This is a genomic window from Furfurilactobacillus curtus, from assembly GCF_054657915.1.
Genome location: NZ_BAAHXU010000001.1, coordinates 2,013,669 through 2,100,053, shown reverse-complemented (window position 1 = coordinate 2,100,053; position 86,385 = coordinate 2,013,669). Strand labels below are relative to the sequence as shown.

At 43.4% G+C, this 86,385-nt stretch carries 68 protein-coding genes and 1 tRNA gene; 18 read left to right on the top strand and 51 right to left on the bottom strand.

Annotation, left to right across the window (positions count from 1 at the left end; translation table 11 throughout):
* Window positions 1-349 precede the first annotated feature (349 nt).
* The 9 genes from ACYQ0Y_RS09790 to ACYQ0Y_RS09750 all read right to left on the bottom strand — a co-directional run bounded on the left by ACYQ0Y_RS09790 (window position 350) and on the right by ACYQ0Y_RS09750 (window position 12,064).
* Window positions 350-2,428, bottom strand: coding sequence for an LTA synthase family protein (locus tag ACYQ0Y_RS09790; RefSeq protein ID WP_407884032.1), 2,079 nt, complete (start codon window positions 2,426-2,428; stop codon window positions 350-352).
* Between the two features lie 149 nt (window positions 2,429-2,577).
* A complete protein-coding gene (locus ACYQ0Y_RS09785; protein ID WP_407884034.1) occupies window positions 2,578-2,835 on the bottom strand; it encodes a DUF1797 family protein in 258 nt (85 codons plus the stop codon).
* A gap of 19 nt (window positions 2,836-2,854) precedes the next feature.
* Window positions 2,855-3,880, bottom strand: coding sequence for a lysylphosphatidylglycerol synthase transmembrane domain-containing protein (locus tag ACYQ0Y_RS09780; RefSeq protein WP_407884036.1), 1,026 nt, complete (start codon window positions 3,878-3,880; stop codon window positions 2,855-2,857).
* Between the two features lie 62 nt (window positions 3,881-3,942).
* A complete protein-coding gene (locus tag ACYQ0Y_RS09775; RefSeq protein WP_407884038.1) occupies window positions 3,943-4,968 on the bottom strand; it encodes a glycosyltransferase family 4 protein in 1,026 nt (341 codons plus the stop codon).
* A gap of 106 nt (window positions 4,969-5,074) precedes the next feature.
* Window positions 5,075-6,256, bottom strand: a complete 1,182-nt coding sequence (locus ACYQ0Y_RS09770; RefSeq protein WP_407884040.1) for a glycosyltransferase family 4 protein — start codon at window positions 6,254-6,256, stop codon at window positions 5,075-5,077.
* A 360-nt stretch (window positions 6,257-6,616) separates the two neighbouring features.
* A complete protein-coding gene (gene ptsP / locus ACYQ0Y_RS09765) occupies window positions 6,617-8,344 on the bottom strand; it encodes a phosphoenolpyruvate--protein phosphotransferase (protein WP_407884042.1) in 1,728 nt (575 codons plus the stop codon).
* Complete coding sequence (locus ACYQ0Y_RS09760) at window positions 8,344-8,610, bottom strand: phosphocarrier protein HPr (protein ID WP_017261119.1); 267 nt, start codon at window positions 8,608-8,610, stop codon at window positions 8,344-8,346. Before ACYQ0Y_RS09760 ends, ptsP begins: the two co-directional genes overlap by 1 nt.
* A gap of 345 nt (window positions 8,611-8,955) precedes the next feature.
* Window positions 8,956-9,138, bottom strand: coding sequence for a hypothetical protein (locus tag ACYQ0Y_RS09755; protein ID WP_407884044.1), 183 nt, complete (start codon window positions 9,136-9,138; stop codon window positions 8,956-8,958).
* Window positions 9,131-12,064 carry a YfhO family protein gene (locus ACYQ0Y_RS09750; RefSeq protein WP_407884046.1) on the bottom strand — a complete coding sequence of 978 codons (2,934 nt, stop codon included), beginning with the start codon at window positions 12,062-12,064 and terminating at the stop codon, window positions 9,131-9,133. Before ACYQ0Y_RS09750 ends, ACYQ0Y_RS09755 begins: the two co-directional genes overlap by 8 nt.
* A gap of 284 nt (window positions 12,065-12,348) precedes the next feature.
* On the opposite strand from ACYQ0Y_RS09750, the gene ACYQ0Y_RS09745 reads away from it, so the two are divergent.
* The 3 genes from ACYQ0Y_RS09745 to ACYQ0Y_RS09735 all read left to right on the top strand — a co-directional run bounded on the left by ACYQ0Y_RS09745 (window position 12,349) and on the right by ACYQ0Y_RS09735 (window position 18,989).
* Window positions 12,349-15,378, top strand: coding sequence for an LTA synthase family protein (locus ACYQ0Y_RS09745; protein ID WP_407884048.1), 3,030 nt, complete (start codon window positions 12,349-12,351; stop codon window positions 15,376-15,378).
* A gap of 254 nt (window positions 15,379-15,632) precedes the next feature.
* The gene (locus tag ACYQ0Y_RS09740) at window positions 15,633-17,900 is read left to right on the top strand and encodes an ATP-dependent Clp protease ATP-binding subunit (protein ID WP_407884050.1); all 2,268 of its coding nucleotides are present in this window, start codon (window positions 15,633-15,635) and stop codon (window positions 17,898-17,900) included.
* Window positions 17,901-18,260: 360 nt separating this feature from the next.
* On the top strand, window positions 18,261-18,989 hold the full coding sequence (locus ACYQ0Y_RS09735; RefSeq protein ID WP_407884052.1) for a MucBP domain-containing protein: 729 nt from the start codon (window positions 18,261-18,263) through the stop codon (window positions 18,987-18,989).
* 90 nt (window positions 18,990-19,079) lie between these two features.
* Here ACYQ0Y_RS09735 and ACYQ0Y_RS09730 read toward each other — a convergent pair whose 3' ends face one another.
* Both ACYQ0Y_RS09730 and ACYQ0Y_RS09725 read right to left on the bottom strand, forming a co-directional pair.
* Window positions 19,080-20,333 carry a peptidoglycan bridge formation glycyltransferase FemA/FemB family protein gene (locus tag ACYQ0Y_RS09730; protein WP_407884054.1) on the bottom strand — a complete coding sequence of 418 codons (1,254 nt, stop codon included), beginning with the start codon at window positions 20,331-20,333 and terminating at the stop codon, window positions 19,080-19,082.
* A gap of 237 nt (window positions 20,334-20,570) precedes the next feature.
* The gene (locus ACYQ0Y_RS09725) at window positions 20,571-21,167 is read right to left on the bottom strand and encodes a GNAT family N-acetyltransferase (RefSeq protein ID WP_407884348.1); all 597 of its coding nucleotides are present in this window, start codon (window positions 21,165-21,167) and stop codon (window positions 20,571-20,573) included.
* A gap of 168 nt (window positions 21,168-21,335) precedes the next feature.
* Between ACYQ0Y_RS09725 and ACYQ0Y_RS09720 the strand changes: the two genes are divergently transcribed.
* Both ACYQ0Y_RS09720 and htpX read left to right on the top strand, forming a co-directional pair.
* On the top strand, window positions 21,336-21,899 hold the full coding sequence (locus ACYQ0Y_RS09720) for a LemA family protein (protein ID WP_407884056.1): 564 nt from the start codon (window positions 21,336-21,338) through the stop codon (window positions 21,897-21,899).
* Window positions 21,900-21,934: 35 nt separating this feature from the next.
* A complete protein-coding gene (gene htpX / locus ACYQ0Y_RS09715; protein WP_407884058.1) occupies window positions 21,935-22,837 on the top strand; it encodes a zinc metalloprotease HtpX in 903 nt (300 codons plus the stop codon).
* A 347-nt stretch (window positions 22,838-23,184) separates the two neighbouring features.
* On the opposite strand, the gene ACYQ0Y_RS09710 is transcribed toward htpX, so the two are convergent.
* From ACYQ0Y_RS09710 to ACYQ0Y_RS09700, 3 genes are all read right to left on the bottom strand, one after another.
* Window positions 23,185-25,842, bottom strand: coding sequence for a YfhO family protein (locus tag ACYQ0Y_RS09710; RefSeq protein ID WP_407884060.1), 2,658 nt, complete (start codon window positions 25,840-25,842; stop codon window positions 23,185-23,187).
* Between the two features lie 292 nt (window positions 25,843-26,134).
* Window positions 26,135-27,712, bottom strand: coding sequence for a peptide chain release factor 3 (locus ACYQ0Y_RS09705; protein WP_407884062.1), 1,578 nt, complete (start codon window positions 27,710-27,712; stop codon window positions 26,135-26,137).
* 156 nt (window positions 27,713-27,868) lie between these two features.
* The gene (locus tag ACYQ0Y_RS09700; protein WP_459935471.1) at window positions 27,869-29,446 is read right to left on the bottom strand and encodes an NlpC/P60 family protein; all 1,578 of its coding nucleotides are present in this window, start codon (window positions 29,444-29,446) and stop codon (window positions 27,869-27,871) included.
* A gap of 277 nt (window positions 29,447-29,723) precedes the next feature.
* Between ACYQ0Y_RS09700 and ACYQ0Y_RS09695 the strand changes: the two genes are divergently transcribed.
* The gene (locus tag ACYQ0Y_RS09695) at window positions 29,724-31,412 is read left to right on the top strand and encodes a glucosaminidase domain-containing protein (protein ID WP_407884068.1); all 1,689 of its coding nucleotides are present in this window, start codon (window positions 29,724-29,726) and stop codon (window positions 31,410-31,412) included.
* Window positions 31,413-31,669: 257 nt separating this feature from the next.
* Here ACYQ0Y_RS09695 and ACYQ0Y_RS09690 read toward each other — a convergent pair whose 3' ends face one another.
* The 3 genes from ACYQ0Y_RS09690 to ACYQ0Y_RS09680 all read right to left on the bottom strand — a co-directional run bounded on the left by ACYQ0Y_RS09690 (window position 31,670) and on the right by ACYQ0Y_RS09680 (window position 34,638).
* Window positions 31,670-32,800 (bottom strand): acyltransferase family protein, encoded by a 1,131-nt coding sequence (locus ACYQ0Y_RS09690; RefSeq protein WP_407884070.1) that lies wholly within the window; start codon window positions 32,798-32,800, stop codon window positions 31,670-31,672.
* A 98-nt stretch (window positions 32,801-32,898) separates the two neighbouring features.
* The gene (locus ACYQ0Y_RS09685; RefSeq protein WP_407884072.1) at window positions 32,899-34,011 is read right to left on the bottom strand and encodes an AI-2E family transporter; all 1,113 of its coding nucleotides are present in this window, start codon (window positions 34,009-34,011) and stop codon (window positions 32,899-32,901) included.
* Between the two features lie 75 nt (window positions 34,012-34,086).
* Window positions 34,087-34,638, bottom strand: a complete 552-nt coding sequence (locus ACYQ0Y_RS09680) for a DUF402 domain-containing protein (RefSeq protein ID WP_407884073.1) — start codon at window positions 34,636-34,638, stop codon at window positions 34,087-34,089.
* Window positions 34,639-34,807: 169 nt separating this feature from the next.
* On the opposite strand from ACYQ0Y_RS09680, the gene ACYQ0Y_RS09675 reads away from it, so the two are divergent.
* On the top strand, window positions 34,808-35,716 hold the full coding sequence (locus tag ACYQ0Y_RS09675) for a glycosyltransferase family 2 protein (protein WP_407884075.1): 909 nt from the start codon (window positions 34,808-34,810) through the stop codon (window positions 35,714-35,716).
* A 55-nt stretch (window positions 35,717-35,771) separates the two neighbouring features.
* On the opposite strand, the gene glf is transcribed toward ACYQ0Y_RS09675, so the two are convergent.
* From glf to ACYQ0Y_RS09635, 8 genes are read right to left on the bottom strand one after another with little or no spacing between them, the layout of a single operon-like run.
* Window positions 35,772-36,896, bottom strand: a complete 1,125-nt coding sequence (gene glf / locus ACYQ0Y_RS09670) for a UDP-galactopyranose mutase (RefSeq protein WP_407884077.1) — start codon at window positions 36,894-36,896, stop codon at window positions 35,772-35,774.
* A gap of 27 nt (window positions 36,897-36,923) precedes the next feature.
* Window positions 36,924-37,880, bottom strand: coding sequence for a glycosyltransferase family 2 protein (locus ACYQ0Y_RS09665; RefSeq protein ID WP_407884079.1), 957 nt, complete (start codon window positions 37,878-37,880; stop codon window positions 36,924-36,926).
* On the bottom strand, window positions 37,877-38,830 hold the full coding sequence (locus tag ACYQ0Y_RS09660) for a glycosyltransferase family 2 protein (RefSeq protein ID WP_407884081.1): 954 nt from the start codon (window positions 38,828-38,830) through the stop codon (window positions 37,877-37,879). The genes ACYQ0Y_RS09665 and ACYQ0Y_RS09660 overlap by 4 nt, the downstream gene beginning before the upstream one ends.
* A 19-nt stretch (window positions 38,831-38,849) precedes the next feature.
* A complete protein-coding gene (locus tag ACYQ0Y_RS09655) occupies window positions 38,850-39,773 on the bottom strand; it encodes a glycosyltransferase family 2 protein (RefSeq protein WP_407884082.1) in 924 nt (307 codons plus the stop codon).
* Window position 39,774: 1 nt separating this feature from the next.
* Window positions 39,775-40,539, bottom strand: a complete 765-nt coding sequence (locus tag ACYQ0Y_RS09650) for a DUF4422 domain-containing protein (protein WP_407884084.1) — start codon at window positions 40,537-40,539, stop codon at window positions 39,775-39,777.
* On the bottom strand, window positions 40,540-41,925 hold the full coding sequence (locus ACYQ0Y_RS09645; protein WP_407884086.1) for a hypothetical protein: 1,386 nt from the start codon (window positions 41,923-41,925) through the stop codon (window positions 40,540-40,542).
* Window positions 41,926-41,952: 27 nt separating this feature from the next.
* Window positions 41,953-42,585, bottom strand: coding sequence for a Wzz/FepE/Etk N-terminal domain-containing protein (locus ACYQ0Y_RS09640; RefSeq protein ID WP_407884088.1), 633 nt, complete (start codon window positions 42,583-42,585; stop codon window positions 41,953-41,955).
* 21 nt (window positions 42,586-42,606) lie between these two features.
* Window positions 42,607-43,236: a sugar transferase gene (locus ACYQ0Y_RS09635; protein ID WP_407884090.1), complete on the bottom strand. Its 630-nt coding sequence runs from the start codon at window positions 43,234-43,236 to the stop codon at window positions 42,607-42,609.
* 313 nt (window positions 43,237-43,549) lie between these two features.
* On the opposite strand from ACYQ0Y_RS09635, the gene ACYQ0Y_RS09630 reads away from it, so the two are divergent.
* Genes ACYQ0Y_RS09630 through ACYQ0Y_RS09620 form a run of 3 tightly spaced genes read left to right on the top strand, consistent with a single transcriptional unit; the run spans window position 43,550 to window position 45,636 of the window.
* The gene (locus ACYQ0Y_RS09630) at window positions 43,550-44,980 is read left to right on the top strand and encodes an oligosaccharide flippase family protein (RefSeq protein WP_407884092.1); all 1,431 of its coding nucleotides are present in this window, start codon (window positions 43,550-43,552) and stop codon (window positions 44,978-44,980) included.
* Window positions 44,981-44,997: 17 nt separating this feature from the next.
* Window positions 44,998-45,453 carry a flavodoxin gene (locus tag ACYQ0Y_RS09625; RefSeq protein WP_407884094.1) on the top strand — a complete coding sequence of 152 codons (456 nt, stop codon included), beginning with the start codon at window positions 44,998-45,000 and terminating at the stop codon, window positions 45,451-45,453.
* A gap of 15 nt (window positions 45,454-45,468) precedes the next feature.
* Window positions 45,469-45,636 carry a hypothetical protein gene (locus ACYQ0Y_RS09620; RefSeq protein WP_407884096.1) on the top strand — a complete coding sequence of 56 codons (168 nt, stop codon included), beginning with the start codon at window positions 45,469-45,471 and terminating at the stop codon, window positions 45,634-45,636.
* 198 nt (window positions 45,637-45,834) lie between these two features.
* Here ACYQ0Y_RS09620 and ACYQ0Y_RS09615 read toward each other — a convergent pair whose 3' ends face one another.
* Window positions 45,835-46,260 (bottom strand): GtrA family protein, encoded by a 426-nt coding sequence (locus ACYQ0Y_RS09615; RefSeq protein ID WP_407884098.1) that lies wholly within the window; start codon window positions 46,258-46,260, stop codon window positions 45,835-45,837.
* Window positions 46,261-46,414: 154 nt separating this feature from the next.
* Between ACYQ0Y_RS09615 and ACYQ0Y_RS09610 the strand changes: the two genes are divergently transcribed.
* The gene (locus tag ACYQ0Y_RS09610) at window positions 46,415-46,822 is read left to right on the top strand and encodes a GtrA family protein (RefSeq protein ID WP_407884100.1); all 408 of its coding nucleotides are present in this window, start codon (window positions 46,415-46,417) and stop codon (window positions 46,820-46,822) included.
* Between the two features lie 67 nt (window positions 46,823-46,889).
* Here the strand turns inward: ACYQ0Y_RS09610 and ACYQ0Y_RS09605 are convergent, their stop codons facing one another.
* The 3 genes from ACYQ0Y_RS09605 to ACYQ0Y_RS09595 form a co-directional block, all read right to left on the bottom strand.
* Complete coding sequence (locus tag ACYQ0Y_RS09605; protein WP_407884102.1) at window positions 46,890-47,792, bottom strand: YihY/virulence factor BrkB family protein; 903 nt, start codon at window positions 47,790-47,792, stop codon at window positions 46,890-46,892.
* A 136-nt stretch (window positions 47,793-47,928) separates the two neighbouring features.
* Window positions 47,929-48,549 (bottom strand): DNA-3-methyladenine glycosylase, encoded by a 621-nt coding sequence (locus tag ACYQ0Y_RS09600; protein WP_407884104.1) that lies wholly within the window; start codon window positions 48,547-48,549, stop codon window positions 47,929-47,931.
* A gap of 231 nt (window positions 48,550-48,780) precedes the next feature.
* Window positions 48,781-49,350, bottom strand: coding sequence for a MarR family winged helix-turn-helix transcriptional regulator (locus tag ACYQ0Y_RS09595; protein ID WP_407884106.1), 570 nt, complete (start codon window positions 49,348-49,350; stop codon window positions 48,781-48,783).
* Window positions 49,351-49,526: 176 nt separating this feature from the next.
* Here ACYQ0Y_RS09595 and thiD point away from each other — a divergent pair, with 176 nt between their 5' ends.
* Window positions 49,527-50,333 carry a bifunctional hydroxymethylpyrimidine kinase/phosphomethylpyrimidine kinase gene (thiD, locus tag ACYQ0Y_RS09590; protein ID WP_407884107.1) on the top strand — a complete coding sequence of 269 codons (807 nt, stop codon included), beginning with the start codon at window positions 49,527-49,529 and terminating at the stop codon, window positions 50,331-50,333.
* 107 nt (window positions 50,334-50,440) lie between these two features.
* Here thiD and ACYQ0Y_RS09585 read toward each other — a convergent pair whose 3' ends face one another.
* The 5 genes from ACYQ0Y_RS09585 to ACYQ0Y_RS09565 all read right to left on the bottom strand — a co-directional run bounded on the left by ACYQ0Y_RS09585 (window position 50,441) and on the right by ACYQ0Y_RS09565 (window position 53,818).
* Window positions 50,441-50,734 (bottom strand): hypothetical protein, encoded by a 294-nt coding sequence (locus tag ACYQ0Y_RS09585; RefSeq protein ID WP_407884109.1) that lies wholly within the window; start codon window positions 50,732-50,734, stop codon window positions 50,441-50,443.
* A gap of 223 nt (window positions 50,735-50,957) precedes the next feature.
* A tRNA-Arg gene (locus ACYQ0Y_RS09580) sits at window positions 50,958-51,030 on the bottom strand.
* Window positions 51,031-51,070: 40 nt separating this feature from the next.
* A complete protein-coding gene (locus ACYQ0Y_RS09575; RefSeq protein ID WP_407884111.1) occupies window positions 51,071-51,454 on the bottom strand; it encodes a tautomerase family protein in 384 nt (127 codons plus the stop codon).
* Window positions 51,455-51,456: 2 nt separating this feature from the next.
* Window positions 51,457-52,791: a DEAD/DEAH box helicase gene (locus ACYQ0Y_RS09570; protein ID WP_407884113.1), complete on the bottom strand. Its 1,335-nt coding sequence runs from the start codon at window positions 52,789-52,791 to the stop codon at window positions 51,457-51,459.
* A 25-nt stretch (window positions 52,792-52,816) separates the two neighbouring features.
* Window positions 52,817-53,818, bottom strand: a complete 1,002-nt coding sequence (locus tag ACYQ0Y_RS09565; protein WP_407884114.1) for a Gfo/Idh/MocA family protein — start codon at window positions 53,816-53,818, stop codon at window positions 52,817-52,819.
* A 283-nt stretch (window positions 53,819-54,101) separates the two neighbouring features.
* Here ACYQ0Y_RS09565 and ACYQ0Y_RS09560 point away from each other — a divergent pair, with 283 nt between their 5' ends.
* Entirely contained in the window at window positions 54,102-54,512 is a 411-nt protein-coding gene (locus tag ACYQ0Y_RS09560) for a DUF4828 domain-containing protein (RefSeq protein WP_407884116.1), read from the top strand.
* A 63-nt stretch (window positions 54,513-54,575) separates the two neighbouring features.
* Here ACYQ0Y_RS09560 and ACYQ0Y_RS09555 read toward each other — a convergent pair whose 3' ends face one another.
* The 4 genes from ACYQ0Y_RS09555 to ACYQ0Y_RS09540 form a co-directional block, all read right to left on the bottom strand.
* Window positions 54,576-55,814, bottom strand: coding sequence for a D-alanyl-D-alanine carboxypeptidase family protein (locus ACYQ0Y_RS09555; RefSeq protein WP_407884118.1), 1,239 nt, complete (start codon window positions 55,812-55,814; stop codon window positions 54,576-54,578).
* A complete protein-coding gene (locus tag ACYQ0Y_RS09550; RefSeq protein ID WP_407884120.1) occupies window positions 55,814-56,245 on the bottom strand; it encodes a hypothetical protein in 432 nt (143 codons plus the stop codon). The genes ACYQ0Y_RS09555 and ACYQ0Y_RS09550 overlap by 1 nt, the downstream gene beginning before the upstream one ends.
* Window positions 56,246-56,282: 37 nt before the next feature.
* Entirely contained in the window at window positions 56,283-57,065 is a 783-nt protein-coding gene (locus ACYQ0Y_RS09545; protein WP_407884122.1) for a GH25 family lysozyme, read from the bottom strand.
* Between the two features lie 66 nt (window positions 57,066-57,131).
* Window positions 57,132-57,956, bottom strand: coding sequence for a MurR/RpiR family transcriptional regulator (locus ACYQ0Y_RS09540; protein ID WP_459935475.1), 825 nt, complete (start codon window positions 57,954-57,956; stop codon window positions 57,132-57,134).
* 468 nt (window positions 57,957-58,424) lie between these two features.
* Between ACYQ0Y_RS09540 and gntK the strand changes: the two genes are divergently transcribed.
* From gntK to ACYQ0Y_RS09525, 3 genes are all read left to right on the top strand, one after another.
* Window positions 58,425-59,978: a gluconokinase gene (gene gntK / locus ACYQ0Y_RS09535; RefSeq protein ID WP_407884124.1), complete on the top strand. Its 1,554-nt coding sequence runs from the start codon at window positions 58,425-58,427 to the stop codon at window positions 59,976-59,978.
* Window positions 59,979-60,302: 324 nt separating this feature from the next.
* Window positions 60,303-61,670 (top strand): gluconate:H+ symporter, encoded by a 1,368-nt coding sequence (locus ACYQ0Y_RS09530; protein ID WP_407884126.1) that lies wholly within the window; start codon window positions 60,303-60,305, stop codon window positions 61,668-61,670.
* Window positions 61,671-61,857: 187 nt separating this feature from the next.
* Complete coding sequence (locus ACYQ0Y_RS09525) at window positions 61,858-63,216, top strand: gluconate:H+ symporter (RefSeq protein WP_407884128.1); 1,359 nt, start codon at window positions 61,858-61,860, stop codon at window positions 63,214-63,216.
* A gap of 84 nt (window positions 63,217-63,300) precedes the next feature.
* Here the strand turns inward: ACYQ0Y_RS09525 and ACYQ0Y_RS09520 are convergent, their stop codons facing one another.
* The 13 genes from ACYQ0Y_RS09520 to ACYQ0Y_RS09460 form a co-directional block, all read right to left on the bottom strand.
* Complete coding sequence (locus ACYQ0Y_RS09520; protein WP_407884130.1) at window positions 63,301-65,115, bottom strand: DUF2207 family protein; 1,815 nt, start codon at window positions 65,113-65,115, stop codon at window positions 63,301-63,303.
* A gap of 386 nt (window positions 65,116-65,501) precedes the next feature.
* Window positions 65,502-66,869: a 23S rRNA (uracil(1939)-C(5))-methyltransferase RlmD gene (rlmD, locus tag ACYQ0Y_RS09515; RefSeq protein WP_407884132.1), complete on the bottom strand. Its 1,368-nt coding sequence runs from the start codon at window positions 66,867-66,869 to the stop codon at window positions 65,502-65,504.
* Between the two features lie 312 nt (window positions 66,870-67,181).
* Entirely contained in the window at window positions 67,182-68,207 is a 1,026-nt protein-coding gene (locus ACYQ0Y_RS09510) for a diacylglycerol kinase (RefSeq protein WP_407884134.1), read from the bottom strand.
* 108 nt (window positions 68,208-68,315) lie between these two features.
* Entirely contained in the window at window positions 68,316-69,743 is a 1,428-nt protein-coding gene (gatB, locus tag ACYQ0Y_RS09505; RefSeq protein ID WP_407884136.1) for an Asp-tRNA(Asn)/Glu-tRNA(Gln) amidotransferase subunit GatB, read from the bottom strand.
* Complete coding sequence (gatA, locus tag ACYQ0Y_RS09500) at window positions 69,743-71,212, bottom strand: Asp-tRNA(Asn)/Glu-tRNA(Gln) amidotransferase subunit GatA (protein ID WP_407884138.1); 1,470 nt, start codon at window positions 71,210-71,212, stop codon at window positions 69,743-69,745. Before gatA ends, gatB begins: the two co-directional genes overlap by 1 nt.
* Complete coding sequence (gatC, locus tag ACYQ0Y_RS09495) at window positions 71,212-71,523, bottom strand: Asp-tRNA(Asn)/Glu-tRNA(Gln) amidotransferase subunit GatC (protein ID WP_407884140.1); 312 nt, start codon at window positions 71,521-71,523, stop codon at window positions 71,212-71,214. Before gatC ends, gatA begins: the two co-directional genes overlap by 1 nt.
* Window positions 71,524-71,757: 234 nt before the next feature.
* On the bottom strand, window positions 71,758-73,818 hold the full coding sequence (locus tag ACYQ0Y_RS09490; RefSeq protein ID WP_407884142.1) for a KUP/HAK/KT family potassium transporter: 2,061 nt from the start codon (window positions 73,816-73,818) through the stop codon (window positions 71,758-71,760).
* A gap of 244 nt (window positions 73,819-74,062) precedes the next feature.
* Window positions 74,063-75,199 carry a CamS family sex pheromone protein gene (locus ACYQ0Y_RS09485; protein ID WP_407884144.1) on the bottom strand — a complete coding sequence of 379 codons (1,137 nt, stop codon included), beginning with the start codon at window positions 75,197-75,199 and terminating at the stop codon, window positions 74,063-74,065.
* Window positions 75,200-75,224: 25 nt separating this feature from the next.
* Window positions 75,225-77,264 carry an NAD-dependent DNA ligase LigA gene (ligA, locus tag ACYQ0Y_RS09480; RefSeq protein WP_407884146.1) on the bottom strand — a complete coding sequence of 680 codons (2,040 nt, stop codon included), beginning with the start codon at window positions 77,262-77,264 and terminating at the stop codon, window positions 75,225-75,227.
* A 22-nt stretch (window positions 77,265-77,286) separates the two neighbouring features.
* Window positions 77,287-79,593: a DNA helicase PcrA gene (gene pcrA, locus ACYQ0Y_RS09475; protein WP_407884148.1), complete on the bottom strand. Its 2,307-nt coding sequence runs from the start codon at window positions 79,591-79,593 to the stop codon at window positions 77,287-77,289.
* A gap of 198 nt (window positions 79,594-79,791) precedes the next feature.
* Window positions 79,792-80,988, bottom strand: a complete 1,197-nt coding sequence (locus ACYQ0Y_RS09470; RefSeq protein ID WP_407884150.1) for an ATP-grasp domain-containing protein — start codon at window positions 80,986-80,988, stop codon at window positions 79,792-79,794.
* A 179-nt stretch (window positions 80,989-81,167) separates the two neighbouring features.
* Entirely contained in the window at window positions 81,168-81,851 is a 684-nt protein-coding gene (locus ACYQ0Y_RS09465) for a glycoside hydrolase family 73 protein (RefSeq protein WP_407884152.1), read from the bottom strand.
* Window positions 81,852-81,951: 100 nt separating this feature from the next.
* Window positions 81,952-82,872, bottom strand: coding sequence for a UbiA family prenyltransferase (locus ACYQ0Y_RS09460; RefSeq protein WP_407884153.1), 921 nt, complete (start codon window positions 82,870-82,872; stop codon window positions 81,952-81,954).
* A 176-nt stretch (window positions 82,873-83,048) separates the two neighbouring features.
* Here ACYQ0Y_RS09460 and ACYQ0Y_RS09455 point away from each other — a divergent pair, with 176 nt between their 5' ends.
* Together ACYQ0Y_RS09455 and ACYQ0Y_RS09450 are read left to right on the top strand one after the other, a co-directional pair.
* Window positions 83,049-84,023 carry a polyprenyl synthetase family protein gene (locus tag ACYQ0Y_RS09455; RefSeq protein ID WP_407884155.1) on the top strand — a complete coding sequence of 325 codons (975 nt, stop codon included), beginning with the start codon at window positions 83,049-83,051 and terminating at the stop codon, window positions 84,021-84,023.
* A gap of 158 nt (window positions 84,024-84,181) precedes the next feature.
* Entirely contained in the window at window positions 84,182-86,284 is a 2,103-nt protein-coding gene (locus ACYQ0Y_RS09450) for a hypothetical protein (protein ID WP_407884157.1), read from the top strand.
* Window positions 86,285-86,385: the final 101 nt, after the last annotated feature.

Sequence of the window (86,385 nt, the reverse complement as noted above, 5' to 3'; positions counted from 1 at the left end):
CAAGACAACTTTCATAATATATCACTTGGCGATTATCTCGTCAAGCTTTTTTATTATCAAGAATCGTGTGAACCGCTGTCGCAGTAGCTCAAGCACTCCCTGACAACATATGTTATCTTAGCAAAACGCCCCACCCCGGTCAAGCACAATTCGCAAAATCATTTCACAGCTTGCGACAGTTAAATTGACGATTCCGGAAAAAAATACCACTCATTTAAAAATCGTTCGTTATTTTCAATACGGTTCCGATATTCTATGGGTATCTCCCTGACAAATCGTGTATCGTGCAACGCTAGTTAACTAAAACTCCGAACAAAAAAAGATCCTGCGTCTGCAGAATCTTTTTCATTCACTTCGATTTTGTTAACTCCGGAGCATCCGTTTGGTAGTCACTTAGTGTGGACTTGCCCCCATTTTTCGCCTGAACACTGGTTGGATCTTCCTTTTGCTCTTGTTTCAGCCGCTTCTTGGTGGCGCTCACTGAATAATCATAATCGGACTTATCTACTTTCTTAAAACCTACAGGTGTATAGAACCGCAACAAATCTCTGGTTACCACTTTATCCGATAAACCTAGAACCGTATTGACATGATTTTGATCGGCAGCCACCTGCTCCTTTTGGGTCGCAGTCAACTTCATCAGCTTACCGGTTGCTGTGTCATAAACTTGACTGCCTACTTTGGTGTACTGTGGCGTCACAAAATTGCCATCCCTAAAAGGCACAATTTGATTTCGCTGAGTAGATAGTAGATCCTGCCCTAACATAATATAATTACCGGTTGTCTTAATCCCTAACAGGTCCATCATCGTTGGTAACGCATCAATTTCGCCACCATACGTATGATTAACACCACCTTGAACTCCTGGAGCGTGGATCATGAAGGGAACTTTTTGGAACATCGCCAAATCATAGTTATTAACCGACTTTTTACCCAACAACTTAGCAATCGCCGGACGATGATTATTCGAAATACCGTAATGATCACCATAGACGACAATCATTGAATTATCGTATAACCCAGCCTTCTTAAGGTAATTGATAAATTCGCCAAAAGCTTGATCCAGATAATGAGCTGTCACAACATAACCATCCACAGTGTTATCACCGGTATCTGTCTTCGGAAAATCAGCATCTTTCTTACCCAATAGGTATGGATAGTGATTTGTAACAGTAATTACCTTTGCATAAAACGGTTGCGGTAGTTGCTGAATATAATTAACCGAGTCACGTAGGAAAATTTTATCTTTCAAACCGTAACCAACATTATTGCTTGGCTTGTTGGCGTTGGGGAAGAAGGATTTGCTGAAGAAGTCTTGATAGCCCCATGACTTATAGGTATTGCCACGGTTCCAGAAACTAGGAACATCTCCATGCATCGCCGCTGTCGTGTAGCCATGTTGTGCTAAAATTGCCGGCGCTGCTTGGAAGGTGTTTGACGTGCCATAGTTGATCATTGCTGAACCAGTTGGCAGCCCATACAGAGAGTTCTCCATCATCATTTCTGCATCGGACGTTTTTCCCTGTGCAACTTGATGGAAGAAATTGTCAAAAGACAGCGTATTTTGATCATGGTAAAACGCATTGATATTAGGCGTTACTTCCTGACCTTTCCACTTGTAGTCAATAAGGAATTGTTGGAAGCTCTCTAAATGGAAGACAAACACATTTTTACCCTGCTCCTTACCGAAGTATTGGAAATTTTCTCCGGCAGGATTTTCTTTAAGATACTGCTGGACAGCTTTTAAATCGGATTTAGATGCTCGTTCACGACTAGTGGCTTGTTGTTGTGTCTGATAAGCATTAAACGCTGCATACTCATTCAAACCCAAATACTTAACAATGTAGTTATTATCAAATGTTCGCGTCAACAAGCCTGACCGATCTCTAACCGATAGACCATAATCGACCATCATGAATGCTAAAGAAAAAACTGTCATAGTCACGGCAAAACGTTTCTTCAGCGGTCGTCGATCAACCTTAATCAATTTGGTCAATAGCAGAATGATCAAAATCACGATGTGCAAATAAACCAATAGATCGGTGGCGTGTAAAATACCCGCCAGTGATTTGCTCAAGTTATTGTCAACGGATCCTGAACCCTTCACAATGCTAATCGACAAGAAATCGGAGAATTCACGATAATATAGAATGTTGGCAAACAGCCAAGTCGTTTGGATTAAGTCAACGATAACCATCAGCCAATAGGCAAGCCGACCCCGGAAATACAGGGCAATGCCGAATAGCAACAAGGCTGTAGGCAATGGATTAATAAACATGATGAACTGCTGAATAGGTGTCTCAGCCCCAAGCGTAAATTTTGTGCGATACGCTAAGTAAGTTGTCAGCCAATATGTAACGGTAATCAAAATAAAAAAGCCTAAAGTTGTATTTAATTTGGCATACAACCGATTGAAGAATTTCACCATCTGTTTATCCTCCACGGCTTAGGTGTCAAAGTTGACGTCTAAGGCCGTTATATTTATTCATATAAACTCAATAAGTCAATATTATAAACAAGCCCCGCCCAATTTCAAATATTGGCGGGGTTCTTCATAAATTCTTATCTGTACAAAAATCAGAAAACGGCTTTAAATTCAGTTAATGCGTCATAAATGGCCACCGCCACCATATCCAAATTATCATAGGTAAATGGCGGCTTGGTTCGCGCATCCTGCAACATCCAAATACCAGTGTCGCGATTGTAGGTCACTTTACACACAACCACACCAAATTGTTCAAAATAGCGAGTCTGCATTGCTTGACGACGATCAAATTGCATCGCGCGAAGCCGGGTAATGATGTCTTCCAACACGCTGTTAGTTTCTTCACTCATTGTTTGTCCTCAACTCGACTTAGTCCTTTATATCTTCAGTTACTTTATCTGGCTTGATTGCCATAGCCCACATACCGGTAAACATCCCTAAGTAGTAAGTAATGACCCGCCAAAGGATCATCGCAAGCACTAATTTGGAACGGCTGGTAATGTAGCTGGCAAATAAAGCTTCAAAGCTAAACTCTGCACCACCAGCACCACCTGGGATGGGGAATAACGAAATTACCATCACAATCAACACATGCAGGGCGGTAACCATCAAAATATTGACATGCGAATACCCCAACGACAGCATGATGAAGTATGGAATCAAATAATATACGCTCAACTGAGCCAACGTCAACAATGCCACATGCACCATCAATCGCCATTGTGACTTAATTCGCACACTTTCATGATAAAATGAATCAATTTTTTGATCTAACGTCACTTGCCACGTCGCAAACCGGGTTGGTTTCACAAACCAACGTAAGGGGCGCATCAATAGATTCACCATCCGTTTAGTGAATGAGTGCCAAAACATAATCATTAGCAGTCCTAAAATAACTACTAAATGAATCATAAAACCAAACACAACGAACAAGGCTAAGTAATGAAGCTTTTCAGCTAAATATTGAAAACCAATAGCTAGCGCAATTAGAAAGTTAATAACGATCATCGCTTGATAAACGACAAATTTCATCAGTAGCACCGAACTCGCTCGACCACCATCAACCCCGGTTTGAATCATCGCAATCAGTTGCGCCGGCTGTCCTCCACTTGAGAAAGGCGTAATGCCATTAAAGAGCTGTTCGATAAGAGGAATCCGCAACGCATCCTTGAAGCTAAACCCTTTGATACGATCTTTGACAAATACTTGTACAATTCGCGACTCAATCAGTAGATAGCCGATCATACACACAACAGCTAAGATCAGCCACCAACCATTAATATGCACTAAGTCATGCATTAACTGCGCGAGGGCAACATTGCGCAAGGAATAAGCAAAAATGCCCAGACCAATGATCACCATGATCACCAGTACGATTTGATTTCGGCGGGACATAATTTATCCTTTCTAAATAAGCGACATTATCGTCCCAACCGGTCATTAAAACCTGACATTGATCAACCGTGTTGACCGGCTTGGGCAAGATAAAATTGACGCCAAATATGAGCCAAATGTTCTGGCGAGTACTGACTAGCCGCTAATAAGCCTTGACTATGCAAATAATGCAAACCAGCTTGATTGGTCCGCAGACCATTAATCTTATGCTGCATTTCTGCTTCGTTTGCCGCACTTTCGTAATAACCGTCGATAATGGCTCGATATAAGTCAAGGTCCCTCAGTAATACTGGTGTTCCACAGCTAAAGGCCTCTAGAACCGACATCGGGAACAGTTCATTGTACGAGGGTAGCAAGAACAAATCAGCCATATTGTAGTAGTCAATCAATTTGTCACGAGAAACAATCCCCGGAAAGCTCAGATTAGCCGGTGGTTGGTCCACATCTTGCTTCAATTCGGCATAGCCGTCGGTAATCCGACCGAATGAAAAGCCTCCCGCCCAGATAAACTGCAAATCTGGGTTGTCTTTAGCCAATTTGATGAAATCTCGAACCCCTTTGCGTTCTTGAATCTGTCCAATCCCAAGAATCGTAAATTTTTTTGAATCTACGTGATATTGCGCGCGGGTAGCCGCTTTTTCACTAGCTGTATATTCATGAAACTCAACCGGAGAAACAAAGTTTGGAATATAGGTAATTTTACCTCGGGGAATACCATATGCTTCTAACTTAGGAATAAACATTGGATTCACGACAACAAGATGATCCATTCGTTTATAAAAACGAATCAAATAATGATAAAAAATTAATTTAGCAATTGGCGGTAATTTCAAACTACCCTCTAGAGTTTCTGGTAAAAAGTGAACGTAACCAATCTTGACGCCTCGACCTGGCAAAAACGTGGATAGGTAGTAAGAAAAATTGACTGTATGATAATGCGATATATCGGCGCGTGACCACTGATTGAGGCGCACATTGAAATCATCACTCAAATGATCCTTTAACAATTGAGTGAGTTCTAGATAAGCACTGCCAACTCCTTGACCAGGAACCGAGGTGGCTGCAGAAAACATATTAATTCGAAGCATTGCACTCTCTCTTTCATTCAAGTAACAAGGTGTTGATATAAGAACGAAAAAACACGCCCCACCAATGACTGACTGGTCGTCAGCCCGGTACGCGTGTTTGAAACGATTAATCGCTCAATTTGGCTGATTTCTCGCTGTCCTCTTGATAAATTAACTGAGCATCTGCATAAAATTGGAGAATCCGTTTACCAAATGCATCGGCTGAAATCTCATAGAGCAGACGTTGTCGCACGGTCTGGTCACGCAGATCGATTGCCCCAGATAGATAGGCATCTACATCAGCTACCAATTCACTTTGCTGTTTAAATACTTTTCCAACTGTGGGCGAAGTTAACAATTCATCTGTGTACGGACTACTCATTACTACAATTGGCAATCCTGCTGCGATAGCCTCAATATAGGTGAGTCCTTGTGATTCAGAATCACTAGCGGATACAAACACATCAGCCATATGATAATACTCAGAGACCCGGTCATTACTAATTTCACCGGTGAAGGTAATGTGGTCATTTAGACCCATTTGGGCGACTTGAGTTTGTAAATCTTCACGCGCGGGGCCATCGCCGACAATCACAAGCTGGGCGGTCGGTTGTTGTGCCAAAACATCTGGCATCGCCATAATAATTTCGTGAATGTTCTTTTCAAAGGCAAGCCGCGATAGCGACAATAACACTGGTGTGTCTACCGCGAAATGTAACTCCTGTCGCAATTTAGAATCAACCGGTGTTTGCTCATACTGACTCAAGTTCACACCTGTCGGAATCACACGAATGGGGATTTTAACGCCATAACTTCGCAGCGTTGTTAGCACACGATCTGACGGTGCCACGACCCCTTCAACGCCGTGTAAGTATGCTCGCGACATTGATTTCACTTGCCGAGGGTGTAACAGCTTTCCGTTGGCAACGTAATGTAAATAATCCTCATACATCGTATGATACGTATGCAATACAGGAATTTTTAGTGTGTGAGCAATAAACTTCCCCATCAAGCCCATCGAGAACTCGGTTTGTGTATGGATCAAGTCAAGGTTTAAATCTCGCGCGATTTGTAAGGCCCGAAAGACACCGGCCACAGCAATGCGTCGATCGGTAAACGAAACAAATGGTACTGATGGAAAACGAAAAATATTCCGTTCGTAAACGTCTTTATCAACTTTAGGATCCGTTGACGTGAAGATATAAACTGAATGGCCATTTTGTTCCAATTGATCACGCAATGTTTTAATCGAAGTGGCCACACCACTTACCTGCGGAAAATATGTATCGGTAAAAATCCCAATATTCACGCTGGCGTCCCCCTTCTCGTCTAAATACACAAATTTACTGCGAAGTTCTTCAAAATTAACAAGCACCATTATACGGATTGACCGCTAAGATAGCAAATAAGTCAGTGAAACCATTAGATTCATTTTAACCCATTCACAATAAGGACGCCAATCAATGCCAACGCAATGAGAGAAATTTAAACTTTTACGCATGTCATTTCAGACCAATCAATACAATCCTAGCGGCCGATCTATCCATTATTTTCGGCTTTACTCAATAAGGCCAAAAAGACCGCTGTCATCAGCACAAGCTGATGTGACAGTGGTCTTTTTGGTTAAACAACAAAGCTAATTGCTTTGCCCAAATTTTTAAGCGCTAACTTAGTTCAAGCGTGACATGTAATCTTTCACTAAATCGGCAACTTCCTCATTTGTCTCAGCATCAAGGGCCTTTTCTACTAACTGAGCAGTTGAATCCGTATCAAGACGTTTCATTAGAGAACGCGTCTGTAACATGGAACTTGCACTCATGGAGAATTCATCTAAGCCCATCCCCATTAGCAATGGAACTGCGACTTGATCGCCAGCCATTTCACCACACATACCAGCCCATTTGCCTTCAGCATGTGCCGTGTCAATAACTCGCTTAATTAGCCGTAACAAGGACGGATTGTAAGGTTGATAAAGATAAGAAACGCGCTCATTACCCCGATCGGCTGCAAATGAATACTGAATCAAGTCGTTGGTGCCGATACTGAAGAAGTCAGCATATTTGGCTAACTTATCAGCGATCAAAACTGCAGCAGGAACTTCCATCATCATTCCGACATCAATATGATCCGCCACTTTAACGCCATCATTGATTAACTTTTGACGTTCTTCATCATAAATGGCCCGGGCACGCTTGAATTCGTCAACCGTACCGATCATTGGAAACATGATGGCGATATTGCCAAAAGCAGAAGCGCGAATTAAAGCTCGTAATTGTGGTCGGAATAAGTCCGGTTGCGCCAAGCTGATACGGATTGCCCGATAACCCAAGAACGGATTCATTTCCTCAGGTAATGGCAAGTAATCAAGATGCTTATCACCACCAATGTCCATCGTTCGCACAACAACTTGTTTGCCATGCATATCTTCGGCTGCTTTTTTATAGGCTTGAAATTGAGTTTCTTCGTCTGGCAGTTCAGAACTGTCCATATACAAGAACTCTGAACGGAACAAACCAACTGCTTCTCCGCCGTCGTCGTTAACAGCGGCAACATCATCGGGGGTACCGATATTCGCTGCAATCGTAAAGGTCTTGCCATCTTTAGAAACAGACGGTTCGTCCTTTAACTTATCCCACTCTGCTTTTTGCTTGGTGAAGTCATCGCCTTTTTTTGTGTAAGCGTCAACATCAGAAGCAGTTGGTGAAACGATGCCAACACCATCTAAGCCGTCAACGATAACTTGGTCACCTTGCTTGATCATGGTTGTCGCCGTTTCTGTCCCAACAACCGCCGGAATTTCCAACGTACGGCTCATGATCGCCGAGTGTGACGTCCGTCCACCCAGGTCAGTGATAAACCCTTTGACATACTTGCGATTCAGCTGAGCCGTGTCACTTGGTGTCAAATCATGAGCGACGATGATGACCTCTGAATCAATCAAAGCAGGATTCGGTAAGTTTTTGCCCAGCAAATGACTCATAACCCGCTTGGTCACATCCCGAACGTCAGCCGCTCGTTCTTGCATATAGGTATTATCGGTCATGCCTTCAAAAATTGTGATGAAGCTATCAGTAACCTCTTTCAAGGCCTCTTCCGCGTTCACTTTGTCACTATCAATCTTACCTTCAATTTGGCCGATCATTTCTGGATCTTCCAGAATCGTAATATGAGCCTCAAAGACTTCCGCCTCATCAGCACCAAGGTTCTTTTCAGCCACTGTTTTGATTTGCTGAAGTTCAGCAATTGCTGCGTCTAAGGCTTCATGCAACCGCTTCTTTTCGGCATCAGCGTCAGTAATGTTACGCTTTTCAAAAGTGAGGTCTGGATCAACCAACATATAAGCCGCCGCAATAGCAACCCCATTGCTGGCGGCGATCCCGCTAAGTTTCTGAGTCATTAGTCAGATAAGCCTTCTTTTGTCATAGTGTCCGTGATTGCACTAATGGCATCTTTTTCGTCAGCGCCATCAGCAGAAATTGTTACGTCGGCATCTTTACCAACACCTAAGGACATCACACCCATGATGGATTTTAAGTTAACGGACTTGCCATCGTAGGCCAAGTTGATCTCTGAAGAGAACTTCGATGCCGTTTGAACTAGTAAAGTTGCTGGACGTGCGTGTAAACCTGTGTCAGCAATAATGTGAAAGTCTTTAGATTCCATAATCTTATCTCCTTGTGAAACTCAAATTTGTAAGGGATTACTTTGCCGTGAAAACAGCGATTGGTCAATCACCTTCTGTATCATAGTAGCATATGTTTTTTGCAAATGACAACATTCCCAAACCAATTCGGCCTAGTAAAGTAAGCGTTCTCAAATTGGTCTGGTCCAATCAGTCGACGGACTGCTACGGCCACGTTGTTTTACCTGAATTTTGGCCTAATTTATTTAGGCCAAGCCGCGATAAAATTATTGTCCGAATTAAAGCAAATTGTAGTCGAAGAGCTAGCTGCTTATCCATATTGTTCAAAATAACCTAGTCGCCTTGCCATACAGCAAGCCCCCCGATCAATCTGTGACGTAGCGGTACGTAATGGTACCACCACGGCTTGCCTGCCCAACAATTCGCTGACGAAATTCATAACTCATTAAAGCTTGCTGAAAATCCATGAACTGATCAGGGGTAACCGTCAGTTCTTGACGGTCACCACTACGTAATCCTTCTAATAAGGCTGAGTAATCTTCAGTCATCTTTATTCACCTTTCCATGCTTTATTCTTGTGTTAATGATCATGGCTTCAACTAAACCACCAAGACAAATCAACAAACCAATTAGTAAACTAATGTGCCATCCCATCTGTAATCCGGGTGTCCGATACGTAAGTGTAATCTGTTGGCGACCAGGGTGTAATAACTTAAGCGCAACAAAGGCCCGATCAGATTTAATGACTTTCACCGATTTACCATTGACGGTCGCTGACCACCCGGCACTATAAGGAATTGAAGAAGCTAAAATCCCCTTTTTTGTCGTGGTGACAACGCCAGTGACCTGGTTGTGACCTAACCGCAATTGTCGCAATCCATTTTGCTGTAACTTTCGTACCTGCCGATCATAGGTTTTATTCATCGGCAGACCGACCAATTGTAACTTAAAGGAATATTGGCCGACCTGACCTAGCTGCATGGTTAAGCCATTGGGTACCTTACTGGTCCAGCCTAAATTTAAAATACCATTAGTGGTTCGTTCATATTCACTCAAATTAGTTTCTGGCATCTGACTAATAGAATTAGTAATATCGCCATTTGCCAGCGTAATGCGCCAAGCCTGATTTGGTGATCCGTTGCTAACATCACGTTTGAAGGCATCCCAAGCGCCGTGAGTTGCCGTCTGATTACTAGTCGACGAAAGCTGGCCATTAATACCGGGCGAATTGGTTTGATCAATCTGAATTCGGTCGCCTAAGGATGGTTCGCCATAATGAACATCGGTAATCATCGCGCGCAATTCCATCCCAGCGTAATCAGCTGCATGTGGAATATAAATGGTATACGTCGCGGTTTTATCCGTATTTGCGAGCCCACTAGTGGTAACTAGTTGTTGGTTTTGATCGTAAATCTGGTAAGGAATATCGACAACTTGTTGAGTCAGTTGGGCATCGGCTAATTTAGTCGTCTTTAATCCGGCAACATCGCTAACTGCCGTGACGTTAGCCAAATTAGCTTCCTTTTCATTAGCGTCCAATTGTTGATAGGTCTTCGTATCAATAACCCGCGGCTGAAAGTACATTAAAGGAAAATTATCCTGCGTTTGATAAACAGACACGTTACCGTTCACACCATAAAAAGATTGATTCAGGCTTGGCGTCTCGCCATAAGCAGGCAGATAGTTGACCGGTAAATTCGTGTCATCTGGTAGTGGTGAATTTGCATATAGGGTGTGAACACCTAAGAAATTCAAAATCCGTGTGCGATCATCAAATTGTTGAACTGGTAAGTTTAACTGTCGTTGATTGTTCAATAGATCGCGACTAAACTGCGTGACCGCCCCATTTTGAATGGAGTAAAACGAGCTGGTATTGGCTTGATTATTCAAAAAATTATTAGCCGTCATCCCACCAGCAGTCGTCTTGAAATTGCTCACATTGCTGACCCGACTAAAAGTTGGTTGATTCTGTTGTTCCGCCGTAGAAAGCTTAGTTTCTAGTAACGTCGGTTGATTCGTGAGTGCTGCTGGTGCGCTCCCATATGGTGCCTTAACTAAAGCCGCTGCTTGCCCTTGTGGCAAAAATTGATGAATGTCATAGGCGGCGTTTTCAAAATTGAAGGCTACAAAAATATTTAGCATCACCAAACTACCAAGCACGCGGGGCCGCAAGAGCGCTGGTCGGATCGTCCCCATAACAAAAATGGCGGCATAAATGATCAAGAAAGCCATTTGCGGCAAAATTGTTGCAGCCTGGTCTTGCATAATCAGTGTCGCAACGACAATGCCACCCAAAACAAGCCCCGACCACTTAAAAATGGGTAACCAGTCCGTCATTGTCATCTGATCAACCGATTGTAAAAATTTGGCAGTCATCAGAGCGGCCGGTAAACTGACTAAAAAGAGCCACCGATTCGATGGTGAGGTTAACCCGTTTAAAATAGCGGCAAACCCTGGCCACAGGCTCAACAGCCCGGTAAGGACAAAGACACGACTCACCAGTTTAAATTTGCGGTATCGAATCAATGTCCAAATAACAACCAATAAGAGTACATTAACTGACAAAGTGTTGAGCCAAAATGGATCAACATTAACATTGCCTAGTAAAGCGGTCGGCAAACTTAGATAATACTGTAGCGAATACCAGTGCATGCCACTGGCAAAAGGAACATCGAAACGTGGCGAGCTTTGCAGTGCCTTGATTTCCGGTAACGTGATCCAGGCCGTCATCGCTAATCCTGAAAGACCGCTAATCACTAGCCGACCAAAGTTAAGCCAACATACACGACTGAATGGCGAGGGCAATTCGACCCATCGTAAGCTCAAATAAACAATACCGCCCACGGCTAACATGAAAGCCAGATAAAAATTGGCCACTACGGCAAAGTAGACGACTAAGCCAAATCCCCAAGCAGTTCGCCCTTGTAGGACTGCTTCAATGCTCGTTATCAATAATGGCAATAAAATCAACGCATTGATAAAAAAGGGTTGAAACAAACTCGCATAAATGGCAAATCCACTGCTCAGATAAACCATGGCGCCAAGCCAAATTGTCCAACGTTTTAAATCAAAGTGGCTGGCAAAGTAAGTAAAGCTTAACCCGGCAAAAAAAACGCGAACCAAACCAATCGCTTGAAAGCCTAACAACAAGTGAGCTTTATTAAACAACAAAATTAAATAGGCAAATGGATCGCCAATTATATAGTAGGAAAAAGTCTGAAACACGTCAGCACCCAAGCCAATATGCCAGGACCACTGAGTTGGCCCAGCACTTAAATGCTGGCACCAGTTGAGCAATATTTCTCGATAGCTGATCATAATCGGCACATGTTGATGAAGGACGTCATGCGTCGAGATGAGTGAGTAGCCGAATGCTAAATTAACCCCATACGTTAAACAACAAAACAGGATAAAGCAGCCAACATAACCTAGATATAACTTAGCTCGCGATTTTTTTGCAAAGGTAAAAACCATGTTAGACGAACTCCTTTGATGGTCGATCATGACTTAAAATAATTCAACCCAAAGTAACCTCATTCACGATCGGCTTTAGGCACGAATTAAATTATTTCACAAACCTGTGACTAAGACAATCGTCGTTAGTTCTCAACTTGGCTTAAGTCATCTCAAGATGGCCTGCCGATTGCTTCATCCGGCTTCCCACTGTTTCGATAATTAAGTCAGTTTTGCTACGCCTAAAAATAGTCTATACTGGTTAACTATATAAGTGTCCTTTGTTCACAAGTAGGGGGTCTATTTTGCAAGATTATCAATTCAAACGCCGGACAAACACCGCGACAATAAATGGGCTTCAGCCGGGGTTGACAATATTGCTAGCGACAATTTTAATTTTAGCCAACTGGGTCATCTTCGGTAATAATGGGCGATTTCTTGGCCCAGAGGTTAATCAGCTCACCTTTCACTGGTTAGCTGCCATGGGTTTGCGATCCGTGACATTGATTGGTTTACCACTCTTATTCATCAGCACTGGCTATTTTTTTAGTCACAATCGACCACGGCTAACCATCATGCAAATCTGGTTATTAACTTTGCTAAACGGGGTCTTATTACTCTTTGCTTATTTTAGATCAACCAACTCAGGGTCAGCCAATCTAATTTATGACGTTTGTTTGCCCATTTTACGTCACCTGTATCCCGGACTACTTGGTGTGATGATCGTTCTTGCGTCACAGACGTGGCTAGTTCGCCTATTTAAAATAGCTAAACGAACCTCCTTAATTGCGGCTTTTTGGCTAATTCTCATCTTACCCAGTTTGTTCAATCAAGATTTGTTCAGCTTTAGCAATATAAATAGTTTTGCAGCAGGCTTACTGCTAACTACAGTCGGTCTCTTTTTGCGCGAAGCCAAGTTACCTTCTCTCAAACAAAGCGCCCTAGTGTTAGTCATTTCACTAATCGGTGAAATTGCCTTAAATGTTGCTATGGGTAGTATCTCTTTACTTGTTCATCAGGATTTTTCAACTGCTCAGCGTTTTTTAACGGCAACAAATCCCTTGATCATTCTAGCGACACTTGCGACATTTACATTAGCAATCCGGCTATCATTTCAGTTTGCAACTCGCTTTAGTCGCTCCACCACGGTATCTCCTTTGTTCAGTCTGGCATTGGGATTGTTCAGCTATGAATTGACCACGCGTCCGGTGGTGACTGAGCGTTTCGAACAATTAATCTTTCAACAGTTACCAGCCTTTTCACACCACGATCTCATCTGGTCCGGGCTTTTGATCATCCTACTATTGCTGGCCATTGCCGTAATCAGCTGGTTAGAAGTTGGCATTTTAATGCTCGTTCAGCGATCCCATCAATTTCGTCAATTAATGATGCTCAGATTAAATGAACTTTTGGAAAACACGAAGCATCCTTATCAATTCGCTAAACGTCATTGGCAGCCCATCGTTGTCTTTGTTTCACTATATTTCTGTAGTTATTTCAGCATCGTCATCATGAACCCTAACTGGACAGTGACCACTTGGATCGTTCCGGATCAGGCACCAGCCTGGCCAGCCATCTTTTTTCTGCGCCAATCCCTAATTTGGCTTAACTTACTTTTTATTTACACGATCTACTCGATCATTCGAGCCCTATTTAACCAATACTGGACTGCATTAGTACTGACGATTGGCGCAATGGGTCTCGTGATCACGGCGACACTAATTAAAATCCAACTGCGGGCTGAACCAATTTTACCCTCAGAAGTACTAATGGTCAGCGGATATAAAGATATTCTGACCATGGTCGATCAGAAAATTATAATTTTCGCCGCGATCGCTCTGGTCGCACTTATTGTCCTTATTTGGTGGTTAACCCGCCACGTGCAGACCCAATCACTGTCCACTTCATCGCGGATCAGTCGACTAATAGTGGGGGTAATGATCCTAATAAGTCCCATTCAGTTCAATCATGTCTCTAGCATTCCTGGTCAATTTGTCAAAACCATGGGCGATGATCCATCGTTCTATTCACAAACCATCAGGGCACAGATCAACGGCCCAGTTATCCAATTTTTAAATAATATCGACGTTAAAATTATGGCTAAACCGGCTGACTATTCTAAGCAAACCATGACGCGCCTCGTCCACCGCTATCAACACCAAGCCCGTCAGATAAATCGCACGCGAACGACCGATATCAGCAAACAAACCGTTATTTTCAATTTGAGCGAAAGTTTTTCCGACCCTCGTCGGGTACCGCAGCTCAAAGTCAATCATAACCCGCTTCCGTTCATTTCCTCGATTAAACATGACACGACCGCTGGCTTGATGATGAGCTCAGGATATGGTGGTGGAACCGCCAATATGGAATATCAAACGCTAACGGGCCTGTCCATTACCAATTTTTCGCCAACACTACCAACGCCGTACACGCAACTCGTACCAAACGCAGCCTACACCCCAGCGTTTAATAATCTCTTCCCTTATTCCATGGGCATCCACCCTTACACGGGTAATTTATATGATCGCATCACCGTTTATAAAAAGTTTGGGTTTAACCAATTTGACTATTTAGGCAGTTCCTCGCCCATCACTAATCAACACCACGTGGGCACGAATCCCTATCTGTCCGATCAAACCGCTTATCAAAATACCCTTCGCCAATTGAAACACCATGTCAACGGTCAGTTCATTAATCTGGTGACGATGCAAAATCACATGCCCTTTGATAACTATTACGCGCACAATCAATTCAAAGTGACTGGTCAAGCTTTCGCCAGTGAAACAAGCCAACGATCGATTGAAAACTATGCCAAGGGGATCTCAATTAGCGATCAACAAGTCAAAAAGTTCATTAAACAGCTTGATCAAATCGATCGACCAATCACTTTAGTTTGGTATGGTGACCATTTGCCTGGCATTTATGATGGCTTATCGATGCGAAAGGATGGTCAAGCGCTGCACGAAACCGACTACTTTGTGTACTCGAATCGCTATGCTCGCGCTCACGGGGCTAAACAAAAAGTCAATCAACCGATAGTCGCTCCCTACTCGTTTCCGGCCTTAGTTTTAAAACAACTAAATGCTAAAGTTTCGCCCTATTACGCGTTGCAAACAGACCTTTTAGAACAGTTGCCCGCCATGTCAACAAGCTCTAAGGAAGGTTCTGTCAACAATTTCAACGCCGCCACTGAGTATACAGATTCAACTGGTCACCCCATCCACGCTCACCAGCTTTCTTCTAAAAAGCTGCAGTTGCTTCACGACTATCAGTTAGTTCAATACGATATCACGGCTGGTCATCATTACGTTAAGTCACAACACTTCATGAAATAAATAGTCAGTTAATCCGTCATGCCCAAGCTTTTCTGAGGCATGACGTTTTTGCTAATCGACACCCATTCATGAATTAGCACTCGCACAAATAAAGTGCTAAAAAAAGAGGCAATTGACTTGCACACATAAAGTTAGCGTGTATAATACTAGCTAAAGGTCAATGTTGGTCAAACAAAATTTGATTAACACCTTTCCCATCACGCCTGGCAATTAGCAGGTCGTTTGATGAATACTGATGAAGGAGTGATCACGACATGCTTTGTCAAAACTGCCAGAAGAATGAGGCAACAATCCATTTAGGCGTCAATATGAATGGACAACAAATCCAAGTAAATTTGTGTCAAGATTGCTATCAACTTCTCCAACAAGCAGGCAATAATTTAATGAATGGTAATAGAAACGGAGGCTCAAACATGGCTCAAGATCCATTTGGCTTTGGTAACCTAGACGATCTCTTTGCGGCAATGCAAAATGGGAACGTTAATGCAAATAACTTTCAACAAGCCCAGCAAGGCCCAGCAACTCAGGCTGGCCGCGGTGGCAATAATAATGGCGGTAACAACCGCAACAGCAAGCACCCGCTCCTCGATCAATATGGTCTAAACCTAACTGATCAAGCCAAAGCAGGAAAAATCGATCCCGTCATCGGTCGTGATGCCGAAATCGATCGCGTTATTGAGATTTTAAACCGTCGGACTAAAAACAATCCCGTTCTAATTGGGGAAGCCGGTGTTGGTAAGACGGCCGTCGTTGAAGGTTTGGCGCAGGCCATCGTCAACGGTAAGGTGCCAGAAAAACTACTTAACAAGCAAATTATCCGACTAGATGTTGTTTCACTTGTTCAAGGAACTGGGATTCGTGGTCAATTTGAACAGCGGATGCAGCAACTGATGGACGAAGTCTCAAAGAACGATGATATTATCCTCTTTATCGACGAAATCCATGAAGTCGTCGGTGCCGGAAATGCTGAAGGCGGTATGGATGCTGGTAACGTCTTGAAGCCAGCCTTAGCACGTGGTGAATTCCAATTGGTTGGGGCGACCACCCAAAAAGAATACCGTGACATTGAAAAAGATGCCGCATTGGCCCGTCGATTCCAGCCAATCGAAGTTGAAGAACCATCTGTTGAAGACACGATTTCCATTCTAAAAGGGATTCAGAAGCGTTACGAAGACTATCACCACGTTCACTACTCTGACGCTGCCATTGAAGCCGCTGCACGTTTATCAGCTCGCTACATTCAGGATCGTTTCTTACCGGATAAGGCGATCGATTTGGTCGACGAAGCCGGCTCTAAGAAGAACCTGACGTTGCGTAATGTCGACCCAACTTCTTATGAAGACAAGATTCATACAGCAGAAGCTCACAAACAATCAGCATTGGACAAAGAAGATTACGAAAAAGCCGCTTATTACCGCGACCAAGTCAATCAGCTCGAACGAGCTAAAAAGGATGCTGAAGAGAATCCGCAATCCGATGATGCTGCAACTATCACTGAAAAAGACATTGAGCGCATCATTGAAGAGAAAACGGATATTCCCGTTAGTGACCTACAAACGCAAGAAAAGAGCCAGCTAAAGGATCTTGACAAACGTCTGGAAGCACATGTTATCGGTCAAAATCAGGCCGTTGATAAAGTTGCTCGGGCGATTCGCCGTAACCGAATTGGGTTGAACCAAACTGGTCGGCCAATCGGTTCATTCCTCTTCGTCGGCCCGACTGGGGTTGGTAAGACTGAAACGGCCAAGCAGCTTGCTAAAGAACTATTTGGTTCTAAGGATGCCATGATTCGCTTTGATATGAGTGAATACATGGAACAGTACAGCGTTTCTAAACTAATTGGTTCGGCTCCTGGTTATGTGGGTTACGAAGAAGCCGGTCAGTTGACCGAACAGGTTCGCCGGCACCCTTACTCACTAATTCTCTTGGACGAAATCGAAAAAGCTCACCCAGATGTTATGCACATGTTCTTACAGATTTTGGACGACGGCCGTCTGACTGATTCACAGGGTCGCACAGTTTCCTTCAAGGATACGATCATCATCATGACCTCAAATGCGGGTTCTGGTGACTCTGGTGAAAATAGTGTCGGGTTTGGGGCAGCGCAAGACACTCATGCTAGTCTCATGGCGAAGTTAGGTAATTACTTCAAGCCAGAATTCTTGAACCGCTTCGATGATATCGTTGAGTTTAACTCCTTGAGTAAGGATAACCTTGGCCAAATCGTTGAACTGATGTTGACTGACGTTAACGATCAATTGGATACTCGTAACTTACACATTCGGGTCACCAAGCCAGTTGAAGCTAAGCTAGTTGACCTCGGCTACAACCCAACTATGGGGGCTCGCCCATTACGTCGTGTCATTCAAGAGCAATTAGAAGACCGCATTGCCGACTTCTTCTTGGACAATCCTGATACGCACAACTTAGTGGCTGTCATGGATGATGACCAGATCAAAGTTGAAGCTGATGACCAGGCTCAGCCAGCTTCAGTTGCTCAAAACGCAGAACAAACCAAATAATTTGATGCACCACTTGAAGTCTCACCATTTTGATGGTGGGACTTTTTTTATTGGGTAAAACCGGCCTAATCTTTGATCCCTTACCGACAATGTTCAAGGCCGACCCTCCTACCGATTTCCTGTTTTTTAACCCCCTATGTGCTAGCTATTTGGCTTAATCAATGTAATGATCAAACTATATCCTGGTGTGTACCAAGTTCGCTACATAACAGCAAAAAATGTCCTGCAAAACATCAATCAAAAGTATTTTTAGCATGTTTGACTCTTTAGGATTTCACTAAGCGATTTAAATCCTCATGCCGTTTACCTGCCGTTTGCGCTATACTATAACTAATATCAAGTGCAATGGGGTCTGCAATTATGAATGACAATTTAGTCGAAGGTGTACCAGTCTGGGTTTATTACACCGATGTTGATTCAGGTAAAACCTTGCTTGAACCAAAAGTATTAAGGGGTAATGTTGGTGAACCCTTTAAAGTTGACGTGCCAGAAATTGATGATTTTCGGTTATTGCATCATACAGGTACGCTTGAAGGCTGGTTCTCTAATCAGCAACAAGAAGCCCGTCTATATTTCCGTGAAGCTAATTGGGCCGAAGTTGAACAGGTCAAAATGTATGCCACCATTCAAGAAGACATGCCAACTTACGATCGGCCTGATGGTGAATTACAGGCCTTAGAAATGCCGGTTGGTTCCGTATGGCGCGTATTTTCGCGAGTGGCAACAGATAATGGCGAATTTTGGTATAACATGGGCATTAACCAATGGGTCATGTACAAGCCCAACGCCTTTGCCCTTAATTCAAAACCGGTTAGACCAACATCACATCAAGATAATTTGCCGGAGCACCATTGGGATGTTAACCCCATCTCTGCGCGTGGCGAGATTGACTTTGTCGATGGTCAGGCCGTCTCTTACTACGCCGAACCATATGGGCGCCCGAGTGGCACCATTCCCAACCGCAGTGTCGTGGTCATCAATGGTGAAATCAGTGATCCATCTGGCGTAGTTTGGTTCCAACTACAAGGATTAGGGTTTATCAACTCGATGTATGTTAAATTAACTGGGCCAATGGATGTTCGGGCGTAAAAATATAGCAAATAGGGATCGTCAATCACACTTGTCTGTGTAACTGACGATCCCTATTTGTATGCGTTCACCAATTGGCGATGCCTTTTTCTACTGACGTCCCGTTAAATGTTTTAAAGTTTGGACCACTTGATAAGCAAATGGCCGCACTGGCCGTGTGAAAACACCTGCTGTCTCTAGTGTTTCACCATTAAAGGATTGCTTGAACTTTAGCACCCCATCGGAACCATCGAAGTTACCAGTAACTCCATAAAAGTTATACAGTGGGATTTGATCAGCAACTGCTTGATGGAGCATTTCATCTTGAATCAAATACGGCGCGTAATAGCGTTTAAATTCATCATTAGTAAAACTAAACATATAGGAGACTTCCTGCGGTTGTGTGAAGAACATGGCGCCGGCCAAGACAACCGTGTCACCGTATTTTTCTTGTTGCTGACTGGCATCTGCGATTCGCTTAACATGTTGCTTATCCTGATCATTTAATTCGTTTAACTGTTTCTTGAAATGTTTATTTGTCGGTGACTGCGTGAGCTTTTGCTGAATCGTTGCAATTTGCTGACTTAACTCCTCACGTTTGTGTGCTTCTTCTTGCAAATAATCGGCAAAGTTCAATTCAGCAAAAATGAACTGTACCTGATCTCCATAGGCTTTAAACGTCTTTTGATAATAATCCAAAGATTTATCTGTAAACCCACGACGTTCAGCAGTCGCGTCCGCGTATTGTTTGAACTCGGGCAATTCCTCATATGAAAGCCGCCGTAGCTTAACACCGAACTGGTGGGTCTTTTTGATGGCATATTGGGCGTCCTTCGTGTAGCTAGCAGGCAGTGTCGCCTCTGTCAGCTCAGATAGATCCTTAATGAACTCATAACCCAAACTAATCTTGGAATATTCCCCATCTACCACTGGCTTAGATGGTTGATACTGGAATCCGGCTGCCTGCAAATGACGGATACCAGCATCACTAAAATGCTTGGTCACTCTACCGTCATCATCAAAAGCCCGTGTATGCATATTGGGTAACCATCGCAGGACCAATCCTCGACGCGCTTTTGCATAAGCAATCGTTTCATCAGCCAAGAATTTAACTAAATCCGCATCTTGCCAATCCAGCAATGGCCCACCAGAAACTTCAAACAAAGTGCCGACATGTAATGGCCGACTATTAAGTAATTCAGTCGCAATTACCTCACCGTGGTCATCAACAACGCCCATTAGTTCTGATGCCCAGCCACGCTGTGAAAGAACTTGTTGTTGATATGTTGTTTGCATGTAGGAACCAGCCGGATGGTGCTGTTCGAAGGCAGCATATTGTGCTTCTGTCAGTTTCTGAAATTGCATGAAATATAGAACTCCCTTTTTTCTAAAATAACGAGTTTCACTGTGATCATTAAGTCGATGACCATAGCTCATAAAAGATTTCACCGATAGCGAGCATATCAATAGTGCAGTGGAACAACAACTATAAATCCAAATTCAAAAACAAATGTTAAGCATTGCGATCTTTCACTAGGTCAAAATAATTTAGGTCACAATAAAAAAGCAATCCAACTTATGTCGCTGGATTACTCAACTTATTTATGCTTCTAATACACCAGCTTCGACCACTTCACGTTGCATGTGGAAATACCAGTGATCCCCTATTTTTTTGATACCGACCGTTTTAAAATCGTGTCGGTCATAAAGCGCCTTAGCACCGGGGTTTTCGAAATCAACATTTAAACCGACGACTGATTTATCATCCTCGGCGGCAAAATCAGGAATTGCCTCCAATAATTTGCCACCGATCCCTAAACCTTGAAACTGTGGATCAACCACGATTGAATCCAGATACCATTCGTTTTTAAACGCCTCGTAATCAGATCCAAACGGACTGTCCGTTTCAAAGACATCGCTGAAACGGGTAGCTCGTTCCAGCACTCGATCAACAGCTGCTTCATTTTCATCAGGGTAGCCAAACGCCACCCCTACTACTTGACCATTGGCCTCGGCCACCACTGTCGTTGCTTTACCAGATAGATAGGCTTCGCTCTGGTAAGCGGCGGTGATGGCCTTTAGGACGGCAGGGTCAGGGACGTCTTCTAATTCTTCGAGTTCCATTTCCTTGAAAATGATATTGATGAGGGGGGCTATCTGGCCAGCATCATCTTTTTGTGCCTCACGTATGGTTATGATAAATATTCCTCCATTCTGTCTGCTTAATATCATACCTGAAAGCCGCCATAAAGGCAAAAATCACAATTATTCATTAAGGCAAACTGAGAAACTGCCGCATTGGTTATTTCTTTGGTAAAATAGGCTCAAACGTAAGTCAACTACGCCAGTAGAAGAATGGAGAATAATATGATTCCAACAATTATCATTGTGGTTATTTTAGTTTTGCTAGTTGCCATCTACATCGGCCAATATAACGGTCTGGTGCGATCAAGAACCTACACGCAGGAATCTTGGAGCCAGATTGACGTGCAACTCAAACGACGAAATGATTTGATCCCTAACTTAGTTGAAACCGTTAAGGGGTACAGCAAGTATGAACAAAGTACCTTGGAAAAGGTCATCGGTTTGCGCAATCAATTGGTTAACGTGCCCGCAGACGATCACCAACAGGCGATGAACCTATCTGATCAGCTAACTAATTCACTGAAGAGTATTTTTGCAGTTGCCGAAGCTTATCCTGACTTAAAAGCTAATACCCAATACAGTCAGCTGATGGAAGAACTTTCCAACACAGAAAATAAGATTGCTTACTCACGCCAGTTATACAACACCAGCGCTGCTAACCTGAACTTAAAGATTCAGTCTTTCCCAAGTAATATCGTCGCTAACATTCATCACTTTACCCCAGCTGACTACCTACAAGTTCCCGAAGAAGAAAAGTCAGCCCCAAAAGTGTCTTTCGATAAATAAGCAACATCCATTTTATTGCAAAGGAGTCTCATCCCTTGTTATTCGAACAAATTCGTCAAAATAAGCGACGAACCATCTACGTCCTCATCGGCTTTGTCTTACTGGTGATGGCCATTGGCGTCGCCGTCGGTTATGTTTTCTTCAATAGCAGCTTGATCGGCTTAATCATGGCGTTAGTAATCGCCGTCATCTATAGTCTCGTCATGATTGGTAACTCAACGAATGTTGTCATGTCGATGAACCATGCCCAAGAAATCACCAGCGCAGAGCAAGCACCGATGCTATGGCATACCGTGGAAGACATGGCAATGGTCGCACAGGTTCCAATGCCTCGTGTGTTTATCATCGATGATCCCAGTCCGAATGCATTTGCAACGGGCAATGATCCACAACATGCGGCGATCGCAGCTACGACTGGTATCCTCCGCGTCTTAAATCGAGAAGAATTAGAAGGCGTCATTGGTCACGAAATGAGCCATGTCCGCAACTATGACATTCGCCTACAAACGATTGCCCTCGCCTTATCTGCAGCTATTAGCTTGTTGGTAAACATCGGCATGCATTCCTTTTGGTGGGGCGGCGGTCGCCGCGATCGCGATAATGACAACAATGGCGGCGGTTATCTACAAATCATCATGATCATTGTCTCAATCCTGTTGGTTATCCTAGGGCCATTAGCCGCATCCATTGCGCAAATGGCCTTGTCGCGTAATCGTGAATACCTTGCCGATGCCGGTAGCGTTGAGCTAACCCGCAATCCTCAAGGACTGATTTCTGCGCTACGCAAGATCTCAAGTAGTGAGCCGATGCAAGCTGCTGATGCTAGTAGCGCAGCCCTGTATATTTCTGATCCATTTAAGAAGAAACGGTCCTTCAGCCATTGGTTTGATACGCATCCACCGATTGAGGATCGAATTGAACGACTGGAGAAGATGTAACAACTTTTTATAAAGAATTGTAATGAAAAAATACTCACAGCCTCCTTCATCTTTGCGATGTTGCAAGTTGTGAGTATTTTTGACTCTAATCGCTGATTCCTTACATTTGATGGCCGGCATTTACAATTCGATTATCTAAAAATGATAAACAATGTCAAATGTTAGCTTACTGTTGAGATAACAACACATAACACTCACAGAATAGTTTATCACCACGGATTTAATATTTTTATCCCATGTTGAGATTTAGACGCTTAAAAATCTCGTACAACTCACTCGATGAATTTTCTGCGCACTGTTCCGAAAAGGTTAAACATCCCATAGTTATGCATTCTCACAATTTACATTCATTGAACTCGATGTTTGTACTCATAAAATAGTGTGCAACCGATTATCAATAAAGAACTGACAGCAGATATCAAAATTCCTGCGTGTAAACCAGCAGGTTCATAAACAAGATGAATCATTTTAGTTCCCGTGGGAACCTCAATCCCCATTAGTGTTCCAACAGCTCGCTGTTGAGTTAGTATGCGACCATTTTGATCGGTAATCTTCCATGCTTCATCATAAGGTAATGATAACATCAGCGTTTGTGAACGCTTATTATTTACCTTTAACTTAATATGGTTATTCTTTATTTGTTGATTTTCAATCATCCCAGACGCCTTTAATAACTTACGACCATCGCGCAAGACCAGTGAATTTTGTGTATATGCCCTGGCATCTAAATTCATGCCTTCTATTGGTTTATTGTCACTAGAGCGTAACGTCACAGTACTTTCCTGCCCAGCATGAAAATTCCCTAAATCAATAATTCCATTTTCTCCCTCTGTTCTATATTCCGAAATTAGTCGTCCATTAAGAAAAACATTCAGAGGTTGACTGATTAACGTTGATCTTACTTGAGGAAACTCTGCATATAGTTCACCGTCATGATTGGCCACTACTCGATATTTCTTTATTGCTGAAGTAGTTGTTGGCATCAGATCTATTCTGGCCAGATCATTCAAATTGCGTTTATCTCCGGTAATAGACCGCCATATTAAATTCTGATTCTTAAATGGATTAATGTTACTAGTCTGTTCCAGCTGGTGATTGCCCCATAATGCACTTCGGTCAACAGTCATAGCTAAAGGAAGCGCGTCTGTATCTCTATATATTTTAAGATTATTAACATTACTTATAAGCCTTCCTTTAAAACTTAAATTATTGACCACGTTATCATATCCCACACTTGCAACTACTCTATTAAAATCTTTTTGAAGAGTGCTGTTAGAATTCTCAATTCTGTATTTCACACCAAATAATTCATCCATTGCCCTAGTTGAACCATTACTATAATTCGACCACCTCGTCCAGCCATGATTTTGATGATAGCCAACAGCGGCCATGAAGTTAACCAAATCTGTTGGCTGTGTTGATGTATAACTACTCATGCCATTATAGTTTAACAACAATGGTTGATTTGTAGATTGTGATGTAGATATTCCAATTCTATAGAACGTGGAATCATCTCTTTTAATGTCACTTATTGCTGAACCAAGGGTATCAACATATTTGTTAAAGACAGAGACTTGGAGTTGGGTTTGGTTGGTGCCCCAGTTCATCCAAACCCCATAGCTAATATCCAAAAAAGCTAGTACGACTAATGCGAAACTGCCAAAACGAGATAAGTTTTTGTGAGTTATTAGAAACCCAAAGATTGCCATCATAAACAAACTGTAAACAAGAGTTCGACCACTAATAAAACTTTCCACTTTTGAAAGAAGGATCAGTAAAGCTGTTACTACTAATAAAATACGTTCCAGTTTGCGACCGGAAATATTTAAATCACTTCGTAATGAAACAGCAGCAACTTGACACATCACAAAAACTAAACAAAAGGATTCTCGTTGTGGAAAGCCATTTGGCATTGCAAACGCATGCCAAGCTAAATAAATCCCTTTAAAAGCGGAAAAGAATATCAAAGTTACGATCAGATAAAACCAAAGGCGCTTTTCATCACCACGAATTGAACTGGAGCTAAAAAATAACACTAACGCAGTAATGACAAACATACCACAAAAGATTAGCGGCCCAACCTGCGGTACATTACCAGGCACTCCTCCTAAAATTCCTCTGGTTTCATCAACTAAGTTATACATAAAATCAAACGAAAATCGATAAGGTTCTTTAAGCACTCCCGTTGTTGAAAGATAACTAGGTATTAGTATTGCACTTGCTAGGCCTAAACTAAATCCTCCCGTAATAATTGCGGCAACAGAACGATTACGCAAAGTAATGGTATTTACTTGCTTCAATACTTTGCTCCAAAGAATTAAGAAGATAAATTCAATAACACAAAAAAAACTTATGATAAAACCTGTGTAGTAGTTAACTACAAACGCATAAAACAAAAGCAATCCAAAAAGATATGGTCTTTGTCCACTAAATATTTTTTCAAGGCCAAGCATAATTAACGGTAGGAGTATAACTGCGTCCAGCCACATTACGTTAGACATGTAGATAATAGAGAATGCTGATAACGAATAAGCTGTTGAAATGACGAGATCAAACCAAATTGCATTTCTCTTCTCTATCACTTTAAACATGCTTAACTTAAAATGGAAATGAAGATAAATGAACATGGCTAATCCGGATATTGCCAATTTAAGCCAAACGATCGTTAAAAGAAAATTTGCCACTCTACCTACTGAGAAAAAAAGAATGAGTAAATTAAGTGGATTCAGTAAATAGTAAGTAAAAATCCCAAAAAAATTCCCACCAATATTAATTGATGTATTATAAAGAAATGCGCTTGGATTACTCAAATTTTGTTTTAAGTAAGCGAAAAAGCTCAAATATTGATTATTTGCGTCGATATATGCAATTGTGTTGTCCCCAAATGGTGTTATTTTCAATAGAAATAGCATCACACCAAAAATAAGGAATGGTATTAAAAACGCTGCCCCATAAAAAAAACAACTTCGTCTTAACGAACTCATTTCATTTGATTTACTTTTCAAAGTTTCTCCCCCTTATGAAGAACGGCGCTCAAAGATAATTGATGACCATCTGTATAAAACTATATGTTCCCGATGGCATCCCGCCGTACTTTAGCAAATGGAACAATTATTGAATAAACTTAATCAAAACAAGTGAAACACATTGACCAGCGTCTGACTTCTCCACGAAACGAATTAAATTAAGATTTAACACGAAATTTTTTTGGGGAAGAATAATAACCAGTATTTAACTATACTTATAGACTTTCGATCAAAATCAGCACAGACTAATAATTTTAATTCGCATAGACATTTACAACTTCGCCGCTAACTTCACATCTGGATATTTCTGAATGAACCAGTTCTCAGAGAATTGATTCTCAAATAAGAATAGTGGCATATCGTGACTATCCTTAACCAAGATATTGCGACTTGAAGCCATCTTTTCATCCAATTGTTCCGGATCAATCCAGCGAGCAATTTTTGAACCCAGTGGTTCCATCGTAACTTCAGAATTGTATTCATTTTTCATCCGAAATTCGAAAACTTCAAATTGAAGTTGCCCAACAGCCCCTAAGATATAGTCATTAGCAGTGTAGGAGCGAAATAATTGGACAGCCCCCTCTTGAACTAGTTGCTGAATTCCTTTATGAAATGACTTTTGTTTCATTACATTTTTGGCATTAACTCGAACAAATAGTTCCGGCGTAAACTGTGGCAAATCTTGAAATTGAATCGCTTCCTTGCCAGTATAAATCGTATCACCGATTTGAAAATTGCCTGTATCATATAAACCGATGATATCCCCCGCCACCGCCGTTTGAACATTCTCTCGTTCTTCAGCCATAAATTGGGTTGAATTACTTAATCTAAGTTTCTTATCGGTTCGCTGAAGACTCACATCCATGCCACGCTCAAATGTGCCTGAGCAAATGCGAACGAATGCAATTCGGTCACGATGCTTGGGATCCATATTTGCCTGAATCTTAAAGACAAAACCCGAAAAAATTTCATCGGTGGGCTCAACGAACCTGTTAGATTTCGTCTCGTGTTCTGCTGGTTGCGGTGCATAATCCAAATAAGTCTTCAAAAAAGTCTCCACTCCAAAGTTAGCCAAAGCGGACCCAAAAAACACAGGCGTTAAATCACCAGTTTTGATTTTTTCCTGATCTAACTCATTGCCGGCCGCATTAATCAAATCAATTTCATCAAGTGTGTCTCGCCAAATTGATTCCTGATGTAAGGAATTTTCCTCAGCAATATCGCCATCTTCATTCAGTGGTAAATATTGCTGTCCATCCGCATCTGGATGATACAAGGCAACCTGCTGATTATAACGATCGTATAAACCTTGTAGTCCCTTGCCCATGCCAATCGGCCAATTCATCGGATATGTTTCAACACCAAGCACATCCTCTAATTCAGCTAATAAATCCAATGGTTCACGCCCATCTCGATCCAGCTTATTCATAAAGGTGAAAATTGGAATGCCACGCATTTTACAAATCTGAAATAATTTTTTAGTTTGCGGTTCAATTCCCTTTGCTGAATCAATCACCATAATTGCTGAATCGACAGCCATTAAGGTTCGATAAGTATCTTCGGAAAAATCCTCATGTCCAGGAGTATCTAAAATATTAATTCGCTTGCCATTGTAGTCAAACTGCATCACAGAACTGGTAACCGAAATTCCACGTTGTTTCTCGATTTCCATCCAATCTGATGTAGCAAACTTACCGGTTTTACGCCCCTTGACGGTTCCTGCTTGCCGAACGACGCCACCAAGTAATAACATTTGTTCAGTAATCGTTGTTTTACCCGCATCCGGGTGTGAAATGATTGCAAAAGTGCGTCGTGATCGAACTGCTTCGTTTAATTTTTCTTTATTCATGAAAACTCCCTCGCTTTATATGCGACTACTATCATACCATGTGATTAAAGAAAAAGGACTACTCGGAAAACGTCTCTCTTTAAAACCGTAAAAAGACGTGAAAATAATGTTATTTTCACGTCCAATATATTTTATTGCTAATTAATTTGAACGAGACTACACAATCCGTCGATTAATATTATCGGCAATTTCTTCCCAAGTTCCCAGATCTGGCACTTGGTCTGTCAATCGATTAATCCCAACGCCACCCGTTGAAGAGTTAGGCGAATCGTGAATAAAGTAACCATCTCCTAAATAAATGCCAACATGATTAACATCATCCATAAAGAAGATATCGCCTCTTCTTAGCTGACTCCAATCCACAGGCGTTCCGTACCCTTCAAGTGTCCACGTCGTAGCACTTGTATAATTTCCTAGTATGATCCCAGCTTGCGAAAAAGCCCAATGGACAAAGCTGGAACAATCAAATCTATGCGCAGCAATCGAGGCCGGTGTTCTCCCACCACCCCAAGTATATGGTGCCAGTCCAATTTGACTTTGAGCGGCGTTGACTACTGCTTCAATGGTGGGATTTGTCGCAATCCAAACACCGTCGTTATCGATATGATACATCGTACTGTTAAGCCATTGCGTTGCATTTTTTAGCAAAACACCACCGTCGCCAAAGTAATAAGTATTACCCCAGTTATAATAATATTGGTTGGTGTAGCGCACGCCACCTTCACCAAAGTAATACATGTTGCCCCAGTTGGAGTAAAACTGGTTGGTGTAACGGGCACCATCATCGCCGAAGTAATACATGTTGCCCCAGTTGGAGTAAAACTGGTCGGTATAGCGAACACCACCATCACCGAAATAATACATTTTTCCCCAATTATAATAGAACTGGTCGGTATAGCGAACACCGCCGTCGCCGAAGTAATACATATTGCCCCAGTTGGAATAAAATTGATCTGTGTAACGAGCACCATTCTTGCCAAAGTAGTACATGTTACCCCAATTGGAATAGAACTGATCCTGGTACTCAGCACCGTCGTTGCCAAAGTAGTACATTTGCCCGTTATGATCATAGAAGTAATCATTCTTCATTTGTTGGGTAGCCGGATCAAAGTAATAAGTCTTACCATTAACAACTTGTGTGCCACTTTGCCGAACGCCGTTGATGTAATAATACGTGTTACCATTCTCAGTCTGTAAACCGTTTTTGACTGCACTACGCGCGGCCATAAATGAATATGTTTGGGCCGAGGCGACCCCATCAGTACCCTCAGCAATATTACTTGAAGCTGAAGTTGCCGCGGAGTTCGCCTTCTGGACATCGCTACCAACATTCGAACTGGCAGCAGGCAAAGATGTTGCTGACGCAGAGCTGGAAGTAGCTGAAGCTGCTATTCTGTTTGTATCCCCAACACTTTCTGCAACAGACGGTTCATCATTTGCAGAGGCAGATTCATTAACGGGCACAGACGCTTGGCTGGCTTTAGCTAAATCGGCTGAATGACTCGTCGCTTGGTCCTGGGCGTTAGAAATGGTAGCAGTACTAGTCATTGCTTCATCAGAATTACTTGTCGCAGGTACTGCTGCCAGCTCTGTTCGTATCTGTTCACCCGTGTCGGCATACGCTTTATTTTGTCCTAGCATCATCATTCCACCTAATGCGAGTACCGTAATGCCAGCAACACACCAATTTTTCCCTCGTTTAAACAATTTGAAATGCACTTTTTTATCTCTCATAGAATTAGCCCTCTAATTTTTTAAACTATGTACTTGAAATCAAGTTAATACTAGCATAAAACTACTACGCCTATACTCGATTAGAAAATTTGTTAAAAAAATGCAATACTATGTTTTTAGTATATAGCACTCGTTCAGTCTCTTTTTTAATTTCGAAAATACGTTCGTCAAATTTGCGTTACCAATTCTTAACAATTTCGGTAATTTCCACTAAACAATTTCGTTCCATGGTAGCATATGGTAATCGGGTGAATTTGGTGTGAAAGGATTTAAACTTATGCAAGGAAAAGTACATTTCAAAATGTATAAAAAAGGACGTTTTTGGTGTTTATCTGCATTAGCAGCAACCGGAGTAGGCTTTGGATTAATAAGCTCCCATACATCTGCTTTGGCAGATGTCGTACCCAAAACACAAATCTATTCGACAAATTTGGCAGACGTAGATACTACTACCTCAACGTCAAATAACAGAGATTCTGTGGAGACTGCTATATCGAATAGTCAGCAAAGTGCACCAACACAGTCATTAAGCCTACCAGATGGGTCTTCTCAAGCACAAAGCACGGTATCTTCAGCTTCTACTATAAATATGATGTCGGGGGCCGCTAACCCACAAGCAACTAATTCTGCAGTTAAACTATCCTCATCAGCGACAAGCGAGACCACTATTGAGACTACTAGTGCGCCACAGAGTAATAATAACGCTAGTTCTCTGGTAGCGACTTCTGTCCCTTCTCAAGTCGCCTCGGCCCAAACATATTCATTTATGGCCGCGCGTAGTGCAGTCAAAAACGGTTTACAGACTGAGAATGGTAACACGTATTATTACATCAACGGCGTTCGGCAAAGTGGCACACAAGTTGTTAATGGTAAGACTTATTACTTTGATCCGGCTACCCAACAAATGAAGAATGATTACTTCTATGATCATAACGGGCAAATGTACTACTTTGGCAACGACGGTGCTGAGTACCAGGATCAGTTCTATTCCAATTGGGGTAACATGTACTACTTTGGCAAGAATGGTGCTCGTTACACAGATCAATTTTATTCCAACTGGGGCAATATGTATTACTTCGGCGACGGCGGTGTTCGCTATACCGACCAGTTCTATTATAATTGGGGAAAAATGTATTATTTCGGTGATGGTGGTGTTCGCTATACCGACCAGTTTTACTCCAACTGGGGCAACATGTATTACTTCGGCGATGATGGTGCCCGTTACACCAACCAGTTTTACTCCAACTGGGGCAACATGTATTACTTTGGTGAAGGTGGCGTGCGCTACACTAATCAGTTCCTATACGATGATGGCAACATGTATTATTTCGATGGTGATGGCGTTCGTTACACAAACCGCTTTTACCAAAACTGGGGCAATACTTACTACTTTGGCACCAATGGCGCCTTAGTTAAAAACACGACAACGAATTTAGGATTTGGCAATATCTCTTTTGATGACAACGGTGTAATTGTGAATACTGATATTAACGGCAATCAAAATAGCCACCAAAATCAATTTCTTAACAGTATTATGCAAGGGGCTATTCAAGGGTGGAAACAGTATGGCATCTTGCCTTCTCTAACAGCTGCTCAAGCCATTTTAGAAAGTGGGTGGGGTGCGTCATCATTAGCCGCCATATACCATAATCTATTTGGCATCAAAGGGGACTACAACGGGCAATCCGTTTATCTACCAACGTATGAATATTTTAACGGGGCTTATCAATACGTTAACGCTGCCTTTCGTGCTTATCCAAATGCTTCTGCTAGTGTTCTTGATCATTCTGCGTTTTTAACTGAAAATTCTCGATACCATAATTTATTGTGGGTTAAAAATTCTGACGCAGTGACCAATTTGATTAGACAAGATGGTTACGCAACGGATCCAAATTATACGGCTTCGCTTAGAAATGTGATTGCAATATATCATTTAAACGTTTGGGATCAATTAGCATTTTTATAATATCAATGCTCTAATTGCATATCGCTTTTACATTGTTTTAAATGGATCAAGAAATGTCAAAGGGTCGAATTCAGGTACCTCTCAAGAGGTACCTGAATTCGACCCTTTTTCCATTTATAAAATCAAAAAATTCAATTCAAACATTGTGTTTCTCAGCTTGTGCCTATAAATTAAAGCTCTTTAGCTATACAAAGCACTAAGTTGCGACTAAAACTTTGTGCCTTGTATTATATTTTCCCTTATGTCAAAAAACGTCTTCATGAAAACACCTTTTTTCGCTTAAATGGAAACTGACGGTGCATATAGACAGATCTGATCCATGGTAAATGTGGGATCAAATAAACTGCAACAGTTGTAAGTAAAATTCGATACAGAATCACTAGGATAACTGCCAGTAAGGGCCCAAATAGTGCGTTGCTATGCGCAAATATGAAATCTCCTAATTTTAAATTATCTAAATCAATCATATGGATGCACATCACAATCAAAGACTCTTTACCAAACAACGTTAACCAGGATAAACGTTTGCGGTCAAAATTGCTTAGCCATTTAGCAAAAATGATAATTGTAAAACTGCCTCCCATCGCCCCAATGACCGCAAAAAATGGATTAGCCGCAAAGCCGATGTTCAAATAAAATGGCCCAATCCAAGCAGATAATCCCCACAAAATAACTGCAACGACTAATATCCAACTATGCTTACACCATGTATCCATTAAGTTGGTTTGCCTCAGCCAAAAGCCAAACCAGTAAAAAGATTGGCTAACTAGTGCAGCATTTAAGGACCAAGGCAATACCCCAAATTTCGTTAATCCAAAGCCCATCCCAGTTAACACAATACTTAGTAAAAAGAGAACCATATCGGAACATTTAAAATAACGTCTAATATTGAGCAGCCCATTAAATATAAGGTTACCCAGAAACATGGCTAACAAAAACCAAATAACGCCAATTGCAGGGACACTCAAGTTGTGGTTAAAAATAAAGGGAACCGGTGTAGCAACACCAGATATCCCAACAAGCGCTGCTTTAGATACGGGAAGCGATGTGCCAACACCAGCTATTCCAGCAAGTGCTGCTTTAGACAAACTACCCAATCCCTTAATTCCTACCCAGCCTGGAAGTCCGGGCGCTAACCAAGACAAAAACATAATAATTAACACTGTGCCAAAATATGGCAACAATATGTTACCCATCAGCCCTTTAAGCAATCGACTCCAAGAACGTCGCTTAAATAAGTAACCAGATAATACAAAGAAAATGGGGACATGAACTGCGAAAAACAATCTCACCAGTCCAGATGCTGAGTATACATACATCGAATGGCCAATAATAATCATGATCATTGCAATTCCCCTGGTCAGGTCAATCCATTCAATTCGCTTCAAAATCAATCACTCCGTTCTACCAGTTAGTTGTTGTTTTGCTTGCCTTTTTGTTAACATGTCGGTTCATACACTTTATAGGCCATTTAAAAATATATTTATTACTTCTCTCCTTGATCCCCTAACTGCCAAATATTCCACACATACTGTACCACCGTCCGCACCACCGCATAAAACGGAATACAAAGAATCATTCCTGGAATCCCAGCAATATGTCCAGCTGCTAGTAACAAAATGATAATGGTCAGTGGATGAATTTTAAGTGAACGCCCAATGATATTTGGGTAGATAATGTTGCCGTCAATCTGTTGCACGACGACCACGACCACGACAATCCACAGAAGTTTGTTTGGCGCCATGATTAAACCAACAATCAAGGCTGGCGTAATGCCTATGTATGGGCCAACATATGGGATGATGTTGCATAATCCAGCAATAATCCCTAGTAACAAGCCAAAGGGCATGCCGATCAACATATAACCAATCGAGGTAAACACACCAACAAACAGACATTCAATAACCTGTCCGCTGATGTACTGAGAAATCGTATCACCCATTTTATATAACAATTCGACAATCCGATCTTGCCGCTTATCCGGCAAGAAACGAGCGATTGAGGGAACTAATTTCCCACCGTCTCGCAACATGTAAAATAAAATCACGGGTACGGTAATGGCCGTGATCGTAATGTCCGTAATTGTTCCAATTAAATTACCAACGCCACTCGTAATATTGCCAATGAAGCCTTGCGCCCAAGAAGACAGCGAAGCTTCGACAGATTTTAAATATTTAGCTACATCAGGATTATCTAAAATGTGCGAATGCTCGACATATTTCGTCAATTCTTTTTGTGATTGGGTCGCCACATGGGGCACACTAGCGATCAATTGGCTAACCTGCCCTGTTAGTGGCGGTATTAGAGAAAGGACACCAATCACAATCAACCCAACTAATAACAAGATGACGATTAACGATGCCCATGTCCGAGTCAGACGAAATTTCTTATAGTGAACGCGCATTAACAACTTCACTAATGGGTTAAGCATATAGAACATAAAACCGGCCACGATAATAGGCACGAACACAGCGGAAATAAAGGTCCCGATCGGTCGAAAAATAAAATTAATCTTTGTGCAGACCCAAATTAAGGTGACGACAACTAAAACCTCAATCGACCAGAACAGCAAGTTGGAATTCTTCAATCGATTCAACATTTTCTTACCCCCAACAATTCGTTTTAAACGAAAGGCAACCAGTCTCATTTCGAAACTGATTGCCTCAGTTAGCCATCAACGTTCACGACGGGAAAGCTCTTGATAACGCCGATACCAAAGCTCAATATACGCAGGTGAAAACGGACCCTTGCCCTGATTAATCCAGTCCACAAGCACTCGTACATTAGCTTTCAAAATATGATCAAGCTCGTTTGAATAATGCCACGTCGTTCCGTGGCTTTGATATTCATCAACATCTAGTAACCGCTTTTCACCATTTGGAAACACCTTTACGTCCAAATCGTAGTCGATGTATTTAACCGCTTCGTGATCTAATACATAGGGCGACGCCAGATTACAATAATATGAAACGCCATTATCACGAATCATCGCAACGATATTAAACCAAAAATGTTTATGAAAATAAACAATCGCCGGCTCTCGCGTAACCCAACGACGTCCGTCATCTTCAGTAACAAGGGTGTGGTCGTTAAGCCCGATTAATTCATTTTCAGTTTGTTTCAGCACCATCGTGTCGCGCCACGTTCGGTGCAAGCTCCCGTCGTGTTTATAACTTTTGATGGCCACATAGTCCCCTTCTCTGGGACCTGCAGCTTCACGTGTCATAAATCTCCCAACTTTCTTAACCTGGTGAAAAGTAAACCAGTGTTAGTATACCAGAATTTAAGTCGTAGACACGCAGGTGCAGCGCATTTTCTGAAATATGTATGGTAAAATTAATGAGCATGATTTTCAGCAGCATTAATTTAACTTGATTACATAGCGGAGGCGTTTCTTGAAAACCGTCAGTTGTATTGTCGTAACTTATAATCGACTCGAATATTTAAAACGTTGTTTAACACACATCCTCGATCAATCAACACCTGTCAGCCATGTCATTGTCGTTAACAACAACAGCACAGACGACACGGAAGGCTATTTAAATAGTTTGACTGATTCACGAATCATCACCACAAATCCTCATCAAAACATTGGCGGCGCCGGTGGTTTTGCCTGGGGCATTAAGACTGCTTATCAGGAAACAACCGATGATTATTTTTGGCTGATGGATGATGATACGATGCCCCAAATCACCTGTTTAGAAAACTTGTTAACGGCCACGGATACATTAGCCGACAAGTTTGGCTTTCTCGTCAGTGACCCACGATGGACAGATGGGACGCCTAATCAGATGAACGTCCCATTGACCCAACGTTTTTGGACCAGCAATTTAGATGATCATTTAATCCAGCTTCAATATGCCACCTTCGTCTCTTTCCTATTCAAACGAACATCAGTGACAAAGTTAGGTTTGCCCTATAAAGAATACTTCATTTGGTCAGATGACATTGAGTACAGCACTCGATTGCAAGCAATGGGGGCTTCCTATTTAGTTGCCGACAGCAAGGTGATTCATGAGACCGGCAACAATGTGGGCGCCGATATTGTCACTGATAGTTTAGGCCGAATTCCCCGCTATTTTTATTCTTACCGCAATCTGTATTCCACTTGGCGAAAGTATAAAGGCCACAAAGGCGCGTTCAAACAATTTTTACAGGCCATGCTTGATCTAATACATGTTCTACGACATAGCCCAGATCATAAATGGCTTCGCGTCCGTACCCTGTTACGCGGGCAATTTGCCGGCTTCTTCTTTAAACCTAAAGTTGATTTTGTTTCACAAATTGATCAATCTGCAAAATAAATCCAATTAAACGAAAAACACATCGCCAAGTTCTGGGATGTGTTTTTCGTTTGGATTACTTATTAAATTCTTGGTTGACCGCCGTCAATGCGGCATGGATCACCTGATGCATGTCGTAATAACGATACATTCCTAAACGACCACCGAACAGCACTTTCGGCTGGTTCTTAGCCAAGTCCCGGTATTGCGTGTATAGGTCGTTGTTCGTCTTGTTATTAACTGGATAATAAGGCTCATCACCACGGTGCCAAGTTGCTGGATATTCACGTGTGACGATCGTCTTATTCTTATCACCCTTACCAAATTCAAAGTGCTTATGTTCAATGACCCGTGTATATGGTGTTTCGGCATCCGTATAATTGATCACTGCGTTACCTTGGTAATTATCAACATCCATTTCTTCGGTTTCAAAATGCAAGGAACGATATTGTAACTCACCAAGTTGATAATCAAAGAATTGATCAATCATCCCAGTAAAGACCACCCGCGGATAATCCAACAGATATTCATCCTTGTGATCAAAGAAATCAACGCCAGTTTCCACATCAATCAACTCGTTGGCTAACATCTTCTCAACAATTTGAGTATATCCACCGATCGGAATGCCTTGGTAGGTATCATTGAAGTAGTTATTATCAAATGTATAACGGACAGGGAGGCGGCGGATAATAAAGGCGGGTAGGTCCGTGGCCTTTTGCCCCCATTGCTTTTCTGTATAGCCCTTGATGAGCTTTGTGTAAATATCCGTTCCAATCAACGAAATCGCTTGTTCTTCAAGGTTCTTCGGTTCACCAGCACTCAGATTCGCGGCCGCTTTTTGTTCGTCAATCTTAGCTTTCGCTTCAGCTGGGGTGACCACGCCCCATAACTTGTTGAACGTGTTCATGTTAAATGGCAAGTTGTACAGTTCGCCCTTATAATTGGCCACTGGTGAATTCGTATAACGGTTAAATTCCGCAAATTGTTGTACATAGTCCCAGATATCTTTGTCTGACGTATGGAAAATATGCGCGCCATACTGGTGCACTTGGATCCCATCTTGTTCTTTTGTATAGATGTTGCCGGCGATGTGATCTCGCTTTTCAATCACTTTAACGCGCTTACCTCGCTTAGCAGCCTCATAAGCAAACGTCGCACCAAAAAGCCCCGATCCCACAATCAAATAATCATATTCAGTCATTATTATCCTCCACTAATTTACAGTTACTTAGTGCGACTCACTGCCAGGTAAATGAACGAGTGACTTGCCCCCTCGGCCGCGCACGCCATCCCAAAAACCGGCGTTATACTGGTTAAAGACAAAGTGTCGATTACCTGCAAATTTACTTTGTATAATCGTCGTCATTAACCTAGGATACCAATACGTTAAATATAACCCAGTCACAAGAGAACTCTTACCATGTCGCTTCATCGTTAACACTTTATTACGCACATTATAGTAAGTACGCCAATCTCGCTGATATTTGGCGATCGTATCCATTGACGGAATGGCCGTCTTATGGATCACCTGCGCGTCATTAATGTTTAACAATTTTGTGTGCTGGCGCAAGCGTAATGAATATTCAAAGTCATCCCACCAAATAAAATAATCTTTTTCTGGCAAACCTACTTTAGCAACTAAAGCGGTCGCAAACACACATCCACAAAAACTAAACCAATCAATAGTCGTTTCTGCCACGCCTTCAAACGCACTGGCCGGCAGCAATGACTTTTTCACCCAATACTCATTAGAAACAACCCCGCGTTGATCACTTTGAATTCGACCATCTGTCAACATGACATTACCAGAAAAGGCTTGAATATCAGGATGTCTACGCTGAGCTAATGCCAGCTTTTCAAAGTAAGCCGGTTCATAAATGGCATCATCATCAGACAATGCCAACCAGCCAACGTCAGGCAATTGAGCCGCTAATCGAACTCCCTCATTAAAGCCACCAGAACCACCAATATTTTCTGGTAACCGATGAATTTCAACTAAGGGATTTTGATCGAGTCCGGCGCGATGTAACTCATCGGGCGTGCCATCAGTCGAATGATTATCAATGACGACAATCTTAACCGGCGGGATGGTTTGCTTGAGTAAGCTATTGAGTGCTTCAACTAGTAAACGTTTACGATTAAAGGTCACCACTACGGCGGCGTAGCGCATATTGATCTCAGTCACAATGAAGCTCCCTTCGGTAAATAATGTTCATTTTTGCCTAGCTTTCCACGCAGTCCGTCACCAAACGCCTGCCAGTAAACACGCTGAATATGGCGGCGATATCCTTTAAATCGTGGTGTCAAAGTTAATCCGTACTTAGCCGCCATCCACCCAAATAACAGCGTTCGACCGAACAATGGCGAATGCGCATGGCTAAGCACAGTGGCGACATGGTTTCTCAACCCATAATACTCTCGCCAATCTGGTTGATACTGGTTGGCGAAATCAATCGAAGGTACTTTCGTCTTATGAATTAATTTAGCCGCGGTCACGAGTTGTATTTTGCTATGAGCACGGATGCGCAGCGAATATTCAATGTCATCACCCCAAATAAAGAAGTCAGCGTTGGGCACGCCAATTTCCTGGATTAACGCCCGCTTAACGAAAGCTCCACAAAAAGTGAACGTGTCGATCGACACCATCGCTTGGTGATAATCTTTTTCAGGTACCGAATATGTTTTCAAGCGGTCCCAGTTCCGAATGATTTGTCGCTGATCGACTTGAATACGCCCATCTGGCAAGATTACCTGACCAGCAAAACCAGCAACACTTGGCGTTTCATCAGCCGCTTGTAGTAAGCGTTCAAAGTAATTAGACGCAAAAATGGCATCGTCATCGGACAGCGAAACCCAATCAGTGTCAATTTTCTGTGCCAATGCAACGCCACGGGCAAAACCACCCGCACCGCCTAAATTCGACGACATTTTAATTTGTTCCACCGCCGGTTCATTGGCAAAACGACCGGAGCCTTCGAATAATGCCTCGGTCCCATCGGTTGCCGCATTATTAATCACGAGGATCTTTTGTGGCGAGACCGTTTGTTGAAGAAGGGACTCGAGTGCTTCAGTTAATAGCTCACGTCGATTGTAAGTCACGACCACCGCCACATAGCGCTGTTTTCCTTTACTCATCAGAAGTTCGTCCTATCATTCAATAATTTTTGCCCGGTAAAAATGCCTCATTGCGGCCTAATCGATTACGATAACCGTCAACATATCCGTTAATATAAGCCTTAGTCAAATAACGTGCCACTTTACGACGGGCGGGAACGACTAACATAGCGGTCAACTTTCGAATCATAACGTAAACTAAATATAAGTGAGCGATCGCCATATTGGTCGAGTGTTTTTTGGTCATTGCAACACGGTTACGGGTCACATAATACTCTTTCCACGGGGAAATTTTGTGGCCTTCATCGGTCGTCTTATGCGTGATTAATGCATCTGAAACATTATAAAACTTAGTCAGTTTCTGGGCGCGCAAAGCATATTCAAAATCGTCAAACCGGATAAAATAGTCCTTCTCCGGCATGCCAATTTGATCAATTAAATTGCGGCGTAATACAACCCCGCAAAAGGAAAAAATGTCACATTCAAAATTATGCTCGTACTCTGCATCCGCTACTGGTTTAACGGACAATGTGGCCGTGTTCATCAACCGCTCACGATGTGGATGATCGATCGGTCCACTGGCAAGTCGGACGGTTCCCGTCAGTACTCGATAATTAGGATATCGCTTAGCAGCCTGTGACAATTTCGTAAAATAATCTGGCGCAAAAATGGCATCATCGTCAGCCAAACAGATCCAATCCGCCGCATACGTTTTCGCCCGTGCCAGTCCCTGATAGAAGCCAGCCGAACCGCCAACGTTTTCTGGCAAGCGTAAATAATCAACTTTTTCGTTGTCACCAAACTCACTCGTCATTGCTTGATCCGTCCCATCAGTCGAACAGTTGTCAACGACCACGATTTTTTGAGCCGGCGTTGTTTGGGCTAACATGCTATGGATGGCTTCAATGAGTAAAGGCTTTCGATTGTAGGTAACAATAACGCTAACGTACTTGATAGGTTTCACCTCATTTTATCTTCGGAAAGAATTTGCGTTGCAGAAACTTGCCTCCTTTGATAAACCAATTTTGATGTTCCATGAAGACGAAGTTGACTTCATGATAGTTTAACTGATTGGCCTCAATCCAGACATCCAATAGACGTTCACTGACAAAGCCGTAAACACGGCTGTTATAGGCATCATATTGGCTAATATCAGTCCGTTTTTCAAGCTCAAACAGAATGGCAAATAACCACTCACAGTATTGGTTAAACAATGGTCGTTTCATGATGAACATATTAAACATGTGTGCTGAACGTTTCGCCATAACATCATCAAAAGCTGTCAAATACGAGGGTGTCTGTTCCCCAATAATCTTACGCGCCTCATCCAAGGGTTGCTGGGGATGTGCATGAACGTAATGACTATAATTCGTTTCGATATAATAACGACGTTTTTTCGGTAAGATTAAATCAGCTGTTTGAAATAAGCTGTCAATTTGAGCGCGAGTTAAGATCGTGGTTAGTGTCTTTTGATGATGCACACTTAGATATCGCCGATAATGATCCAGCCCCACAGCGTCAGCGTCAAGGTTCTTCCACGCCCAATATAAAGCCGTCAATTCATTATACGTCGAATTTTTGAGGGAAATGTTATCCCCTGTATTATCCCCTTGAAAGCTCTGATTGACATCTGGGTGTAAGGCTTTGCCAACAAATATTGGTAAATACAATGATCGATCAGCCGGCATTTCATAATTCTTATGTGTTGCAACTAACACTTTTGTATCCATTTACACAGATTGCTCCTTTTGGACGGCGGTATTTGCCATGGTAATAACGGCCACGTAGAAGAAGAAAGAAATCGTCATATAGTAATCGTTCCAAGAAAAAACTAAAACTGATAAAAGCAAATACATCCACAGAAAGATTTCAAACGCATCAATGAGCGTGAGATACATTGCCTTATTCGGCATGGTTGAAGCTCGTAGCTGAGGCTTAAGTTTTATACCTAAACGAACCCGTTTCCAAATATAATACAAAATCGGACCGACAATGATTAGCCCATATTGGGCCAGCCAGGCCCCCCAGTTACTCAACACTGGATACTGTTGTTTCATATAAACAAACAAATATTCTGGATTATTTCGTGTCGCCCGCGGCACAAATTCCATTAGGTAGTTTCCAGTCCAATTATTGCCGACGCCAATAACTGGGTGATGCAAAAACGTGATCAATAAACCAATCGTGCCGCCTAAGCGATTATCGGTACCACCCTTTTGAAAAATATACTGGTTAAGCAGTGTTTGAAATGCATCTACATTCTCGAACGCTAATATGATTAAGACACTCACAACGATAGCTAGTAGATAATAAAACACTTTGTGCCCAGTGTCTGATTTCCAAAATAGCGCGATCAGTGCCAGACCGATAACCAGAAAACCGGTCGAAGTTCGCGCCAAAGCTAGGACGATAAATAACCAGATCATAAAACCGATGTAAATCCAACGATGGTGATGTTGACTATTCGTAAAAAAATCATAGTGATTGACTAAGGCGGCAATGATTGGCGGAAGAAAAACGCAACCGATTAGAGCGGCCAAATAACCAGCCTCTGCTTCAAATCCATTTACCCGATGCATGGTGACGGCATAACTACCTAAATCGTACCAATCCCGTTGGTACCAATGTTTTTCAAATAGACCGGCTACAAAATTAACCCAGTCATGCATATAAGGTCCGACTGTCGCAATGATTTGGGGCAACAGAACCAACAAACTGTAAACAAAAAGCCCCACGATTAGGCCACGCATAAATCGCAAAATGTCTTGATCAGTCAAAATCAGTACTTTAACGACGAACCAAGCCAACACGATGCTAACTGCCACTAAAAAAATATCTAAAATTCCGTGAATCAAGCCTGCATTTTGTGTTGACGTGCCAAAACGTCTGAAGCTAAGAAACATGGCCACACATTGAGAGGCTAGGGCTAGTAAAACAAAAAAAAGGCCCTTTTTGGTGATTAACGGGTCTACTAGTGTCGCTGATAAGTCATTTCGATATAATCCGACCCCAACGAATAATAAATAAAGTACAAATGGAAGGCCGGCTGTTGTCACTGGGACCGCATAGGTGAATGTCCGAACAAACAAACTAATTGGAATTAGTAAACTTGACATACCCAATGCCCCTTCCCCATTTTGTAGCTATGCGTCACGATGACCACCTCTGAAAATATCCCAGGTGAAAACCATTAGACCGGTAATAATGATGCCAACTGCAGCCGCAAAAATCGTCACTTTTTTAACACTTGGCGTAGTTTCAGAGGACACGCCATTGCGTTTTGCAGTCGCCAACAAACGTACTCTAGTCCCTAAGCCACTATCGTGTGCCAAATTTTTGCGGGTAACTTTTGCTGTTGTATCGGTGATCGCAATCGCTAACTTCTTGCTCTTAGCTGAGCCAGAGATACGCAACCAAGCGGCTCCTGGCCGCGTCGTAACTTTAATCTGATCTGGTAAAGATTCTTGATCATAGGTGTAGTCAGAACGATGCTTTAACTGAGCGTTTACTCGATCTGTAATCACTGGATCTGTGACGACATTGGCATATGTATTCGCTAACGCAATATTGGCTTGTACCTGATCAAAAGTACGGCCTCCAGCCAAAGCTGTGGGCGTTAAAATTAAGCTACAATTGGCCGTATAGGTCGTTGAAGTTTTATGTCGAGCATAAAAATAACCACCTGCACCGAACACCAAAGCGCCGATTGCAATTACCAAAATATTGACGACAAAAATCCGCCAGAGCTGCTTAAGCGAAACGGAACCGTTTAACATGACTCTCCTCCAAAATACCGTTTAATACGCACCTTCGGATGTAAAAATCCGAAAGATGTTTTTAATTAAAATCGTGAAATCAAACCATAATGAGGCCTCATCCACGTAACGAAGTTCAATTTCACAACGCTCAGGATACCCAATGTTGCTACGCCCACTTGCCTGCCAGAGCCCCATTGCACCAGGTTTTACTGATAGCAATTTATCAACTTGGTCGCCGTACTCTTTAAGTTCTTCTCTAACAACGGGACGCGGTCCGATCAAACTCATATCCCCGCGTAAAATATTCACAAACTGCGGCAATTCATCGATTGACGTTTTCCGTAGCAATCGACCAAATGCGGTAATCCGTGGATCTTGCTTAGGTTCAAGTTTATAGTTATTAGCAACGTATTTCGCATATAATTTTGGATCGCTCTTTAGCTTTTCATCAGCATTTACGACCATTGACCTAAATTTTAAAATATAAAAGTCTCTGCCAGCCAAGCCAACCCGCTTTTGGCGAAAAATAACCGGACCTTTATTAACCCCAAATTGATAGGTTAAGTAAACCACCAGAAAGACTGGACTGAGAATAATTAGGGCAATGAGCGACAAAATGACATCAAAAAGTCGTTTAAAGAACAAATACCCCATTGATTTTTTTTGCATGTGAACCCGATCTATTTCCATATTTTTTCCAAGATTTACTAAACTTAGTTTAATTGACACAAATGTTAGCATATCATGAAAGATATTAGTGAACAAGAACCGGACAGCATCGCATATTTCGTTGGCAGCTGAACGGTTGTGTTTAACCCTGACATCTGGCATGATGAACAACGTTATTCTCACTAGTAATCAATCATCGGCAATAGTTTATCAAAAAAAGAGTCGTTAGATAATGTAGCTTGTGACTTATTAAGCACATTTTAACACTTAACTTTTGTGAACTACTGTCCTATTTAGAAAGGATGGACAAAAGTTGAAAGCTCTGAAGAACTTTTTTTATAATGCCTCCTACCAACTTTTGATTTTGCTCATCCCTTTAATTACCCAGCCTTACATTTCAAGGGTTCTACAGCCGGTTGGAAACGGGATTTATACCAATACATATAACACCATGCAATACTTTATCTTGATTGGTGATCTCGGTATTTCCGTCTATGCCAATCGAGAAATTGCTTATCATCGCGATAGTCCACTCGATCGTTCCAAAATTTTTTGGGAAATTGAATTGTTACAAATTCTCACAACTTCTTGTGCTGCTATCTGCTTCTTCATCTTTGTTGCCGTTGACCGCCACAACTTCAATATTCAGCTCATTCAGCTTTTTTGGTTAGTTGCTGCTGGAATTGACATTTCTTGGTATTTCATGGCTCTTGAAGACTTTGGCAAAACTGTCATTCGCAACACAATCGTTAAATTAGCATCAGTTTCGCTAATTTTTATCTTCGTGAAGTCGCCCGACGACCTCTGGAAATATGCCGTTATCCAAGGTGCTGCTCAATTACTTGGCGCTTTGACACTATGGCCTTATTTACGGGAAACAATCGTCCCTGTTCAATGGTCAAAACTAAATGTTTTCCGTCATTTTAAACCCTCATTAGTCCTGTTCGTACCAAACATCGCCATTCAGGTTTACTCCGTTATCAACAAATCAATGTTAAAACACTTTGACTCATTTTCAGCGCTGTCGTTCTTTACGTTTGGTGATAACCTGGTTAAAACGGTATTGGCCATCGTCACTGCCACTGGTGCTGTCATGTTGCCACGGATCGCCAGTCGGTTCGCCCGCGGTGATTTAAAGGCCGTTCATGAGAGCCTTTATCGAAACATGAATTTTGTCGCTTCCATTTCATTTCCCTTAATGTTTGGCCTAGCAGCAATGGGTGAACGGTTTGCGCCAAAATTTTTTGGCTCACAATATCTCATCTCTGGGCAGGTCATCTTTGCTGAAGCGCCGATTATCGTCTTAATTGCTTGGAGTACCGTCATTGGCCGTCAGTATCTGATGCCAGTTCAAAGAATGCGTGAGTACACAACTTCAGTAACCATCGGTGCTGTGGTCAATGTTCTCGCTAACATTCCCTTAATCCTTAACTTCGGTGCCGTGGGTGCGGCGATTGCAACTGTTATTGCCGAGGCCGCTGTCACCATTTACCAAGTTTGGACCGTTCAGGATTCACTAGAATTACGCCGCATGTTTCAAGGACAGTGGAAATATTTGTTCAGCGGAGCAATTATGTTTTTCATCGTCCGAAAGTTAACTAATTATTGGTCGATGTCAATCTTACACATTATTATCGATGTCGCGGTTGGGGGGGCTGTGTATGTCATCTGTATTTTACTCGTGCGTGCACAAATCATTGACGAAGTTCGTCGTGTCGTCCGTAGTCGCTTCAACCACAATTAATTTTTGGAGGAATTGAAATGACAACTGCTAATGTCGTTTATGCAACCATCACTGGGAATAATCAGGATGTCGCTGATATTGTTACTGAAGCTTTGGAAGACCTAGATGTTACGGTAACCGAATCAGAAATTTCGCAAACTGATGTAACAGATCTAACTGACAATGACATCATTGTCATTGTTCCCTACACCTATGATGAGGGTGCACTGCCAGAGGAAGGTCTAGACTTCTTCGATGATCTAGCCGATATTGATTTAACTGGAAAAATTTTTGGGGTCACTGGCTCTGGTGATGTCTTTTACGGTGATGACTATGGCACTGCTGTTGATCGTTTTGATGAACGTCTCGCTAGCACCGGTGCCACCCGCGGCGTAGCTAAACTAAAAATTAACTTATCGCCCGACGAAGACGATATCAGTCAACTTGATCAATTTGCTCAGTCACTTGTTGCGGCCTTACCGCAGCATGATTAATGGTGGAGGCAACCCATGGGACTTATTTTTTTAATCATTGGTTTGTTGTTACTGATCGTGGCCGTTGGCGGCGTCATATATTTCGCTCATGAAAATCCCCGTGCCCATGTGAGCGGTTTAATTGTGAGCGTTACCTTATTCATTTTTGCCGTTATTTGCATTAGCCAAGCCTATTTTAAATAGCAACTAAAAGGATCTGGGGCAAAACTAAAATCTAAATTTCATTTTCAAAGCTAAATAACCAAAATACGGGACATAAGTCAATTGACTCCGCCTAAAGGCGAACTGCCAACGATGAATAAACCATCATCATTGGCAGTTCGCCTTAGTGCTCGTCATTTACCGACTTATGTCCCGCTCTCTTTTGAAACCACTAAACACCTAGTTACTAGCCTTAAAAATGTACCACTTACTAAAGAAGTAGTTGGTCACGATAACTAGCACTTGGTCGATTAATTTCACGACGATTTCATTACCGTGAATTAAACTAATCCCGACATACATAATCAAAACATCGAGAATTAAAGTCAAGCCACGAAAAAAGAAGAAAGAACCGACTTCGCGGACGATCTCCCGAAAGCCATGGGTATGTGATGCGAAAACCCACAATTTATTGGTAATATACGCGAACAAAACAGATAAAAACCAAGCAATAATATTAGCAACTTGATAATTCCAATGCCAGTACGTCGCTAAAACAACAAAAGTCGCAATATTGACTACAGTCGTAAAACCGCCAAAAACTAAATAGGCAATTACCGATTGATATCGTTTGAACAGGCTGACGCCCCACTGCCATAACTTCATTTTTCTACATCCAATCTTTTAGAATACCTCTGCCATAATACAGCATCTGACTGACAAAAATGTTGGAAACGCCAGACTCATCAAAAAAATTTATTAAATTCCCAGAATAAACATGCTATATTAATGGGCATTGATAAATGAAAGGAGCAAGTCGATGGTTGATTGGCTGAGGCAACATCAATCCACAATTGAATATGTCGTCTGGGGCACATGTGCATTTTTAATCAATTTATCGGTGTTTACCGTTCTCGATGTGTGGACGCCCATGAATTATCAAATTGCCAATGCAATCGGCTGGTTTCTGGCCACTACTTTCGCTTTCTTTACCAACAAATTATGGGTCTTTTCGACACATGCCACAACTATCAACCAACTGTTTCGCGAAACCTTCTCCTTTTATTTTTTCCGCGCCCTCACGTTGGTCTTAGATATCATCATTTTATTTATCGGAATTTCCCTATTTAAAGGCAACGACGTGGTAGTTAAATTGATTGATCAAGGACTGACCAATATTGCCAATTACTTTTTCTCCCGTTGGTATATTTTTAAAAGCGTTAATTAGCCTGGTCGAATTAAACGAGCGACCTAAATAAGCACTTAAAAACCGTCGCATTTTTATGCGACGGTTTTTAACTTTCATGTCTAATTAGACGTTTCACTTGGTGCGTCAACCAGCGCCAACCACGGGTAAACCAATGTAGTGACTGTCGACTCTCGATAATTTCACCACCGAAGAATTCTTGCAACGTGGCGTTAATGACCGAACCCGTTAAAATAACGATACCAGAGAAATCAAGCCAAATCATGATGACGATGACAGATCCTACAGTTTTGTATGTCGTCACTGAACGAGCAAAGTAATCCACATACAGTGAAAATAATTGCGAAAGCAAAAGCCAAAAAACAGTTGCAATTGCCGCACCAAACCAGACATACCGCCATTTTAGTCGCGCATTCGGGAGAAAATAATACATCAAGAGCAATAAAAGAAATAACAAGCCTGCTGTTACAGGCCACTTTAGCGAACTCACCACATCAAAGACATCTTGACCCAGATGAAGAATGGGTGTCAACTGACGCACAATTAATTGGCTCAACGTGAAGAATAAAATAATAATTGCCATAATCACGATCATTAATAGCATCCATAGAAAAGAAAAAAAGCGATTGCTGATCGCACTTTGATTTTCCGCAACACCATAGGCTTGATTAATCGTTCGTTGAAATGCGGCCACAACTTGACTCGTCGACCACAATGCCACGACGGCCCCGATTGAAACCAGCCCCCCACTACCACGCTGCAAAAAAGACAAAATTGCTGGTGCTAGGGTTTGATAAATGTCCGCTGGTACGGCCGTTTGTAAATAGGTAAGCACTGTTTTGGCATTGATACCTAAGATCGGCAATAAATTACCAATGACGATAACCGCGGGGAAAATTGAAAGTAGCGAATACCAAGCCAAAATAACAGCAGAGTTACTGACTTGCGCAGCGGTAAAGCGCTTGATAAAGATTTGAATAAACCGTTTCACCTAAGCGTCCCCCATTTCTTAACAACTCCATTATTGCTGAAAAGGCGTTTTCTCGCAATAATTTTACCTAACCCACCTACCCAAACCAGGTTAACGCTGGCTGTACGTTAAAATTCATGTCTTACAGATGTATCTATTAGACTTGCCAGCCCATTGTCGTCCAATCCTGGTCACGTTTGCGGCTTTTTGAAAGATATGGATTTCCAGCGACAAAGAAGCGTAACTCACGGTCGTGCCAACTTCCCTGGCTAACTCCGATCCGTGGAGACTGCGCGATGGCGACGGGCTTTTTTCGAGGTTGCAATAAAAATGGTGTTGCTGGTAACGCTAATTCATTCCACCTCAAATCAGTGATTCCCAGTGCAGCAGTGAGTTTGGCTGGCCCATTAGTTAATTCGACGCCAATTTTGGTGCGATTTTGCATCATTAGATCGACGCCCAACGTTGGTTGCAGCGCCCGAATCAAAATTCCTTGTGGTACGCCTGCCGGCTGACAAATCAAATTCATCAAGATTAACCCACGCATCCTGTAAAAATATAGCGTCCCGGGCGCGCCGAACAGTGCGCGGTTTGCCTGAGTCTGTCGATGACCAAATGCGTGAGCAGCCGTATCCTCATCACCCAGGTAAGCTTCTGCCTCCACGATTAAGCCGCCCACATTACCATCCTGACTACGGAAGATCAATTCCGTTCCTAGAAGAGCTTTTACAATTTGGTCGGTGGGTCGACCGGAAAAAAAGGCTGCCGTCAATGGCATGCTCGCATCCCCTTTCAAACGCTCGTTACATTAATTCTAGCGCACCTTAGAAACCGAGCCAATGAGAAATCGCTCAATTATGTAGGAGCAAGGCGGCTTTAATTATTGAAATCAAAAAAGCACGACCTGAGCCGCTTTGCACTAGGCTCTGTCACCTTGACAGGGCCTAGTGCATGACAATCAGGTCGTACTTTATTTACTGACGTTCATTTAAATCTTAATCAGTTCAACTTACTGCCAACTACCAAAAAAACGTGGCCGCTCACCCATGTGGTGTCGACGAGGGCCGTCAAAGTTAGCATGTCCGCCATGCCGATGTGGCCCACCAAATGGTGGAAAATCTGGGGCCTCATCGAAGTTGCTTAATTTGTCCTTTATCGAATCATCAAGCTTGGCTAACAAGGTTTGTAACTGCGTGATTTCGTCGTCATCGAGTCCTTCAAACAAATCAGTCAGATAGGCATCAGCCGCAGCTTCACGTTCCTTGATGATTGCGGCGCCAGCTTCCGTCAGAATGACATGCGTAATTCGCTTGTCATCGTCATCAACTTGCCGCTCAATCAAACCACGATTCGCTAGTTTGCTCAGCATTTCTGATAGTGAAGATGGCCGAATATCCAATAGCTCAGCCAATTCACTTTGGGTCACATTCTCGTGATCGGCAATCAATTTAAGCAGGCGTCCGCGGCCAAATCCGTGATGGTGACCATGCTCGTCACGTCGCTTGGCGAAGCCGTAACGCTGCATCTGCTTCATCACGTCCATCATTGTTCGAAATAAATCATCATTATTTGTTGTCATGTATTTCCTCCATTTTAGGGTTAATTAGGTACCTAATGATGTCTATTATATAGGCGCCTAAGTATTTGTCAATTGATTTGCTCAACTGGCTGCTTGTACCTTAATAAACGCGAAAAATTACCGATCTGCGCTTATTTTGTGCTACGCTACTACTAAAATGTGTGAGGTCAATGATCATGACAAACGAATTTCCGCAAGCGGTTACCATTGCCGGTTCTGACTCAGATGGCAGTGCCGGCATGCAAGCCGATTTAAATACTTTTTTCACTCGCCACGTCTATGGTATGTCGATTGTGACTGCTTGTGTAGCCGGCAATTCTTTTGGTATTCAAGACGCCACGGCAATGCCAAAACCTTTTATTGAACAAGAGTTCAAATCCTTGGCAGCTGATTTCCATATTCGGGCCGCGAAGACAGGCATGTTAGCCGATGCAGCCTTAATTGACACGGTGGTCGAAAACTATCAAAAAGTTGATTTTGGACCATTAGTAGTTGATCCAGTGATTGTCACCAAGCATGGCGCGATGTTGTTGGAAACAGACGCTTTTACCACGTTGCGCCAGCATTTACTTCCATTGGCAACCGTCGTCACTCCCAATTTTTATGAGGCACAAAAACTAACGGAACAACCGATTCACACGGATGAAGACATGGTGACCGCAGCTAAACATCTACAACGCATGGGCGCCAAAAACGTTGTGATCAAAGGTCAACATCATGATGAAAGCCAGACTCAAGTTCGTGATTGTGTCCTCCTAGAAAGCGGCGAAATCATGTGGTTATCAGCGCCATATGTCCACACTGATCGGGTGAACGGAACCGGTGATTCACTATCTGCCTGCATCACGGCTGAAATTGCCAAGGGGCAATCCATCAAAGCGGCGATCATTCTCGCCAAAAAATATGTTAACGTCTGCATCGCTAATGAAATTGCAGTTGGCCACAAATTTGGTCCGATCAATCATTGGGCCTTCCAAGATTAATCAGGGATAAGGCCGCCCACTTTTGGATTGCTTAGGCTTAGAAATGATATTTAATGTCCACCTTTATCCACAGCTCATCTTGTCACTGCAAACGCAGTGACATCAGCTTAATTTAATAAATCAAGTAATTCTTGTCGGGCGCGTTTGGCGGGCACGATAAAGACCGGGAAATCCGTTTCATTCCACTCAATGCGTGGTTCTGATCTGACGAACTCAATCATCCCCATTTGCATGGCCTTAATTAAAACGCTCATCGTTTGCCGCGATGAAAAAGCCGGCTCGCCAAGGCGCACTAAATAAGCGATTGACCGCGCGTGATCGTTCTTCAACACTTTCTTAGGCTTTCCATTACGGTCAATCACCGCAATCAAATTATCAACTAACGCTATCTTGTCATCCATCGCTTTGTTCCACCCTTTGTCTTCACATTCACTACCTCTTGACTCAATTTTACGACAAACGGTTGGAATTAATCGAATAAACTTTTATCTAAACGGGCAAAATCAGGCTATTGGGTAAATAACCAGTTAGTGATCACTATGTTTCGTACATTTTGAGCCCAAAAAAGGCCGCTTTTCAGCGACCTTAACCAGTGTCATGAAAATATCCATCTATCCAGATATATGACCCCACCCAGACTCGAACTGGGAGCAGCCGCTTAGGAGGCGGCAGTTTTATCCAGTTAAACTATAGGGTCAAAACAGCCGATCAAATCTTTGATCGGCTTTTAGTATACACTAATTCAAAAATTGTGCCTCACCATTACCAAAACTCCAGTCAGGACTGCCATTTTCTGAAATAACCACCATCACATCATTAGGTTGTGTGCCAGCAGTGGCTTGCAATTCAGCAACTAAGTCTTTGTAAAATGCTTGCTTTTGCGCTTCAGTCCGCCCACCGCGCATCGTAATTTGAATCATCACGAATCGTTCCGTTCGTTCAATGCCAAAACCAGTATCTTCAATGATCATTTCTTCAGGTTCATGTTGCGTCACAATTTGATAGCGATCACGTTCTGGGACACCAAAATCTCGAACTAAAATTTTGTGTTCCGCATCCAATAAAGCCTTTAATTCCGCTGCGGTGCGCCCCTTTTGGACGTCAAATTTCACTAGTGGCATGGTTAATCCTCCTGGTTCATACGGTGTTTATGCCGCATACCTTTATTTTTAGAATGTTTATTTTTTTTATGATGGGGTGTTGTCGCCTTAGTGGATTGCATAGGCTGCCCTTCTTGCCGACTTTTTACTGGCTTGACCTTATGGGACGTTGGTTGAACACCTTGTTGCTTTTCTGGCTTAGCTGGTTGCTCTATCCCAACTGGCCGATCCTGTGAACGCGTACGCTCGCTAGTTGGTCGGTGATCCACAAAAGTGTTTTCAGCGAAGTACAGCGGACTTAACTGATAATCAGTCGTCTTCAAAGTTTGCTTTAAACGCCGTAAATCATGATCATTGCCAAAATTAATGACTAAACCACTTGCACCCATGCGTCCAGTTCGGCCAACTCGATGGGTATATGTCACTGCTGAATCTGGTAAATCAAAGTTAATAACCGCAGGTAGATTCGGAATGTCGAGTCCTCGCGCAGCCACGTCGGTTGTAAGTAAGAACTTCACCTTGCCTTGGCGGAAGTTGCGCATCGCATCTGCCCGTTGTACCTGACGCTGCTTGCCCGCTAACGAAACAGCCTCCACGTGTTCATGACGTAGCGTTGCTGCGGCTTTTTCCAAGGTACCCAACTGATTAAAAAAGACTAAAGCTTGAAAACCAGCCACCCGTGAAAATCGCCGTAACATCATTGCCCGTAAATTAGCCGGTAAATCCATCAATCCATGAGTGACATCGCCTTGCGTCCGATCTTGGTCACGAACATCAATGGTGGTAACATCCACACCAAACTCCTGGGTTAATTCGTCTAGTGCTGGCGAAGCAGTGGCTGAAAAGAAACTCAATTGCACATCACCGGGTGCTTCACGAATAATATCCTCAACGTCCGTCCGCGTTTCGCCGACTAATAATTCATCTGCTTCATCGATGACAATACTGACCAATAAATGAAGTTTTAGTCGACGCTCTGAGACAAGGTTAAGCACTCGCCCTGGCGTTCCGACGACAATTTCAGGGTTTTGCCTTAGCTTCTCAATTTGACGTTTGACATTGGCACCCCCGGTCAATGCCGTTACTTTTAAACCAATCAGACTAGCCCAATCGCGCATTACCGTAGCTGTCTGCTGCGCCAATTCTTGACTGGGCGCCAGAACTAATAACTGGGTACCATCACCCGGTAATAATTTTGCTAATAATGGCAAGGTAAAAGCGACCGTTTTACCAGAACCAGTAGGGGCTAATCCGACTACGTTCTCTCCGGAAGCTAGGGGAGTTGCTACCGCCGTTTGAATCATTGTTGGTGCTGAGTAACCCAATTCTTGAAAATGGGTTTCAAACCGTTTATCCATGAACACGCTCATTTCTATTTATCAATTAATCCTGACTATCGGCTGGAAAGACTAAACTGGCTTTCCGCCGCAAATCGTAGAGCACACCATTCACAATTTCACTCAAATGGAACCAAGTTTGATAATGGCGCGCATTATCTGGATCTTTAGGGTTGTTAATTACTTCCGCAAAATCACGAACCTCGGCCAACATCGGGTTGTCATCCGGTTCTTCCGATAACTTTTTTGTTGATCCGTCAGCGGCATGGTAGATAACCGAATTCAATTCGGCAGCATTATCCATCACGATAGTATCCTTTAACCCGTAAACTTCCGACGGCAAATAGGAATTCGTGGTTTTACCAAAGTTAAGGGTGACGTCAAAATTATCATAACCGAAGACGGCAACTCCTTTGCCATCTGCCCCCGTACGAATCGGAGTTGCATAATAGTGTACACGGTTGGGCTTGCCAAACCAGGCCACGGCATCATAAACGACGTAAACCCCTAAATCCTGCAGCGCCCCGCCACTATAGGTTGTCGTAAAAACATTTGGATCTTTCCCAGCCAATACATCATCGTAGCGGGACGAATACTTCATGTATGTCAGCATGGCACCATTTAAAGTCTCCATGGCCGCAATCTGTTTACGAATGGCTCGGAAATTTGGTTGATGAATCTGCCGCGCTGCTTCAAATAAACGAACATCTGGATGGGCCGCCAGTGCAGCCTTAATCTGAGCAAACTCTTGTGGATTGGACACGAGTGGCTTTTCCACAATCACTTGCTTATCCGCATTAATCGCCGCTAAGGCTTGCTTAGCATGTAGGCTATTTGGCGAAGCAATATAAATCACCTGCGCGTTGCCATCTCGTAAAAACTGGTCAAAATCAGTGAATACTTGACCGCCATTTTTATCTGCAAAGGCCTGACCAGTATCTTCGTGACGAGAATACGTACTCGTTAACTGATATTCCTCACTAGCAGCAGCGGCTTCGACAAATTGTTGCGTAATCCAATTGGTCCCAACGACACCTAAAGTTAACATGCGCAAATCCTCCATTTTAAAATGAATTTTTTCATGCGGTTACCAGCGACCAAATCCTTATAATTAACGTACTAGTTTTATTTACAAATTAGCACGCGTTCGTCCCTGTTAATGACTCTAGTTTACCAATTTTATCAACAAGTTTCAGTAATCAGGTCAGATTGGTTGCAGAAATGTGTTAATTCCATTACGTCAATGGTTTCAATAAGGAAAACTTTTTTAAACGTGCTATATTTATATTTATTAAGAGAGCATACCAAGCGGGGAAAGAGAGGACGGTTCTGTGTCAGTCAAACGAAATCTGACATTGTTCGGAGTATCAGTTATTGCAGGCTTAACAGGCGTTTTTACTCGGTCAAGTCGCAAACATACGACCCAACAATCATCATTACCATTATTATATTCTGGCACATGGACCTATTCTGATCACGACGATCATCGCATCCATCGGATTCAAATTAACCCAGACCTAAGTTTACACATTGACAACCATAATGAACCGGCCACTGTTGAACAAATCAATACCCAAGAGTTGGTTTATCTAGACAGCTTTGGCTATCATCTTAAAATTCAAGCTAATGAGCAGCGTCCTGTCGCCCTTTATGATGAAGCAGACAACGCCACATATGTCTTGGTAGCAGCTAAGCCATCGCCTAAGTCATCCCGATCTGAGCCAACTCTGACCGATTCCTAATTAAAATAACTTTTCTAGATCTAAAACGCGATCTCAACTGGGATCGCGTTTTTTTAATGCTATTTAATGATTCCCAAACAATTTTCGCCACATTTGCGTCACCCAACTAGCCTGTCCAACCTTTTGCTCAGAGACGACTTCAACTTGCGGATGACCATCTACAAATTGTGCACTGGCAGTTGTTAACGTTGTCCAGCCAATCGTCTGATCAGCTCGCAACGGTAATAAGCGAGATGACTTCACGTGTAATTTTCCAGTCACCACCGGTTGTGGATGTCGCCGAGCTACAAAAAACGTCGGTTGATGTCGATATTGCGTGCGCACTTGACCAAGAGACGTGTTTGCTTGTTGCAAATAAACAACTGGACCCCGTTTACCCGAACGAACTGGTCTTAACTTAGCGGCCACTTGATCCAACATGTGGATGGTTTCATCAAAACGAGTGTGTTGGTCACGATAGCCACCGCTTCCCAAAACCACTGTAATGACCCGCCGCCCAGCTAGTCTGGTTTCCCCGACGAAGTTTCCACCAATTGACGGAGAGGAGCCCGTTTTGACCCCCGTAAAGGTGTACTTACCACTTCGATGTTTCGTCAGTAGATTAGTGTTCACAATAGAATATGGTTCCCCATTGACCCCAGTGGTCGTCAACTGAGCGCGTCTAGTAATGTCACGAACTGCCGGATAATCCTCCAGCAAGTGGCGGCTGACCACCGCTAGCTCAGTGACTGATAGTTTATTTTCTGCTGTATCCGGTTGCTTTGGATCACGTAGCTCCCCCATATCACCATTCCGCAATCCGGCTGGCGAAACAAGCCTCGGCGAATGAATCCCCCAGCGCCTTAGCAAGCGGGTCATGGCACTATTGGTGGCTGGTACACTGCCCGTCACCGCCTCCCCTAATGCCACTGCCGCTGCATTTCCGGACGGTAGTAGCGCATCAGCTAATAACTCCGCAATTGTATACTGGCGGCCTGCACTCAATGGCACATTCGTTAACTCTGGTGAAGTGCTCAACTGGGCAACTTTGGGATCAATCGGAACTTTCTCCTGTAAGGACAATGTTTTATTAGCAATCTTCTGTTCAACCAAGTAGACCACCAATAATTTTGAAATGGAAGCAATCGGTAATCGTTCGTTTCGATCCTTGGCGGCCAAAATCTGTCCTGTTTGCTCATCAATCACGATTGCAGCTCGACTATTAATCGTTGGATCCATTACTGCCGCCCGCCCTGTTTGCCCCCCTAGCAAGAGGGTCATCACGATAGCGCCGACAATAAGGCTACCTGTCCACTGTTTCATCAATCCATTGTCAGCCCAAATTTAAGGCGCTGCTCCGGCGTCAATCGCCAAACTAAGTAGTGTTCCAAAAGCCGCACGTCAGTCGCCAAGTGCTCCGGACTACAAATTCGTTCATATTGACCACGCAAGTCGCTCTCTAAAAGATCGTATAGTGGAACCAATCGTGGCCCAATCGCAACTAGAATTTTGAGTCGATTAACATCCCGCGCATTTTCTGGTTTAACACCAATTTTAATTTGCACATCAAAGCTACGAAAAGCAACAAAATCTGCGCTGGCCCAGCCAGACACGACAGAAAAATCCGGCAAAACCGTCTGCGAGTCACCAAATTGATGAGTCACTGCATCAAGAATCATTGTTTGAGCTTGATCGATCGTCATCGCCTGGTTAGTACTAGCTTCTGTTGAACTTTTTTTACCAAAAATTGCCATAGGATCACCCACATTCACTTTGTTGATTAAGTTTATCTCAATTCTCAGTAGCTAGCGTTTCAAACATTTTCTTGCTGCCATTATAGACCATTAAGTTCAAGGATTGCCGGGAACCATCCACGATAATTGAACCGCTATCATCATAACTAATAAAATCAATATTAGACTGATAATGCTGTTTTAGCGGCTCATCGGTCAAGGTTAACATTCGCCATGTTCTACTTTTATCCAGCTTAGTCGCTTGTTGAGGCGCAATCCATAAACCAACTGGTTGGTCAGTCTGCTGTTGCAATTGAACCTGCATCGTAGTCAATCGTTGCGTTGTCTTTTTAAGAACTGCCGAATCACTGAGATCACCGATACCCTCTGGCACAACGATCATGATCGGCAACGTTCCTGTCGAGTGCCCCACTTGTTGATGAAAATACCGAACCTGACTCATAATCGTGCTGTTGGGGCTATAAGTCAGATAAACGCCAATTTTCAAGGAACTGCCGATACTACGTTGATAATTGTCCGCAAAATCATCATCCGTATAGCGATTTCCAACGGTTGTCTTTAAGTAAATAAATTGCAAACCGGTTTTGGATAGGGCTTGAAAATCAATGAATCCCGCATCTTGATCAATTGCCACACCTGTTACTGGATATTTTTTTAACACAATCTGATGACGCAAATGCCACCAATGCACACCCCCAAAGCCAGCTGTCATAATCCCCACGATCGCGATTACGATCGCTAGCCAAGCCCACCATTTAGGGCGTCGACGTTTATGTTGCCGCCGGTTCAGACGACTCAGAACTGATTGCGGTTCAGCCATCAAACCATCACCACCCTATCCATCACCTAGCTTCGATCATTTTGCCCATTAAGACCTTCATGTTCATTATTCTCGGGAAACTTCCATTGCATGCCGAATATCCTTGAGCAAGCCCTCGCCACTTTCCGTCTTGGCTCCTTTAGCGCCGACCAATGTGAATAGACTATCCACAATTGTCAGCTGGGCAATTAATGAACTCATTGATTCGCTACGGTAGTTAACTTCCTCAGCCACCGATTGAAAGACAATGTCACAACGTTTAGCTAACGGTGAAGCAGGGTAACTCGTAATGGCGATCATTGGAACTTGATTATGCTTTAACTGATCAGCCACCATCAAAGTGTCATGATTTCGTCCTGAATGAGAGATGAGAATAGCAACATCTTGTGAACCTAAATTAACGGCCTGCATCAACTGAATATCCACGTCAGGATGAAATTGTGCGTGCACCGTGGTTCGCAAAAACTTGTGATAGCCATCTAAAGCCACAATTGAAGAACCGCCAAAGCCAAAAAAGCTTAGACTCTTAGCTTCAGTAATCAATTCAATCGCGGCGTTTAAATCGGCCTCTTTTAACAAAGAACGCGTCGCATCTAAGGCGTTCTCAGCCCCCTGAAATACCTTGTCGACCACCACGTTGGGTTGATCATTCTCCTCGATCTCACTGAAAAAGCTATCTGTCTGACGCTCCACTCGACCAAAGCCCAGACTAAATTCGCGAAATGAGTGCCACCCGATCCGTTTGACAAAACGGCTTACGGTCGCAGTAGACACCTTCACACTGGCCGCTAACTCTTGAATGGTTTTCTCACTAGCGGTTGTCGGATTAGCTAAAATATAATCGGCAATTTTTTTATCCGCTCCCGTGAGGTGCTGATAATTAGCCCGAATTGTGCTAACACTTGTTCGTGCGATGATCCTCGCTCCCCTTCATGAAAATTATTTTATTCTATAATGTAAAAAATTTTCTAAATTTATTATGCCGTATTCAGACCAAATTTGCACGCAATTTAGCAACGGTCTTCATGGATAAAAACGAGTATTAACAAGAAATCACGAGCGCTTTGGACCCCGAACAGGCTGCTTGGTTGGACGCCGCCACCAGTTCCATTGAAGGTGAGTACGTTTTCGTAAAGTCAATTCAACCAGTCTTTTAATGCATTCCAACTCGCTTCGTATTCATCGCTGAATATGCAAACTCGCGATAGCCAGCATCGGATTTGACCTATTTTGGTTGTGAATGAACGCCTTTTCACCTATACTGGTGTCCGTAGATTCATCAATCAAGCACGTGAGCAACTCAGCTATGATACCGGTTTGAGTTTTATCGCATGTCTACTAAAAAAGGAGCATTTCACTATGGATTATATGGTCGGAATGGATATTGGAACGACCAGCACCAAGGCCGTTTTATACGACCTGGATGGTAACGTCTTGGCCTACACCAACAAACTATACTCGTTATACCGGGATGCCACGGGAATGGCCGAAGAAGACCCTGAGGAAATCCTTGAAGCTGTCGTTAACGGCTTACAAGAAATTTTACGCAAGGCTGACCTTAAAAATGGTAAACTCCACGGAGTTTCATTCTCGAGCGCAAACCAAAGTTTGATCGCTCTAGACAAAGATCACAAGCCGTTAACTCGGGTGATTACTTGGGCTGATACTCGGGCCACGAAATATGCGGATCAGTTAAAAGCCGATGGTTCCGGTAAGACTTTATATGAACACACCGGAACGCCAATCCACCCGATGTCTTTACTCAGCAAGTTACTTTGGCTTAAGAATGAAAAGGCCGATATCTACAATCAGGCAGCTTACTACTGTGGCATTAAGGAATATATTTTCTATCGTTTACTCGGCGTTTGGCAAATGGATATTTCCGTAGCCAGTGGAACTGGGATCTTTAATATCTTCAACCTAGCGTGGGACAAAGACGCCTTGGCTTTGACCGGTGTTAATGAAGCGCAGTTGCCAAAAATTGTCGATGGTTACGCGCAGTCGACAGGTATGCGCGAAGAATACGCCAAGGTAATTGGCTATCCTAAAGATGTTCCCTTTATTCAAGGGGCTTTTGATGGTGCGTTATCTAATTTAGGCGTTAACGCCATTGAAAAAGGCGTCGTCGCCGTCACTATCGGAACTTCGGGTGCTGTTCGCGTGGTTACTGATCACCCGGTTATTGATCCCAAAGGCCGTGTGTTCTGTTATGCATTGACCAAGGATTTATGGGTAGTCGGCGGACCGGTTAATAACGGTGGTGTCGTCTTCCGTTGGGCCCGTGATAACCTGTTTGATGCGGAAAAGAGTACGGCGGCCTTACTACAAGAGGACTCTTACGACCTGCTAACTGACATTGCCAAGCGGGTCCCTGCTGGATCCAATGGCTTACTGTTCCACCCCTTCTTGGGTGGTGAACGCGCACCAATCTGGGACGCCGACGCACGTGGTTCATTCTTTGGATTGACGCAAATGCACACCCGCGCGCACATGATTCGCGCCGTGTTAGAAGGTATTGTCTACAACTTATACACAGTGCTGCTCGCCTTGGAAGAGGTTGTTGGTGAACCCAAGTCAATTATGGCCACTGGTGGTTTTGCCCGTTCAGAGCTCTGGCGTCAGATGTTATCTGATATTTTTGAGCAACCAGTCACAATCCCAGAATCCTTTGAATCCTCATGTCTAGGTGCCGCTGTTGTCGGCATGAAGTCACTAGGCCTGATCGATGATCTTTCAGAAGTTAAACGTTTTGTCGGCGAAACGCACACGTACCAACCAAATCCAGAAAACTTTGAAGTTTACCGTGAATTGGTACCGATTTATATCCGCTTAAGTCGTCAGCTGCAAACGGAATACACAAATATTGCGAACTTCCAAAAGAAACACGCTCAAGCCGGTGAAACGACTGACTAATCCAAGTAATTATTAAAAGATCTCACCAAAAAACGGTGAGGTCTTTTTTGATTAAAAAAAGAGTGATCATCTCAAAAAAACGACTGATTACAGCGATCATCTTGATGTAAGTTAAATTCATTAAGAAAATTTTTTTCGCTATTCGCATGGTTCAACCCTTATGCAATCCCTGATTAATCACATTTGTGAAAGCAGCTTTGAACACCGTTTTGAAAAATTTATTCACTTTGCGAATGTAAGTGCTTTCTTATTTGTCGTTTTTTTGGTATCGTTTTCAGGTAAGTTATTCATTATTCATTTTTTCTTTGGAAGGAGCTATACATCATGTCAGGAGTTATGCCTTTTGTGGTGTTGTTCTTGGGAATTGCCCTTTTGTTAGTTCTCATTATTCGTTTCAAGATCAACACCTTCCTCGCATTAGTCATTACCGCCGTGTTAGTCGCCCTTGGTTTAGGAATGCCTATGGACAAGATTGCCCTCTCGGTTCAAAACGGGATCGGCAGCCAACTCGGTGAATTATCAATCGTCTTCGGTTTTGGGGCGATGCTAGGTCGTTTGGTCGCCGACGCCGGCGGTGCTTATCGAATTGCGACCACGTTGATTCAACGATTCGGTAAAAAAAGGTTGCAGTTGGCCATCGTGCTAGCTTCCTTTATTATCGGGATCGCTTTATTCTTCGAAGTTGGAATGGTTCTGTTAATTCCAATCGTCTTTGCCATTGCTGTCGAAGCAGAAGTGCCGATCCTATACCTAGGGATTCCAATGGCAACTGCTTTGTCTGTGACTCACGGTTTCTTGCCGCCACATCCAGCCCCCGTTGCTATTTCAGCAGCACTTCACGCTAACGCCGGTCGGGTTCTCTTATTTGGGATTATTATTGCCATTCCCGCCGTTTACATTGCCGGTCCAGTATTTACCCGGCTAGCTGAACGTTATGCGCCTTCAGCATTTAAACGCAAAGGTAATCTATCTTCGTTTGGTGAAATCAAGGAATTTAAGTTAGAGGATACGCCAAGCTTTGGCTCATCCGTCTTGACCTCTCTTTTCCCTGTTATCTTCATGGCAATCACCACGATCTACCAATTAATTTTTACGAATGGCGAATTGCCAAAGCATCCAAGTAATTTAGATCAATTTATTGCTTTTATTGGTAGTCCAAGTATTGCCATGGTCCTATCGCTTATTTTTGCTATGTGGGCTATGGGTTGGCGTCGTCAACGCTCCACTAAAGACATTATGACCTCGATGGAAAATGCCGTAAAATCCATTGCCATGCTACTGCTGGTTATTGGTGGGGGTGGTGCGTTTAAACAAGTCCTTATTGATGGGGGCGTTGGTAAAGCCGTTGCCACCATGTTTATCCACACCAACTTCAGTCCGTTATTATTGGGTTGGTTAGTCGCCGTTATTTTGCGGATCGCTCTTGGCTCTGCAACCGTCGCTGCCCTAACTGCTGCTGGTATCGTAGCTCCGTTAATGGCTCAAGCCGGTGTTGATCCGGCCTTAATGGTTATTGCCATCGGTTCTGGTTCACTAGCTGCTTCCCACGTCAACGATGCTGGCTTCTGGATGTTCTCTGAATACTTTGATCTATCTGTTAAACAGACGTTAAGTATTTGGACAGTGCTTGAAACAATTATTTCGATCGTCGGGATAATCGGCGTCTTGTTGCTTAACATGGTTTTTCATTAAAATTAATTTCATTTATAATACAAAAAAGCGTTGCCTCCCAGGTGGGGACAACGTTTTTGTATTCACTATCAAATGAGTTAAAAGCTGAAAAAAGTTTTCGCTAAACTGTGTTACTTCGTTTTCAAGACGAGTAGAATGGTGTGGTCGTTTTATTTCACCAAATGAATTTGAGAGGAAAGTCTTGCTTATGTCACCATTCATTGTTTTGATTCTCGGCATTGCTTTATTGCTAGTGCTTATTATTCAGTTCAAGTTGAACACCTTTGTCTCCTTAATTGTGACATCGATCTTAGTAGCCTTGGGGCTCGGCATGAACCCCGCTGCCATTGCAACGTCCATTAAGAACGGAATTGGAAGTTCGTTAGGCGAGCTAGCGATCGTCTTTGGTTTTGGCGCCATGATCGGTCGGTTAGTCTCAGATTCGGGGGGTTCTTATCGCATCGCGAAGACACTGATCAGTGCGTTTGGTAAGAAACGATTGCAATTAGCGATCGTAATCGCTTCATTCATCATTGGAATGTCTCTGTTCTTCGAAGTCGGCTTGGTTTTGTTGACCCCCATTGTCTTCGCTGTTGCCTTAGAAGCAGAAGTACCATTCTTATACCTTGGTCTGTCAATGGCAGCTGCCTTATCGGCAACACAAGGTTTCTTACCACCCCAACCAGCCCCCACTGCTGTGTCGACAGCCCTCGGTGCAAACACCGGGATGGTCTTGTTACTTGGTATTATTGTTGCGATTCCTTGTGTGATCATCGCCGGGCCTGTCTTTACCCGGATCATGCAACGCCTTCAACCAGACGTCTTTGTCATCAAAAAGGAATTACCAGCTTTTGGTGAGGTGAAGGAATACAAGCTTAATGAAACACCTAGTTTCGGCTTAGCAGCCTTGACTTCCCTCTTCCCAGTTATCTTCATGGCTATTTCAACCATTTATACCATGACCGTATTACATGGTGTCAAACCGGTTCATCCCCATGGATTTGCCTCGATTATGATCATGCTCGGTGATCCAGTCATTGCGATGGTCATTTCCCTATTATTTGCAATTTGGTCCATGGGCTTTCATCGTAGTCGGACAATGAAACAAATTAGTGGCACGATTGAAGATGCCATCAAGTCGATTGCGATGTTACTGATGGTGATTGGCGGTGGTGCAGCCTTCAAACAGGTCCTCATTGATGGTGGTGTCGGCAAAGCCGTGCAGCAGCTAATGGCTCATTCTAGTCTTTCACCGCTCTTATTGGGCTGGTTGATTGCGGTAATCTTGCGGGTTGCGCTAGGATCTGCAACAGTCGCTGGAATGACAGCCGCTGGTCTAGTCGTACCACTCATGCACGCGGCAGGTGCTGATCCAGCTTTGATGGCACTCGCCATTGGCGCCGGCTCACTAGCCGCCTCCCACGTCAACGATGCTGGTTTTTGGATGTTCTCCGAATACTTCGATCTTTCTGTGAAACAGACATTAAGTATCTGGACGGTCTTAGAAACAATTATTTCAGTAGTCGGTTTGTTAATGGTTTTATTGTTGAACATCGTGTTACATTAATAATTCATAATCAAAAAAGATCAGCTCGATTTCAAAATCGAACTGATCTTTTTTTTCGGGCGTCTTCATCCTTGTACTTAGCCATTAAAAAGCACCACCACCGGATCCGCCACCAAAGCCGCCAGAACTACCACCTGAAAAGCCACCAGAACCACCACTGCTACTGGACAGGGCGCTGCTACTAGCAGAAATGGAATTAGAAAAGGTGCCAGTAAATGCCTGATCGAAATTAATCGAGTGATTGCCAAAACCATAATAATATGGGAACAAAATTCCAGTGGTGGCAATTGTAGCTGCTCCGAAATCGTTGGCCACGGCTTGGGTCACCTGCTTAGCCAATCCAAAAGCCGCCGCGTACGGTAACAACTGCTCCCATAAAATTAAGTCGCCAACCTCGGCTGTATTGAAATGTCCCACATCACGAAGCATTCGTTTAAGCCCTCGAAGCTCGTTAACCAGCTGATCGCCATCAGCGGTGTATCGATTGATCCGTTGCCGTTGCCAAATGATGATTACGGTTAATAATCCTGCAAAGACAGCTAGTCCCAACCACCATACCAACTTAATCTGAGCAGGACCGGCCCCAATTAGGAGCGCCGCTAACCCAGCTAAAGCAAGATTGCCAATTAATAACGCTAAGAGCCAGCGACGAACGCCAAGATTATGTCCATCTTCATAAGTGGCCACTTGGTCGGAAATACGGCGTTGCCATTGTAGGAAATGCTGCTGTAAATGGCCTTTTTGATCTCTTTTACCATATTTTTCAACCGCCACCATCGTAACTTGATCACCATCGCCAATGTGTTTAATCATAAACTCGGTTAGTGGTTCATCGATAGGCTGTTGACCAACTTTAGCCAACACATAGGTATTGTCGTCTGAAGTTAATGTGACGGCCTTTTTGGCGACTAATTGAAGCAATTCGCCCGTATAACCACGTGAATCAGCTTCTTTATGATTGACCAAACTTTCTGCGACAGCCGGACCAACGTGAGGAACTTCATACCAGTGATGAATCGGAACTAATGGTGCATGACGGTGAATCGGTCGCCGCCACAGGTAAATTACTGTGCCAACTAATGAAACAAGCATTATTCCCAAAACAATACTGATCATGACATATATCGTATGTCGTGCCCGAACACGTTTTGCATTTGCTCGCTTGGCCAACGCCCTCTCCTGGCGTTGTACTTGTGCTTTTACCGCCCGATCAACCTGATTAGGATTGTTGGGCGTGACAGAAGTTGGAAACAATAAATCAGTCTCAATGAATTGATTTGCCGGATTATTAGCCAAGGTTAACTTCATTTGCCCAGCTTTTCGATTAACCGTTGTGTGACCAGCTAATGGGCCATGCGCCCATGCCTGTAATGTAGCAACATTTTGTTGGGGCAATTGAATGATGATTTTGACATTACTTAACGATTGATCCCAACCACTGCCAATCACCTTCCAATTTAGTCGAGCAGTGTCTCGATAGTTGGTCACGACCCCGTTAAGTCGATAGCGATAGGTGAACGTCGCCGTGGCGTCCTCGATACTGTGATAAACTTTTAACTTCATGACTGACGCACTTTTTGTCACACTAAACGAATTATTTTCCCCAGTAGCACTCGCTGCTAATGGTATCGCCCGATCGTTATGATTCTGCACCGTTACCGTGGGATCGCTGACACCCTTGATCCCCTTCAAGTCCTGATTATAGAAAACGCCATGGAAAGATCCATCGAATTGATAGGTGATCTGCTGTTGGACTTCAGCATCTCCATTAGCCAACACATCGATATAAACATCATACCGTTTAATGTCGTACGAATCTGCCCGTCCGATCAACGTCCCCACCATTAATAGCAAGACGGTTATCGTTAGACTCAGCACGCTCCTGGTTAATTTTCTCATCGCTATCCCCCGTCATGATTCACTTAGTTTAAGTGTACCATGCCTGAATCCTGCTTGAGCTAAATTCGAATGATTGTTATCAAAGGTTCGTAGCTCTAACTATTTAACGCTCTTCGTTAAGAAGTCTGACAAGTGTGCTTGCTCCTTGATCTGATTGGGCCAATAAAATTCCATGGGCCCATATAAATCACCGCTCCCAACCGCCACCTTAACTGAAATCGACTGGTGAGCATAGCATAGTTCACTCGAAACATCATAAAATTAAGCTTGTAAACGATGCCAAATTCGGACGCTTCTCCAAATTCATGCTACCCACTTAAAAACCGTTGCTAGCCAGACGTCTTGGCTAACAACGGTTTAAAATTTATCTTCACTTATCGGCTTGTCTAATCTTTGACAAGCACAGTCACACTTTCAATATGTGTGGTTTGAGGAAATTGATCAACCGGTTGAATTGGTCCATCTACATGGTACCCACGGGCCATAAATTGTTGCACATCGCGCACCAACGTAGCTGGATTACAGCTAATATAGACAATCCGTTGCGGATTAACTTTCGCTGCTGCTTCAATAAATTCTTCGGCCAGGCCCTTACGTGGTGGATCAACCATGATGACATCAGGCTTTAACCCGGCTTCTTGCCACCGTGCCATTTGAGTCTCCGCTTTAGCAACCACAAATTTAACATTGTCAATATGGTTCAAGTTGGCATTTGTTTTAGCGTCGCCAATCGCAGCAGACACAATCTCGACCCCATAAACTTCTTTGGCGTGGCTAGCAACTGCCAGAGAAATGGTGCCAATACCACAATAGGCATCAATCACTGTTTCGTTGCCTGTCAATTGTGCTTTTTCAATCGCCAGTTGATAGAGTCGTTCAGTTTGCTGCGGATTTACTTGATAAAATGAATGCGCAGAAATTTCAAACGTCAACCCCATCAGCTGATCATGAATCACTGGACTACCAAAATGAACGCGATCAACATCCCCGAGCAACACGTTGGTTGGTTTCGGATTGACATTTTGAATAATACTCTTAACTTCTGGCAATGCTTTAGTAATGGCAGCGACTAATTCGTTAACCATTGATAGTTTATGGGCTCGAGTCACGATGACAATCATCATTTCGTGACTATAGTAACCGCGCCGAACCATAATTGTTTTTACAACACCCGTGTTGTTGACTTCATCATAGGCATCAAGATGAAACCGTCGTACCAAATCACGAACGATCACGATCGCCTCGTCAATTTTAGGATCTTGAATGTAAAAATCTTCAATGGGCACTAATTGATGTGAACCACGACGATAAAAGCCGGTTTCTAGTTGACCATTAAGCTCGCGAACTGGAATCTGCGCTTTATTGCGATAATGATACGGGGTTGCCATCCCGATTGTGTCATTAATATTAACGTCTATATGCGCCTTATTAAACAATTCAACCATCTGATCATGTTTAAAAATTAATTGTCCTGAGTAACTAAGGTGCTGTAACGGCGCAATGCCGGTTTGTGTATAAGTGACATCAACATTGTCCACGCGTTGGGGACTTTGTTCAATAAATTTAACCACGCGACCAAAAGCGTACGACTTGGCCACCTTAGTTACGGCAAAAACAACCTGTTCATCAGGCAATGCGTTGGCGATAAAGATCGGAAAATCATCGATTTTGGCGACCCCCATGCCCTGATAGGTTAGATCCATAATTTTGCCAGTGTATGTTTCATTCTTCGTAACAGGTGCTGTAAATTTCATTCTAAAGGTTCCTTTCGACTGTTTCGACGGTCATCAGTTGGAAAAAATAACCTTGTTAGTGTAACGCAAAAGCGCTTGGGACAAAAGCAAAACATAAATGCCATTTTTAATTTGAATAAACAAACACGGGACATTAGCCGAGTGACACCGCGTCTAGTGCATGTCATTGGCTGATGCCCCGTTCATTTAAAAAACGCGATTGCCAGACCCCGAATCCAGTGCATAATCAACAACCACAGCCGAGCAAATTCGCCAAATTGCGATTGTCAGTTGCGGCTCGGACTCAAACAGGTCCGACTCCCGCTCACTTAATTATGCCTTCATTTCTGAATCAGTCTGAGTCTGCGGTAATTTATCCACCTCTTCAACAAACTTACGTGCGTCGGCCTCAATTGCCCGGTCTTCACCGGTAATTTGTTCATCAGGAATCGCGTCTAGATCCGCGAACATTTCGATGTGTTGCTTATGATCGATAAACGTCATCGGCGCGTCCCCACCATACTCACCATCCAAATTAATCATCATTCGATCATTTTGGTCTAACGGTTTGGCAATGACCTTGCGTGTTTTTTTATAAATAATATGTGGATCGTTAATATGGCGCCCACCGTTAAGCACTAACGTCATCAGCCGCAAAAGCTGAGGCATGCTCGCTGTTTTCACGATCAAAAGACTAAATTTGCCGTCATCTAAGGACGCTTCAGGTACGATTTGTTCAAAACCACCAATGGAGTTGGTTAAGCCCAACAGAAACATGGAAGCTTCACCCTCAAATTTACCATCATCGTACTCAATCGACATCTGTATTGGTTTAATCTGTGGCAACAACTCAGCCCCTTTAACCAAATAAGCTAAATAGCCAAAAATTGTTTTCATATCCGACGGCACGTCATAAGTTAGTTCCGTCAGCAAACCGCCACCAGCGATGTTAATAAAATACGTATCACCAGCTTGGCCAATGTCCATCTTGACCGTCTGATTTTTTAAAACGACTTTAGCCGCCGCTAGCGGTTCATCACGTGGAATCCGCAAGGCACGCGCATAGTCATTAGTGGTCCCAGCTGGAATAATCGCCATCTTCGGTCGTTTTCTGAGGTTCGCAATGCCGTTGACGACCTCATTAATCGTCCCATCACCGCCGGCAGCCACGATCAAATCGAAGCCAGCTTTAGCGGCACGCCGCGCTTCATTTTTGGCAGAATTGGCCGCTGGCGTGGTCGCAAACGCGCTGGTTTCATAGCCAGCCTGCTCAAAAACATTTAAAATATCGATCAAATCCCGCTTCAAAGCCTCTCGACCAGAAGTCGGATTATAAATCACCCGTGCGCGTTGTGCCATCGTTGCTCCTCCAATAAACCAAGATCTAATTATTGCTATGTACAAGCCTCGCTATAAATGCATAACGAGGCTTTATTGTAACGGTTATTTATCAATTAAACAATCAGCTTAACGGGCATTTAAGGAAGCCATTAACAATTGATTGACTACTTTCGGATTGGCCTGACCGTGCGTTTGCTTCATGATTTGACCAACCAAGAAGCCAACTGCTCGATCTTTCCCATTTTTGAAGTCAACAACCGACTGTTCATTGGCATCGAGCACGCCATCAATAATTGGCTGTAATTGTTCGGGATCAGAGAGTTGCACTAAACCGTGTGCTTTAACGTAGGCCCCCGGTTCTTCACCTTTCGTAATGGCTACGAAAACTTTTTTAGCCATCTTTGAAGAAATTGTACCATCCATTTGTAACTTGATCATGCCGGCTAAATTGGCTGGCGTCAGCTTAGTTTCCTGCAAATCCGATTTATTATCATTCAGATATGCATTGACATCGCCTTGTAAGTAGTTCGAAGTCAATTTAGCATCGGCCCCGGCTGTGACTGTGGCTTCAAAGAAATCTGCCATTTCTTTTGTCTGCGTCAATACCATCGCGTCATAATCTGTCAAGCCTAAGTCGTTGACATATCGTTGACGCCGTTTTTCAGGCATTTCAGGCATCGTTGCTTGAATTTGGGCAATCCAGTCATCCGCAATTTCAACATTAGGAATATCCGGTTCTGGGAAGTAACGATAATCATCGGCGCCTTCCTTCACCCGCATTAAGATCGTTTCATTGGTGTTCTCATCATAGCGACGCGTCTCTTGTTGAATTTTACCACCAGATAACAGGACCTGTTGCTGGCGCTTTTCTTCAAACTGAAGGCCCTTGCGCACGTAGTTAAACGAGTTCAAGTTCTTTAACTCTGTCTTCGTGCCATATTGATCTGAACCGTATGGGCGAATCGAAATATTCACATCAACCCGCATTGAGCCTTCTTCCATTTTTACATCGGAGACGCCAGTGAATTGAATGCGTTGACGCAAGATTTCCAAATAAGCATAAGCTTCATCTGGCGAGGCAATATCAGGCTTTGAAACAATTTCAATCAAGGGTGTACCTTGCCGGTTCAAATCAACGTAAGAATAGCCATTAGGATTATGCGTGTTTTTACCAGCATCTTCTTCGATGTGCATCTCGGCAATACCGATTTTTTTCTTCTGCCCGTCAACGTCAATTTCAATCCAACCGTTTTCAGCTAATGGCACATCAGATTGAGAAATCTGATAGGCCTTGGGATTGTCAGGATAGAAGTAATTCTTCCGATCAAAATGGGTATGCTGATTAATCTTGGCATGTAAAGCCAAGGCAGCGCGCATGCCATATTCAACGACACCTTTGTTTGGCGTCGGCAAAACCCCAGGATAACCCCAGTCAATTACATTAGTGTTCGCATTAGGTTCGTCTCCGAATTCAACTGGTGACGGACTAAAAATTTTGGAATTGGTTTTTAACTCAACATGGACTTCAAGCCCAATGGTCGTTTCGAAATTCATTAAGCCTGACCTCCTTCATTCAACGTTGGTTTTAGCGTGTGAAATTCAGTGCTCTGTTCAAAGGCATAGGCAGCATTCAAGACCCGGGTTTCATCAAATGCCTGACCAATAATCTGCAGTCCAACCGGTAGGCCATCAACCAAGCCTGCAGGCACAGAAATGGAAGGAAGCCCGGCTAAATTAGCAGGGACGGTTAGCATGTCGTTCATGTACATGGTCATTGGGTCTTTAGTCTCTTCACCGATGCCAAAAGCTGGCGTCGGTGCTGTTGGGCCAACGATTAAATCATAGTCGGCAAAAACTCGTTTAAAGTCTTCAATGATCAATGTTCGAATCTTGGCTGCTTTCATAAAGAAGGCATCAAATGCGCCGGCCGATAAGGCAAACGTCCCCAACATGATCCGGCGCTTAACTTCATCGCCGAAACCTTCCGACCGAGTCTTAACATACAGTTCTTCCAAGTTCTTCGCATCACTTGTCCGGTAACCATAACGAATGCCATCAAAACGTTGCAAATTAGAGGATGCTTCTGATGGTGCCAAAATGTAGTACGCCTGAATTCCGTGGGTGCTATGAGGCAAACTAACTTCGTCTACTTTCGCCCCTAGCTGTTCGAGCTGTTTAACTGCTGAACGAATTTGATCACGAACACCAGCATCAATGCCATCGGCCAAGAATTCCTTTGGTACACCAATCTTTAAGCCCTTAATATCACCAGTTAGACCGGCAACATAATCGGGTACTGGTTGACTGGAGGATGTGGCATCGCGCTCATCACGACCAGCTAGAACCTGTAACATTGCAGCTGCATCGGTAACATTCGCCGTCATCGGCCCAATCTGATCCAATGAAGAAGCAAAGGCAATTAATCCCCAACGACTAATACGGCCGTATGTTGGTTTAAGCCCCACGATTCCATTGAACGCAGCTGGCTGACGGATCGAACCACCAGTGTCCGAGCCTAGTGAGGCTAAAACATCCCCGGCCGCGACAGTCGCAGCTGAACCACCTGATGAACCACCAGGAACTTTGGTCGTGTCCCAAGGATTACGCGTTGTCCCGTAAAATGAGGTCTCCGTCGAAGCTCCCATCGCAAATTCATCCAGATTGGTCTTTCCGATCGTAATTGCTCCAGCTGCTTGTAAACGTTCCACAACATCCGCGTCATAAACTGGTGTGAAGTTGGCCAGAATTTTTGAAGACGCCGTCGTCAATAGTCCCTTTGTCGTAAGGTTATCTTTCAAAGCAACAGGCACACCAGAAAACAGGTTATTAGGGTCAATTCCTGCGGCATCAATCGCTTGCGCTTGCGCTAAAGCGCCTTCATCATTAACTGTTACATAAGCATTTAATTGGTCTTCATGTTCATGAATATTAGCTAACGTTTGTTTGGTCAATTCAGTCGCTGATAGTTCTTGCTGCACCAATGCTTGATGCAAATCCGTTAAATTGTCATATGGGCGCGTCATTAGGCATCCTCACTTTCATCAATAATGGCTGGTACTTTAATAAAGCCATCTTCAGTATCGGGAGCTTCAGCTAACAACGCCGCCTTTTGGTGGGCATTAACCGCCACATCTTCACGTAAAATGGCCGTTGCATCAGCCATGTTCGTCGTTGGTGCCACTTCGTCAGTATTGACCTCATTGAGCCCTTCGATCATTTCAATAATTTCATCAAGTTGACTTGTAAACTTTTGCGCCTGTTCATCTGTCAGTGACAGTTTTGCAAGCTCGGCCACGTGTTCAACTTCTTCACGTGAAATTGGTTCTACTGCCATCATTAATCCTTCTTTCTCTTGTAAACTTACAATCAAGTTTGCGTCATGTTAATTAGAGCCCCATATCCCTAACATTATACGACAAAGGACCGGAGCTCGTGCAAAAAAATTAGTATCATCTTTTCGATGAAATCACAAAAGGCCACCGATTCCTTTGCACGGAAATGGTCGCCTTTTGAAACTTAAAATTATTTCCTGATGACAAACCGTAGTTGCCACTTGCCATCAGTCTAGTTATTTCTTTAATTCCCGACTTCCCGTTGGAGCCATTCCACTGTTCGAATCAGGCGCAAGATTGTGTTTAATCCGTCGCAAGATTGGCCGTCGTCGCCGCCCCAAAATTAGGGGCACGTGTTCGACAACGACATCGGCGAATTCCAACCCGAACCATGAAGCAGGAGAACCGGTCAGATTTTGTAAGCGAACGCGAGCTTGAATCATTAACTTATCAAACGGTTTAATGCGGGTCTCTGGCGAAATTTCTTCCTGAATGACGACAAAGCTAAAGTCACCAACATTGCGATCTTTCATCATCGTATATTGCTGCGGTTGGGCGGGTAAGTCACCACTTTCAATCAATTCTTGAACAATCGCCCGCAGATACACGTTAACCCGTTGCTCACGCCGAAAGCCCAAATATAGCTGAACATTGATCACGTTGTTCGTACCAAGCATATCCACATCATATTTAGCCGTATAAGGGTCATCAGTCACATTAACTGTCACAAACCAATAAGCTTGCGCCCGTTTAGGCCGTTTATCCAAAATTGAATACAACATCTCCCGTTTAATTAAATGACCTGGACGCACCTTTGCCATATAAACCAGATTTGTCGCAAACGTCGGATAGTTCTCGTCATGGCTCAACGCCTGCAATTGATCCGTGTAATCGTCTAAATCAACGTAGGCGGATTCGAATTCATCACGATCACGAATCTTATTACCGTAATACCAGATGTACATCACTAGCAAAATCAGACCTGCTAAGAGCGCGGTTACATACCCACCGTGAACAAACTTAACCATCGAAGCTAAGAAGAACAGGCTCTCTAAAGTACCGAAAAATAACACCATGGTCCACGCTAAGACAACATTTGTGTGACGAAGCCGCAAATATTGATACAACAAGAGTGTCGTCATCAACATCGTCACTGTAATCGCCAATCCATAAGCGGCTTCCATGTGCGCTGACGTGCGAAAGTATAGGACAATGCCAATACAAGCGATCCACAGAATACCATTGACCATTGGGACATAAATTTGTCCCTGCTTAATCGTTGGATAACTGATTTTTAAGCGTGGCAATAGTTTTAATCGAACCGCTTCAGCTACCAACGTGTACGAGCCAGTAATCAAAGCCTGCGAAGCAATGATTGCGGCCAGTGTCGCCAGCACAATGCCAATAAAACGCCAATCTCCCGGCAACATTTCAAAAAATGGGTTAAAGTCAACCATCTTGGCATACAGTGTGTTATTGACGTTGTTGAGCACCCAAGCGCCTTGCCCCAGATAGTTCAGCATTAAACAAACGAAGACATATGGCCAACTGCCGTCAATATTTGCCTTGCCGACATGACCAATGTCCGAATACAACGCTTCCGCCCCAGTAGTGGCTAGAAAGACGCTACCCAAAATAAAAACGCCCACTTTGTTATCAGGACTAGTTAAAATTGTGACCGCATAATAGGGGTTCAGGGCTTTAAACATACTCAGATCTGGTAGCACATTGATGAAGCCCACTGCTCCAATGAAGGTGAACCAAATCGTCATGATGGGACCAAAGGCATGACCAATTGCTTTTGTCCCAAATCGTTGAATAACGAATAACAGCGAAAGAATAACAATCGTGATGATAATGACGTCAGTTTGGTCGTGAACTGGTTCAAAGTGATGAAAGACGATCCCTTTTAACCCTTCAATTGACGTGGTGACCGTTACAGCCGGTGTGAGCATCCCATCTGCTAATAAAGCCGCACCACCAATCAAGGCCGGAAAAATAAGCCATTTAGCCTGACGTCGAACCAGCGTGTAAAGGGCAAAGATACCGCCTTCCCCATGATTTGTCGCATTCAAAGCGATCAGAACGTATTTAACGGTTGTCAATAACATGACAGTCCAAAAAATCAGTGAAATACTGCCAACGATTAATTCCCGACTGGCCGTCGTCAGTCCACCGTTATCGGTCAAAATGGTCTTCATAACATACAGTGGTGAAGTCCCAATATCTCCATAAACAATTCCGAGCGTGACCAGCAGTCCAGCGGCCGACAATTTTGTCCGTGCTTTGCTTCCCATTTTTCTTTACCCCAAATTAATTTGGCTATTTTTGAAACTCGAATCAATTCTAACCATTTTCAGATAAAAGAAAAGCCAAACGCCTAATCTCATTATTTTCTTATTACCAGCATCGTGTCTGAGACAAAAGTATCAACTAAATTCCATTTAAAAAGCGCGGAACATAAATCGCTGACCGACTTATGTCCCACGCTCTAAATTATCTGTTGATTACCCGTTAGATACCCAATCCGAATAAACCAACTTAATATGAACCAAAGACATGCGTGGTAAATTTGCGCTGTCCTGCATCTCGACTCAAAAATGATTGTACGCCATCAGTGGATTGCACTGTTATATCAATCGGTACACCTGCTGGTAAATATTTCGGTGCCACTTGAGCTAAATATTCCGTGAAACTAATAATTTCCGTTTCACTATAGAACTGGGTTGTAATCGTGACGTTCATCCCGGCTAGATTATTATCTTGATACTGTGCCTGTGCGGTAACCCCGCTTAGGTTAGGAAAGAAATTTTGGACCTGCGTTTTAAAGTTTTCAAAGTTACTTTCATCATTGCTGGTGCCGGACTCGCTAGTGCCACCAGCCGAAGGAAATACAACATTGCGCTGATTAATCGCTTGCCAATTGCCAAGCGCGTTCCCATCGCTAACATCGTAACTAAAGAATGTGCCGCCAACTAAGCTGTCATCTGGCGCCTGCTTGTATAGGGCAATCACAATCGGCGTATCTGCACCAACACCTTTTGTCCGGCGCAAACGTTTGAGCACCTTGGCAGCAATTTCACGACCCTGTGTTTTCATCTGCTCATCGGAAATTTTGGTCGAATATTGCGCCCCGTACTTTTCCTTCGTGTAATAGTCCACAGAATTAAGGCCGATTCCGATTGTAATGCCACCCAACTTCAAATCATTCCCATTCTGGGTCATGTAGTCTTGCTCTTCAATCGCCTGTAAATATAACGGATTACGCTTATCGGCGTCCTTTTGCCCATTATCCACTGGGTTCAATCCATCCGGATTATCCTTTGATTTTCGCCCCAACCAGTCAGTCACTGTGCCTGAAGACAAGTACTGTCCTTCTTGAAAGACATACTTGCTTGGTTTGAATTGCTTCTTGGAAACGTTCAAAAGTCCGTTTTCAAAACTCTTTAAATTGAGTTGGTTAGCATCCTGATCATTGGTCACCCCCCGCGATTTGCTGGTCAGATAATGACCATTGGTAATGACCCCTTGATAATTCCCACTATCGGTCTGACCAGTCGTTTGTGTCTTTTTTTTATTCGTGGTTGATGGAGATTGTTGCGTCGTATTAATATTGCCACACGCAGCAAGCACCATCATGGTCGACAACAATGCCACCAAAATGCGAACCTTTTTCACCGTTTCAGTCTCCTCTTCATTTCGATCAATCTGGATCAGCAGACATGGTTTTAACAAATTGTGCTTCATCCCACACCGTGATGCCTAATGTCTGCGCTTTTGTTAACTTGCTACCTGCATCGGTCCCTACAATCACTAAGTCCGTTTTCTTTGAAACACTGCCAACCACCGTAGCACCATGATTGGTCAACCACGCTGTTGCTTCTGAGCGAGTAAACTGAGTTAATTTACCCGTTAAGACGACCCGTTTACCACCAAAAAAGGGATCATCAGCTGCTTGACGTTGGTCAACACCAGTATACGTCAGGTTCACCCCGACAGCCGTTAATTCGTCAACCAGCGCTTTTGCCGCAGCCGTGTGAAAATATTGGCTAACCGCGTCACCGATGACTAAACCCATGCCATCGATTTCCGCAATCTGAGCAGGCGTCGCTGCCATGACTGCTGCCAAGGTGTGAAAGTGGGCAGCAACCTGTTGGGCCGCTTTTGCACCTAAATGGCGAATGCCCAAGCCAAACAATAACCGCTCCAACGAATTATTGCGGCTATTATCAATCGCTGTCAACAGATTATGAGCCGATTTTTCGCCAAATTTATTTAAAGTTAACAAATCTTCGAATTTAAGTCGATACAAACCGGCGACATCCGTTAAAAGTTGTTGTTCCAGCAATTGGGTCACAATCGCCGGTCCCAATCCGTCGATGTTCATGGCATCACGAGACGCAAAATGGATCAAACCTTCTGTCACTTGAGCCGGACAGCTCGGATTGATGCACCGCAACGCAACTTCTTCGTCCACATGTACGAGCTCACGGCCACAAGAGGGACATTCAGTTGGGATTGGATACGGTTGACTATCGGCCGGCCGTTTACTGACGATGACTTCGCCAACTTCTGGAATAATGTCACCAGCCTTGTGCAGGGTCACCGTATCTCCTAAGCGCACCCCTTTTTCATTTAAATAATCCGGATTATGCAGCGAGGCTCTAGCCACAGTAGTTCCTGCTAACTGTACTGGATCCATAATCGCCGTTGGTGTCACAATGCCAGTGCGCCCCACTGTCCATTCGATCTCCCGAATAGTCGTCTGTTGCTCATCTGGTGGGAATTTGTAAGCAATTTCCCATCGTGGCACCTTGACTGTATTGCCTAATTCGTCTTGTTGATCAACGGGATCGACTTTAACGACAATGCCGTCGATACCGTAACTTAGGCTTTCTCGCTGAGTTGTATATTCATCAATGTAATTTTGGATTTCCGCCATATTATGGCAAACTTGCGCATGCGGATTAACGCTGAATCCGAGGGCCTCATAACGTTTCAGTGCTTCACTTTGTGTCGTAACACCCAGTGCACCAAAATCAGGCGTGTAGTAGATAAAAGTCGCCAACTCACGGGCCTTTGTCACGCGTGTGTCTAATTGGCGCAATGATCCGGCCGCCGCATTACGCGGATTTGCAAAGGGCGTCTTTCCTTCGGCCTCTTGACGTTCATTTAATTTGGCAAACGCAACTTTTGGCATATAACATTCACCACGAACTTCAATTGATAACGGCTCGGGTAACGTCATTGGAATGGATGCCACCGTTCGTAAATTTTCTGTGATGTCCTCGCCAATTCGACCATCTCCGCGGGTTGATCCCTGAACAAATCGCCCGTTTTCGTACACTAAGGAGATTGCCAAACCATCAATCTTAAGCTCACAATTGTAAGACATTTCATCTTGGCCGAGACTCTTTTTGGTACGTTGGTCGAATTCGGCAAGCTCACCAACGGAGAACACGTCCCCCATCGAGAGCATTGGGATGGCATGTGTGACCTTACTAAAGCCTGGTAACGTGACATCACCTACCTGTTGGGTGGGGGAGTCAGGCGTCACGATTTCGGGAAAAGCAGCTTCTAGGTCTAGTAACCTTTGATAAGCCATATCGTAAGTATGGTCTTCCACTGTGGGTGAGTCGGCAACATAGTATTGTTGTCGCCACAAATTTAGCTGATCGCGTAACTGACTAGCCACTTCATTAGCGTTTTGAACATTCATGTCCGATACTGGTTGATCTGCCATTGCGTCTGCTCCTTTGTCCAACTTATTTAGTTACTCTCGTAATCGGTGCAAAGGCGGCTAATAGCCGCTTGACCCCTTCTTGCGGAAAAGCGATGTCTAACTCGGCCCCCTCGCCCTCACCGCTTACCTTGACAACCGTTCCTTCGCCCCACTTTTTATGGGTAACTTTATCACCAGCTGTCCAACTCACTTTATCAGCCCCCGTGCCCTGAGCGCGATCGACTTTGGTGGCTTTCGTACCAACTGGTTGTCGTCGGTACGCCGTCGAAAGGCCACCTTCTGTTCGGCGATCAAATGGCGTCTTCAACCGGGATGATGTCAAACTACCGGCGCTTTGATTTTCACTAGCTAATAATTCTGGATTAATTTCGTCAATAAAGCGTGAGGCTGGATTAGTTTGCGTACGGCCGTACAGCAATCTAGAAAATGCATTTGTTAAATACAATTTCTCCTTAGCACGGGTAATTCCCACGTAGGCAAGTCGCCGTTCCTCTTCAAGTTCATCATTTTCCATGATTGCCCTTGAAAGTGGAAAGATGCCTTCTTCAAGCCCCATTAAGAAGACCACTGGAAATTCAAGCCCCTTAGCGGCGTGTAAAGTCATTAAAGTAACTGCACCGTTATCATCATCAACGTCATCTAAATCAGAAACTAATGCCAGATCTGCCAAAAAGTCAACGAACTTATCGCCACTACCCTCTGGAATCGGTTCGTTGACTGCTTCCATGTCGGTCGGTAGCACTGTACTCGGCTCGTAGTTATCGTCAAATTGCTTAGTCACGGACAAGAACTCTTCTAAGTTCTCAACCCGGGTGTCGTCTTCTAAAGAATGCGTCGCCTTTAATGCTGGCAAGTAACCGGTTTTATCCAAAAGCTGTTCGGTCAAATCCGTGACGCTAACAAATTCGCGCATTTTAGCAAAATCAGCCATTGATCGGCCAAATTCTTCAAATGCATTACGTGCTCTTGCTGGAATTCCGTTGGCAATGGTAACGTTTTGCGCGGCTGCCAATAACGACCACGAATTTTCGTTAGCGAAAGCCCGTAATTTTTCAATGGAACCACTACCCAAACCACGTTTAGGTTCATTAATAATTCGTTCAAAACTCAAGTTATCTTCCGGATTCACGACTAGGGTTAAATACGCCAAAATGTCGCGAATTTCCTTGCGATCGTAGAACTTGTGTCCACCAACCATATTGTACGGAATATTACTTTTGACTAACGCATCTTCAATTGTTCGCGATTGGGCATTTGTGCGATACAAAATCGCAAAATCACCGTAATCTCGATGGTGGTCGCGCATTTGCTGTTCGATTTTGCTGATGACATAATGGGCCTCGTCACGTTCACTTTGAGCCCGGTAATAAGCAATTTTTTCGCCGTCACCATTATCTGTCCATAATGCTTTTTTACGTCGCAATACATTGTTTTCGATCACATTGTTAGCCGCATTTAGAATAGTCTGAGTGGAACGATAATTTTGTTCAAGCATCACCGTATGAGCCTGTGGATAATCTTTTTCAAAATCCAAGATATTATTCATGTTGGCACCACGCCAGCCATAAATACTCTGATCGGCGTCACCCACAACACATAGGTTTTTGTATTTACCAGCTAATTGGCTAACTAATTTATATTGCGCGTCGTTAGTATCTTGATATTCATCCACATGAATATATTCAAACCGCTCTTGATAAAAGGTTAGAACGTCTGGGGCCTTTTCAAATAATTCAATGGTTAACATAATTAAATCATCGAAATCTAACGCTTGATTAGCTTTTAATTCACGTTGGTAATTATCGTAAACGGTCGCCGCAATTTTTTCGAATGGTGTGTTCGCCGCCTGTGCGTAATCCGCGGCCGTTTGCAATTCATTTTTAGCATTGGAAATTGCCGCTAATAGCGACCGGGGATCATACTGCTTGGGATCAATATTTTGCTCACGTAAAATACGTTTAACCAAGGTTCGCTGTTCGCCAGTATCAGTGATCGTAAATGCTTTGTTGTAGCCCAAGCGATCAATATCGCGACGCAAAATTCGCACACAAAGAGCATGGAATGTAGACACCCATACGGCTTCACCACTCTCGCCAAGCAATTGCCCTACTCGTTCACGCATTTCTCGAGCCGCCTTATTCGTGAATGTGATCGCTAAGATTCGCCAAGGCATCACATTTTTTTCTTCGATCAGATAGGCAACCCGATGCGTTAGTACCCGCGTCTTTCCTGACCCGGCACCCGCCATAATTAATAACGGGCCCGCCGTTGTCTGCACCGCTTCTTTTTGTTTGTCATTTAACCCTGCTAATAATGTGCTTGCACTCACGAATTTTGTCTCCCTCTCATTAAAAATCAGTAGGTTAAGTATACCAAATTCACGCCAAGCAAACCATCATCACGAACATACGTTTCGCCATCTTACCGGCCCACATCCAGCGAACTCAACACTAGTATCATTGATTTTTGCCAAAATTAAAACGCTCCGCACTCTGAATAGTTGGAACGTTTTGACTGTTATGAACACTTATAATGCCTGATTTCGTTCAATTCGACTCGGCGTTGGCGGAACCGGCCGCGCCGGATCCCAAATTGTCGTCGCTGACAACTGATTCAACGCATCTTGCACGGTCGGCGCTTGAATTAACACATGCCCAGCCGCCGGTGAAATTTGTCGACCACTCTTATGGTAAAAGACAAATTCCCAAGTCGCTTTCAGCAACCATTGCGTACGAATGGCTTCGAGTTGATCATCGTCGAAGGAAGCCAATACGGTGGCCGCATACTGAGTTGGAGCAGCTAATGGTAGCCCCGCAACCGCGTGTAAATGCACTTCGAACATGGTTTGGGTGGCCCCTTTATCAAATACTAACCCCGACCGATCCATGGCGGGCACTAAATCCCGCAAGAATAAATTGCCCGTTTCAGTGAGCAGAAAGCTCAGTTGAAATACTCCGTAGTAGTGAAGATGCGTCGCAATATTGACCGTCATACGTTTGATCTCCGCAGTAACATCAGCTGACAAACGTGCTGGCGCCAGTGCACGTAACAGCCGCCCTTGTTGATAATTAGTTTCAATGATTGGAAACACTTGGATTTGATCGTCCAGTTGATTAACTTGCGGATACCCTTTGGCAACAAGAACCGAAATTTCTTGGGCCTTGGGAATCGTAGCTTCTAAAATATGCGGGCCTTGCTGTAACATATCCGCAGCCAAAGGTGCATCAGCTTGTGAGCGCAAGGTCAATTGTTGCTCGGTCTCGATCCCCTTTTGAAGTGGCTTTAAAACAGCTGGATAGCCGATAGCCGCAGCTGAAACATAAATATCATCTAACTCAACCACCGTTGCATACGGCGGGATGTTGATGTTTAAACTTTCAAAAAAGGCGCGTTCCAAAGAACGATCTTGCATCATCGTCAGTGTTTCTGCCCCTTGTGGCACGCGGGTAAACTGACTGATAAATTCAATGACGCTGGCAGGAACATGCTCTGATTCATAGGTCACGACGTCACAGTTTTCGGCAAACGCCTGCAAGCGTTGCCGATCTGAAAAAGCGCCAATAAAAACGGCATCGGCTAAACTTGCAATTTCGCTGTTAGATTCAGATGTAAATGTTGCCACGTTGAGCCCAACGCGACGTGCAGCGTTGACCAACAGCGGTCCATTTGAACTGTTGCCAATGATCCCTAACGTATGTCCTGGATAAAGCGCTTGCTCTGCCAAAATGTATCTCCTCCTGTTTTTCGCACTTAGTGTAGGTGATATGTAAGCAATTGACAAGTTACCCGCTTAAAATTCGGATGCACTCAGACGAGATGCCCTTGTCTGATCCGACCGTTTCTGATCGGTCCTCTTGTCGATTATTACCTAGCAACTAGGTCCACGTTTGAAGCCGAAGCCATTTATGTCGGTTGGTCATAACGGTCTAGTCGATATTTTTCAATAATGGCGATGATTTTCGCGGTATAAGCAGGATCTGTTGCATACCCATCCTTTTGCAACGCAATCGCGCCATCATGATAATTAGTCGCGGCTAAAACGTCTGCATACTTATTTGGATTCCAATCCACGCCATTAACAAATAACTGTGCATGAGCCGTAAAAGATGCCTGCCAATTGGGATAAGTTCGGAACCGTGCATTAACCGTTTCATAATGGTCATCGACAAATTCTTGCGTGCTCAAGACGACGCCTGGTTCGTTGCTACCGGCCTTTACGCCAAAATAATTGTGATACGTTTTTGATAACGTGGATGTGCCCCAATCAGACTCTAGAATTGCTTGCGCAATTTGCAGACTGGCCAGCACTTTCGTCCGTTGCTGCAAAGACTGTGCGTACGGTGCAACCCGCCGAATAAAGGTGCGACGGGCCTGCGCCGTGGTTTGCTGTGGCGCTGGCTTCGTCGGGGGTGTCAAAATTTTTTGACCCACTCCGGTCACGGTCAAGACGATGATGACAGTTCCAAAAAGAACCAATCCTGTATTGAACCAGCGGAGATGCCCACGATAAAGGAAAAAACGTTTCAATTGCCGCCGCCAACGCTTCCACGTCCGTTTTAATTTAAATTGTCGCTTTTTTTTGGCCACTGAATTCAACCCTTCATGATAGTTGCTTTTATTTAACCACATTCGTAGAAAGAGCGGTGGCGACCAAACCAGCATCCAACAAAAAATTAACTTTTACCATTTACACATTGAATAAAATACCAATACCCATCGCTAATGCAAAAGAAACGGTCAAAATGACGGAATTTTTAATAGCATAGACAAAACTTTTAGACTTGATCATAACTGCACTAAAACGCAAATTATTCCGCCAAACTAACGGAAACGAAAGTAAGGCTAAGAGCGTTAGCTTCGGCAATAATCCAACTACGACACTGGCCACGAGCATGAGGTAGCCGAGGCCGTAGCTCAGCCACCAGATGAGCAACATGAATCGTTGTCCCAACAATACAACGATTGTCTTGCGCCCATTAAGTCGGTCTTCTTCCACGTCACACAAATTATTAGCCAGCATAATATTACTAATTGCAAAAACCGCTAATCCCGAAGCTAAAAAGACGTGACCGGCCATTGTCCATGTCAACGCGTGCTGCGGTGCCAGATTGACGTAAACTGTGGCCAACATGATTAAATACCCCATGGTCACCCCGGAAAAGACCTCGCCAAACGGCGTGTGTGAAATGGGTAAAGGGCCGCCAGCGTAAAAATAACCAACGACATATCCAATTATCCCCAAGGTCAAAAACCAGCCGCTAGTCGCCCCCCATGTTAGCTTTGTAACCACTAGCCCCAAAATAGCAGCTATGCTGCTTAGTCCAAGGATGATTTCGACGGCTAATCGTACGGAAATTTGGTAGTGTCCGACAACATTAGTGATCTTTTTAAATGTTTGCTCATCTTTCGCATAGATAAAATCTTGAATATTGTCATTAGCATTAACCGCCATATGCATGAGCTCAATCACTACAAAAAGTAGCAAACTAACGCCCAAATGGAATGCGCGCGCGTTGTACCAGACATACAACAGCCCTATAATGAATGGCAAAATGCTCGCTACCATGGATTGAATTTCGACAAATTCTAAAAAAACTTTTGGTTTCATATATACTTAACCAACTCTCTGCAGTTTTTACTTTTGCCACATAAGGTCCTTGGTCAATTCGTCGAGGGGCTTACATTGACAAGCTTAATTCACTTCTTGTAGCATAAAACAGATAACTACTGGTGTCACGGCACTTTTCTTGTGACCCAATTGAGAAAGAAGAGGACCAATTGCATATGGCTTCGTCTCTTTGGCAACGATTTCCAACAATCAACGCACAACTTCAAGATCTGATCGCCTATTTGCCAACCTTAATCAAGTCGGGTAATCCCGCGATCGATAACCGAATGAAAAACCTGATTAGCTCTGGTGGTAAATTGCTGCGGCCTGGATTCTTCTATATGTTCGCCCAGCTGGGTCAAGCGGCTGATCCCAAACGATTGCGTTCGGCCGCTGCCGCCATTGAATTATTACATACTGCGACCTTGATCCATGATGATGTTCTCGATAATGCTGACCAACGCCACGGTCAGCCAGCACTGCAAATTGTCACCGGAAACCGAACGGCCATTTATGCCGGAGACTTTCTATTTACCAGCTACTTCACTGAAATTTTAAAAGCGGCGGAAACCCGCGAGCAAATCCAAACGGCTAATGATATTATGCGGACAATTTTAGTCGGTGAGCTAGATCAATTGGCGCTGAACTTTCATACCGATGCCACAATCAGGGCTTATTTGAATGAAATTGAAGGCAAAACTGCCCGTTTATTCTCGTTTGCCGCCGGCATGGGTGTTGCCCTAAGTCATGGCGATAAAGCAACGCAAACGGCCGCTGAATCAATCGGTCTGTCACTAGGAATGGCTTATCAGATACGCGATGATATTTTAGATATTATTGCTGACCCCACGGCCGCCTCCAAGCCCGTTCGCCATGATTTACGACAAGGCGTCTACACACTACCATTACTACTTGCTAGTCGTAAGGAACCGGATTGGTTTGAAAGCGCGCTTGCTCACCCAACCAACTTAACTGACCAAGATGTTATCACGATTAACAATAAAATTATCGCACTAGACGGACCACAGGAGGCTGAACAACAAGTTCAAACTTATACGAGTCAGGCTCTAAAACTCAGCCAATCATTGCCAGCCCCCATTGGTAATCAGTTGCAACACCTACTAACAACTTTGCTAACACGTAAATCGTAACGCGATTCAAAGCATCCACTAATTTTCTTTTCGCACCTTGAGCGGTAGCATTCGCCACTAAGGATGAGTAAAATGAACTTAATACCGACAACAAAACGAGTTTAACGAAAACAGTTTAAACTCACTTTTTAAAGGAGGGGCTTGTCATTCAACTTGCATTGCGTCGAGCGGTAGCTGCCATCACCGCAATTGTTTTTGGCATTATTTTTTTCACCGCGCTTGCTCGCCAAACTGGTGATGTTAGTGGTGCATTATGGCTACTACCCTCCAGTTTATTTTTCATGTCCTTAACGGTCGGTGTCTTCATGGTCGTGATTAACTTGTGGCTTGGACGGCTATCCAATCGTTGGTCGAATTGGATCAGTCTCGTCATTTTAGTCGTTGCAATTGTCATTCAAGGATATATGGCGTTTAGCTTTGTCGGAATTGGTTCTAACGACCCCGCCTTAATTCGTCTGCAAGCCATGAACTTGGCTAATGGCTCTCGCCACTGGTTTAATTATTTCACTTGGTATCCACATAATGTCAACCTGACCATTGTTTTAGCTTGGTTAATTCAACTATTTCATGTCAAATCAACGCTAGCGGTCGGTTATCTGCTCAACATCGTAAACTTTATCCTCATTGATTTCACCTTGATCATGAGCTGGCGTCTGATCAAACGTTACGTAGCCACCAGTTCGGCGGCTATGTTTGCCTTACTTGCTGCTAGCTTTGCACCATTTTATTGGTTTGCGCTAACCTTTTATGTCGATAGCATCGCTGTCGTGATCCCGCTGATGATGATTATCTTACTCAACCGTTATTTTGCCCGTCACGATCCCATCGGCAAGATGACCTATGCTGGATGGATGGCACTAACCTTTACTTTAGGCTATCTAGTCAAACCAAATCTGTTAATTGTTCCAATTGCCATCTTTCTATATTGGTGCCTAGCTGCTAGGATTAATCGCACCTCTGTGATCCGCGGACTGGCTGGACTTGCCGTCTTCTTAGTGATCTGGTTTGCTGGTGTTGGCGTCAGTCACGTCGTGCAAACTGACTATGGTTATCGCCTCAATCAAAGTAAAAAACTCCCGACCGCGAGTTGGGCAGTCATGGGGTTAAATGCAGATAGTGGTGGACAGTTCACTGAAACTGACGCTAAACAAATGAGTGGAAATTCACCCAAAGCCAACCAACGGGCAACCCAAAGATTAGCTCACCAACGCCTGACAGAATTAGGTGTTTGGGGCGTGGTTAAGCAAGGATATCAGAAGACAATGAATATGTGGTCAACTGGAAATTTAACCATGTTCCAATCACCAGATCAATTTTTCAAACAACCAACATTCTATCAGGTACACAAAAACAAGCTCCAATTTTTGGCAATTAACCTCACCCAGATCATTTATATTACGGTGCTTGGTGCCCTTTTGATTGGCTCGCTATTTGAAATGCTCTCTCCAAGACGCAATCAAGTCTTGTTTTACGAATTAATTGTGCTTGGCATTTACACTATGCATACGATCTTCTGGACAGTTGATCCGCACTTTGCGTACATGACATTACCACTACTCTTCATGATGGCGGCAACCGGCTTACATGATATCAGTGATCTATTGCGACAGTTCTTTGCTCATCCAGCTTATGGCGAGCGTGGTCGTACATGGACCGGCATTGTCGTCTTGCTCATCTTTGCAATTGGTTTAGGCTATGCAGATCATCATAATCGTCAACCGCTCGTTGAAACCGCTGTGACGCAAACACAAGTGGTTAGTTCGCAACTTGTTTCTAACTACGCCCAACGAGATTTGTTAACCATCAAACCACATCACTCGATCGTTCAACCAGTTGTCGCCAATCGACCATTCAGTCAGTTAACGCTACCAGAGGTCACAAATCAGTCCGATAAACTGTCCGTCGGACTGCAATTGAATGGTCACACGCTCTATCAATGGTCGGCCGATGATATCGATGCAGGGTTGGCAAACACACTGCAAGATCCTGGGCATTATACGTTAAAAATTACCAACTATACGGATCATTCCTTCAGCCTGCCGACGACAGCTAGTCCCTATCTGCCACTAACTGAGCGTTCGATCAATGGACATCCAGCCCATTACTTGCGTTATCGTGTTCTAAATGTGTTCAGTACACCCATTATTACAAACAAACAATATCAATTATTGTTCATTAGTTTCGCTATCCTAGCAATCATTAGCGCGTTAGGATTGGAATATTGGCCAGATCCAAACTGGCAAGAGCCAAGCCTTGATTAATTAAGCTATCGCGCCGAAAAGTTCAAGACAAAAGTAAACTACTATCAATACACAAGAACGGGACGTCAGTCAATTCGACTGACGTCCCGTTCTTGCGTAAA

Excerpts from the sequence above, each read along its gene's own strand:
- gatC (WP_407884140.1), bottom strand. The coding sequence starts at position 71,523 with ATGGCAGTAGAACCAATTTCACGTGAAGAAGTTGAACACGTGGCCGAG.
- ACYQ0Y_RS09615 (WP_407884098.1), bottom strand. The coding sequence starts at position 46,260 with ATGAAGTTATGGCAGTGGGGCGTCAGCCTGTTCAAACGATATCAATCG.
- ACYQ0Y_RS09705 (WP_407884062.1), bottom strand. The coding sequence starts at position 27,712 with ATGAATAAAGAAAAATTAAACGAAGCAGTTCGATCACGACGCACTTTT.
- ACYQ0Y_RS09490 (WP_407884142.1), bottom strand. The coding sequence starts at position 73,818 with ATGGGAAGCAAAGCACGGACAAAATTGTCGGCCGCTGGACTGCTGGTC.
- ACYQ0Y_RS09780 (WP_407884036.1), bottom strand. The coding sequence starts at position 3,880 with ATGTCCCGCCGAAATCAAATCGTACTGGTGATCATGGTGATCATTGGT.
- rlmD (WP_407884132.1), bottom strand. The coding sequence starts at position 66,869 with ATGAAATTTACAGCACCTGTTACGAAGAATGAAACATACACTGGCAAA.
- ACYQ0Y_RS09775 (WP_407884038.1), bottom strand. The coding sequence starts at position 4,968 with ATGCTTCGAATTAATATGTTTTCTGCAGCCACCTCGGTTCCTGGTCAA.
- gatA (WP_407884138.1), bottom strand. The coding sequence starts at position 71,212 with ATGACGCGCCCATATGACAATTTAACGGATTTGCATCAAGCATTGGTG.
- ACYQ0Y_RS09510 (WP_407884134.1), bottom strand. The coding sequence starts at position 68,207 with ATGGCACAACGCGCACGGGTGATTTATAATCCGACTTCTGGTCGAGAG.
- ACYQ0Y_RS09610 (WP_407884100.1), top strand. The coding sequence starts at position 46,415 with ATGGTTGATTGGCTGAGGCAACATCAATCCACAATTGAATATGTCGTC.
- ACYQ0Y_RS09790 (WP_407884032.1), bottom strand. The coding sequence starts at position 2,428 with ATGGTGAAATTCTTCAATCGGTTGTATGCCAAATTAAATACAACTTTA.
- ACYQ0Y_RS09620 (WP_407884096.1), top strand. The coding sequence starts at position 45,469 with ATGGGACTTATTTTTTTAATCATTGGTTTGTTGTTACTGATCGTGGCC.
- ACYQ0Y_RS09645 (WP_407884086.1), bottom strand. The coding sequence starts at position 41,925 with ATGTCAAGTTTACTAATTCCAATTAGTTTGTTTGTTCGGACATTCACC.
- ACYQ0Y_RS09575 (WP_407884111.1), bottom strand. The coding sequence starts at position 51,454 with ATGCCACTAGTGAAATTTGACGTCCAAAAGGGGCGCACCGCAGCGGAA.
- ACYQ0Y_RS09460 (WP_407884153.1), bottom strand. The coding sequence starts at position 82,872 with ATGAAACCAAAAGTTTTTTTAGAATTTGTCGAAATTCAATCCATGGTA.
- ligA (WP_407884146.1), bottom strand. The coding sequence starts at position 77,264 with ATGGCAGATCAACCAGTATCGGACATGAATGTTCAAAACGCTAATGAA.
- ACYQ0Y_RS09660 (WP_407884081.1), bottom strand. The coding sequence starts at position 38,830 with ATGAGTAAAGGAAAACAGCGCTATGTGGCGGTGGTCGTGACTTACAAT.
- thiD (WP_407884107.1), top strand. The coding sequence starts at position 49,527 with ATGACAAACGAATTTCCGCAAGCGGTTACCATTGCCGGTTCTGACTCA.
- ACYQ0Y_RS09550 (WP_407884120.1), bottom strand. The coding sequence starts at position 56,245 with ATGGCAATTTTTGGTAAAAAAAGTTCAACAGAAGCTAGTACTAACCAG.
- ACYQ0Y_RS09785 (WP_407884034.1), bottom strand. The coding sequence starts at position 2,835 with ATGAGTGAAGAAACTAACAGCGTGTTGGAAGACATCATTACCCGGCTT.
- ACYQ0Y_RS09680 (WP_407884073.1), bottom strand. The coding sequence starts at position 34,638 with ATGACACGTGAAGCTGCAGGTCCCAGAGAAGGGGACTATGTGGCCATC.
- ACYQ0Y_RS09750 (WP_407884046.1), bottom strand. The coding sequence starts at position 12,064 with ATGGTTTTTACCTTTGCAAAAAAATCGCGAGCTAAGTTATATCTAGGT.
- ACYQ0Y_RS09685 (WP_407884072.1), bottom strand. The coding sequence starts at position 34,011 with ATGTTGAATCGATTGAAGAATTCCAACTTGCTGTTCTGGTCGATTGAG.
- ACYQ0Y_RS09650 (WP_407884084.1), bottom strand. The coding sequence starts at position 40,539 with ATGGATACAAAAGTGTTAGTTGCAACACATAAGAATTATGAAATGCCG.
- glf (WP_407884077.1), bottom strand. The coding sequence starts at position 36,896 with ATGACTGAATATGATTATTTGATTGTGGGATCGGGGCTTTTTGGTGCG.
- ACYQ0Y_RS09455 (WP_407884155.1), top strand. The coding sequence starts at position 83,049 with ATGGCTTCGTCTCTTTGGCAACGATTTCCAACAATCAACGCACAACTT.
- ptsP (WP_407884042.1), bottom strand. The coding sequence starts at position 8,344 with ATGACTCAGAAACTTAGCGGGATCGCCGCCAGCAATGGGGTTGCTATT.
- ACYQ0Y_RS09625 (WP_407884094.1), top strand. The coding sequence starts at position 44,998 with ATGACAACTGCTAATGTCGTTTATGCAACCATCACTGGGAATAATCAG.
- ACYQ0Y_RS09545 (WP_407884122.1), bottom strand. The coding sequence starts at position 57,065 with ATGGCTGAACCGCAATCAGTTCTGAGTCGTCTGAACCGGCGGCAACAT.
- ACYQ0Y_RS09530 (WP_407884126.1), top strand. The coding sequence starts at position 60,303 with ATGTCAGGAGTTATGCCTTTTGTGGTGTTGTTCTTGGGAATTGCCCTT.
- gntK (WP_407884124.1), top strand. The coding sequence starts at position 58,425 with ATGGATTATATGGTCGGAATGGATATTGGAACGACCAGCACCAAGGCC.
- ACYQ0Y_RS09755 (WP_407884044.1), bottom strand. The coding sequence starts at position 9,138 with ATGACTGAAGATTACTCAGCCTTATTAGAAGGATTACGTAGTGGTGAC.
- ACYQ0Y_RS09720 (WP_407884056.1), top strand. The coding sequence starts at position 21,336 with ATGATTCCAACAATTATCATTGTGGTTATTTTAGTTTTGCTAGTTGCC.
- ACYQ0Y_RS09760 (WP_017261119.1), bottom strand. The coding sequence starts at position 8,610 with ATGGAATCTAAAGACTTTCACATTATTGCTGACACAGGTTTACACGCA.
- ACYQ0Y_RS09600 (WP_407884104.1), bottom strand. The coding sequence starts at position 48,549 with ATGCCATTGACGGCAGCCTTTTTTTCCGGTCGACCCACCGACCAAATT.
- gatB (WP_407884136.1), bottom strand. The coding sequence starts at position 69,743 with ATGAATTTCGAAACGACCATTGGGCTTGAAGTCCATGTTGAGTTAAAA.
- ACYQ0Y_RS09525 (WP_407884128.1), top strand. The coding sequence starts at position 61,858 with ATGTCACCATTCATTGTTTTGATTCTCGGCATTGCTTTATTGCTAGTG.
- ACYQ0Y_RS09520 (WP_407884130.1), bottom strand. The coding sequence starts at position 65,115 with ATGAGAAAATTAACCAGGAGCGTGCTGAGTCTAACGATAACCGTCTTG.
- ACYQ0Y_RS09565 (WP_407884114.1), bottom strand. The coding sequence starts at position 53,818 with ATGTTAACTTTAGGTGTCGTTGGGACCAATTGGATTACGCAACAATTT.
- ACYQ0Y_RS09555 (WP_407884118.1), bottom strand. The coding sequence starts at position 55,814 with ATGAAACAGTGGACAGGTAGCCTTATTGTCGGCGCTATCGTGATGACC.
- ACYQ0Y_RS09730 (WP_407884054.1), bottom strand. The coding sequence starts at position 20,333 with ATGCAATTTCAGAAACTGACAGAAGCACAATATGCTGCCTTCGAACAG.
- ACYQ0Y_RS09700 (WP_459935471.1), bottom strand. The coding sequence starts at position 29,446 with ATGAGAGATAAAAAAGTGCATTTCAAATTGTTTAAACGAGGGAAAAAT.
- ACYQ0Y_RS09740 (WP_407884050.1), top strand. The coding sequence starts at position 15,633 with ATGCTTTGTCAAAACTGCCAGAAGAATGAGGCAACAATCCATTTAGGC.
- ACYQ0Y_RS09735 (WP_407884052.1), top strand. The coding sequence starts at position 18,261 with ATGAATGACAATTTAGTCGAAGGTGTACCAGTCTGGGTTTATTACACC.
- ACYQ0Y_RS09640 (WP_407884088.1), bottom strand. The coding sequence starts at position 42,585 with ATGTTAAACGGTTCCGTTTCGCTTAAGCAGCTCTGGCGGATTTTTGTC.
- ACYQ0Y_RS09585 (WP_407884109.1), bottom strand. The coding sequence starts at position 50,734 with ATGGATGACAAGATAGCGTTAGTTGATAATTTGATTGCGGTGATTGAC.
- ACYQ0Y_RS09635 (WP_407884090.1), bottom strand. The coding sequence starts at position 43,236 with ATGCAAAAAAAATCAATGGGGTATTTGTTCTTTAAACGACTTTTTGAT.
- ACYQ0Y_RS09570 (WP_407884113.1), bottom strand. The coding sequence starts at position 52,791 with ATGGATAAACGGTTTGAAACCCATTTTCAAGAATTGGGTTACTCAGCA.
- ACYQ0Y_RS09695 (WP_407884068.1), top strand. The coding sequence starts at position 29,724 with ATGCAAGGAAAAGTACATTTCAAAATGTATAAAAAAGGACGTTTTTGG.
- ACYQ0Y_RS09595 (WP_407884106.1), bottom strand. The coding sequence starts at position 49,350 with ATGACAACAAATAATGATGATTTATTTCGAACAATGATGGACGTGATG.